The following is a 98,486-nucleotide window of genomic DNA, read 5'->3' on the forward strand; positions in this document are numbered from 1 at the left end:
CGCGCCTTTAGACGCGAGCCCGGGGCCCGTGGGTTATACCCTAAGAGCAAACCACCCTTTTTAAGGGTGGTTCTGATTTGCGTGCCATGGGTGCTTGTGCATTGTGGTGTATATGGTACATGCAAACCAGCCACGCAATCTCTCAAGCTGTTTAGCTGGGATTATTGTTTGCTGGTATGTTTTAAAGTGCTTTCAATTACCGAAGCAACGCCATCAATTTATTTCTAATTAATGCTGACCGGCAGATTGCGTCCGCCCGCAAGAGGCCGCTCGGACTGGTACTCAAAATGTACTCACGACGTTTTGGGTATCGATTTGCTGGTACTCACAGACGGTAAAAACGGGTGTCTACCTCGATATATTCGTTATCCCCAACGATTCCTCAACGAATACTGACTAGTGATTGAGTGCTGCATGGCTCAAATTAGCCTACGTAATTACGTAATTACGTATTCTGAAGTAAAATGATTTCGGTCAATTAAGGAACGTAGAACAGGCAATTCGGAGGGACGACCATGGAGGAAGATCAGGCTGTTCATGCCGAAAGGGAGCTGGATAAGTTCACGCTCTCGATAACCCGCGAGGATAAGCGGGCTCTTAAGTCCTATGCCGCGCGCCAGGATAAGACGGTGGCTAAGGTCCTGCGCGAATGGATTGACGAGAAGTGTAAGGGGGAGAAGTGATGTCTCAAACAGCGCAAGCGGTCGTTCAGGACCTTGTTGATCGCGCTGTCAAGCTGGGCGATCGTCAGCTCGCTGCCGACATCCGAGCCTTTGCTGCGCAGCGCCAGTTTGGGCTTGTGTTTGAACACAACCGCCCGGAACGACTTCGCCTTTATGGCAAACCTATCATGAAGGGCGATATCGTACAGGTGCTTCCCGAGCGTGGTAAAAAAGAGGACTCTAGCTCCCAACTGCTTTGGTTGGTAAATACCGTTCGGGGGGGGGGGTTGCTGATCTAAAGCCATATCAATCGCCCTCATATGACGAAAACGAATGTGAGCCCCGCTCCGTTGCTGTCGACGATGTCGTGCCTGTTGCTGAGTATGACCAGCCGATTTATGCTGGCCTCAAAGAGACTGGGCGTGTCGAGCGCGGTGGCGATAAGCCCTATCAAGTAGTCATTAACGGCGAGAACTACCATGCTCTTGAAACCTTGGCCTTTGCCTATGCAGGCAAAGTGGACTGCATATATATTGACCCGCCCTATAACACTGGCGCCCGCGACTGGAAATACAACAACGATTACGTCGACGGCTCCGATGCTTATCGCCACTCCAAGTGGCTCGCCTTCATGGAGCGCCGCCTCAAGCTCGCCAAGCAGCTGCTCAATCCCAACGATTCCGTACTCATCGTGACGATCGATGAGAAGGAGTACGCAAGGCTTGAGCTTCTTTTAGAGAGTGTTTTTCCCAACGCGACCGGTATTCAGACGGTTTCAATCACCATAAACAAGAACGGGGTCGCCCGCGGCAACCAGTTCAAGAGGGCTGACGAGTACGCTGTCTTCTGCTTTTTTGGTACCGCCACGCCGTGCCAAGTGGACCGCAGACTCTATTCCGTTGAGTTCGGAGAACTTGAGAAAAAAGTGGCTGATGACGCGTCGAGCAGCCGCTCCCAACGTAAAGTACGTTGGGAGTGGCTGCTGAGAGGCGGTTCCAATTCGGCGCGAAGTGATCGACCTAATCTCTTTTATCCAATCTACATCAACGAGAGAAGCCGAACCATAGAGGCGATTGGCGATAGCATTCCTCGTGAAATGGATTATCACGCGGTGCCGGGCGTTGATGGGCTGCGCGCAATTTGGCCCATCCGCCCTGATGGACGTGAAGCCACGTGGCATATGTCTCAACCCACGCTAAAACAGAAGCTGGACAAGGGTTTTGCCCGAGTAAGCACATATGATGAGAAGAACGATAGATACACGCTCCTTTATCTTGCCAATATTCAAGAAGACAGGCTTGCAAAAGGCGAGCTGAAAATCGTAGGCAGACGCGATGACGGGTCTGCGATTCTCGAGGCGGTTGGCGAGGCGACTGCAATACCAACAACAGTTTGGTCGGGAGCTCAATTCTCAGCTGGAGAATATGGAAGTCGATACATTAAGCGATTCCTAGGCCATCGGTCTTTCAGCTTCCCGAAGTCCCTTTATGCGACCGAGCTCTCAATTGCTTCCGTTGTCGCCGACAAGCCCGATGCCCGTATAGTCGACTTCTTCTCAGGGTCGGGCACCACGGCGCACGCCGTCATGCGCCTGAACCATCAGGACGGCGGGCGCAGGCACTCCATCAGCATCACGAACAACGAGGTCTCAGAGGAGGAATCCAAAAAGCTCACTAAGCGCGGTCTTCGCCAAGGCGACCCCGAATGGGAGGCGCTGGGCATCTGCCAGTACGTTACCAAACCTCGCGTCACGGCGGCCATAACGGGCAAGACGCCCGAGGGCGATCTCATCAAGGGTGACTACAAGTTCACCGATGAGTTCCCCATGGCCGACGGCTTCGAGGAGAACGCCGTCTTCTTCGACCTCACCTACGAAGACCCAGACGCCGTCGAGCTGGGCGTGGCCTTCGAGGAGATCGCGCCCTTGCTCTGGCTGCGCGCTGGCTCGCGTGGCAGCATCATCAAGCACGAGCAGCCGGGCTTTGCCATGGCCGACGCCTACGCCGTCCTCTTCGACTTTGCTTCGGTCGGCGCTTTCATAGACGCCGTCAAGCAGAACGCCAGCATAGGGTGCGCTTATGTGATCACGGACGACACGGCTCGATATGCCTCCGTCAAGGCACAGCTGCCCGGGGTCGACGTCGTCCGCCTGTACGAGAACTACCTGCAATCGTTCAAGATTGCCGCCGAGGATGCGGTGAGGTAAGCATGAGAGTCGAACTTAAGGATTTCCAAGCCGGGGCAGTCGCGACCCTGGCAAACAAGTTGCAGTCGATGCGCCGACGCTATGAGCAGGACGGCGAACTGTCTTCGGTGTGCCTCGCATCTCCCACGGGCTCGGGCAAGACGGTCATGTGCGCGGCGACGATCGAAGCACTCTTCTTCGGAGACGATGATCTGGGCCTCATGCCCGACGAGAATGCCGTTGTTCTTTGGCTCTCGGATTCCCCGAGCCTGAACGAGCAGACGAGCGTGCGTTTCTCCAGCGTGGCGGACAAGCTGGCAGACAGCATCCTCGACAGGCGCCATCTGGTCACGATTACCAACGACTTCGGAGCCGCGCACGACATTCTCGAACCGCGCCATATCTATTTCCTCAGCAAGGACCTGCTTAGCAAGAATGGCCTGCTCACCAAGGGTGGTGAGGCCAACTCCGGCCGCGTGTTCTGGGATATCCTTGACCGCACCATCAGGGACCCGGAGCGTAACCTCTATCTGTTCATAGACGAGGCCCACCGCGGTCTGGGGGCCAATGCATCAAGTGAGCGCGGCACCGCGACGATTTACGCCAACCTAATTGATGGCCTGGATGGTCGTGCAGCGATGCCCGTTGTCGTTGGTGTCTCCGCCACGCCGCAGAGGTTCGAGGCAGCTATGGACCAGCGCGCCGATCGCGTGCGTATGCCAAAGGTCGCTGTGACCCCTCGCGAGGTCCAGGAGTCAGGTCTGCTCAAGGACATCATCGAGTTGCGCGTGCCAGAGAAGGACGACCCAGTCGAGCACCAGTACCTCACTATGGCGTGCGAGCGCTATGCCCTGGCCTGCCGCGAGTGGGGCGAGTACTGTGCCCGTGAGGGCGAGAGTCCCGTCAACCCGCTGCTGCTCATCCAAGCGGCGGACAACGTGAGCAGCTCGGCCCTGGCCGAGATGTGCGACCAGATCACGGGCTTGGTCCCCGGCCTTTCCGAGGCGATGTCGTTCGCCAACGTCTTCGGCGAGCATAAGGACATCGCGGCGGGAAAATACCTCATTCCCTATGTCGAGCCCGAGTTCGTTCAGGACACCTCGCGCATTCGCGTACTCTTCGCCAAGGAGGCTGTCTCCAACGGATGGGACTGCCCGCGAGCGGAGGTCATCTTCTCGCAGCGCAGGCGTTCGGACTCGACCTATATCGCACAGCTCGTGGGACGTATGGTACGCACCCCGCTCGCGCGGCGCATCGAATCCGATGACCTTTTGAACTCCGTCGCCTGCTACCTGCCCCAGTTCAATCCCGAGAGCACTCAGGACGTGGTCGACTACCTCATGGGCCGCAAGGACGACATGGGCGAGAGCTCCATCGGCAAGCAGAACATCGTTCTCAACCCCGTGACCATCACGGCGGCTGCGCCCAAGTCCGAAGCCGACTACCAACAGGAGCTCAAGGCGTACGAGGAGAACGAGAAGGCCATCGAGGCGGCGCGGCAGGCACAACCCGGCTACCAGGCGCCGCTTGCCGGCATCGCGATTCAGGAGCCGTTGGACATGCAGGGAACGCAGCCCTCGCTTGCCTCGGCGGTCAGCCCCGTCGACGTCCCGGCGCCAGAAGCGGAGCCGGCACCTCAGTCCGCAACGGGCAACTACGTTGCAGCGCCTGCCCCGCAGCAACCTGCGACACCTGAGCCAAGTTCCACACAGACCGAGCCGACCCAGCCCGTCTCGGTCGTAAAACCCGTGCCCATGGCAAAGCCCAAGCCGCCCACCAAGCGCGAGCAGTCTTTCACGCACCAGGAGTGGCAGGGCATCCGCACGGCCTTCGATTCCATCCCCGTCCAGCGCATTCCGAAGAAGGCTAGAAACGAATTCCAGAGCCTGGTTAAGACGGCGACCCTGCTCGTGGAGACCGGCCTCGACACTGGGGCCGCGGCAGACGTGAACAGACAGTTCGTCCAGAAGCTCTCGGGCTTCATCGTTGCCAACGAAGACGAGTACAACGAGGCCAAACACGACGTAGAGGTAGCCGAGACCGTCAAGATCACGCTCAACAAGCTCAACGAGACCGAGGACCAGGAGCAGGAGGAGGCCCGCACGGACGCAGAGGGCCTCAGGAAGGCCGCCCGCGATGCTGATATCCGCTTCACGAAGGAGTTCGCGCAGGCGTATCGCCGTGCCAACTTCAAAGAGCTGGGGCGCCCCGAGTGCGACCTGCGCCTTGCCGCAGCGGTGCGCACACGGGCCATCGTCGATGCGCTCGAGGGCTGGGCGGCTCAATGCCGAAAGGAATACTTCGATAAGGTCGATGGATCTGGCGATTATGACTACCTTAACGGCGCGGCAAAGCAGCGTTACGACGAACTGGCCCGTGAAACCGAAGGCAAGCGCCTAACAAAGATAGAGTGGCCCACGTCTGCCAGCACGTCGGACGACTTCGCTAAGTATCCGTGTCATATCGTGCAGAAAGAGGACGGCCTCTGCCCGCTCGACCTGAACCCAGCGGAAGACTATATCGTTAGGAACGAATTGGCAAAGAATCGCACGGTTGCCTTCTATCGCAATCCGTCGGGCAGCATGTCTGCCAAGGCGTTTTCGATTCCGTACATGTCTTCGGTGGGACGCAAGGCCCTGCATCCAGACTTCCTCTTCTTCGCGAAAGATGCAGAGGGCGTCATCAGGCCGTCCATCGTCGACCCGCATGGCGAGTTCCTCGGCGACACGCTGGCAAAGCTTAGGGGCTATGTGACCTATCTGCGCGATTATCCCGACGTGTTCAAGCAGGTACTCTTCGTCGGGGATATGGGCGAGGGCGTGTACAAGGTGCTCAACCTCTTGCGATCCGATGTGCAGGATGCCGTGATGGGCTACAGCGATGTCGACTGTAAGGCGCTCTTCTACGGCTCCTTCGCAAACGACTATCACTAGTATCGTCTGGATTTGCCCGGCGGGCGTCTCGGATCATATACCAGAACCGAATTAGCAAGGCTCACTAAGGCGGCCGTCCGTTAGGGGCGGCCGCCTCTCTTCAGTCTTGACCCATGATTTCCAACGTTTCGGTGGCATTCACGGTCATGACCTTGTATCCGTTACGCGGGTGGCACCTCCGCTACGCCGCGTCAAGGGGGCCCATGAGACCCCGCACAAACCTTCCGCTCCGCTCCGGTTGGTGGAGGTCGTCATGGACCTCCCTTGACCCGCCTTCGCTCCGGTGCGGCTTTGCAGGGAGCAAAGCCGACGACGACGCGCGGCGTCGCCATTCGGCTTTGCCCGCAGGGGCGAGATGTTGAGGGCAGGGTGCCCGGAACGGAGGAAGATATGCAGGAGCTGATGACGAGGAAGATTGCGGAGGGGCTACCGAGGCTCTATGAGCAAGACGGCGTGGAAGACCCCACGGTATACGTCCACTACTTCTCGTGCGTGAACGGATGGGACTGGTGGCTGCTCGAGTTCGATGGGACGGACGAGGCGTTCGGCCTCGTCGAGGGCTATGACGACGAGCTCGGCTACTTCAGCATCAAGGAGATGGAGGAGCTGAACCGCCAAATGGGGTTCGCCGCCGTCGAGCGCGACGAGTACTTCGAGCCGAAGCCGCTCAGCGCCGTCAGAGGGAGGTAGCTCCATGGAGATGGACGAGTTTGACGCCGTGGGCAGATTCGGCAAGTCCCCGGGCGGAGCCGTCGGGCTGACTGTCGTCGTCGAGTTTGAGTCGGGCGGCGAGGGCGGGGCGTTCGAGGTGGGCACTGCTCCGGAGGGGTCGCCCGAACTCGGGCGACTCGTCTCGGACGCACGCGACGAGGCCGACGCTATGGTGGAGGATGGGGGCGGATGGGCTGCCGTCCGCATCGGATTCGGCGACGTGGAGAGCATCGATTGCGAGAGCGGACGGACCGTGTACTTTGCCGGAGAGGGGTGAGGAGCATACAGAGAACGCGGGCATGCCATCGGCGTGCCCGCGCCAGCTTTTCCGGGGATGCCTCGCGCCATCCCCGAACCCCTGCGCGCCAAGGGGCGACGCCCCTTGGAACCTTGGCTAAGGTGTCTCAGGGGCTTGGAGGATACTGGGTCATGTGCGTCCGGTGGCATCAATAGATCTCAACATGATGCTTGGCCGCTGCGGTCTAGAATTCGACAACTTCCAGCTACTTCGTGGCACCGCAGGAAGAACACTTGTACCCGGTGGTCACAGTTTCATCCCATGCATCGCGCACCTGCACCTGCTCGTCATAGGCCGCTTGGTCGGTCACGGTTTCATAATACCCCTGCTTTACAGTCACATAGGTAGAGTGATAGCTTCCGCAATTACCACCATTCATGAGAGAGTTGTTAATATGCCCCCAAGGGTCAGACGTGATATCCGCACCGCACTGGTTGCAGATATAGTGTTCCTCCGTCACTGCGTCATGCCATACCTGATGCGTCACCGCGTCGTGGTGGACGGTCTTGTACTGAGCGTCGTGATGGATGGTTTTTGTCTGGGCAACCCAGTTGTGCTGATGCGCCGGGGTGTCATCCTTTTTCGATGAACTGCCTGAATTGGTGTTTGAGCCGGAGTTGCTGCTGTTGCCGCCACTTGGCTTGCTATCGGATTTTCCCTCGTCTTTCTTGGAGGATGAATTGCTCTTGTTTCCAGAATTATCGGCGCTGCCTGTGGCCTTCCCATCATCCTTCTTGCCGTCGGAGGTCTCCGGTGCCTTGGCATCGGACTTGTCCTCCTTGGCGGTCTCCTGAGCCTTCTCGGTCTCTTTTTCGACGGCATCGGTATCGGCGTTCGGGTTCTTCTTGATGTTGTCCTCGAACTTCTTCACGACCTCGGCACCCTTGTCCCCGGTCAGGGTGGAATCGCCCTTCTTCACGGCTTCCGCAACGTCCTTGGCAATGGCTGTCAGGTCATCTTTCGTTACTTTGTCCGCATCCACCTTATCGAAAGTCACGCCTGTGGCAACTGTCTTGTCGGCTTTTCCGGCGGTAACCTTCTTCGATGGCACCTTATAGATGGAGCCGTCGGCGTTTACCGGTGAGATGAATGTGACGGTATAGGTACCGGACTCACCGACCTTCACGGTCACCTGCTTGTTCGCGGCGATAGCAGTGTAGAAGTCTACTTTCCCGTCCTCATCCTCGATATGGGCGATGACGGGCGTGGAGGTGTCCGCATCCCAGCCGCCAGCCTTCACCTCAAGGGAAAGCACCATATCCTGTTTCTCATCGTCCTTCGACTGCGACACCGCAGGGGCATTGGAATCTCCCGTCCAATCCGCATGTGTGATGGCATATCCACCGCCGCCGATGAGAAGCGCTGCACAGAGGATTCCCGCACCAGCCGCGCAGACCTGTTTGCGGGAGAACTCGCGCCCGAAGAGCTTGATTCGACCGCTATTTTCCATTCGTGAACACCGGATCATACATTGTCTCTCCCAGCTTCAGAACCAGGCTGTCGCTACGTTTCTCGAGGGTGTAGGCCACCGACGCCCCATCGGCCGTCAGCTCGCCCTTGTAAACGAGCGGGCGCGGTGTCGAGTCGGTATCCTTCGCCCTCTGGTCTTTGACCGTGAGGCTGTACTTTCCCGAATGGTCCGATGCGGCCCATTCGTCATCACTGGGACCCTGGGTGAACAGATAGCCCTTTTGGTTATACGAGGCCTTCTTGAATGCGATCTTTCCGCTGTCGAAGTTGATCTCCTCGGGACTCGCCATGGACTCCGGCCGGTTCGAGCGTTCCCATTCCTGCGATTCAAGCAGCTCTTTGACGCGGGCGACCGCCTTGCCGGTGTAGTCCTCGTAGTACTTCTTCGCATCGTCCTCGTTCAGGAAATAGCGCTCGCCGTACTCCTCGTCGCCAGAGGGGATATAGGCATCCGCATCGTCGGCCTTCTTGAGCGTCAGGGTCCCGAGCTCGCTTGAGCTCAATACGATGTTCTCGTCTTCCTGCCTCCACGTTCCCGAGGACTCGAACGACCCTGCGTAATGCCAGCCGTCCCCGTCGTCGAAGGTGATCGTCGTCTCGGAACCCAGCTTGTTATTCGTCATCTTCCCGAGGGCGACGTTGTCGCAGACCGATACGTAATAGAGCGTCATTCCCTTCACTCCCGTCATCCCGCATCCGCTCAAGCCGCTCAATCCGGCAATCGACATCAGTCCGACAGCGCCCAAAAAGCCGCGCCGGGATACATTCATCGCCATGGCAGTTCTCCTTTGATTCATAGATGGTACTTACGGCGATCCCTTCAACCGGGAAAAGGGCCACGTGAGCATTGTATTGCAAATTGTCACTCATATAGGTGTGACTTATATAGGTCCGCCTCAAATCATTGGCACCACCAGTCGGGAGGTACCAATGACTCAGCTAGATGCAAAAATGAAAGTCGGACTTCGCATTAAGGAACTGAGAAACGCTCTTGGATGCAGCCAGGAAGCCCTTGCGTTCTCGATAGAGATGTCTCGAACCTATTTTGCCGAGGTCGAAACCGGGAAACGGAACATCTCGATCGAGAACATAGAGCGCATAGCAAGGGGCCTTGGTGTTTCTCTAAGGGAGTTTTTCGATTCCGACCTGTTTACGGGATGACTCGGTGACGGATTGCTGGAAAAATATCTGTGGATGCGCGGCGCTGCTTCTTTTTATGCTATTCGAATATCGCGAGACCTGTTGACTTCTATTTCCACCGAGAATCGGCGGTGCAGGATAAGGCTCCACTACGTTTCGCCGGAGGCGAACGGCGCAACTCGGCGAGCCGAGTTCGAAAGCGCAGGTAGATGCCTGCACCTAAAACGAAAAACGCCCGCACCCGCGTGTAGTGCGCGGGTGCGGGCGCGTAGTTGATTGAGGCGTTTCCGCTGGATATGGGCGATTACGCGGCTAGAAGCCCTCGGGAACGTATCCTGCGGCCGTTTTCGGCTTCGTCGGCGCTGTCGACGTGGCGTCGGGGGCGGTCGGGCCCCGCCAAACCTTCGGTGCCGTTTCGTTCCTGACCTTGCGGCGGGCGGTCGATTGCTCCATGAGTGTTCGTTCGGCATCGGGTGACGTCATTCCGAGCATGGGTCCCACGAAAGTCTCGGTAACGTCCCTGCTGGGAAAGGCCATCGGCACGCCGTCATGGATCACGAGAGCTCCCGTCTCGCGGCCGGTCCAACGCTGGAGCTCGTCGGGCGTGATGAGCGGCCTGCGCACGAGTCCCTCACTCGTGCCCGTCGAGCCGGTGTTCGTCCCCTTCGTTCGACTTGTGGACTGCGCGACCGCCGTGTAGGAGCCCATCGACTCCGAGAGCTTGCGTGCGGTGTCGAGGTTGGAGCAGGAGAGAACGACCTTGTCCTTGAGGAGGTCGAGTATCGTCTCGGCCTCTTCTCGGCTGTAGCCGGAGACGGACTGGAGCTGGAGGAGCGACTGACAGAACCAGAGAACATGGACGCCTTCCGAGCGCATCTCTCCCAGGTCCTGGACGATCCTCTCGTTGCGGCCGAGGGAGGCCGCCTCATCGAGGAGGAGGACGGTCCCGACGGGGCAGCGCCCGGCATGGCCTGCGGCGCAGGAGCGCAGCGCCGATAGCGCTTGGGAAACGAACGTCTGGACGAGTCGCTTGTAGTTGCCCGTTGCAGAGGATGATGAGATGAAGACCACAGTGGGCTCCTCGCCGATGCCCCCGAGGCCGCACTCGTCATCGTGGAGCATCCGAGCCACGTTGCCGTCGACGTACTCGGTGAGGCAGCTGCTCAAGGTCGAGACGATGCCGGGCCCGCCCCCGTGCTCTCCGTTGAGCCCGCCGAGGAAGGGGAGCGCGGGGTCTTCCGCGGGCAAAGACGCCGCCAGGGCGGCGATGCGGTCAAGCGGGCCCTGATCGCCCGACGGCGAGATCGCGGCAGCGACGGACATGACGGTCTTCTCGTCTTCCGGGATGGACGCGTCCTTGATGAGGGCGAGGGAGATGCCGACGAAGAGGTTCCGAGCGCCGTCGTAGAAGAACGGCTGGCCTTTCGACGGCGCGGGCACGATGCAGCGCGCGAGCTCACGCAGCTCCCGTGCGCAGCCGCCGGCCCCCTCCGCCCTAAAGGCCTCCTTTGCCCTCTCGAGCGGATCGAACCGAACCGAGGACGCGGGCGCGTCGAACATCACGTCGACGATGCGGTGAGTGCCCGTCTTCTCGAACACAGGCTCAAGAAAGGCCCTGAGCTCGCCCTTGATGTCATTGATGATGAGGGAGCGCCCCTGCTCGAAGTTTGCCATGGCAGACATTATGGCGACGCGGCGGCTCTTTCCCTCGCCGCTTTCGGCGAGGATACAGGCATGGACCGAGTCGATGAGCCTGACGCTCCTCCCGATCTCGCCCACGACCAACGTGCCGCCCGAGGGCTTGCCGCCTTCCTGCCACGATTCGCTCCGGCGCTTAAGCTCGCCGTGCGCCGAGATGAGCCTCGCGTCGCCGTGGATGGGCGCGCCGGGTGCGCGGCGCCCGCCGACCCAGGTCCCGTCGTGGAGCCAACGGGACCAGTCGAGATGGTTCCAGATGCCGGCAGTCATTGAGACAGTGAGGGTTGCCGCGCATCCCACGAGGAAAGCATCGTTCTGGATCAGCTCCGGCAGGACTTCGAACGGGTTTTGGAACATGACATCGGGGAGTTCGGGCGCGGCGGCCGTCCCGAAGCTTGTGAGCGTCGCGGCGATGCCGATGACCCATGCTTCCAGCCAGCGCCATGCAGCCGGCAGCAGGACGAGCGCGATTGCGGTCCCAGCGGCCGTGCCGGCGGCGACACAGCGCTTGAGATGCGCGCCCTCGTCGACGTTGAAGCTCTTCTGCTTGCTCATAGAACCATTCCCTTCACTATGGTTTTCGCGGGGTCGAGCACGATGCCCGCCGCATCGCCCCTGATCGCGGCCGATGCAGCGGCCGTGAGCGCCCTTGCGAGCGCGCGCTCGGCTTTCTGGCCGACCTCATCTGACGGGTCCTTCTTGCTTCTGGGGTTCTCCGTTGCGAACGCGAGCGCTTTGGCAAGGGCTCTGCCCACAGCAAAGGGGGCTTTTGCCATGGAAAGTGTGTAGGACGGGCATGACCGGAGGCACCTCTCCGGGATGGGCCTGCGCTCGCGCACGGCTTCACGTGCCCTCTCCAGGTCTTTACCGGCGACGCAGGCGCGGACCTCGCCGACGAGCGGTCTCATGCGCCTGCGCTCCGTTGCGGGCCCGTCGTCCGGCCTTGCGGACCTTAACGGTTCCCTTTCGGGGTCCGTTGCCCGGTCGGGTGCGATGACCCTCAGCAGGGCGTTGCCCTGGCGCGCGCGCAGCTCGTGCATGGCGTCGTTCACGTAGCGGTCCCGCGCAACGCCTTCGAGCCCCTTAAGGTCGGCGCAGCGCTCCACGGACTTGCGGTAAGCTGCGCCCGCCCCCTTGATTTCAGGGTGTCTCGACCCTGCTTCCGCGATTGCGGCATCGACGGCCTTGGCGACATCTGGGTGCCAGCGGCGGAGGTGCGCGTAGGAGATGCGGCCGTCCGCAGGCAGGGTGACGCCAATCTCGTCGGCGGGGATATGACGGACGGCGTCGACCGCCCGCGACCTCGCGAGGTCGCGGGCCTCGTGCTCGGCCGCGAGCGCCGGGGCCAGGGCCGCGTCGGTGAGCGCCCCTCTTGCCCGGTCGAGCCTGTTGCGGGCCATGAGCGAATCGAACGAGCCATCGGACGACCAAGCAATAACGTGCACGTGCTTGGAGTTCGGGTGGTTCTCGTGCTCGGCGGCTACCCAACGGACGCTGGACTCGGGGATGTCCATTGCCTCGGCAAGCGCCGGCGTGAGGTTTCGGCGGCAGAAGCGCTGCCAGTCCTCCTTGCACGCGAGGTCGAGCTCGCACGCCTCGTCCCTGCGGACGCTGAGCACAACGGTGGCAATCGCGCCGTCGGCCTTTTCGAGCTCCCTGCGGGCCGTGCGGAGCTGGACGGCCCCGTCCTGGGCGAAGAGCGCGGTCGACCCGGGCCTCTCGGCGCAGTAGCCGACGATTCCCATCCTCTCGGCGAGCTCGGAGCGCCTGAGGTCGTCGACGGTGGCGGATTTGTCGGCCCCCTCGCGCGTGGCGACGTACTCGACGTTGTTGGTGATGACGGCGGAACGCCCGCGCGACCCGGAGAGGTGCACGCGGGCGTTCACGACGAGGCTGCTACGACTTGCCATCTGAAAGGCGCTCCCTCGCCTCCGAGAGCGTCATGCCGCGCTGCATGAGGCCGGCCTGCTTGTCGTAGGCGGCGTAGATGTCCGATGCGCTCACGCCGTCCAGGCCATTGAACGTGCCCTTCTCGATCTCGACGGAGGCGATTGCCGCGACGATCGAGGCACGCGTGGCGCGGTGCACGACGCGCGCGATGCGGTCCTCCTGCTCGGCGTTGCGCTCGCCGAGCGTGCGGTCGAGCTGCTCGAGCAGCGGCTGCATCACGCCGCGCAGGTAGCCGCCGAGCTCGGTGGAGTAGAGCGCCAGGCCGTCGGAGGCGAGCCCGCCCGCGATGAGCTCGCGGGCGGGCTCGCTGTCGGTCAGGCCCTTGGAGACGCCGTAGGCGTGCAGGCGGCGGTAGTCATCGGGGGAGAGCCGGAGGCTCATGACCTTGGCGCTCTTACTCATCGAGGGCCTCGATGATTTCGCTAAGGCAGCATTCCAGCTCGGTGCGGGAGACCTGGTCGTCAGGCCAGCCAACGCCCATCTCCACGATGTCGGCGAGTGCGCGGAACGTGTACGTGTAGTTTCCCAGCGCGCTCCAGTTGTCGAGGACGACGTCGAAGAACGAATCGACGTAGACGCCGCAGCCTGCCGCGGCAAGGCTTCCCTCGAGGAAACGGGCCTCGTCGCTTCGGGCGCCCGGTGTTGCGGCGAGCTTGTTTCCCACGGAGTTCCAGCAGTCGAGCGCGTGGAAGCGGATCAGCTTCTCGGGGTCGACGACTAATCCCTTGCCATGTTTGGCGGCGAGCTCGACGAGGGGGAGGGGCGTGCACTTATGGCTCTCGCTGCCCGCGAGCGCCGCTTCCTCGCGCAGGATGTCGACGATGGTTTCCTGGCAAACGTTCGCGGGCTTGTGGGTGAAGGTGTCCTTAATCATTGGGGTTCTCCTTTTCCTTGGGTTGTTTTCCGTCAGTGCATCCCGTTCCTTTCGGGCGGCCGAGGTTCTTGATGAGCATGTCTTGGGTTTCCACGGGCGATTCTTCGGGAGCGAAGGAACCGGCGAACGATGAGAGTGCCTCGAGGGACTCGAGGAGTTCATCGGGTATCTCGGCAGGGTTCCTGATGCGCCTTAGCTCGGCAACGATGAGGCCGATCTGCTCCTTCAGGGACTTCCTCATCCTCACCGTCGCGTTCACTGTGAAGTTGGACTCGAGGAGGCATTTTGTGATGTAGTCCTGCTTCGAGAGGCCGCTTAGGGCGACCTTGAGGTCGAGCTGATCGGCCTCTTCAGGGGAGATGCGGAAGGCGACTGTCTTGCAACGGCGCCTTCCCTTATGGTCCACGATTGGCCTACTCATGCCTGCCCACCTCGTTCAGGGCGTCAACCAGGCTCCTCTGAGTCGAGGGGAACAGGTGGGAGTAGTTTTCCGTGATCTCCGCCGACTCATGCCCCATGCGGTCGGCGATGGCGTTCGCCGAGAATCCCAGGTTGATCAGGAGGCTGACGTGCGAGTGGCGGATGTCGTGGATGCGGATGCGCTTGACGCCGGTCGAGGCGCACCCGCGCCTCATCTCCGCGGCGAGCTTGTGCTTCGTCATCGTGAAGATGCGGTCTTCGAGCTCGAGGTCGGGCAGGGTCGATAGATAGTCCTCCATCTCGTCGCGGAGGAAGTCGGGCATGAGGACGTCCCGCCTCGACTTCCTGGTCTTGGGTGTCCCGATGACGTCTTTCCCCTTGATGCGGGAGTAGGAACGGCGGACCATGAGCAGACCGCGCTCGAAATCAAAGTCCATCGGCCTCAGGGCGAGGAGCTCGCCTTCGCGGATGCCGGTCCAGTAGAGGAGCATGAAGGCGTGGTAGGATTCGGGCTTGTCGGCCAGCGCCTCGATGAAGGCCTCGAACTCGTCGGTGGTCCAGAAGGACATCTCGGTCGTCGGCTTCTTGCTGCCTACCTTTCCCGTGACGAGCACCGGGTTGGAGGATAGGCGGTAGAAGCGAACCGCGTGGTTGAATACTGCTGATAGCTGGTTGCAGACGGTGTGAAGATAGGTGTCCGACAAATCGCATGCGAGCAGCTGGTTTTCCCAGCGCACGATATCAGCGGGAACGATGTCGCACATGCGCATCTCTCCGAAGTAGGGGAGTAGGTACTTGCCTATAATCGCCTCCTTGGTGAGCTTGGTACCGGGCTTCAACCGGGGGCTCACATCCTGGTAGTACGTCTTGATGAAGTCGTCGAACCTCATCTCTAGACGTCCCTTGCACGAGGCGAGGAAGTCCGCTTCCCACCGGCGCGCGTCGGCTTTGGTCTTGTGGCCGCGATGGGTCTTCTTGCGGCGCTCGCCGAGGGCGTCCCTGTACCAGACCTGCACGATGTACGTTCCAAGCTTTTCGTCTTTGCTAATGGACATGGGCGTCACCACCGACGTCGGGGTGGGAGGCGGAGCACATGCGGCGATTAAAGTACGCGGTCTCCACCTTGCCGGGGATGGTGATAATCCCCTGGTCCTGAAGTTCAAAGTTAAGTCTCTGAATCAGCTTGAAAGCATAGGATTTGCTCATGCCCGTCAGCTCGGCGACTTCGGCCGCTCCTAAATAACGGCTGGTCATTGTCTAACTCCTTTCAATATTACGTTTTGAATGTCACTGAAACGTATATTACGCTTAGGATTATGGTTTGACAACAGAAATACCGGAAATTACGAAATATAATTGGTAGAAACGTAATTATTGAAAAACCGGAGCCGTGCGTGAATCGCGGGTGCCCTTCGGGTGGCCGACTTATGTGGTTCCATGGAAGCCTGCGCGCTCCTGACCTGTAGGTTTTGTCTCGGGTGCCGATGGGGCCGATATATGCCAGGAAAGGGAGCGGGCGCCAGGATGACGATTATCGGCGAGGTGCACTTGTGATGCGCTTTTGGGGTGAGAATCGGCACCATCGGCACCGTGCCGGGATGTCCCTGTTGGCAAAGGCAAAGAAAAGGGCCGGTGCCCTATGGCACCGGCCCCACAGAGGTTCTACTTCTCAGCGACGGGAGGCGTGTAGCGCCAAGCTCGCTGCTTGCCGTAACTACCGCAGATGATCTTCTTGGCGAACTTCCAGCCCGGGCATTCGTTGTTGAGGATGCTGCAGATCTCCCGGCACAGCTTGACGTCTGGGTCTCTCATGAGCACCTTTTCGGCAATCTCAAGCGAGCAGACGGGATGGTCGCGATTGTCGGCCAGGTAGGTGTTGATGGCATCGACCCGCGGGTCTTCTTCGAGGAAGCCCTCGCGTTGATGCATGGCTTCGGCCTCCATTTCGGCGCTGAGCGCGCAGCTGAAACGAGGGTCTCCCTTTTTCATCCAACCGACGACCTCGGCCCAGGTTTGCGCGATTTCATGGGCGAACTCGGGGGAGTGGACCGACATCTTGATATCGCTGACGCCGCAGAGAACGGGGAGGAAGCGACGGGCGCCGGAACTCTTCTCCTTTAGGAATCCGATGGTGTTCGTCGTGGCTACGAAGACTGTGGCGCGCGGGTGATCGTGGGCGCGCTTGCCATAGGCCTGCCTGTAGGTGTCGCTGGCGCGGGTGATGCCTGCCTTTACCGACTCGAGTGAATGGCCGTTCATACCACTGAGCTCGGGAAGCTCTGCCTGCCACTTGCCACTGAGGCCTTCGCCGGTCGTCTTGACGTTTCCGAGGTCGCCGATGCAGTCGGTGAAATACGCGTCGTGAAGAGCCGCCTTGCGGACAAACGTAGACTTTCCGAGGCCGCCCTCGCCGACGAGGGTGAGGACGTAGTCGAACTTCGATCCTGGGTGATATGCGCGCATGACCGAACCGCATAGGTATACGGTCTCGGCGGCGCGCGTGTAGTCGCAATCCTGTGCGCCCAGGCACTTGCAGAGCAGGCTGCCGGCGCGTTCTCTGCCATCCCACACTAGGTTATCGAGCTCGTCTGTCAGTGGGTTGAAAGAGCGCTCACGTGTGTAGATTGTCATCGCGTTGCCGAGCGTCTTCTCGCTTCGAAGGTTGATGCAGTCCTCGAGCAGCGAGATGAGCTGCGCATCATCGAGCTCGTTCCAGCTGCGACTCTTTGCATTGAGGTCCCAGGGAAGAGGTCCGGTGACAACGATAGCCGCGCGCATCTCGTCGTATGCGGCGTTGAGGCCAAGCTCCTCGAGGGTTCGGCGCGCTTCCGAGATGCTCGGGTCGCGACGCTTTGTGTCGCGAACGGCGGGGATGTCGAGCCCCTCCTCGCCCATGCTAGTTCACCTCCTTCGAGGTATTGCCGCCGGCAGTCTCGGCCAGGCAGCCCTCAATTCCCTCGAGGCGGAGCTCGAGGGAGAGGAGACGGTACGCAAAATCCTCGGGGCTCAGCGGCGCCCCAAGGTCGTGTTCGCGCAACAAGGCCTGCCTCCGAGCTTTATTCATGGTGCTAAAATTCATATCTGGTCCCTTTTCATTTTCGAATTGGACTTTTTGGACGGCGGCCCTGCAAAAGCTATGCCGTCCTTCTTTATGTGAGCCGACCAAACCTCATTCCGAAAATTGACAATAGAATGGCTCTAAAACGTAATAATAGATTACGCGAATATGAACTGCTAGTTTCTTTCACCGGTACTGTAAAATTACGTAAATATTTGCAGTGAATCGAAATACTCTGTACACTCATGTACACAGAAGAGATTGGAGGATGCGGTGAAGGGTAAGACTGCGATTGCCAGGAGGAGTGTCGGCGGGCAGCATGTCGTGCTCCGTGCCTACTCCAACAACGAGCTAAAAGCCAATCCGGCAAACGTTACGCCCAAGACCTTCAATGACTTCGTACTTGCACGCAACTTCGACCAGCTTATGTCTGCAATTGACGCGCTTGGCGTTATGTCCCGTGACAGATTTGGCCAGCCGAGTGCCAAGAGTTTCTTCGAACTCGGCGAAGAGGGGGAGAGAGTCCGGGGAGTCTCCGAAGTAAAAGAAGCGTTCAAAAGCGGCGAGCTCGTCGGCATGGATCATGAACGGCTTGTTGATGAGGCATATCTCGAGCTTGTCGGCAATGACGTCATCAACAAGAGCGCGCTTCGCCGTCTCTGCGAGGGCTACGATGCGACGAAGAACGGGTTCCTTGAGCAGCTCGAGGAGTTCGACGATTGCGATGAGGTTTCCATCGAGCCCCTCCAGGATTGGATGGATCTGCGCAACAACATTGTCATCGCCGCGAGGGTGATGAGTTTCGTGATTAACCCTCCTGAGATTGAGGGGGGAGACGTCTCCGCCTTAAGCGATGACCCGCTAAAGGCTGCTGGGTTCACCTTGGATAGTCTTTCGAGGGGTGCTTTCGGTAAGATTGCCAACAGCTACGCTTGTTTTGATGAGTATGACGCTCAGTATCGCCGCTTGTGCTCGTTCAACACGTATTTTGCGAGGAACGCGGATACTCCCGCATCCGATGCAAGGGATCATTTTCTCTCGCTGGCCTATCAGGCGCCCCTTCTCATGTCCAGGCTCGATGGTGGAGGATGGTCAACAGCGCTGAAGCACGGACATTCCGTTAACTACCTTTCAGCCCCCGTCGCGACAAATTACGCCGAGAGCAAGAACGTCAAGCAGAATTACCTGTGCGCCTGCTTCAACAAAGGGGAAGAGCCCCGTGAGGTCGCGATGCGGTTCGTTCGGCAGATGATGTGGGGCTGGATGAACCCGTCGGTAGACGACGAGGCGTTGTTCGATAGGCAGGGGATCGCGAAGATCAAGGTGGACTCTCTGATCACGGCTCTGTGGAACGAGGTGTTCTTCCCGGGCGACAACGAACTTGCTATCTGCAAAAACTGTGGCAACGTTTTCCTAAGGCCGAGGAAGGGCCGTACTAAGATATGGTGCCGCGACTCTTGTCGAGTTCAGTATTCGGCTAAGGGCGGACCCGATCCGTGGCTGGAAAACGCTCTGGAGCGTTAACGAGTATCAAATGAGTATCGCCTGCTCTTTGAATTTGCGCTGCTAGATACCCATGAGCAATTTTAGTCAAAGCGTTGACCTGCTGCAACCGTTATCGAGTGGGAATAGAACAGACGTTCGATTCTATGCTATAGTGTTTGCCAATGGGCGCGGCATCTTCCGAATCCGCGCCCATTGCTATACGGGCCTTACGATGACGAGCGGACGATCATAGGCGCCATGCGTGCATTTGCGGCGGAACGGGGATATGCGCCCGACTTCTCCGAATCCCGCCTCTGTCACGAGATTTACCTCTCCGACCCGCGCAAGTACGCGCCGGAGAAGCTCAAGGCCGTGATTCGCCATCCCATCAAGCCGATTTAGCGAAACGAGCGCCGCCGTGCGGTCCGGCTTTTGGGGTTTATCAATTGGTAGTCCGCGTCGATCGAGCAAGCTGCCCTGCCTCCCGGCAGGTGCGTAATCCCCTTGGTCGATCCGTCTCGAGGTGCGCTCTTTGCTCATCTTGTGGCGTGGAGTTACGATACTCCTAAAAGTGTAACCAGATTCGAGTTTTAGGAGCAGCTTTTGAAGGGTGGCAGACTCAGGAACCGCGATAGATACCTCGAGGAGGCGATGCTCTTCCGTGACACCGACCTCATCAAGGTGATCACGGGCGTGCGCAGGTGCGGCAAGTCGAGCCTTCTCGATCTAATTAGGATGGCCATCGAGTCTGAAGGAGTCGCTGGCCGCGGCTTTGTGAGCGTCAACCTGGAAAGCAAGGGTACGGGCATCAAGACGGAGGACCAGCTTTATGATTACGTTCGCGGGCGCCTGTCGGACAAGGGTCGCACCTACGTTTTCATAGACGAGCCCCAGAGAATCGATGGCTGGCAGGATGCGGTCAACGCAATGAGGATCGACTTCGATTGCGACATCTACCTCACGGGCTCGAATGCGTATCTTCTCTCGAGCGAGCTGGCCACCTATCTCTCCGGGCGCTACGTAGAGGTAAAGATGCTGCCCCTGTCCTTCTCCGAGTTCGCCGACTTCTGCGGAATCGAGTTCGTATCGGGAACTTCGGTGGCTCTCACTCCCGAGGGGGATCCCGTTCTCTTCGACGACATGCTTACTCGTTACCTTGAGTACGGGGGCATGCCAGCCATCGCATCCCTCTCGACGACCCAGGCGCAGCACTCGGCGTACATGTCCGGCGTCTACGAAGCCATCGCCGTGCGTGATATTGTCAACCGTGAGCGCGGGAAGGGCAAAAGTGCGGTGACTGACCCTTCCCTGCTGCGCCATGTGGCCGAATTCCTGGCGGACAACATCGGCAACGAGTGCTCGTCGAGTCGAATCGCCGGCGCGTTAACTTCTGCGGGGCCGAAGACCACGAACAAGACCGTTTCCTCGTATGTGGGTGCGCTTGAGGAGGCCTTCCTGTTCTATCGTGCCACGCGTTACGATTTGCACGGCAAGGCGCTCCTCAAGACGAACCCAAAGGAGTACATCGTCGACACCGGCTTCAGGACCTGGATGGCCGGCTATAGGGTCACGGATACTGGCCGTCTGTTCGAGAACGCCGTGTATCTCCAGCTGCTCTACGAAGGATGGAGCGTGCATGTGGGCAAGCTCTATGGCAAGGAAGTCGACTTCGTTGCGACGAAGGACGGGCGCGTGCTCTACGTGCAGGCGACTGACGAGATGTTCGCAAGCGAGACCAGGGAGCGAGAGATCGCCCCTCTGAAGTCGATACGAGACAACCACGAGAAGATCGTGGTCGTGAGGCAGGGTTCCTACGACACGGATATCGACGGCATCCGCATCGTGAGCGCGAGGGACTTTTTCCTCTAGGGCCATGCGATTCATCGCGAGGCAGTTAGGTCAAGTGAGAAACATGCCTGACATCGGTTTGCTGACGATCTAAAACAGTAAGGAGAAGCTTGGACAATCGCAAAATCGAGCAGAACGCGGTCAATGCTGTCAAGCAGGCTTTCGGCGATGTCGCTTGCGTCTATGCGTATATAGATGAGAACGACAAGACCGAATGCACCGACGGGCACCTGCAAGTCTACTCGTCTTCTTCCTTCACGATTGAGACCGTTGAAGGCCAGTTGCCGCTTCAGGTCAAGGGGACCACTTCGAAAAGAAAATCGGACCGACCTAAGCGGCAAGTTCGAGTTTCAGACCTCAGGCACTATCTCAACATTGCTGGAGGCTGCATCTATTTTTACGTCTACTGTGGGAGCGAGGCTCGTTCAGCGGAGGTTTTCTACAGACTTTTGCTTCCCTATGACCTAAAGAAGATTCTGGCCGATATTCCGGAGCAACAAGAGCGCATCTCTTTGCGTTTCGACCGGCTTCCATCAGACGCGGCGGAATTGACGCGGCTTGTCAGAAGGGCGGTCAAGGACAGAGCAAAGCAGCGAGCAGTCGCTGGCATCGCCCCCAAGACAATCGAGGAATTTAAGGACGCCGGCCTTTGCTTTGATGAGTGCGAGTTTGGAATCGAGCTGCTCGAGGGCGAGTCGCCCGCAAGCTTGGCTCCATACAGGAACGGGCTGTATATCTACGGGAAGAGCCCCTGGGGAGAGCTGTATCCCTTGAATAAGCTTGAAAACATAGTTGGCGTCGCGATTGGGTCTCGGCATGACGTCAGCTCTGGTGATGTTTCCCTAAATGCGGTGGTCATGGCCGGAGAAAATGAGAATGGCGAGCACGTTTTCTTCAGGGGTTTCGACATATGCCTCTCCACCAACACAATCACCCTCAGCGAGACCGGAACTCTTGTCGAGCGCATGGAAGAGTTGGCCCTCATGCGCGCATTGATGCAAACCGGTACGCTTTCCATAGACGGAAGCGGCTTTGCTCGCGGGTGCAAGTTGAGCGGAGGCGACCTCGACGCCCTTGAGAGTCGATTGCAGTCGCTGGAGATTATCAAGCGGGTTGTCGACGCTCTTCATTACAAGCCAGAGCTCGACATCAGTGCGTTGACCACTCAGGATTTAAGAAACATCGAGACAATTTACAAGGGATTGGTTGAGAACGCACCCCTCCACTACAAGGATCGGCAAAACGGATTCGGATATATCAATCTGGGGAACCATCCGATTAAGCTCGTGTTTTACCAAGTATCTGAAGATATGTACCGAATGGTCGATGGGCTTCGACTGGATGACCTGACGGTCTCGGTGTTCTTCCGGGGCGAGGGGGATGCCCCCGTAGTCGTCGCGCCTCTGTTCGTCCAAACGATGCAGGACTATATGAGGCTTGCCAATATCGATGCCGAGGTGTTTGCCGCTACGTTGAAGCAGTATCCAGTCACCGAAGTTAGCTCTGCCTACGTCAACGACAAGATGCTTGAAATGCTATCAGCCTACGATCAAGATGCGTGCTGTAAGGAAGAGTTGCTGAAATGCTGCGAGATGACCGTAGACGCCCTGGAAGCTTTTGCGGATCGAGAGGCAACCCTGATAAATCGATATCAAATTGCCGCTCGAAAGCGAGATCTTACTAGCGAGGAGAAATCTGAGTTAATGGCAATCCAGCTGAATTCAGATAGTGCGCTGTCGAAAGCATGCGCAGCAGCCTTGCGCGGAGACTCGGACATGGCCTCTGCGCTCAGAGCGTCACTTGACGAAGAGGCACGAACGACGCTCGGCTCATGGCCGATCGGCCGTTTCTTCGCATAAGACCGTATAGACTTTTTGAGGCATCAAAATGAAGCTACTCGTCGAATCGATTAGAAATGCGGTTGAGAAAGACTGCCTTATCCCAGCCCTTATGTCTTCCCTTACCATTCCCGACGCCATGGGGCAGCTTCTTTATCCCAATCTCGTCCTTCATAACGGGAAGAGAGCGGCGGGGCGGCAGTATGTGAAGTGGTTTGATGACTGGGCGGCAAACGACTTCCTGTTTTCGGGAGACCCCTCGAACGAAGGTGAAACGATTCCAGGTCAAATCTTTAATGGGAAGATGTGCTGGAAGCTCCGGTGCTCCCTGTTGCATTCAGGCGACTACGATGTGTCGGTCGATGCTCCCGAGAAAGACGAGAGCTTCGACTATGACTACAAGTTCGAGCTTGTCCTCCACGGGTGCAACGCCCTCTGCTCTTCCTGGCCGTCGCCCAAGAGCGGGATGCGTGCGACTAAGAGCGTGACGTTCCGCGTTGATGCGGCGTCGCTCGCGAGCTCGCTGTGCAACGCCGCGGAGGCCTGTCTTAAAGAAACGGGCGAAACGGTCAGTTACCCCAATCTGGAGTTATTCGACGTGGCTGCATGGGCGGATAGATTCAATACTCGCTGAGCCATCTCGTCAAACTCCTTGTGTGCTAAACGTTGGTGTTGGCGCCCCGGAAAAGGGGTGTGGCCAGCGCCTAGAATCTTCAGCACCACGCTGAGACGATAGGAGATGACCACATGGACACTATGGCGCACGAGGCGCCCGCGACGCCGTTGCTTGCGTTTCGCTATCGCTGCTCGAAGCGTGTCGCTTGGGGCCCTGGCCGGAGGAGAGACGACCGCTCCCTGCGAGACTGCGGAACCACCTATATCCGCTTGCTGCGGGCTTGCTTGAACCAGTTCCTCTTGAAAGAACCTATACCTCCGAAGAACTTGTTGTACGTCTCACCGTTCTCCTTGGCCTCGTACTTGACCAAGGCAAGTTCGATAGTGTAGAGGTAATCCGCCACTTGCTCGAGGCGGTAGTCGGTCATCGAGGTCTTGCGGCGTCGGACGACCCCTTTTGAGAGGACCTTGCCCACCGAGTCGTCTCGCCCGCGGAACAGAAGGAGCGCATCCTCGCGACCTTCGGCGACCTGTGCTGCGAGATGGAGGGCTGCACCATCGCGCAGGGCCCTTTCCAAAGCGAAGTGTCGAGCCGAAGTGTTGAGCGTCGGCCCTGAATGTTCAATGGCCGTTGTTTTCTGCCCCTCAAGTGGTGAACTTCTCCTCGGGGCTGTTGATTCCCCCACGCGCCCCCTTCCGTTCTCTGTGTTCCCCTTATACTCCTTGTACAAGGAGGTAAGAAGTCATGGACAAGACCGCACAGGACAGCTTGGCAAAGAAGCCCGTCGACATGAGGGACAGGATTCTCGAGCATCTCGAGGCCCTCACCTCTGCCGTCTCGCTCGACGACCTTGCCCGTCTGTCCACCTCCGACATCGCCGAGACGCTCATCATCTCCAGGAGTCTGGCGAGCCAGTACCTCAACGACCTTGTTCGCGCCGGCCTTGTGGTTAAGGTGGCGGGCAGGCCTGTCCGTTATTTTCATCGCCGCGCGTTCCAGAAGCGTTTTCAGGTAAAGCTCTCTGCAAGCGAGTACGCCTCGCTCGCCGACCTCATCCAGGCGACGGGAATCGCCGATCACCGTGACTTCGCGCGTGCCGTGGGCTTTGACCTGAGCCTCAGCTCCGTTGTCGAGCAGTGCAAGGCTGCGGTTCAGTACCCTCCGTTTGGCCTGCCCATCCTCTTGAGCGGCGGCGTGGGTGTCGGCAAGTCTTTCCTTTCTCGTCTTGTGTACGAGTATGGCAAGAACCAGGGCTTGCTGTCCCGCGACTCCTCCTATGTGCGCATCGACTGCGCCGGGGTCCCGGACGCCGCCTCGTTCAACGGGCTTCTTGACGAGTCGATCGCGAAATCGCGCGGGGGTGTGGTTTTTGTCAACGGCATCGAGGCACTCTCTCCCTCTGCGATGGAGCACTGCCTTGCGACGGCCCTCGGGCTCGATGCCTCCCAGGATGCGCCGCGCGCTCGCCTCGTTCTTTCGACGACGCTTTCCGCCGATGACCTGAAGGTTTCCTCGGCTTACAGCAAAATGCCCATCTGTGCCCGCGTCCCCTCACTCAAGGAGCGGACCCCCGAGGAGCGCGAGGATCTCATCTTGAGCTTCCTGCGCAGCGAGGGGTGCCGAATCGGTTCTGATGTGAAGATCAGCCGCGGCGCATACCGTTGCCTCGTGAACGCGGACTTTTCCGATAACATCGCCGGCTTGCGCGCCTGCGTGACGAACTGCTGCGCCAAAGCGTTCCTCAATCGCGAGGGCGACTACGTCGTCGTTCGCCCGTATCTTCTTCCCAGCGGGCTCCTCTCCTCCGCGCAGATCGATCAACAGCCCGACGATGGCGTTCTGATCGACGCGTCCCTGGATGCCGCCGAGAGCACAGGGCCGGTCGAGCAGGCGCTCGATGCCCTGTGCTCTCTCGATGAGCGATTCTGCGCCGGGGAGCTCTCTGTCTCCGAGCTCGTCTCGCAAGCTGTCTCCGCTGTGCGCGGCGTTGAGGATCACTTGATCTTCGGCCGCGGCGTTACCTCCTCGAGGTCGCGCGCCTTCGAGCGCATCGTGGGCGCGGTCCTTGCCGACGCAGGCTCTTCTTATGGCATCGAGCTTTCGAGGAAGGTCGCTTTTCTGCTGTCCCAGGAGATTTGCCTGCAGTTGTGGCCGGGCATCGGCCTGGCTAAGCGAAAGTCTGCCTGTGCGGAGCAAATCTCCCATCTCCTCGGTGCCGTGACCTCCGAATTGCCGTTTGCCTCGAGCGTCTCCGATCAGGTCGCCGCAGACGTGGAAGGGGCGCTGGGAATTTCGCTCGATCACTTCACGAAGACGCTTCTGACGCTGTGCGTCGCATCGGAGTCTCGCGACGCGAAGGCCCTTCGAACGCTCTGCGTCATCTTGTCCCACGGCTACTCAACGGCGACGAGCATCGCCGACGCGGCGAACCGTATGCTCGGCATGCATGTGTACGAGGCGGTCGACATGCCCTACGACCAGCAGCTGAAGGACATCGTCGGTCCGCTCCAGCGCCTCGTCGACCGCCATTCCTACTGCACCGGGGTCGTGTTCCTCGTCGACATGGGCTCCTTGGAGGAGGGCTATAAGGCCCTCGAGAACGTTACCGACTCCACTATCGGCGTGGTGAACAACGTCTCTACCGGTCTTGCGCTCGAGATCGGGGTCGGGCTGCTCGGCGGCAAGTCCATCGCCGAGGTTCTTGGCGACGCGACCGCCGCGTGCGTGACGCACTGCAAGGTGATCGAGCGCGTCAACCGTGAGGACGCCATCGTCTTCTGCTCCGAGTCCGGGGTCGACGCCGCGGAGAGGATACGCCAGCTCGTCTCGCAGAGCCTCCCGCGCACCATAGGCGCGCGCCTGCTCACGAGGCCCTTCAAGCAGCTCGTCGCGAACGGGTCGAACGACGCCGTTTTCTCCGAGCACCGCGTCTGCGCCGTCATCGGCACGGGAGACCCCGGGGTCGCCTCCGTCCCCTTCGTCGCCCTCGAGGACATCATGTCGACGGCGTCCGCCTCTAAGGTTGATGCCGTGTTCGGCAGGTGGCTTGACGCTTCCGAGCTCTCTTCTTTCCACGAGAAGCTGCTCTCGAACATGACGCTGCAGAACGTCATCCGCTCCATCACCATCCTCGACCCGGAGCGGCTATTCCACGAGATCGAGAGCGCCGTGCACGAGCTTCAGCGCAGGACACGCGAGAAGATCGGCAGCAACGCCATCATTGGGCTCTACGTCCACCTCTGCTGTCTCGTCGAGCGCCTTGTTACCAGAAACCCCATTGAGACCTACGTTGGTCAGGACCGCTTCGAGGAGGAGCGTGCCGATTTCATCGAGTCCTTCAGGCAGAGCTTCTCGAGCATCTCGACGCGCTATCGCGTAGAGGTTCCCGTAAGCGAGATCGCATATGTCTTTGACTACATAAGCGTGAGCGCCGCCCCGGCGCGAGAAGAGCGCCTCGGCTCCTCGGACCTCCTGCTCGACGAGTGACCTTCCCCGCGCCGCCGCAAGCTGACTGCGCGTCCTCAATAATCCGATAACCCCTTGCCCGGCGCGAATCCGGATAGCGCCGAGGCAGTACCGAACGTAAAACTTCATTTGATAGGAGCAAACATGAGTGTTGTTATGGCACGAATCGACAATCGCCTGCTTCACGGCATCATCGTGACGCAGTGGGCCCCGGTGTCGGGCGCGACCCGAGTCATGGTCATCGACGACAAGGTCGCCGGCGACGAGGTCCTGAAGTCCACTATGAGGATGGCGCGCCCCGCGGGCATGGCCGTCTCGATCATCTCCGAGCAGACCGCGCTCAAGAACTTCGCGGCGGGCAAGTACGACCGCGAGAAGGTCTTTGTCATCGCCAAGGAGCCCGAGACGATCCTTCACCTGGTCGAGTCGGGCATCGAGCTCCCGTCGCTGATCGTCGGCGGCTCGCTCGTCAAGGAGGGCGGCGTCCAGCTCACCCAGCGCGCCTATGCCTCCGCCGAGAACGTCCAGAGCTACAAGGCGCTCATCGCCCGCGGCGTCAAGGTGACGGCACAGTTCGTGCCCGCCGACAAGCCCGTCTCCGTCGCCGACCTCATCTAAGGAGGGATCATGGTCAACTTCACTATCCTGCAAGTCGTCCTTTTGACCCTGCTGGCCTTCATCAAGCACGTGGACTACTACGGCATCCCGATGATCTTCGTCAACTATGCCGTCTTCTGGGGCCTTATCACCGGCGTCGTCATGGGCGACTGGCAGACCGGCCTCGTCATCGGCGGTACCATTCAGCTCATGCAGCTCGGCGTCGCGGGCTTCGGCGGCTCGTCGATTCCCGACTACGGCACGATGGCCATCATCGCCACCGCCTACGGCGTGACCCTGGGCGCGGACACGGGCCTCGCCATCGGCCTGCCGGTCGGCATGCTCGGCATCCAGCTTGACGTCATCGTCAAGATCCTCAACGGCTTCGTCGTCGAGAAGTCCCAGAAGTTCTGCGACGAGGGCAAGTTCAAGCAGATGAACGCCATCCTGTGGGTCTGCCCCGTGCTCTTCGGCCTGTGCGCCGCCCTGCCCGTCTTTGTCTCCGTGACCCTCGGCCAGCCCGCCGTCAACTGGCTCCTCGAGGTTATGCCCCAGTGGTTCCTCTCCGGCCTCACCCTCGCCGGCAAGATGCTCCCGGCCGTCGGCATCGCGATGCTGCTGCGTTACATGCCCACCGGCAAGTACTTCCAGTACCTGCTCGCCGGCTTCTTCCTCTCGGCCTTCCTGAACGTGCCCATCATCGGCGCCGCCATCGTCGGCGTTGCCCTCGCGATCGCGTTCTACCAGCGTGCCGAGAGGGACACCGAGCTCGCCGCCCACGCTTCCGCAGACGCCTTCATCGGAGAGGATGAGTAACCATGGAAAACGAGAACATCACCGCCGTCGCCGAGGGCAAGCCCTCCGGCTACAAGGTCACCAAGAAGGACCTGCGCAACGCGAACTGGCGCTGGCTCATGAGCGTGTGCACCTTCAACTACCAGACCCAGCAGGGCGCCTCAGTCGCCTACGCCCTCTCGCCGGTCCTGAGGAAGATCTACACGAACGACGAGGACTATAAGCAAGCGCTCAACAACCACTTCCGCTACTACAACACCCAGCCTTGGCTCGCTGCCATCATCCTTGGCGCCTGCGTGGCCATGGAGGAACGCGACGGCCTAGCGGCGGCGGACGCCGTCCAAGACCTGAAGATCGGCACCATGGGACCGCTCGCCGGCGTCGGCGACTCCCTGCTCATGACCATGATCCCGACCATCATGGGCTCCATCGCCGCCTACATGGCCATCGAGGGCAACCCCGTGGGAGCCGGCATCTGGTTCGCGCTCATCCTGGCCATCTTCTGGGTCCGCATGCACGCCCTCGAGTTCGGCTACAAGCAGGGCGTGAAGCTCGTCACCGACTTCAGCGAGAAGCTTCCCAACCTCACTGCCGCCGCCTCCGTGCTCGGCCTCACCGTGGTCGGCTGCCTCATCGCCTCGGTCATCGGCGTCACCTGCCCGATTAGCTTCAGCTTCGGCGACGTCTCGATGGAGATTCAGCCGCTGCTCGACAAGATCCTGCCTGCCATGATCCCCGCTGCCATCACGGGAAGCGCGTATTACCTTCTTACCAAGAAGAACGCGAGCATGACGGCCCTCATCCTCGTGGTGATTGTCCTCGCGATGGTCGCCTCCGCCGCCGGCATCCTCGCCTAGCTTCGACCCAAGAGATTGGTGAATCAATGAGAAAGATAGTTGTGGCGAGCCATTCCCTTCTCGCCCAGGGCTTCAAGGACACCCTCGAGTTTCTTACGGGTAAGAGCGACGCCGTCAACGCCGTGTGCGCCTACGTGAACGACAACGGCGAGGGGCTCGACGCGGCGGTCGAGGCGGCTCTTTCGGGCACTGACGAGGTCGTCGTCCTCACCGACGCGGTCGGCGGCAGCGTGAACCAGCGCTTCTCCCGCTTCGCCTCCGACCGGATCCACGTGATCGCGGGTGTCAACCTCCCGCTCGCCATGACGGTCGCGCTCGCGCGCCCCGACGAGAAACTCGACTTCGACGCCCTCGTCGACGAGGCGCGCCAGCAGATCGTCTACGTGAACGGTGCCAGTTCCGCCGAGTGCGAAGACGACGAATAGAGGAGGTCGACGATGAGAGAGTTCCTTAAGGACGTGTGGATGCACGGCGGTGAGGAAAGCCGCGCCATCACCCCCGAGAACATCACGGGCGAGAAGGGCCGTGCCGCCATGTCGGCCAGCCACCTCGGCGTCGGCCGCAAGGGCTCGTGCTGCGTGCCCCTTGAGTCCGGCGAGACCATCACGCTCGCGGACATCGAGGGCCCCGGCATCATCCGCCACATCTGGATGACCGTCCCCGACAAGACCGCCGCCGGCAGCTTCGTCATGCGCGACCTCGTGCTGCGCTTCTACTGGGACGACGAGGAGACCCCCTCGGTCGAGTGCCCTGTCGGCGACTTCTTCTGCAACGGCTTCGGTGAGCGCGCCATCGTCAACTCGATGCCCATCTGCGTGAACCCGACGGGCGGCATGAACTGCTACTTCGAGATGCCTTTCAGGAAGCACGCCAAAGTCACGCTTACGAGCGAGCACCCCGGGTTCATTAAGTACATCTTCTACACGTTCAACTACGCGCTCACCGACGTGCCGGACGACGCCATGTACTTCCACGCCCGTTTTAACCGCGAGCGCAGCACCCGCAGGGGCGTCGACTACACCGTGCTCGACGGCGTGCGCGGTAAGGGCTACTACGTCGGCACCTACATGGCCCTGTGCGCCCTGGAGCGCTATTGGTGGGGCGAGGGCGAGATGAAGTTCTTCCTCGACGGCGACGAGGAGTTCCCCACGGTCACCTCGACGGGAGCCGAGGACTACTTCGGCGGTGCCTGGGCCTTCCTCGACAGGCCGCCCCACGCGCTGCCCGAGGCGCAGTGCTTCAACACGCTGTTCGCCGGCTACCCGTACCGCTCGACGCGCGACGCCACGCGCGACCGCTTCAGCGCGGGCAAGTCGAACCCGAACCCGATGCTCGCGACCAACGACGACGCGCTGCCCAGGCACGGCCTCTACAGGTGGCACCTTCCCGACCCGATCTCGTTCAAGGAGGACCTGCGCGTGACGTTCCAGGACCTCGGCAACGACGACATCAAGCTCTACGAGCGCGAGGACGACATCTCCACCGTCGCCTACTGGTACCAAAGCGAGCCGCACGCCGTGCTCGCCCCGTTTGCCGCAAGGCAGGACCGCGTGCCCAGGTAGGGTCGCCTCGAAACAAGCCAACGTTATGGGCGCCCGCGGTTGACCATGACTGCGGGCGTCCCTTTGTAAGGAGGATCACATGAGCGAAAAGCAAATGAGGCTTGGCGCCCTCGAGGCCGGCGGGACCAAGATGGTCTGTGCCGTGGTGTCCGGCGACGGCGAGGTCCTCGACCGTATGGAGACCCCGACGCTTACGCCCGCCGAGACCGTCCCGCAGATGATCGAGTGGTTCACCGCCCGCGATGTGGACGCGTTGGGCATCGGCGCCTTCGGCCCGACCTGCGTCGACCCCAACGACGAGCGCTACGGCTCCATCCTCCAGACGCCCAAGCTCGCGTGGCGAGGCCATGGTCTTCGCGCCGCGTTCGCCGACGCCCTCGGGATTCCGGTGGCCTACGACACGGACGTGAACGTTGCCTGCCTCGGCGAAGTGGTCTACGGCTGCTGCAAGGGGCTCGAGGACGCCGTCTACGTGACCATCGGCACCGGCGTGGGCGCGGGCGTCATGTGCGCGGGCAGGCTCCTTCACGGCATGCTGCACCCCGAGGCCGGCCACATGCTGGTAAGGACCCGTCCCACCGAGGAGGGACGCTGCGTCTGCCCGAGCCACGCGAGCTGTCTCGAGGGCCTCGCCTCCGGCCCCGCCATTGCCGCGCGCTGGGGAAAGCCCGCGGCCGAGCTCGCGGACAACGATGAGGCGTGGGCGCTCGAGGGGGATTATCTGGGGCAGATGTGCGCGAACCTCGTGCTCATGTACTCGCCTCGCCGCATCGTCCTCGGCGGCGGCGTGATGCACCAGGAGCAGCTCTACGGCATCGTCCGCAAGAAAACCCTCGAATATCTGGGTGGCTACATCCAGACCGCCGAGCTTAAGGACATGGAGCGCTACATCTGCGCCCCGGGCTGCGGCGGCGACCAAGGAATCCTCGGCGCGGCCGAGCTGGCAAGAAGGGCGCTCGCGTAACTTGCGCTCTCTCCGCCATACAACGCGTTAAGAAAAGACGAGCGCTTCTTGCCAATTGAGCGGCAAGAAGTGCCCGTCTTTTGCATTTTTGTCTCTCAAAATCTTATTTTCACGATTTGCATTTTCATCCCGTTGTCACCGACCCTTGCGAGAAACCGGAAAAAGCCGCCGACAGAAGGGTCTCTCAAATCGTTGTAGCCCAGCATATAGCCGCGACTTGTGACCTGCAGGCGGCTGTTCCACGTGCCGATTTCCTTGGCGGCATCCGAAACCGCAAAATATGCCCCCACATCCTTGATTTTTGCAGACTTAAGCCATGTTTTTGCGATCATCTTTACTGCCGTCCGATTGGCAGCATCAAAGACCAGCACACCGCCGGGGAAAGCGTCCGCCATCCCCCGCACCAGTTCCCGGACTTGCTGGGTCAGGAAGTAATAGAACACCCCGGAGGCAAAGAACACCGCCCCGCCGGAGGCATCGATTTTGCCAAACCATGCGGTGTCTTTCAGGTCGCAGGGGATATTTTGTTCCCGATCCCCGGCGGGCAGTAGCTGCTGCCGCAAAGCAATCACATCCGGGAAGTCCAGATTGTAGATCTTGCATCTACCGTTGTCGCAGGTTCTGCCGGTGTTGTCCAACCCGCAGCCCAGATTGACCACCGCCGCATTGGGGTGGCCTTTCAGGTAATCCCGCACCTCGAAAGCAAGGTCACTCTGCCGCATGGCCACCTCCAGCGCACCAAAGCGCTGCATCAGGCTGCGGGAGTTTTTCTCTGCCTCTGAAAAGTCGTAGTCGATCTGGTCGAGTAGACGAACCGCTGTTTCATCCCTGTAAAGGTTCGGGTACAGCTCCGTACACAGCTTTCGGGAATACAGCGGGAGGATCAGCGTCTCTTGCACGGTGTTTTTCTCAATTTTACATTTCATAGGTTTCTTCCTCAGTGAATAAAAACTGTCATAATTGCCGCCAGCACAGCCGCTATGACTGTCATGCCTATCGCCATGTGCAGGATGGATGCAAAAATGCCCGCATGGCGTCCTCAAACGCCATATCCGCCACACTGCCTTGCAGAACGGCGCAACGCCCCTCCTGAATTGCAGTTCGGTTGAGCTTTCTAGCCTTCTCTACGCTGACGGGCGAATAGTCGATGCCCTTGACGACGCCATGCGGGCATTTTTTCAGCAGTCGTTTTATGTTTGCCCCGCCGCCGCAGCCGCAATCCAGCACCTTGGCATTTGGCGCAAGTCGTAGAAACTGAAGTCCCTACCGCGCCACAGGGCTGTGGCCCATATTCATCATGGCAACCATAAGTTTTCCGCCGGGGCCCACGGGCTTGCGGGTGTTTTCAAAGAACGACATCTGGCCCCTCCGATTTCATGCATTCCGCATAGGTCAACGGGAACGAGGCCTTCAGCACCGCGCTTTTCTGCACCGCCCAGCCGTTTTGACGCAGGAAACGCAGGTATTCCTCGCTCGTCCACCTGCTGTGGAGGGGGAATCCCGCCATACTCATGAAAAAGGCTTTTGCCTTGCCGGAAACCGAGCTCCCCGCGTGGGTGAAGGTTGGCGCGATGAGCACGCCGTCGTCCTTCAGCACCCGCCTGATTTCTTGCAGGGCCTTTTCCGGATGCGGCACTATGTGAAGCGCGTTGGACGCGATCACCACATCAAAGAACTTCTGTGCATAGGGCAGGCGGAACATATCTTGTACGGAAAAGTGCAGCTTTGCGGATTGATTGTCCCGCTTTGCTTCAAGGATCATCTTTGCAGAAGCGTCCGTAGCCTCGATGTGCGCCGCCGCATTCACGATGCTCTTTGCGATAAGCCCCGTGCCGGTGGCAACCTCCAGTACGGTTTTTGCTTTCACCACCGGCCTGATCAGCTCATACATCTTCTCATACGCCGCCCGGTCCTTTCGCATGAAACGGTCGTACCGACCGGCATTCTTGTCCCAGAAGCCCTTACATTCGTGCATTGCTATCGCCCCCAAATAGTTAGAGACATCTAACTATAACACACGAATCATGCAGTAAGATAAGGCTAACCTTATTCTCGGCTAAGACGCATCTCTCCGACCCTTTGAATCACCCCTTTTCACGCCACCCGCTACGAACCCCGGCGGAAACCAGGGAGTGATTAAAGGAGCGGCCTGAGGTTTTGCGAATCAATTGAGTCATTCCCGAAATCGCGAATCAAGGGCCTGAGTCGTTAGGCCCTCACAGGGGGGACCGCGATGGTGGCCACCGCGCCGCCCGAGGGGCTGTTGGCGAGCGAGACGGAGCCCCCGTGGGCGCTCGCGGCCTCGGAGGCGGCGTGGAGGCCGAGCCCGTAGTGGCGGCCTCCGTCGCGCGAGGAGCGGGAGGAGTCGTCTGTGAAGAGGCGCTCACAGCCGCGTTCGAGGGCGGCGGGAGAGAAGCCCGGTCCGTCGTCGGCCACCTCGATGACGAGGTGTCCGCCCGCGACGTCGCAGGAGACCGCCACGCGCGAGCGCGCGTGCTCGGCGGCGTTGACCACAAGGTTCGCGGCGGCTCGCGCCAGGGCGGTTCGGTCGAGCGGGGCCTCGGGCGCGCCCGCGACAGCGGGGCCCGTGGCCGCGTCGAGCGTCACGCCTCGCGCCCGGGCGATCTGGGCGGCCTCGGCGAGGACCTGCTCGCAGAGCTCGGCCGGCCGCATGGGGGCCCTCTCCGCCCCGCCGGACCCGCGCGAGGCCTCGATGAGCAGGCGCACGTAGCCGTCGAGCCTTTCGACACTGCCGGCTATGTCGCGCGCGGCGGCCGCGAGGTCGGCGTCTTTCTCGTCTTCCAGCTCCTCCGCCACGAAGTCGGCGTTGGCGCGCAGCACGGTGAGCGGCGTCTTGAGGTCGTGGGCGAGCGACGCCACCTGCTCGCGCTGCCCCCGCTCCGCGGCCCAGCGGGCCTCGAGCGACTCGGCGAGGGAGGTCCGCATGGCGTCCATCGCGGCGAGGACGTCGTTCACCTCGCGTACGTTGGTGCTGCCGACCGCGAAGTCGAGCTCCCCCGCGCCGACGCGCCCCGCCGCCTCCGCGAGCGGCGCCATCTTGCGCGAGATCACGCGGCTCGCGCGGCGCGCCACGAGCGCGAGCGCGAGCGCGCTTCCCGCAGCGGCGCCGACGAGCATGAGATTCTGCGGGTTGGGAAGCAGGCCGGCGAGGTCGCGCGAGACCCACTGCGGCAGGTACTCGCTGACGAGTGCGCAGGCCCCGCCGCCCTTGAGCGGGAACGCGGCGTAGGTGAGGCCCGAGCCCCCGCCCTCGATCTCCACTGTGCCCGGATTCGCGGCGAGTGCCGCACGGGCCATTTCCGTCGCGTCCTCGAGCCGCGTGCCCTCGAGGTCTGTCATCAGTACGTATCCGTCCTTATTCAGGATGAGGTAGCGGTACGCCGTCGGCACGTCCTGCTGCCCGCAGACGCCGTCGCGTGCCAGACCCTCCGCGACCTCGCGCGCATTGGCCGGCCCCCAGCTTGCCTCGTAGACGAAGCCCGCGTTGATTGCCGCGGAGAGCGCCATGAACGATGCGAGCCACGCCGTGGCGACCGCCGCGAACGCGTAGGCGAAGTAGCGTGCGATGACGAAGGAGAGCGGCATGCCCCCGCGACCTCGCGCACCGGTCCTCAGAGCTGCCATTTGTACCCCATCCCCCAGACGGTCGCGATCGGATCGGCGCCGGCCTCGGAGAGTTTTCTCCGGGCGCGGCTGACCTGCATGGATATGGCCGCGTCGTCGGCGTCGCTCTCCCAGCCGAGCACTGCCTCGCGGATCTGCGCGCGGCTCATGACCTGCCCGGGGTGGCGGGCGAGGTACTCGCAGATGGCGTATTCGGTGGGCGTGAGCGGCACGGCCTCTCCGCTCACGGCGAGGCCGCGCGCCCCGAGGTCGATCCGCACCTCCCCGAAGGAGAGGGCGTGCGAGCGCGGCCGGCGCTCACGGCGTAGATGGGCCGCGACCTTGGCGCGCAGCTCCGCGGCCCCGAAGGGCTTGCGGACGTAGTCGTCGGCGCCCAGGCCGTAGCCGGCCACGGCGTCCTCCTCGGCCACGCGCGCGGTCAGGAAGATGATGGGCCCGTCGAAGTCCGGGCGGATCTGCCGCACGAGCTCGAAGCCGTCGAGCCCCGGCATCATGACGTCGCAGAGCGCGAGGTCGAAGCGCGAGAGGTCCATCCCCGGGACCGCCGTCGGGTCCGCTGCCTTGACGACCTTATGGCCGTCGCGGTCGAGGACGCGCGCGAGCGCGTCGAGGATCGCCCGCTCATCATCCACTGCCAGTATCCTCGCCATGTTCGACCTCCTGAAACTCCCGTCGGCATTGTACTTGCGCCGCGCTCAGCGGTCCAGAGCCCCGCGCGCAGCCGCGGGCGCCTGGGCCGCGTCGCACGCGCGGTAGCGCACGCCCGAGCCGCCGCGCGCCTCGATCTCGAGCCAGCCCTCGCCGTCCGACTCCCGCCCGAAGAAGATGAGCTGGAGCTCTCGGACATTGCCTCTGTCGTTCGCCGCGTCCACCAGGTAGACGTAGTTCGCCCCCGCCCCGGTGGCGTCGGCGTAGGAGCTCGCGTGGCTACCGGGCTCGGGCGCGGGCGCCCACATGGTGATCTCAGGGTTGGGCAGCACGCGGTCGGCGATCGAGCGCAGCACCGACCCCCAGCCGGCGTCGAGCAGGGCATTCCCGCCCAGAACGAGCGCTGCGGAGAGGAGGACGAGCACGACGGCGAACGGCTTCCTACGCATCTGCCCTCCCGTCCTCGAAGCGGCAGAACCAGGCGAGAAGGACGGCGGCGGCTGCCAGGGTGAGCACGAGGCCAGCGAGCGCAGTTGTGAGGAGAGGGCCCGCCGCGCGTGCGGCGTCGATGAAGGCCTCCACCCCGAGCGACCCTAGGCGCGCGGGCCAGGCGAGCGGCACCCAGTTCAGGGGCGTCGCCAGGGCACCGGTGAGCTCGCCGGTCATGAGGCCGTGCGCAAGTCCGCCCACCGAGAAGAACGCGAGGAGCACCCCCGCCGCGCCGGCGCCGATGGCGGCGTTGCGGCCGAGGCGCAGGGCCACGCCGAGCTCCAGCGCATAGAGGGGCAGGCTGCCCAGCACGATGCCCACCCAGGCGGCCGCAAGCGGCGCGGGCCCGAGCGGTAGGCGCCCGGCGACGGCGAGCACGGCCCCGAACACGCCGAGCGCCACGGCCAGCGCGCCTGCGCCGAGCGCCGCAAGGGCGAGCAGCTTCGCCGCGACGGCGCGCCCGCGCGAGGGGACCGCCGTGAGGTTGGCGAGGCGCCCGGCAGCGCGCTCCTCGTCCACGGCGAGCCCGCAGACGATGGCGGACATGAGCGGCATGAGGGCGCCGAGGAACTGGGCGTAGGCGTCCGCGCCCAGCGCCGGGTCCCATCGGGTTATGGAGAAGTACTCGCCGCAGGCAAGACCGGCTGCCAGGCCGCAGACGAGGTGCACCACTGCGAGCGGGGAGCGCGCCAGGCGCAGGGCCTCGGAGAGCAGGGCCCGCGGGAGGGTCATGCGCGGCGTCGGGTCGGAGAGTCGTGTCATGGCCATCACCTCTCCTCGGAGCGCGCGAACCAGGCCGCGCCCGCCGCCGTGAGCGCGGCGAACGCGATCGCGCAGACCGCAAGGCCCGCCAGTGTGAGCATGCCGTCCGCCGCGAGCGCCCCGCCGAGCGCCATGTCCGCCGCGAGTGGCTCGCCGCTCGGCAGCACGGGGATGAAGCTCGTGGGGATGACCATGCTCGCCGACGGCGGAAAGAGCTGCGGCAGCGGCATCAGCGACCAGGCGAACCCACCCACGAGCTGCGTGGCGAGCGGGCAGAAGATGCCCGCGAGCATGCCGAGCCGCGCCGTGAGGAAGAGCCCTGCGGGGATCATCCACGCCGCGGTCACCGTGTTGGCGAGCGCGCAGAGGAGCATCGTGAGCGTGCCCGCGGCCGTGAGGCCCTGCGAGGAGAACGCCGAGCCCGCGAGGTAGATGCCGAAGACCACGAGGTTCGAGAGCGTGCAGAGCGCGAGGCACCAGAGCGCCTTGGCCCACCAGGCGCGCCCGAGCGGGAAGCCCAGGCCCAGAAGCCCCCGCATCCGCGTGCGAGCGTCCGCCCGCGCGACGCACGCCACCACGAGTGAGAGAGACACGGGCAGGAAGAGCGCATACCAGTAGTTCCACGCGCTGAAGATCTGCACGCCCCGGTAGGGCATCGCGCCGAGCAGCGGCATCGGCAGCGCCATGAGCACGGCCAGGCGAACCGGTGCCGCGTGGCGCGACTTCAGGGCCTCGGCGCGCAGGCCCGCGAGCAGGCCGCCTTTCTCGCCCGTCATGCCGCCACCTCCCCGCGTGCTCGTCGCCCTTCCCGGCAGAAGCTCATGAAGAGTTCCTCGAGGTCCTGCCCGGGCCGAAGCGCATCCTCGTAGGCGAGGCGCCCTCCGCAGATGATGCCGATGGTGTCCGCCATCTGCTGCACCTCGGAGAGGATGTGGCTCGAGACGATCACCGTCGTGCCCGCCGCCGCGAAGCCGCGGATCTGGTCGCGCAGCTCCTCGATGCCGATGGGGTCGAGGCCGTTGGTGGGCTCGTCGAGCACGAGCAGGCGTGGCCGGGCGATCAGCGCCAGCGCGAGCCCCAGGCGCTGCCGCATGCCCATCGAGAAGCGCCCGGCGCGCTTCTTCCCAGTGTCTGCGAGGTCCACGGCGGCGAGCACCTCATCTATGCGGCTCTCGGGAAGGCCCAGCAGCGTGGTGCGCACGCGCAGGTTCTCGCGCGCGGTGAGGTTGGGGTAGAGCGGCGCCTCCTCGATGAGGCTGCCGATTGCGTAGAGGTCCTCGCGGCGCCAGGCGTGCCCGGCAAAGAGGATCTCCCCGGCCGTCGGCCGCAGCATCCCGCAGATTATCTTGAGCGTTGTCGACTTGCCGGCGCCGTTGGGGCCGAGCAGCCCGTACACCTCGCCCTTGCGGATATGAAGGCTCACGTCGGCCACGGCGTCCTGCGCCTGGTCGCCGCGGCCGAAGCGCTTGGTGAGCCCGCGCGTCTCGAGCATGTAATCCATGGGCTTATCCTTTCTCTTCCGGGCGCGCGGGCCGAGTCGCCGTGCCCGCGCGCCTTACCTTTCGGGTTCAACATCCATGGTGGGGCGCGTTTCTAACGAAGCCGTAACGGCCGTTGGGCTCTTTTGGCGCCAGCCCTTCTCGACCCGTACGCCACTCATGGTATGTTTATCGCGATAACAAGGACGGAGGTGCCCGTGGCACGCAATAAGTACCTGGAGGAGACGGTCGAGAAGATTCTCGACGTTGCCGAGCGGCTCCTCGTGGAGCGCGGCTACGAGCACACCACGATGATCTGAAGAGCAATACGCTAAATCGAAAAAGGCAAACCCTGGAGACGTGATTTTCGCCATAACGAGCAAGAATATCGAAGATGTCTGCACACCATTGGCGTAGGAAGGGGAACAGCCGGTTGCAATTAGCGGACACTCTTGCGCGTATGCGACCGAAAGCATTATCCCGAGATACCTAGCATATTTAATCAGGGCTGCCAGTGGCAGCGTGAGGGCAATCTAGGGGTGGCGGTTCTGCCCGCTGCCGTCCCGTGCTGATTCTGGCTTGCGAGGCGATTCTGCTATCCTGCGAGTTGAAAAGGTTCCATCCCGGTGACAAGAGCTCCCTTGCTCTTCCGCGAACAGCGGATAGCCGGGGCGGTCGTTTGTTAGTAGTACTTTTTGAACGATAAAGTTACCGTGATAATCAAGCGGTTGACTGCCGTTGCCTAAGCAGTCTTGTCATATCGTTGCCGCAGTCCCCGGCGCAGTGCGCAGCTCCTGCCGAATCTTCCGAAAGCGTTCCGGGACTTCGGCAAGCTCCATCTTCTGCGGGGCATCGACCGTACCCGCTTCCTTCGCCGTTTCGTAATACCAGCACTTGTAATCCACCATCTCCATGGTGTGCTGCAATTCCGCCATCTGCTGTTTCAGAACTTCTTGTTGGCGTCGGAACATGGCAAGGCGCAAATCGATGGTGTCGTCTCCTTGCAGCGCCATCTCGATGTACTGCCGGATGTCCTTGATGGACATCCCGGCTTTCTTCATGCAGCCGATCACCTGCAGCCATTCGATATCCGATTCCCGGAACATGCGAATGCCACCGGAGGAGCGCTCCACGAAGGGCAGCAGCCCCTCCTTGTCGTAGTAGCGCAAGGTGGACGCCGCAACCCCCAGCAGCTTCGCCATCTCTCCCACCGTATAGACCATCTGAAAACCCCTCCGAATTATTCCAGAATCCCCTTGACTTAAAGTTAACTTCAAGTTCTAGGATGCACATGAAGTTCAAAGGAAGCATGCTTCCAAACGGAATGGTTGTCAATCGTAAGGAGGGGAATCGAACGTGAGCAGGCCGATTGTTTTCTGCCACATGATGTGCGCTTTGGACGGAAAGATCATGGGCGGTTACATGGGAACGCCGCAGGGCAGAGCGGCGGGCGATGCGTTCTACGACATCGCCTTCGGGAAAGAGCCCTTTTACCATCACCAGGGCTGGCTGTCCGGCAGGGTGACGACGGACGACAACTTCACCTTCTACAGGAAGCCAGACCTGGACGAAGATGCGCCGGCCGTTCCGGCGGGTGATTTCATCGCGCAGCCGGACTTCGGAATGTTCTATGTCTCCGTGGACCCCCACGGCAAGCTGGGGTGGAAAAGCAGCACCCTGCGCTATGTGGATACCACCGCCCATGTCGTCGAGGTGCTGACAGAGCAGGTCGACAACGCCTACAGAGCATTTTTGAGAAAGCTGGGAATCTCGTACATCATCGCGGGAGAAACGGAGCTGGATCACGGTCTGGCCCTTTCCAAGCTGAAAGAAGAATTCAACATCGAGACCCTGATGCTGGGCGGTGGCGGCGTGCTGAACTGGTCGTTCCTGCAAGCGGGGATGTGCGATGAGATCAGCATCGTGTTGGCGGCGGCGGCAGACGGGAGCCCGGATACGCCGCCGGTTTTCCGAGCCGCAGAAGGCATTTCGGAGAGCAAGGCCCTTGGCTTCACGCTGAAAGAGGCGAAGGCCATGGACGGCGGGGCGGTCTGGCTGCGCTATGGCGTGAATCGATAATCCTAAGCAGGAGGTTTCAATTATGAGGTATGAACGAAAAGAGCAGTTCGAGAAGGTCAACGCATTCGGTACGGGAACGGCGAACACCGCCTACGCCCAGTACTTCACCGGCGATTCGTTCCTGAATCCGCTGACCGATCCGGAAGGCGGCCTGTTCGCCGCCAACGTGACCTTCGAGCCGGGATGCCGCAACAACTGGCATATCCACCACGCGGACAAAGGAGGCGGTCAGCTCCTGCTCTGCACGGCTGGCGAGGGCTGGTACCAGGAGGAAGGCAAGGCCGCCGTCAGCCTGCACGAGGGCAGCGTTGTGATGATCCCCGCCAACGTCAAGCACTGGCACGGAGCGAAGAAGGACAGCTGGTTCAGCCATATCGCCGTGGAGGTTCCCGGCGAGAATTGCGTGAACGAGTGGTGCGAGCCGGTATCCCATGAAGATTACGCAAGGCTGTAGGGAGGAACGAAACATGGCAGTCAAACAGACGGCAGGCAGAGATGCCCTGGGCGAATTCGCCCCGAAATTCGCGGAACTGAACGATGACGTGCTCTTCGGAGAGGTCTGGAGCCGAGAGGGGCAGCTCAGCCTCCGCGACCGCTCCCTCGTGACCGTCGTCGCGCTGATGGCTCAGGGGCTTACCGATGAGAGCTTCCGCTATCACCTGACGACGGCAAAGAAGAACGGTATTACAAAAGAAGAAATCGCGGAGGTCGTGACCCATGCAGCCTTCTACTGCGGCTGGCCCAAGGCGTGGGCGGTTTTCCGCATGGCAAAGGATATCTGGGGCGAGGATTAGAACGATGATCTTGAATGAAACCTACCCGTTGGCAAACGGAGTTCAGGTTCCCAAGCTGGGACTGGGCACCTGGTTCATCGACGATGCCGAGGCAGCGGAAGCCGTTCGCGAGGCGGTAAAGCTGGGCTATCGCCTGATCGACACCGCGCAGGCCTACGGAAACGAACGCGGCGTCGGCGAGGGCGTGCGCACCTGCGGCGTTCGCCGGGAAGAGCTGTTCGTCGCCAGCAAGATCGCGGCAGAGCTGAAGACCTACGAGGATGCGGCGAAGTCCATCGATGAGACGCTGGAGAGAATGGGGCTCGACTACCTCGACCAGATGATCATCCACTCTCCCCAGCCGTGGAGCGAGTTCCGTGTGGAGAAGCGCTATTTCGAGGAGAACAAGGAGGTCTGGCGTGCGTTGGAGGATGCGCGGGCGGCGGGCAAGGTCAAGGTAATCGGCGTGTCCAACTTCCTGCAAGATGACCTTGAGAACCTCTTGGGCTCTTGCCGCGTGATGCCCATGGTCAATCAGATCCTCCTGCACATCACCAACACCGATTCGGCATTGGTGGACTTCTGCAAGGCACAGGGCATTCAGGTGGAGGCATACTCTCCCATCGCCCACGGCGAGGCGCTGAAGAATCCGGCGATCGTTAAGATGGCAGAGAAGTACGGCGTATCTGCCGCCCAGCTCTGCATCCGCTATGTCCTTCAGCTTGGAGCCGTTGCGCTTCCCAAGACGGCAGATCCCGCCCACATGGAAAGCAACGCGGACGTGGATTTCGCGATCTCCGAGGAAGATATGGAAACTCTCAAGAACATGGAGCGCATCGCCAACTATGGTGACTTCAGCGCATTTCCCGTGTTCAGCGGGAAGCCTCTTGCATGAGGAGCAAGCGTGAAATGAAAACCTTGATTCTGTACTACTCCTACGGAGGCAACACGAAGCGCATCGCCGAGATGATCCAGAGGGAAATCGGCGGGGATATTGCTCGTATGGATACGGTTGTTCCCTACGATGGCGATTATGATGAAGTCGTCAATCAGGGGCAGCGTGAGATTGCCGAGGGTTATTGCCCGGAACTGAAGCCGCTGCACATTGGCTGGAGAGATTACGACACCATCATCCTGGGTTCTCCTGTCTGGTGGTACACCTTTGCGCCCGCCATGCGCAGTTTCCTGGAGCGGGCTGACCTGACCGGGAAGATCGTGTATCCGTTTGCCACCAATGGCGGCTGGCTGGGACACACGCTGAAGGACTTTGAGGAAGCCTGCAAGGGCGCAATCGTGAAGCCGGGCCTCGATGTGCAGTTCGATGAATCCATGCTCCGTACTTCTGAGAAAGATATTCAGGCATGGATTAATACAATCTGCAGATAATCGATCTGCAGCTTTCGGCATCCGCCACAGAGCTGGCAAGGATTTGGGGCAAAACGAAAGCTCAACGCCCTGAGTTCGAAGTGTTTTTATTGTAACTGTCTTGGCTTTTATTCCCGGAACCGACAAAGCGTGCCTCCGCCTCTTTTGCGTGAAGCCGGCCGGGATGTGAGGCAGTTTTGCGTCAGCAGATTAGTGCAAGGGGCCAACGGACGGGGCTTCATTGGCCCCTTGCACACCGATCGCGAATTAGAACATGATAGCGTCGTCGGCTGTGAAGGCATTAAGGGACCCCTGCTTGACCTGGATGCAGACGTACGTGATGCCCGAGTCGGATGCGGCGCGGAACTGGCGGTGTGCGACGGGGGAAATGCGCAGCCAGTCGCCGGCTGCAAGCTCGATATCCTCACCGTCGATCGTGACTGAACCGGCGCCCTCGAGCACGCCATAGATCTCCTCGTTTTCCTTGTGTGCATGGACGAACGGAACGCCAGCGCCGGCGGGAAGATTGTTGACACTCACCTCTGCCCCGGTAAGCCCGAGCACCTCGTGCAGCTCGACACGGCTCTCATTTCCGATGTGGGTCTTTGCATAATTAGCCATAATGGTTCCTCTCTTTGGGTTGATTTACCTTGCAGGCATCTCCTGCGTGAGTTATATTCAACGCGAAGGCGCATGCAAATACGAGTACGCACATATTTGTAACTGCGTACTTTTTGTGAAACCGGTATGGTCAAGGAGGTTGGTCTCCCATGATGGCGAAAGAGGAGCTTCCGGAGTGTCCGGTCGCAACGGCGGTAGCGCTCATTGGCGGAAAGTGGAAGCTGCTCATTATCCGTAACTTGCGCGTACGCCCTTGGCGTTTCAACGAGTTGCGCCGCAACCTTGAGGGGATCTCTCAGAAGGTGCTTACCGACAGCCTGCGGCAGATGGAGGATGATGGGCTGGTCTTTCGCCATGACTATGGCGAGAATCCTCCCCGCGTTGAGTATGGCCTTACCGAGCTCGGCCGCCAGATGATGCCCATCATGGACTCGCTCGCAGACTTCGGCGCCTATTACAAGACGGTCGTTTCGTAGCGGACACGCTGCTTAGAGGGCGGAGAACCGCTACGAGTACGGTAGCGGTACTCCTACGGCTGCTGTCGTTCCCGCAGGATTAGAGCGGAAGGAGACTGCAATGGGGTCGTCCGCCCCACAAGAAGGCCCTCTCTTCCCGGTATGGCGCCGACATGCGCACGCCGGCTCAAACTGCTCGATGCGCGAAGTGTTGTTATGGCTTCACTCAGCCTGCGGACGCCCAATCATCCGTGCACCACATTCTGCCCATGTGCATGGGCGGCTGCCCCCACCGCCATATGGTCTCCGGCGAGCGCCGTTGCCCCTGGTTCAAAGACGGCCCCGATGCCTACGTCCTCGCCAAAACTCGCGACGCCCGTAAGAGCCGCCAATAAAACCTCCGGCCCTGCTTGGCCCTGGGAATAAACGTCAGACTTGCCCGATTCACGCTTCGCGCAAGGGCCGTTCTACTTCCCAAACCTGATCTGTCTGTCGCACAGCTCAAGGGAGCCTGGGATACCTCTTTGATATCTTCCACGAACTACTGGAGTGCGGCACAGTCGGATGACTGGACCGTTTTCGTTGGAGCTTGGTTGTTTGCCTGTGTGAATGGCGTATTTGCTTTAGCTAGCGGTTGCGACGCCTTGTTGCGGAAATGCTAACTGATGCAACTACGCCACCGGCAACACTCAGGGCGACTGCTATCGCGCCGTTGTCGCCCGTAGCGGGTAGGGTGGTCCTGGCTGGTTTAGCTGCCGTTACTGCCTTGGTGGAAACGGGATTTGCCGCGGGCTTTTCTGTCTTGGGCTGCGGTGTGGGCTCGGGCTTGGTTTCCGGTTCGGGTTTGACCTCTGGGATCGGCTTAACACTTGGATCGGGTTTGGAACCGCTCGTATCGGTTGCAATCAAGTGCACGTCGCTGTCGAAGACGTAGCGGATGTAGTAATCGTGCCGCGTCTCGTGCATAATCCCCTGCCCGCTGTCGAAGTCACGGTCAACGTGTGTGCCAAGGTGGGTTGAGCTGACAAGGTTCAGTCTGTAAGGGATTTGGTCGTCAGCGTAGTCGCCTGTAAAGACTGCGGTTGCTCTAACGTGATTGTCGATCATGGTCAGGGCAATAGAGACGCTGGCCTCTTTGGGGTTCTCGGTTTTTATAAGGCTTTCGGTATCGGTGTCGATCTTGAAGAGATGGACGGTGTCGTTAAGCCCGTAGATGAAGTCCTCGGGTTTGTCGGGGAAATCGTATACAAACGCCTCATTCTGGACCAACATGAAGGCAGGAGGGAGCTCCAGATTATAGTTATGGTCGACAACGGTGGTAGCTGTGAGGCTGCCTTCTGCGTTGGCTTCGTCGCAGGTAATGGGTGCTGCGACATCGGTTTCGGGCATTTCGGTCGCCAGTGCTGCGCAGGGTAGCAAAAGCAGCCCTGCCACAAGAATGCTAACTTCGAAGGCGGCGACTCTGGCACCTGCATGACGCTTGACGTCGCGGGTAGACAGGCCAGTCCGTTTGTTGTGGGTCTGCGGTGCAACATGCTGTCCATACATAAGGCGCTCCTTGTTCGTAGGCCGGTTTCCGCGGATCTATATTGCGCCTGGCCGATGCGGCTAGGCTCTTTCGCGCGAACGCTTACGCGAGCAGGGAGAAAGCTCAAGTTTATTTTCCCACAGTCGATACTTTGCGAGCAACGATTTGCTGTTCAATTCTCGGAGAGAGAATCAAGACAGTCGAGGAGTTATCAGGCAATGAGATTGTGTCTAGAGAACACGAACGAGAGATGTGGTCTGCGGACGATTGAATAACTCCATACGTTTAGGTTAAAACAAACAAATATGCCGCGCGCCTGCGGCATGAAGGAGGGAGATTCCTATGAATATCGTTGTATTGAGCGGCAGCCCGCGCAAGGGCGCCAATACCGACACCATGGTCGAGGCGTTTGCCGAGACCGCGCGCGAGGCCGGCCATACGGCCGAGGTCATCCGCGTTGCAGGCAAAAAGATCGCCGGCTGCTTGGGATGCCAGTACTGCTTTACCCATGAGGGCGCCTGCGTGCAGAAGGATGATATGGCCGACGTGATCGAGTCGCTGAAAGGCGCTGATATGGTTGTCTTCGCTTCGCCTATTTACTGGTTTGATATCACTGCGCAGGAGAAGGCCGCCATCGACCGCCTGTACGCCTTCGGTGCTACGGGCTTCCCGTTCACCAAGACGGCCCTTTTGCTCGATAGCCACAGCGAGGGCGTCTATGATGCGGCGATCGCTATGTACAAGTCAACCTGCGCGTACTGCAAGTGGGAGGACCAAGGTATTATCACCATCAGCGGTATGACCGAGCGCGATAGCATGGCATCGTCGCCCAAGTTGGAAGAGGTGCGAGAGCTCGCTCGCAAGCTCGCCTAAGGACAAGAAGAACGCATGGCAATCGGTGTTGGTGGAAATGCTTGCTGTCCTTACCAAGAGGAATGCCGATTGCCATGCAACGATGCTCCCGCGGACAATTCCGGTGTGCTAAAACGCCTTCTCGTTCAAGAATTCCCTGAACGTGGGGATGTCGAAGCCGACGAGGCCACGTCCACGTTCCCCGATAACGCCGTCCTCAAGGAGGCGGCGTTTGTATTGGCTTGCATAGTTGCTGGCAACGCCCATACGCTTGGCTATCTCCGAGACTCTGCTGGGGCCAGAATCGGGCAGCATTGCGAGCAAAAACTCAATGTCTTTATCGGAAAGCTCTCGATAGGTCGTTTCGAGAATGCGATCACGCAGCTCCATGCGTGCGAGTAGGGAACCCTGCTGGACATCGGATGCACTGATTTGGGGCGAGTTCTCCGAAACATCCCAAGTGCGATATCCGACGAGCTGCATCATGTAGGGGAATCCGTCGACGGCCTTCACAGCATTCTCGAGCGCTTCTGGTGTGATTGAACGTCCTCCGGCCTCAACGGTTTTGCGAAACGCGTTTGCAATTTCAACGTCAGTGATTCGTCCTAACTGATGATATTGGGAACGCCTGAGAAACGAGACGGAATCGTTACGCAGCAACGCCGATACTTTGTAGGGCAGTCCTGCCATGAGTAGGGCAACTTTTTTACCTTCGCGTACAAAGTGCTGGTAAACAGAGGCAAATTGAAGCATTTCTTCGAGATCGACGGTGACTTCATCGATGGTAATGAGAAGTCCGATGTCATGTTTTTCGAGTTGCTTAAAGATGCCATTCATGCGTGTGCGCCAGTTGCCCTGGACCTCTTGAGCATATGTCCAATCGATGCCCACTGGGCCAATTTGAACACCGTTTATGCGCGCGTGAGGCTGTGAGAGGTAGCTATCTGCGGCTTCTTTGGTTCGCTCGATAATATCTTCGAGCATGCCTGGCATGGCGGAGACATTTGCTGCGATCCAACCGTGTTCAAGCGCCGTTTCTGAAAGGAGCGAGAGAAGCGCCGTCTTGCCCGTTCCCCTTGCGCCCGTAAAAATAGTCGACAGGTTTGGATCTCCCGGGCCGTTGATAAAACCACGGTTGATGTCACGCAGAATATGCTCACGACCCGCTAGAAAGGGAGGGATACTTCCGAACGTCGGGGTAAAGGGGTTCTTGCTGTACTCCATGGTGTCTCCTTTGCAAGTTTTGCTAATTTTTGCAAGTTTTGCTAATTTTTGCAAGTTTTGCTAACGACCGACCAAAGGGCATCGAAGCAGTGACGCTGACATTTTTTAACGCAGAAAAATAAGCAGAAATCAATTAATCTGCGTTAAGAAATAGTTGAGAAGAAAAACGACGAGTCCCGGGCGCAATGCCGTTGCGCTCCGGGCCTCGTCGCTTTGCGAAGTATCTAACGGTCTCGTTGCCGTGGTACCTAGTCAAACAGGCTCGGCATGTCGTTTTCCTTCATGAGGGCACCGGCTGAGGGGAGGCTCTGCGCGGTGAACTTCTCGGCCGAGACGCCGGCGCCAAGAATCTCCTCGGTCGTGCCGACGGTGGTGACCGAGCGGCCCTTCTTGGCCGTGAAAGCCTGGACGCCCTGCGTGTTGGTGGTCGTCTTGGTCTTGAGCAGCGACGTGTTGAAGTTCATCAAACGATAGTCGCTCGAGACCAGCGCGATGTCACGATCTGTGTTGAGCACCTGGGCATACAGCAGCTTGCTGCCGCCGTAGATGGCGTTCTTGAGGCGTTTGCGGTTGGTCTTGGTGACGTATCCAGAAAGCGCGACGCGCACCGCGCGGCCGTTCTCAAAGACGAACAACACGTCGGCCTTGTAGTCCTCGGGGTCGATGACCCAGATGACACTCTCGTCGGGTTCCATCTCAAGATCGGTCGGCAGGTACGAGCCCAGCTGTGCCGACTTGGTATCCTCAAACGCCGCAACCTTGCACTTGTACACCTGGCTCTTGTTGGTAAAGACCAGCAATTCGTGGGTGTTGGAGGACGGAAACTCGATAAAGGGTTTGTCGCCGTCCTTGTACTTGAGCGTGGTCGCCTTCTTGAGCACGCGGTCTGTCATCTTCTTAAGGTAGCCATCGCGCGAGAGCATGATGGTGACCGGGTACTCCTCGACCTCGGGCTCCAAGCTTACTTCGATAACCTCATGGGGCTCAATCCTGCCCGTGCGGCGCGGCATCACGTACTTCTTGTTGACTGCGGCCAGCTCGTCGCTGATGACCTTCTTGATGTTCTCCTCGCTGGAGAGGATCTCCTCAAGCTCGGCAATCTCACCCTCTAGCTTGGCGATGTCCTTGGTGCGGTTGAGGATGTACTCCTCGTTGATGTTGCGGAGTTTAAGCTCGGCAACAAACTCGGCTTGGGTCTCGTCGATGTCGAAGCCGCGCATAAGGTTGGGCACGACCTCGGCTTCGAGCTTGGTACCGCGGATGATGGCGATGGCCTTGTCGATATCGAGCAGGATCGCCTCGAGGCCGTGCAGCAGGTGCAGGCGCTCGGACTTTTTGCCCAGGTCAAAGTTAATGCGGCGACGCGTGGACTCAATACGCCACTTGACCCACTCGTGCAGGATCTGGCGCACGCCCATAACGCGAGGGTAACCATCGACTAGCACGTTGAAGTTGCACGAGAACGAATCCTGCAGCGTGGTCGAGCGATAGAGCTTGGCCATGAGCTTGTCGGGGTCGACACCGCGCTTAAGGTCGATGGCGATGCGCAGGCCCGAGAGGTCGGTCTCGTCGCGAATGTCGGCGATCTCCTTGACTTTGCCCTCTTTGGAGAGCTTGACGATGCGCTCGATAATGACATCGGTCTTGGTGGTGTAGGGGATTTCGTAGACCTCGATGATGCGCTCTTCGGGAATCCAGCGCCAACGGGAGCGGATCTGGAAGCTGCCAAGGCCGGTCTCGATAATCTTTTCCATCTCCTCGCGGCGGTAGATAATTTCGCCGCCGGTCGAGAAGTCGGGCATGGGCATATATTCGAGCAGGTCGCAGTCGGGATCCTTGAGGTAGTGCATCGTGGCAGTGCAGACCTCGTTGAGGTTGAAACCGCAGATGTCGGACGCCATGGCGACGCCGATGCCCTTGTTGGCCGAGACAAGGATGTTGGGGAACGTGGTGGGCAGCAGGCGCGGCTCCTTCATGGCGCCGTCGTAGCTGTCAACGAAGTCGACCGGGTCCTTGTCGATGTCCTTGAAGATCTCGGCGCTGATGGGGGAGAGCTTGGCCTCGGTGTAACGCGAGGCGGCGTAGCTCAGGTCGCCCGAATAGTACTTGCCAAAGTTGCCCTTCGACTCCACGAAGGGCGCAAGCAGCGCTTCGTTGCCCGTCGCCAGGCGCACCATCGTCTCGTAGATCGCGGCATCGCCGTGCGGGTTGAGCTTCATGGTCTGACCCACAATGTTGGCGCTCTTCTGGCGCTCGCCCTTGAGCAGACCCATCTTGTACATGGTGTAGAGCAGCTTGCGGTGCGAGGGCTTAAAGCCGTCGATCTCGGGGAACGCACGCGAGACGTTGACGCTCATGGCGTAGGGCATGTAGTTGACCTCGAGCGTCTGCGTAATCGGCTGATCAATGACCTCGGAGTGCAGGCCGATGACGTTCTCGGCGTTGACCTGCTTTTTCTTTGGCTGGTTCTTCGTCTTCTTCTTTGCCACGATTTCCTCTTGAACTTCTTATGGGCCGTCGTTATCGATTTGCTGCTACTGCAGGTCCAGCTGGTCCAGATATTCCTTGCCGTGCTCGGAGATATGGCGCTTGCGGCCTGCCTCGTCGTTGCCCAGCAACAGATTGAACATGGTCTCCATCTTGGTGACGTCTTCGGGCTCCACCTTGATCAGGCGACGTGTCTCGGGGTTCATGGTGGTGAGCCACATCATGTCCGGGTCGTTCTCACCAAGACCCTTGGAGCGGTTGATGGAACACTTCTGGTCGCCGATCTCCTTAAGGATGCCGTTCTTCTCGAGCTCGGTGTAGGCAAAGTAGGTCTTCTCTTTGCAGTTGATCTCGTAGAGCGGCGACTCGGCGATATAGACGTAGCCCTCGTCGATAAGCGTGGGTACCAGGCGGTAGAGCATGGTGAGCACGAGCGTGCGAATGTGGTAACCGTCGACGTCGGCGTCCGTACAGATGATGACCTTGTTCCAGTTGAGGTTGTCCAGGTCGAAGGCGCCAAGGTTCTTGATGCGCTTGTCTTTGATCTCCACGCCGCAGCCCAGCACGCGCATGAGGTCCATGATGATGTCGGACTTAAAGATGCGCGGATAATCCTCCTTCAGACAGTTGAGGATCTTACCGCGGACGGGCATAACGCCCTGGAACTCGGCATCGCGCGAGGTTCGAATGGCGCCTGCTGCCGAGTCGCCCTCTACGATGTAGATCTCGCGACGGCTCTTGTCCTTGGAGCGGCAGTCGATGAATTTCTGCACGCGGTTGGCCATGTCGGTCTTCTGCTGCAGGTTGGTTTTGATACTCTGGCGCGTCTTCTCGGCATTCTCACGCGAGCGCTTATTGATGAGCACCTGCTCCATGATCTTGTTGGCGGCGTCTTTGTTCTCAATCAAGTAGGTCGAGAGGCGTTCCTTAAAGAATGCCGTCATGGCCTGCTGGATAAAGCGGTTGTTGATGGCCTTCTTAGTCTGGTTTTCGTAAGACGTCTGGGTGGAGAAGCAGTTGGTCACTAGTACCAGACAGTCCTGGACGTCCTGCCACTTAATGCCGCTCTCGTTTTTGTTGTATTTGCCCTGTTGCTTAATGTAGGCATCGATGGCGCTGGTCAAAGCGCTGCGGGCGGCCTTCTCGGGCGAACCGCCGTTCTCGAGCCACGATGAGTTGTGGTAGTACTCCTGCATCATGAAGGTGCGCGAGAAGCACATGCATGCGGTGATTTTTACGTTGTAATCGGGCAGGTCCTCGCGATCGCGACCGCGACGGTCGGCCTCGATAAAGAAGGGCTCGGTAAGGTAGTCGGTACCGACCTTCTCGAGCACGTAGTCCTCGATGCCTTTGGGATAGCAAAAATCCTCTTCGGAAAACTCGCCATCGTCGCCCTCGATACGCAGGCGGAAGGTCACGTTAGCGTTGACCACGGCCTGACGGCGCATGGTTTCGCGATACCAATCGTGGGGAATGCTAATCGAGGTAAAGACCTCAAGATCGGGGCGCCACTTGATAGTGGTGCCGGTGCGGTTCTCGTCGCTAGGCTCAATCTCGAGTGCCTTCTTTTTGGCGCCGACGACTTTGCCCTTCTTAAAGTGTAAGGAGTACTTGTTGCCGTCACGCCAGACGGTGACGTCCATGTATTCGGAAGCGTACTGGGTCGCGCACGAGCCCAGGCCGTTGGTGCCGAGCGAGAAATCGTAGTCGCCGCCCTGGTTGTTGTTATACTTGCCGCCGGCATAGAGCTCGCAAAAGACAAGTTCCCAGTTAAAGCGTTTCTCGGAGGGGTTCCAGTCGAGCGGGCAGCCGCGGCCGTTGTCCTCTACCTGAATGGAACCATCGCGAAAGGCGGTAAGGGTGATGAGCTTGCCGTAGCCCTGGCGCGCCTCGTCAACGGCGTTGGACAGGATCTCGAAGGCGGCATGCGCGCAGCCGTCGAGTCCGTCCGAGCCAAAGATGACGGCGGGGCGCAGGCGTACGCGCTCCTCGTCCTTGAGCTGGCGGATACTGTCGTTACCATAGTTTGCGGTGTTTTTTGCCATACTCGCTCTCTCGGTGCTCCTTTGCTGCGTTTAAGTCATATAGATAGTCAAGGTAGCATAGCCCAGCCCATAGGCGATTCCAACCAACACGAAATCCATCGAACAATCGTTCGAGCTTAGGCTGAAAAGAGCTTACTCGGACAAAACCGAGTCGGCTCTTTCCGAGTAAGTTTGAAAGCGGCCGAATGCGTCTTGCTGCGTTTGCGGTTGGATACGTTGTCGAAAACGTGTCGTGCGGATTGTTGGCGAAAAGACGGCGTGCCAAGCTCGAGGCAGAACTCAACTCCTCTGACGACATCTAATGCGTAATGGGCTGGCTCTGGGTATCCAGAACCAGCCCATTTGATGTTCGATGAGCCGAGTCGGCGTCTCTCACAAAAGTAACTAGGAGCTAGCGAGGCTTATCAGAATTGACCTCATCGGCGGTGTCGATCTCGAGCGCCGTGCGGCGGGCGCTGTAGGCGATGAGGCCGGCGCCTGCCGCGGCGAGTGCTGCAGCGGCTGCCGTGAGGGGAGCGTTGGCATCGCCCGTGCCCGCAAGCGCGCCCGCTTTTCCGGAGCGCTTGTTATTGCCGTGGTCCTTGCCACTGCCGGAGCTGCTTCCGCCGGAGCCGCCGCCCTCGTCAGTACCGCCGCCACTTGAGCCACCATCGCCGTCCGCCGTCATCGGAGCGTCGTGAAGCCCTGTGGCGTCCGCGCTGTCGCATACGCCGACCTGAACTTCTGAGCGTTCGCATGCCGCGTCGGGCACGTGGAGCTCGTGCAGTACAGCACCCAGCGCCGAGTTCGCGCCCGGTCGAATTTCTTCGAGCGTTACGGGATCGAGCGCCACCAGATTACGCGCCTTCGCATACAGCGTTACGCGTTTGCCCACTTCGTCGCTCCAACTCTCGGGGATGGCGAAGCTCATACGGAACTGTGCCGTGCAACCCGGTGCCAGCACGGCGTTGCCGTTGTCGGCTACCAGCGGGTGCGTTGCAAAACGTGCGCCCAGCGTCTTGAGCGCGTACTTCACGTGTGCCATATCGTTGGCCGAAGCGTCTTCGGCAAGCTCTGGATCGTAGATCGAAGCCATGCGTGCGTTCACTCCGAATCCGATGGATGCGCTGGAGAACGGCTGGCTGGAGCCCTCTCGGTACAGATCGATCGTGCCGGCGGTCAGTAAGGTGTTGCCGTCGTTTCGCACCGTGACCATGAAGGATTCGCCTGCTGCTCCGGGCACCACCGCGCCCGAGGTAGCGACCGCGCCCGTCGGAGTGGCACACGCCACCAAGGGCACTTCGATGCCGTGCAGCTCTGCCTCGCTCTTCTCCGCGCTCACAATGTGCGTGGCGAGTGCGGAGAGCATGCCTCCCGACGTCAAAAACGTCGTTATCTGATCGACGGGATGGTCCAGCTCGCACATCACAAACGGCTCCGTGAACAGATCGCCCGCCAAGGTGCTGGCGAAGATGCGGAAGTGCTTGCCCATCACTGCAACCGGGTTGCCTTCTTCGTCGTAGGTTTGTCCCACCTTGCCATCGGTGTTCTCTACATAGAGCACGCACCTGCCGTTGTTGCTTACGCTAAACGATGCCGGGCCACAGCCTGCGGCACCCACGGGCTGCGTTGCAAATGCCGATGCGCCTCGCGTCCACGTAACATGCTGCAGCTGCTCGTTGACAGTTGCCAAAAAGCCCGTGTGCTGCGGCCACGGCACCGCGTGGGGTACTGTGGCATCTGGCGACATAACGCCCCAGCCCGCGATGGACTGGCCGATCACGGCGTACGATGCGCAGCCGCAACCGTCTGCGGTCTCGTATGCAACGGGCACCACCATTTTGCCGTTGATATTCTCGGGCTCACCCAGCTCGATACTCGACGGTGCTTGCGGAAAGCGGAGAACTTGGCGGAACGTCAGGCTGTCGCCCGAAACGTCCGACCATAGGGTAAAGCACTCCAGCGCAACCTCAGCCTCGCTGCCGAGCGCCTTTTCTGCGGTGGTCCCGCGGCGGTGGAGGTAAGCGCCCGACAGACGTCCGTCGACCAGCGCCTTGCCCACCGTGATGCGTGGGCACTGCAGACAATGGCAGCCATCCTCCTGAAGGCGGCCGCGCGAAATGCTGCGCCATGACGTATGCGACATCACGCGAATTCCGTCGTTGCTTATGCGCAGACGCACAACGGACAGTATGCCGGCTGTGCTTGCCGTATCGAAAAGGGTGTTGTCGCCGTCGGGGCGCTCGCCCGAGACCAACAGCACGTAGGCGTCCTGGTTTCCTCTTCCGTCCGTATATTCCACCACGTCGAAGTCGTAATCGAATATGCCGCTGCGCTCCACGTCGCCCTCGCCAAACCCAAGGGGGAAGTCCACGGGCGTGGGAGCGGACCATGTGCCGTTTGCCTTTGTGTGCACCACTAGGCGCGAGCGGCCATTGTCGCCGTAGCGCACCGAGGCGATACGGAACAGGCATTCTACGCCGGCAATCATTGCCAGCTTCATGTGGGCTTCGCTGAGCACGCCAGCAAACAGCACGTTGTCGCTCGAGGGCTTGATGCCGCCACGCTCGTCCTCCGATACACCAGCAGAATTGGCGTTGGGGTCCGCAGCGGAGTCCTTCGCCTGCCCGATATAGGTGTACTTATACATCGGCGCGGCGTTTTCGTCGTTTTCTATCAGTGCGTGGACGAAATGCTCGATCTGTCCCGTGTCGTCGCTTTCTGCATCTGCCTCGAGCTCAATGCGCGTGACCGACCGGTCCCAATCGCGTACGGTAGGCTCGACATTCCTTGCAGTGGCCATAACCTCAGCGCGTGCGAGCAGCTCGGCGTTGGTGACGATGGTGGCCGATGCGATAAATTGCGGCACGCCGCCCGCCTCGATGTTGCCGGGCATGCCGAAGCGGGCATCCAGCGTGTAAGGCGTATCTCCACCCAATGCGAGCTCAGAGCGCTGGAGCACATACTGGTTGCCATTGTTCACCGACATATTCCACGAATCGAGGAGTGTGGGCCACGACCCCGACCAAGCCTTGGTGGTCCACTTGAACATTACGAACTGGAGTATCACATCGACATCGACGTCTGCACCTACGCGCAGTCGCGGAAGCTGGTGTCCATCTGCCTTCTCGTACCCAATGAACAGCGTGAGGGATGCGGCGCCGCGCACGGCAGACGAAGCGACGCCTGCAACGCCGGCGCCAAAGGTGACGACAAGCCCGATTTGGATGGTGAATGAGCCCGAGGTGTTTGAAAAGTCGAGCGAAATGTTTTTAAAAAACGCCGCGCCGCTGCCGTGCGTGTGGGCACCCACGGCGAGCGCCAGCTTCGCCAGCACCCAGGGGTTGACGTTTAGGAAAAACGGCACCGGTCCTAGGGTAAACTGCTCGGTCCAATTGAGGTCGGCTCTTACTTGAAAGAGCGCCTTAATATTGCCGTATGCGGGGTCGTTGTTGTTGCCCCAGGTTTTGCCCACCCAATCGTAGGCGAGCGAGCCGTACAGCTGTGTGGCGATATCCATCGTGAACAGCAGCGTGCAATGGTGGCGAAGGAGCTTAGTGTTTCTTGGATCGGTTCCCGAACCGGCACTCATACTCTTGTACTGATTCCACTTCCCCTCCATCTCGTCGAGGTAGCGGTTTGCCTGCTTGGCGCCCGACTCGCGCGGCGATTTCTTCCAGTACTCCGGATCCGGATTGCCTGAATCGTTCATGTAGCCGACCGGTTTGTATCCTCCGCCAAACAGCACGTACCCGGCAAAAGAGAAATCGAACAAAATGGGGAATGAGGGCATCCAGCACGTGAACTTATTGCCGCCGATGCCGGGAAACGCCGCCGGGAAATCAAACGGAGTGATCTCTTGGTCCATGGTAGTGGGGACGATAGTGGTCGATCCGGATTCCGCCTTTGCCGCCGGCGCGGTGACAACGGTCATGGGGGAGGAGAGCGTGTAGGTTTTGCCCTGATAGTCGAGGACAAAGCGCAATTTGCACCCTTCTTCCAGAAGGCCCGATGCCGCGTCGAGAAACTTGTCTTCGAGTGTGAACGTCGCCAGATTATCTGCGCCCGATGCGCTGGCTTTGACTTGGCCAATCTGCGTGACGGTTTCGGGCGAGCTACCCGTGACGGGCATTACCTTGTTGATGTGCAACGTTGCCTGTCCACCCTGTGGCAGATGCGCCTGCACGGTAAAAGCGTGCGTGTCGGGCTGGTCGTTTGCCGTGTCGTCCTTCGGCAGTGCCATAAACGTGGCGTCGGCGTACTGGATGTCCCATTCGTCGAATGTGAGCTGTCGAAAGTACGGCTCGCCATCGGAGAGCGGACGTGTGGGTGCGGTAATGGCGGTGCCGCCTTGGACACGTGCGAGGGGAATCTCGACATCGCGGTAGCCTTTCATGCTGATGGAGATACCGCCGTTAAAGTCGTACGCGTCGAGAAGCGTTGCCTCGTCCACGTAGCCTTCCGAAAGCGGCGCGATCTCAAAGATGGCCGTGCCTTCGTCATCGGTCGTGGCGGTGAGCTGCTTGCCTGCGGTATAGCGCGATGTGAGCGTGACCTGGGCACCCGTAATGGGCGTATTCTTGTTGGCGACGTCGACCACGACCACACCAAACATGGTACGCGAGAGAACGAGCACCCTGAAGGGGTCTTTTTCGTCGGCATAGGCCTCGGTGGGCGCGAACGGCAATATAAAGGCGTTTGCGCTTCCTGGCACGCGCGGCAACATAATGCTTGCCAGCGAGGACGCTCCGGCAACAAGTAACGAACGGCGATCAAGCATCTTTGGCTCCCATCCCGCAGGTATCGGTGGAAATAATCCAATTTTGCGAGAAGGTGCCCCGTGGCGGTAGTGCCGTTCAAGGGTCAAAATGTCCAAATTAATCGAGCGAAGCGCCGGGTTCCGGAACGCGTTCGATGCGCTTGGCAGCCCGGTCGCTAACGCAACATATGGGCGACCAGCTCGGCGCGGGTTCCGATACCAAGCTTGGCATACACTCCTGATAGGCGGTTTTTAACGGTGCCCGGCGATACTTCCATGTGGCGTGCGATTTCGGCGTTGGTCCATCCGCGGCAGGCGAGCATGGCCATGGTGAACTCCGTGGTCGTTAAATCGTCGGCCACGTCCTCGCCCGAATCGGGGTTGTGGATGCGCCGCCAGCCGTAGCTGAAGCGGTACGTGATCTCGATGATGCGCGCGAAGTCGTCAGGGTATTGCGTTTTTAGGCATGCCTCGATGAGTCCCTGCAAAAGGCCGTGGTGCTCGCCAATGAGCTCGATAAGGCCGTCGGGACGCGCAATGTTCCAAGCGGCTCCGAAGTGCGTTTTTGCGGCGTCGATGTCCCTGAGGCTCATGCAGGCCATGGAAGCCGACAGGTGCAGGAACAGCTCCGAGATGGGATAACTTCCCTGTTTCATGATCAGGGCATTTTCCGCCATGCCTAGGCTGCGGCCGTATTCGCCACGCAGATACAAGGCGTGCGCCATCACGTAGCTGGCGAACAGGCGCAGGCCTTCGGGCAGATGCGCCGCAAGCGGATAAAACTCTTCGGCGGAATGCGGGGAAGGCAAGTGCAGCAGGACGCTCGCGGCGGAGGCGAATAGGATATGCGTGGCGTGGACGGCGGGCGATTCCTCGTCAGTTGGCGTATCGAGGATGCCCGCAAGGCAGCGGCGGGCATCGGCGATACGATTGAGCGACAGACTGGCATATCCGCAGATAAGGCATGCGGAATAACGCAGTGCGGGGTCGGTGGCGTCAAGATAGGGGCGTGCTGTCTCGGCGGCGGGTGTGGCCTGTCCGCGAAAGTACAGCGCTTCTGCCGTGGCGATGGTGCGCGAATCGGGGTCGGAAATGCCTGCAACCGCAGCGTCAATCTGCCCCGGCACAAAGGCAGTGCACATCAACGGCATGGGAATGCGCGGGTAGCCATCGCAGTCCATCTTCCATCTCCCATCAGGTGGCAACATTAGCAGCAATTGTACCCCTGCTGCTCGGGACTGGAATTTGTGAGTATCGCCTACGATTATGCCGAACGTATAAAGGAAGAGTCTATTGTCGATGCTCCCAAGGTGGCTACCGAAGCCTAGCTGACCTCGACATTCGGAAAAATTGCCACCCCTGTAAAAAGCTCTGCCGCAGCGATGGGAAACGCATCTTCTGGGCATTCCGTCGTCTCCAGCCAGCGCTGGACTGCTGCTGTCGCCTGCGCGTTGGCGAGCGGGGCGTGGGGACCGTCCGGCGACCAGCGGTGACGGGCGAGCCCTGCCGCGTGCGTGGGCCTCCATCGGCGTAGACCCATGACCCGCATGGCATCGGAGAAGTCCACCATGGCGTCCAGGACCTTACCGTCCGGCACGTCCAGCCTAGCGGCTCTCTTGAACCCGAGGTCGAAGGGGGAGCGTTGTACAAGGCATATGGGGCCGAGTGGAAGTGGATCAAAAGAGCGTTACTTGACGTTTCATGCATAATGCCAACCGCCCCGCGACATCACGTTCGCAGCGCGCAGGGGCCGGAGAATCTTCGCTATGAGAGTTGACGTCTAATACCTTGCATCGTATAGTGTGTATAGCATAGTATATGACGAGAGGAGGTGTGCGGATGGAGGCACAGATGAAGCGCGGCTTCCTGGAGGCCTGCGTGCTCGCGGCCATCTCCGGCGAGGAGTCCTACGGCTACCAGATCGTGAAGGACGTACCGGCGAGCATGGGGCTCACGGAGTCGACGCTCTACCCGCTACTCAAGCGCCTGGAGAAGGCCGGGTGCATCACGGCGCGCTCTGCCGAGCACAACGGGCGGCTGCGCCGGTACTACCGCATCACGGACGACGGGCGAGCGCGCATCGAGGAGTTCCTGGCCGAGTGGCCGTCCGTACGGGAGATTTACGCATACGTTGAGGGGGCGCACCATGACGCGCGATGAGTTTCTGGGCCGGTTGGGCGAGCTGCTCGCCTGCCTGCCGGCCGAGCAGGTGGAGGAGACCAAGGCGTTCTATGCGGAGGCCATCGCTGACCGCATGGAGGACGGTATGAGCGAGGAGGAGGCCGTGGCCGCCATGGGCACACCCGGCGAGGTGGCGGAGGCCACGCTCGACGACCTGCCCGCCGTGCCGCGCGCGATCGCGAGGACGCGCCGGCGCAGCACCACGCTGCTGTGGGTGCTGACCATCGTGGGCTCCCCGGTGTGGGTGCCGCTGCTCGCCGCCTTCGCCGCCGTGGCCGTCACGGTCTATATCTGCATCTGGCTGCTGGCACTCTGCGTGTGGATCGTCGCGGCGGCACTCGGGGGCGTGGGCGTAGTTGAGCTCCTGCTTGCCGTAAGCGGCGTCACCATCGGCCACTTCCCGTACGCCCTCGCCTCGGCGGGCGTGGGGCTCGGCCTCGTCGGCGTGGCGCTCTTCGTTGGTGCTGGCGCTTGGGCCGCCTCAAAACAAATTGCGCGCCTTTCGGCGCTCTGGGCGAGGAAGGCCGCCTCGCCCTTCTGGAAGGGCAAGGGCGAGAAGGGCGGCGCTGCCGCGCATCTCGCGGCGTAGAAAGGAGTGAGTACCATGACCAGCGCGAAGAAGATCTACCTCGCCGTGGCGGGCGGGCTCGTTGCCGCGGGTGTTGTCCTCGCGGGCATTGGCTTTATCGCTTCGGGCTTCGACCCGGCCGTGTTCACAACCCAAATCGACACGCGCGACAGCACCATCGTGCTCGGCGGCGTCGAGGTGGACGACCCGATGGGCCTCCCCCTCATCGAGCAGCTCGCCAATCTGGGCGAGATCGACACCTCCGGCGTCGCGGATCCCGCCGCGCCCTAGGCGCAGCGAGCCCGGGCGCTCTGCCCGCCAAGCTGCGTAAGCCGGCGAAACCCGAACCTCAACCTCTACGCAACTGGCCCCAAGCCTGCGCCGATTCGCTCTCGGCGCCGCGCGGGGGCCCGTGACGCATGCCCAAAAGGTATGAGGAGAAAGGAACGCGATGACGACAACCACGCCCTTCCGCCTTCATGGGGCCACGCAGGACCGGAAGCGACTGGGCCGTGCGGTGGGGCTGTGCTTGGATTGGCTACACTGATATGGACAGTTCCGTGAGGGGCGCGAGAGACGGGACTCTGGGGAGATCTTCGAGGAGGAGTGTCTCGACTGGAAGCGCGGGTTCAGTGGAGCAGGAACCTAATCTCTATCTCTCCTGCTTTTTTGATTTGTTGAGAAGCCGGCATTTGGGGGCATTTTGGATAGCGAACAGTTCAAACAAGAAGCTGAGAAAATAGAACAAAGCCTGAGTGCCTTGAGAGTCGCCGAGCGCAATGCAGTGATTCCCTTCATGAACGGCGACTTTACCCAATGGGATCTATATCTGGCATCCTCCTCTGAGTATGCGATGAGACTGATAGACGGATTCATCTCCATGCTCGAGTCGAGGAATCTTGTTTGCGTCGCCCAGCTTCTCCGCGCACAGGTTGGAGTCTGCCTGCGGACATTCGCATTATTCGCCGCCGAAGACCAGGATGACTTTCTCAAGCAGGTGTTTCAAGGTGTGCCTGTGAACAAGCTGAAAGATTTCTCGGGTGAGAAGATGTCCGATGGAAGACTTCAAGACTTACTCGAGAAGTTCGATCCAAAGGTAAAAGATGTATACAAGGTGACGTCTGGATTCGTCCACTTCTCCATTGATGTTCTGCCGAGCATGGGTGTGCCTGGGGAGGGCTATGAGGTCGAGTTTAATTTTGGAGCCGAGCCCAACGAGAGAAACAATGCGCCTCTCGTGGAATGCGGCAAGGCGTTCTGCCACTATGTCGACCTGCATCTCCAGATGCTCCATAAGGTGATTGCTTCGGATGAATGGTATGCCGATCGATTCCGTATCGATTCCGATGGTCCTGCAGACGAGGCCTCGAAAAGCGAGAAGGTGTAGGTCGAACGCATTGACGCTGCCTTGACAGCATCCCGATATGATAACGAATGGGAGGTTCCCTGCGAAATGTGCGCCTCTGTATATTCTCGCTAGGACGCCCTCGACCGATAAGGCATCGTTGAGTTCAATTTGAGTTCAGCTCGGGTGCCTGAAATCGCCCAACTCTGATAAAAGGGGAGACGACGGTACACCACGTAGACGAGAGGCTATGGAAGTGCACGATTTGATTATATTGGCGCGCTAAACCGCCCCGCTGCCCAACTTGAACTCCGCTCACGCGTGTATGGGGCTGCGAGAGGTAACGGCCTGCGGCCTCCTTTGTGTGCTCGATGATATCTTCGAGCATGCCGGGCATGGCGGAGACATTCGCTGCAATCCAGCCGTGTTCAAGTGCCGTTTCGGATAGGAGCGAGAGGGGGCTGTCTTGCCCGTTTCCCTTGCACCCGTAAAGATGGTTGACAGTTTGGGGTCTCCCGGGTCTTTAGCTTTTACCGTGCTAGATGCCTCATGGAAACTGTTGGACTTTAATCAGACAGACCCAGCATGTCGTTTTCCTCCATGAGGACATCGGCTAAAACCGCAACACCTATGCTTGTTTAAGCGAACTTCCTGATAGTCGTGGAGCTGCTGTAGCCCGACATGCAGGACATCGCTCGGCTTAAACACCGGATGCCGCATCCGCGAAACGAGTTGCGGTGCACCCTGTTCCAAAAGGTTGCCAAGTACCATGGCGTGAGCGTTGGGGTAGCCATCATTCAGCGTGGATACATCCGGATGCGCATAGATCCAGACGATTCCAACGTTCTCGTATTTCCCGTGCAGGTAATCGAAGAGGGCAAGCGACGCCATACAGTTGCCGCCGACGGTCACGACTCTGTCGGGGTTTTCTGCCGTAAGCTTCCTCTGCGCATCCTGAATTCCCGCCAGGACTTCGTCCTCGGCGCAGATGCGAACTGCCTCCCATTTCTCATGTCCAAGTTTTGGGACGCGTTTCGCAATGCCGAGTGGGACCCCTGGACAGTCGGATCACGTGGTGGCCCCCTTTGAGAGGGTCACGAGCATGGTGGTCCCGTTCTCGGAACTTGCTTCGACCTCTACCGTGCCGCCGTGTAGGGCTGCAATCTCCCAAACAAGCGCTAGCCCGAGTCCTGCGCCGCCGTATGCCCTGCTGCGGGATTTATCTAGACGAAAGAACGGCTGGAAGATGCTCTCTCGGTACTGTTTGGGTATTCCCGGGCCCTCATCTTTGACTCGCAGGAGCACGTGGCTGTCGCTGTCGCTGATGGAGACGTTGACAGTCGAGCCGGGGCGGCTGTAATGGATGGCATTTTCGACCAGGTTAAACACCAGCCGATAGAGGAGCGTGTCGCTTCCGATTACTAAAGCGTCTCCAGCACAATTGAGAGCTATGCCCTTATTTTCGGCAAGTGGCGCAAGGTCGGTGAGGACCTCTTCGGACAAGGGACCAAGTTCCACATCGTCCTTGCAAGGAACGCTGCGGAGCTCACTCATCTCGAGCAATACCTTGGCCATTCGAGACATGCGCTCGGTTTGTTCTTGTAGCAGGCTGAGCAGTTCGGCTGTTTCGGGTTGCAAACCGGAGTGCTCGGAGATGAATAGTTCAATCTGTGCTTGCATAAGGGCGAGCGGGGTGCGCAGCTCGTGTGCGGCGTTGCCGGTAAACTGACGCTGTGCAGAGAACCCTTCGCCAAGACGGTCGATCATGTCGTTGAAAGAGGCGCTGCATCGTTGTAGCTCGGTGGGCACATCTTCATTGAGTCTGATTTCGCTTAGGTTGTCAGGCTGTACGCGCTCAACCTGGGCTGCAAAAGCCCGTAGCGGTTTGAGCGCACGGCCGCTCACAAAGTATGCCAGCACGCCGCCAAGGAGTGTGATTCCAGCCGTGATGCACCAGGTTGTCGTGCCAAAAGACTCCTGTGCGTCGTTTACGACGATCGTGACCTTTTCATCGAGGGTCGCTTTCGTTGGGTCGAACGCCTGGGGCGAATCTTCGCCGGTTGCGTTAAAGGCCGAGATGTCACTGCCGATGGCATCCATGTAGCGCATGCCCGTATAGCCGACCAGGCAGTTCGTCAGCACGCATGCCGCACACGTTAACAGTGCCGTCATGATTGTTATGCGCCATTGCAGAGAAAGCCCTTTCATTCGCCATCCTCCATAACGTAGCCCTCTCCAATCCGATTGCGAATCGGATCGTATCCCAAAGCGCTGCGCAACTTTTTTCGGAGCGACGAGATATGAACGCGGGTTGCGTTGCTAAAGCTGTTCACGCTGCTATCCCAAACGTGCTCGATAAGCTCCTCTTGGCTTACCGGTCGCCCCTGATTAAGCATCAGGTATTCCAAGATTCCCGTTTCCTTGCGTGTAAGAGATAGAGCCTCACTGTCCACGGAAGCGATGCGCGCTTTGGTGTCAAAGCTGAGCTTTCCGCAGGTTAAAACTATGTCGCTTTGTGTAAAGCGTCTGAGGGTAAGGCTGCGAATCCTTGCCGCAAGCTCGTCCAGATGAAACGGCTTGGTGAGGTAATCGTTGGCGCCGGCATCGAGTCCAGCGACTTTATCGGATACTTCGCCACGTGCGGACAGAATCAGTACCTTAGTCTCGCAGTCAATTTTCCTAAGTTCCCTAAGTACGGTCATGCCGTCGATACGGGGAAGGTTGAGGTCGAGTACCACGAGGTCGAAGGCCTCAACGTCCAGTAGGTCGAGCGCCTCCTGTCCGTCGTGACAGCAGTCGACGCTGTACGCCAAGTTTCGCAAGCTGCGCGCGATTGCGTCACACAGCGCCCGCTCGTCCTCGACGATCAAAATACGCATAACAGTCTCCTTGCACATTCCAAATCGCGCTTAACACGGATTTTATAGTCGATATGGTCCAATGGTCGCGTAACGAAAGGAGTGGTCGAGTTGTTCAAAGCGGTAAAACCCATGGTACAGGTCGCTTTGTTGATCGTCGGAATTGCCATGGTGTGCTTTGGCGTTATGCGTGGCGAGGCGGATGCCGTGCTGGCCAAAGCGATTAGGCTGTGCTTGGAGTGTATCGGAATTGGATAAAAGAGCAAACACCGCGTCGCATGTTTTGGCCCGATTTCGCGGACTCATTCAGGCGGCGGCGACGCTGGTCACCAATATTCACCTGCCAAATTTTGCCAAAGGCGGCATCTATCAGGGCGCGGGAAAAACAGTCTGCGTACCTGGGCTTAACTGTTATTCGTGCCCCGCGGCATCGGGTGCGTGCCCCATCGGGTCGTTCCAGTCGGTGGTAGGTTCATCCAAGTTCAACTTTTCTTACTACGTCACCGGTACGCTCATTTTGCTCGGTGTGCTGCTGGGACGCTTTGTATGCGGCTTTCTGTGCCCGTTTGGCTGGCTGCAGGAGCTGCTTCATAAGATTCCCGGCAAAAAGTTCTCCACGAAAAAGCTTAAGCCGCTCACGTACATCAAGTACGGCATGCTGCTGTTTGCCGTGGTGCTGCTACCCGTCTTGGTGGTTAACGACGTGGGCATGGGCGACCCGTTCTTTTGTAAGTACATCTGTCCGCAGGGAGTGCTCGAGGGCGCCATTCCTCTGGCCATTGCCAATGCCGGCATTCGATCTGCGTTGGGACATCTCTTTACTTGGAAACTTGCCGTTCTCATTGCCGTGGTAGTGCTGAGCGTTTTGTTCTACCGCCCCTTCTGCAAATGGATTTGTCCACTCGGCGCATTCTATGCGCTCATGAATAAGGTATCCCTACTGGGCATCCGGGTCGATGCATGCAAATGCGTCTCGTGCGGCAAGTGTTCAAAGGTTTGTCAGATGGACGTTGATGTGGTCCGCGCGCCCAATCATGCCGAATGCATCCGGTGCGGAAAGTGCATTGAGGCCTGTCCTGTCGATGCCATCAGCTATCGCTATGGCCTGGATGTGTCGGCGGAAAAGCTTCCCTTGACCGCCGATAAAAAGTAAACAAGCTTCGACAAAACGGAGGAATGACCATGAAGCTTTCTAAGATTGCGGCCCTGTTTATGGTACCGGTGCTGGCCTTGTGTCTTGTGGCGTGTTCTTCACCCGGTGGCAATGTGAGCGAATCTGCGGGCTCCGATCCTAAGATTGCAGAACTCACTGCGCAGAAGCCGACCAATGCCGATGAGGCCGCCGAGCTATATGCGAAGCTCATGCAGAAGGAGAACGAGATCTTTTCGAGTGATAACGCGCTGTGGGAAAAGGTATTCAATGCGGCAAATAAAGACTCGGCAATGATTGAGGACGGCAGCAATTACGGCGATTTTCTGCTCAAGACCATCGACGGCGCCAAGGATGAGTTCACGACGGATGAGCTTAAGACGCTCAAGGCCGGCGCACAGCAAATCAAGGAGATCGAGGACAAGCTCGAGAGCCTGGAGAAGGAGTTCCCCGGCTGTGGAAGCACGCCGAGCGCAGGCGAGAGCGTCGACGCTTCGACCGCTGGCATGACGGCTGGTGCCAATGCTTCGAGCGAGGCGACGAAGTTCCCCAGCTTTACGGGCAAGGACCTGGACGGCAACGACGTGAGCAGCGACGAGCTGTTCTCTAAGAACAAGGTTACCGTCATGAACTTCTGGTTCACCACTTGCAAGCCGTGCGTGGGCGAGTTGGGCGATCTTGAGGACCTGAATAAGGAGCTTGCCAAGAAGGGCGGCCAGGTCGTGGGCGTCAATTCCTTTACGCTCGATGGCAACAAGGGCGAGATTGCAGATGCCAAGGACGTGCTGAGCAAGAAGGGCGTGACGTATAAGAACATCTGGTTCAAGTCGGATAGCGAGGCCGGTAAGTTTACGTCAAATTTGTTCTCGTTCCCGACAACGTATGTCATCGATCAGAATGGCAACATCGTAGGGGATCCAATCGTGGGAGCCATCAGCTCCGCCGAGCAGCGCGCAGCACTCGACAAACTTATCGACCAGGCGATTGCAAATAGCGAGCAGTAAAAAACGCGTAAAGCATAGCGAGGATCGTGCGCCGCTGTGCGAAGTAGTCCGCTACCTTTCAAGATAAGCTCCACCATATAGAGGTCCCGCTCGGGACCTCTTCTTTTGGGTGCCATCCCGTTCGTTTTTTGGCGCCGTTCGTTACATTCCTCACTGGCTCCGACAAAAAATGGGGATAGAGTAGGACAAACGCGTCGAATACGAACGGCGGGGAAGAGCGGGCAAGTGCGCCCGCGTGGGAGAGGTTGCCGTCCATGCTGGAGCTCAAAGGTATTTGCAAAAGGTACGTCACGCAGTCGTTTACGCAGGTGGCGCTCGACAGCGTGAGCCTGGCTTTTCGCGATAACGAGTTCGTGGCCATTCTGGGACCTTCGGGGTCGGGTAAAACTACGATGCTCAACGTTATCGGCGGACTGGACCACTTTGATTCTGGTGACTTGCTGATCGACGGCATCTCGACCAAGGACTTTCGCGATCGCGATTGGGATGCCTATCGCAACAACCGCATCGGCTTTGTTTTCCAGAGCTATAACCTCATTCCGCATCAGACCATTTTGGAAAACGTGGAGCTGGCGCTCACGCTCACGGGCGTGGGGCATGCCGAGCGCCGCCAGCGTGCGCGCGAGGCGTTGGAGAAAGTCGGCCTGGGGGAGCACGTTAACAAGCGTCCGAGCCAGCTTTCGGGCGGACAGATGCAGCGCGTGGCCATCGCCCGCGCCCTGATCAACGATCCCGAAATCGTGCTGGCAGACGAGCCGACCGGCGCCCTGGACTCAACGACATCCGTGCAGGTCATGGATTTGCTCAAGGACGTGGCGCGCGACCGTCTGGTTATTATGGTCACGCACAATCCCGAGCTGGCGTACCAGTACGCCACACGCATCGTCAACCTGGCGGACGGCAAGATCACCGACGATTCCGACCCCTTTGATGTTGCCAAGGCCGCGCGTCGCGAGGCTAAGCCTACGCGCAAAACCTCGATGAGCTTTGTGACGGCGCTGGGGCTTTCTGCCCGAAACCTCATGACCAAGAAGGGTCGCACGGCCATGACGGCCTTTGCGGGCTCGATTGGCATTATCGGTATCGCGGCGATTCTGGCGCTGTCCAATGGCGTAAACGGCTACATCAAAAAGGTCGAGGAGGATACGCTCTCGAGCTACCCGCTCACCATTTCCAAGCAGGATTACGACCTGTCGTCCATGATGGGCGGACAGGGGGCCGCGGATGATGGCTCGTCTGAAAACGTGGATTCGTCCGACGACAGTGCCGGCGGCAAGGCTAAGGGAACCGATAAAATTCCCGTGGTTACGGCCGTAAAGGATATGTTTGCAAGTGTTAAGTCCAACGACATGACGAGCTTTAAGGCATGGCTCGATGCCGGTGGCGACGGTATCGACAAAGAGGTCAACGCCATCCAGTACGGCTACGGCGTGACGCCGGTTGTCTATCGTGCGGGTAAGGGTGACGAGAAGCCCGTCCGGCTTGTTCCCAACGCTATGACCGAGACAATGAGCGGAGGCGCGAGCTCGGCGGCAACGGTGAGCATGGAATCCATGGGAACCTCGGTCTTTAACGAGATGATCGACGACCAGAGCCTGCTCGACAGCCAGTACGATGTCGTGGCGGGGCATTGGCCTACGTCTGCTAACGAAGCCGTGATGGTGCTTTCGAGCCGTGGCACGGTGGGCGACTACACGCTCTACAGCATCGGTGCGCTGGATATCAATGAGCTCAACGATCTGGTAAACAGCGCTATGACGGCTGACGGTGGGGTCGAAACGCCCGAGACCGGCACCGACTTTACCTACGACGATGCGCTGTCTACCACGTTTAAGGTGCTGTCGCCGGCTGATGCGTATCGCAAAAACGAAGAGACTGGCATGTGGACTGACATGTCTGACGATGCCGACTTTATGACGGCCAAGGTTGCCGACGGTATTGACGTGCGCATTGTGGGCGTGGTGCGACCTAACGAGACGGCCAACGCGAGCGCATTGACCCCGGGCATTGCCTATACGCATGCACTGACTCGTCAGCTTATGGAACGCGCCGCAAATTCGCAGATTGTGCAGGAGCAGCTTGCTCACCCCGAGATGGATGTCTTTACGGGCAAAACCTTCGACGAACTGCAAGGCGAGGCCAAACAAGGCGTGGATCTGAGCAGCATGTTCAGCGTGGACGAGGCGGCGCTCAAGAGCGCGTTCTCGTTTGATGCGTCTGCACTCTCGGGTGCGGCCGGCGGTATGGACCTTTCTGGCATCGATCTGTCGGGGCTGGACATTGACCTTTCGGGCGTTGGCAAGGACATCGACTTCAGCGACATCATGGCAAAAGCGCCAACCCCAGATTTCTCGGGTATCTTTGACGGTCTGGAACTCACGCCCGAGCAAATGCAGCAGGTGGGAGCACTAGCCAACCAGCTGTTTGAGGGCTTTTTGCAGTCTGATCAGTTTAAGGCGCTGTCGCCCGAAGATCTTAAAGACGCGTCAAAGCTCGCTGCCGCATTCTCGACGTATCTTGAGCATGATGCCGCAGCCCAGCAATGCCTGGCTCAATTGAAGGCGCTCGGCGGCGATGCCCTGGCTGAGCGCCTGCAACAGGCGATGACCGACTATGTGCAAAAGCAGCTGGCTCCGTATCTGCAGCAGGCTATGGATCAGGTGATGAAGGCAATCAGCGAGCAGATAGCGTCGACGGTATCGTCCCAGCTCAAGGCGGGCGCAGCGGGGCTTATGGACCAGATGGCGACGCAGATGTCTTCGAGTTTTGCCAACCTGACGAGCGCCATGCACGTGGATGCGAGCGCCTTTGCTCGTGCCATCCATTTCAACATGGACGCCGAGGACCTGAGTTCGCTCATGATGAGCTATGCCAAGGCTTCGAAGCTCACCTACGACAACAATCTGACCACGTTGGGCTATGCGGATGAGGCAGACCCCATCTCGGTTAAGATTTTCCCGCGCGACTTTGAGGCCAAGGAGCGCGTACTCGATCACATCGATGCGTACAACAAGCAGGTCAAAGCCGCTGGCCACGATGATCGGGCAATTTCGTACACCGACTACATGGGCATCATCATGGGCTCGGTGACCGACATCGTGAACACCATCAGCTTGGTGCTCATCGCATTCGTGAGTATCAGCCTGGTGGTGAGCTCCATCATGATCGGCATCATCACCTACATCAGCGTATTGGAGCGCAAGAAGGAGATCGGCATCCTACGCGCAATCGGTGCGTCGAAGCGCAACGTGGCCAACGTATTCAATGCCGAGACCTTTATCGAGGGCCTCATCGCCGGCGTCTTTGCCATTGTCGTCGTGGTGCTCGTGAGTTTCCCGGTCAATGCCTGGGCGCTTGCGGCCAAAAAGGTCCCCAACCTGATGAGTCTGCCCGTGCAGGATGCGCTGGTGCTCATTGCAATTTCGGTGCTGCTGACGGTTGTTGCCGGCCTGCTGCCGGCCCGTAGCGCATCCAAGAAGGACCCCGTCGAAGCCCTGCGCTCCGAATAATGTGGCAAAGGGACAGTCCCTTTGTCACATTGAGACCCTTGCGAAAACGGGGTCTAATTACCGTTCGGCAGGTTAAGAACTCCCTCTCCCCGCTTAATGCTTGACGAAGAGTCCTCTGGTTTATATACCTATCGGTAGGCATATAGGATGTATTGCCGATAGAAATGGAGCAACCATGACTCTCACCACACCAGCCAAAAAAGATTGTCTCCGTGAAAGCGGCGCATTTGCTTGGGTCGTCGTTATTGCGCTCGGCTTAATGTCCGCCGGAACAACTGGCACATATAGCATTATTGCCGGCTCATTCGTTGCTCCAGTATGTGAAGATCTGGGCTTTGACTACACTTCTTTTTCTTTCTATTTCACCGCGATTCTTCTTGGCCTTGCGCTTGGGCTTCCGCTTTTGAGTCGCTTCATTCCAAAAGTAATCGGCAAACCATGGCATATTTGCATTGAACTCGTCCTTATTGCCGCCGGCGCCGCAATGGCGTTCTACACCGAGGTCTGGATGTTCACCGTCTCCGCCGCAGTGATCGGCATCTGCTTTTCGTTTACAACGGGCGTCTGCATGTCCGATGTCATTGACCAATGGTTCAGCAAATCGTCCGGTCTCGCCATCGGCCTCGCTTGGGGCGTTAATTCTCTCTGCACGCTGTTATTGAGTCCTGTCATTACGCTGGTCATCGAGCAGCAAGGCTGGCGTACGGGATACATCGTGCTTGCGGCCGTTTCTGCAGCTATGATTTTGCCTGCAAGCGCATTTATCATTCGCCTTAACCCCTCTGATCGCAATATGCTTCCGTACGGAGAGACCGCCTCCGAAACCCATGAGAGCTGCAGCGCCGATGAGCAGGAAGATGTCCTTTCGGGCATGGCACTCCGCGATGCCGCGAAAACGCCGTCTTTTATTCTCTGTGTCCTCTTGCTTTGCGTGGCGCAGCTCACCTGCTGCATGAACCAGCTGTTTCCAACCTATGCAAGCGAGGTCGGTTTCAATCCTATCGTAGGAAGCTTAATGGTCTCGGCAGCTTCACTCTCCGATATCTTCCTAAATCCCTTCGTGGGCAAAACATGCGACAAGCTTGGCGCTATTAAAGCAACGGTCGCATGGACAGGTGTCAGCATTCTTTCATTCCTGCTTCTTATCATTGGCGGAAGCAATGAGACCGTTTCCATCATTGCAGCTGGTGTAAACGATGTCATGTTCGCCATCGTTGGAACCGCAATGCCGATGCTTCTCCTCTCGCTCTTTGGATCACGCGATTTTGGAAGGATCTATTCGATCGTTTGCTCAGCGGGCTATGTCGTCGGTGCTTTTGGAATGCCGGTCATGATGAAGGTTTACGGCATGGCAGGGTCATTCCAGGGAGTATTTATCTTCTGCATTGCCTGCAACCTTATGATTGCTGCGTTTGCTATCGTTTCCGGCTTTCTCAATAAGGCTGCTGAAAAGTAATAAGCGCCGATTGCACCGGCATAGATTGCCACGCAACAGGGGTCGACTCCAAGCCAGATTGGAGTCGACCCCTGTTTTCGTTTTAAAGGTTGCCCGCAGGCACCATGGGCGCCAACATGCGCTTCAGCTTGGCTGGTCTATTTGAACATAAGCTCGACTATTCCCGCCCAAACCGCTTTCTCATCAATATCCTCACCTTGAGCGACCGTATTGCTTGCTCCCTCCAGAACGGTATAAAGAATTTGTACGTAGAGCATTACGTCGGCGCTATCGGAAAACGCGCCAATCTCTACACCATGAAGAAGGATGTCTTTAAGCGCATCCATGGTTCGTTTGGTCGCCGTCGCTTGACGTTCCTGAACTGCAGGAATTCGATTTGCTTGAACGCTAACCTCGGCCAGCACGCGCCGGCGCTTTTCATCGCTTCGATAGCCACCTATAACTGAATTGCCGAGCTCGATAAGCGCGGCCTTGAACCCGTCCCTATCGACTATTAGCGAGTAGTCGCGCTGATAGTCAATGGTCGGAAACATGCTGTCCAAGAGCGTAGTGAAAATCTCCTCTTTTGAGGGAAAGTAGTAGTACACCGACGGCTTGGATATACCGACAAAGTCGCAAATCTTTCCGATAGACGCTTTGTCATAACCGACTTCTGCCACAAGATCGTACATTGCGTCCAATATTTTTTTTCTTGTGCTCACGCTGCATTTCTCCATTGCAAATCACTTCCGCACTACCAACATTATTAAGGATGGCAACGGAACATCAATTCGTGTCCAAACATGACCACTATATACGGCGAACGGTATGTATCAGTAGGCGAGCGGCAATTATTCAAAATTATCTACCGAACGGTAGGTATAGTAGTACTATAGCAGGTGAAACCCCGCTATTGTCGCGGCCGGACAGCATCGCGGGAAACCCGACGGAAGGACCAACCATGTACGAGAACTATCGTATGCCGGGCGAGTTCGAGAAGCGCTCCAACGTCTATGTGACATGGCTTCCCGATTACATCCGTGCAGAGGGCTACGATAACCGCCAGCCCTGCGTTGACGTGATCAAGGCTCTGCTCGAGTATGGCGACGTTACGGTCAACCTCAATTGCGGCACCCCCGGCTCCTATGAGGAGGCTTGCTCGCGCCTGAAGGAGGAGGGGGTTGATCTCGATCGCATCGAGATCACGCAGTTCGAAGACTCCAACTTCTATGTCCGCGACAACGGTCCCAGCATCATGGTCGACGCCAAGGGCCATTCTTATATGGTCAACCCCGCTTGGACCTATTACGGCGTGTGGGACAAGAACTCCCCGGAGTGCCAGTCCGCACGTAAGGCAGCCGTTCACATGGCGGTTGCGCTCGGTTGCTTCGATATCGTCAATTCCGAAATGGTTTCGGAGGGCGGCGACCGCGAGTTTGACGGTCACGGCACTCTGATCGCCATCGAGGACACGGAATGCCGCAAGCGTAATCCCGAGTTCACGAAAGAGGAAGTAGAGGCCGAGTATAAGCGCATCTACAACCTCAACAAGGTTATCTGGCTTCCGCAGCCTATGCTCGAGGACGACGACTATCGACTGGGCATCCTCGACGAGAAGGAAGACGGAACTCCCGTCTTTGGCATGAGCTTTGCAGCTCACATTGATGAGATGTGTCGCTTTATCACTCCGAACAAGATTCTTCTTGCCGAGGTGTCCGATGAAGAGGCAGCCTCGAGCAGGGCTGGAGCAGAGTCTCGTCGCCGCATTGAGGCAGCCTACGAGATCCTGAGCAACGAAACGGACTGGGAGGGCAAGCCCTTCGAGATTGTTCGTATGCCCACCGCCGAGCCTATTGAAGTCGTTATCGCCCCTGGCGATGAAGATTACGAGCTCTATAAGGGCTTCATCGACGAAATGGGCGGCAAGTTTATGGATGGCACCCCCTGGCCCGAGGGCCCCGTCCACTTCTACGCCGCAGCGAGCTACTGCAACTTCCTGATTTGCAACGGCGTCGTTCTTGGCCAGCGTTATTACCACGAGGGCATGAGCGAGGTCGTGAAAGAGAAGGATGAGCAGGCCAAGGCAGTTCTTGAGAGCTGCTTCCCCGATCGCAAGGTCATCATGATTGATTCCCTCGCGCTTAACCTGTCCGGCGGCGGCGTGCACTGCTGGACTAAGGACGTGGCGGCCAGTCGTTAGTGAGCCTTAGAGCCTGCGCTCTTTGGCTTAGGCGCCACATGTACCGCTCCCCGAGGGATATCCGTGTTTTCCTCGGGGACACATTCAACAATAATTTTGATAATAATTCGAAAGGAAATAGGCATGAACAACAGCCTCCGCGGTCGCGACTACATCAACATCCATGATCTCTCCTCCGAGGATTTCCGCTATCTCATAGATCTTGCCTGGAACCTTAAGGCTCAGAAGAAGTCTGGTGTCGACCAGCGCTACTTCCCCGGCAAAAACGTCCTCGCCAACTTTGAGTGGGGCTCGACCCGTACTCGTTGCGCATTCGAGACCTCCTGCAACGATTTGGGCATGGGCTTCACTTATCTGACCAACTCCCACATGGGTGACTGCGAGACCGTCAAGGACGCCATGCGCGTCTTTAACGGCATGTATGATCTCATCGTTTATCGCGCACAGAAGGACGAGCAGTTCCTCTATGACGTCGCCGACCTGGTTGACATCCCGGTCATCAATGCCCTTACTCTCGGCGATCACCCGACTCAGATGCTCGCTGACGCTCTTACGATGGAAGAGCAATGGGGCGGTTTGCGTACGAGCCGCGGCAAGAAGATGGCTTTCGTTGGCAACTGCGCCGGCGCCCCGGTGTGGTATGGCCGTCTGTGCGCTATGCTCGACATGGACTTCCTCGCCATCGGCCCCGACGACCTCCGTCATCAGATGTGCAAGGAAATGATCGAAGAGGTGGAGGCCTGCTACGCCAAGTACGCTCCCAATAGGACCTTTACCATCACCTCTGACCTCGATGCCCTGGATGGCGTTGACGTTATCGTTACCGAGGAGTGGCGCTACATCAACCCCGAGTGCGGCGAAGAGGTTCTGGATCCCGACGACTACAACTCCTGGCTGGGCGATGCCGAGTCTTTGTACCCCTATCGCGTCACCAGCGAGCTGTGCAAGCGCACCAACAATCCCGACATCTTCTGCATGCATGAGCTTCCCTCTGTCCATAACGCAGATCACCGTGTCGGCAAAATGCTCCTCGACCAGTGCAAGAACGACCTCCATCGCGAAATCATCACCGAGGGCTTTGAGATTGCCGACGAGTGCTTTGAGGCCAACGCTTCGGTCATCTTCCGTGAGGCAGAGAACCGTCAGCACACCATCAAGGCCGTTATGTGTGCCCTTCTGGGTCTCTAGGAGCTGTATCAATGGAAAATGCAAAGTTAAAGAGCAGCAAGGTTTACGCATGGGTTCTCGTAATCGCGCTCGGCCTTATGTCTGCCGGCACGACCGGATCCTATAGCGTCATCGCGGGCTCCTTCGTCGCACCCGTGTGCGAGGAGTTCGGGTTTGACTATTCCATCTTCTCGTATTACTTCACCGCAACGCTCATTGGTCTTGCGGCAGCTCTTCCGTTTGTCGGAAAACTCATTCCCAAGGTCGTTGGCAAGGTTTGGCTCCCCGTTGTCGAGCTTATTTTGCTTGCTGCCGGCGCAGGCATGGCCTTCTACACCGAAGTCTGGATGTTCATCGCCGCTGGCGCCCTGATTGGCGTTTGCTTCGCCTTCACCACCGGCGTCGCCATGTCCGACGTTATTGACCAGTGGTTCAAAAAATCTGGTGGCCTGGCAATCGGTCTCGCTTGGGCAGTGAACTCGATTTACATGCTCATCATGAGCCCCGTCATCACCTCTGTCATCGAGGCCGCTGGCTGGAGGACTGGCTATCTGGTGCTCGCTGGCGTCTCCGCCGTGCTCATTCTCCCCGCTTCCGTCCTGATTATTCGCTATAAGCCTCAGGACAAGGGCATGCTGCCCTATGGCTACGTCGAGGGCGAGACGGTCACCGAGACCGAGGAGACGACCGAGGATAGCACGCGTGGCGTTAGCTATGCGCGCGCCATTAAGTCGCCTGCCTTCTTCTTCTGCATCGGCTTCCTCTGTCTCGTTCAGCTCACTTGCTGCATGAACCAGCTCTTCCCGACGTATGCTTCCGAGGTTGGTTTTAGCCCCATGGTGGGCGGCTTCATGGTATCCGCTGCATCGCTCTTCGATCTGTTCCTCAATCCGATCGTCGGCACCACTTGCGATAGGTTCGGCAGCACGAAGGCCATTCTGGGCTGGCTCGCTGTCTCCATCCTCTCCTTTGTCATGCTCATGATGAGCAGCGGCAACTCGACGCTCAGCATCCTCGCAGCAGGCGTGAACGACGTAATGTACGTCATCGCTGGCACTGCCCTGACCGTTTTGGTTGTGGATGTCTTTGGCTCCCGCGATTTCGGTCGCATCTTCGCGCTGATCTGCTCCGTGGGCTATATCGTCGGCGCCTTTGGCATGCCCGTTATGATGAAGGTCTATGAGCTTGTCGGCTCCTTCCAGGGCGTCTTCATCTTCTGCATCGCATGCAACGTTATTATCGGCCTGTTCTTGCTGCTGGCAAAAAAGACTGGTAAGAACCTCTCCTGGGACGAATAGTTCGATTCGTCTTAGACATACGCTGTAGGGCTTAACCTGCAGCCGCTTTGGGGGCATCGACTAACATCGGTGCCCTTTTTCATCGAATGTGACAAAGGAGCAGCCACTTTGTCACATTGAGTGGCATGTAAATCGAGGTCTAATACTTTTCCGAGAAGTGAACGGCCATACTTGGACCTCCGAAGCATCGACATTTTTAGACGTCAAACCCGCAGGATTTGGCTGGCAAAACCGCAGGAAATTGCATCTCGAAAGTGCCGATGCTTCGGGGCCCGTTTTCACTCGTTCACTACTCGGGAAAAGTATTAAACCTCGTTGTATGGGGTGCGGCTGGAGGGTGGTCATCGTTCAGTAGCTACCTCTTCCTTGTGAATCGCCTGAAGCGCAAGGCATAATGCATGTGACAAAGGGACGGCCCCTTTGTTGTGTTGATATGAGAGAAGAGTAGATGATCCTTTCGCTGGCCCCTATGGAGGGGATTACCGGGCATGTGTTCCGTCGCGTGCATGCGGAGTGCTTCGGTGCGCTCGATTGCTATTACACGCCGTTTTTGCCGCCGCCGCGGGTGGGAAACCGCTTTGGCGGCAAGGCGTTTAAGGAGATCGATCCTGCCAATAACCAGGGGCTCAACGTGGTGCCTCAGCTGATGTCCAAGAACGCAGACGAGTTTGTGTGGGCGGCACAGGTGCTCGCCGACATGGGCTACCGCGAGGTCAATCTCAACCTGGGTTGCCCTTCGGGAACGGTTGTCGCCAAGGGCAAGGGCTCGGGTTTCTTGCGCAATCTCGACGAGCTCGAGGCGTTCTTAAGCGATGTGTGCGAGCGGTCGCCGTTGCCGGTGTCGGTAAAGACCAGGCTGGGGCTGGAGAATGACGACGAATACGAGCGCGTGCTCGATCTGTATTGCCGCATGCCGTTGGCAGAGCTGATCGTGCATCCGCGCGTACAGAAGGACCGCTATACGGGCTTGCCGCGCAAAGAGTTTTATGGCGAGACGCTGGAGCGTGCGCCGTTCCCCGTGGCCTATAACGGTGACATTTTTGATCTTGAGGATATGGACGCGCTGGTGGAGGCCTATCCCGGCACGCGCCATGTGATGTTGGGGCGTGGCCTGCTCGCGAACCCCGCTCTGGCTCGCATGGTCAAGGGCGGCCCTGCTGCAACGGCTGCTGAGCTGCAGCGCTTCCACGACACGCTGTTTGCGGCATATGCAGAAGAGATTGGCGGCAATGCGGTCTTCCGCATGAAGGAGTGGTGGTTCTACGCCAAGTGCGCTTTCGCTGATCCCGCTACCGTCCACAAGATCGTACGCAAGACCAAAAAGGTCGACGAATACCGCGCTGCCGTCGAGCGCGTCTTTCGTGAACAGCCGCTTGCACCCACAGCTCGCTTCCACGGCTAACTAGTCATCGGGGGCGTTCTTTAACGACTGGTCATTTAAGGACGTCCCCAACGACTATGTAGCAAAAACATGTACACCAGCATCCAAAGATGTCGAAAAATGTCGACTTTGGATGCTGGTGTACATGTTTGGGTCCGACGGGGGAGCGGGCCTAGGCAATCAGTGCATCAAGTGTAATGAGCTCTCTGAGCCGCTCCGTGCGTGTTTGCCCATGGCGTTTGGCTTTTTCGTCAAACGCCTCAAGAATCGATTCGCCCACACGTGCTGATATAACGACGCTCGGCTCATCGGAGATTGGTGGCCTTCCCAACTTGATGGTGTGACCTTTCGGCCACTCATCTTTTTCGTAGGCTTCCGCGGTTTTCTTCAACTCTCCGGGAGCAAACCCCATCATCTTTTCGAGCTGCTTAGCATCCATGGCGCCTCCTATCGATCGACATAATGTCGAGCGCCGGTTCTCGGATTCTCTTTTTGTATACAATTTTGTAGACAAAAATACAAGCAGTTCATCGGGCTAATTAGCTTGTTTTGACCTGCCTGTTCGATAGGAAATGAGCATTGACGGCTTCGATACTCCTTTGCTTTTCAGCTTGGAATTTGGATGCTCATTGAACTTCCGGAGGGGAGCCCTTTATTAAGCTATTGAGATTCTGGGCAGGAGCTCTCACTGGTCTTCGGTAATGGGGCCAGCTTAATTCGCGACACAGTGTGTCGCGAATGGGAGTAGTCGTTAGGTGTCCTTCAATGGCTACTCATATAAGAACGTTCAAGTGTCGGATTTTGTCATTTAGTGTCGCTCTCAGCGACTATTCTGGAGGGTCGTGGTCAAAAAAGGGCAAATATGAGTACTGTTGCCATTATGGTTGCATTTATTTGCTATAAATTGTAGCTCCTGATGAGATTTGTTCCCATTAAGAGCTACTTTTATTGAACATATGAGGAGAAATAACGTCGTCTGCGGACGAGTGGAACGTTGAATAGTTCCTGAAGTGATCAAAATCGCTGCTACTAAACAGGTAGCAGTACTCATATTTGCCCTTTTTTGACCACAGCCCTCTCGGAAACCTTTCCAGAGGCGTCAAACAGCCATAATCCAAAGGTCTCCTCAAACAATTAGCCGGCCAAGAGCGTCCATGACTACCAAAAAGCTGTACGCCAGCATCCAAAGATGTCGAAAAATGTCGACTTTGGATGCTGGTGTACATGTTTGGGTCGTATGGGTTGGGGCCCTGGACGGACAGAGCGTGCGTACTAGAGCAGGTTTTCCTGCACCCACGCGATGATGTCGCTCGATTCGTAGAGTGGTTTGCCGTCGATGAACAGGCAGGGAACCTGGCGTTTTCCGCCGATGGAGATGAGTGTCTGTTCGGCATCGGAATCGGTCGAGATATTGCGCTCGGGAATGGTCACGCCGTTATCGGCCAAAAAGTGCTTGACCTTTATGCAATACGGGCAGCCGGTCATAACGTACAGCTCGAGCTCATGATCAGTAGCCATAGGTCTCCAATCGGTTGAGGTTTTGATTGAAATACCCAAAGCCGCCGCGGTCTATGCGCGCGTCAACGACGACTCGATGGCCTGTACCAGAAACGCCGTGGCTCCGGTGCCGCAGGGCTTGTCGTAGTAGTCGATAAAGCGCTGATCGGCAAGATAGCCGTGGGCGAGGCCCAGGTGTGCTTCGTCCTGGGGTTCGCGTCCCCAGTTGAGACCAATCCAACGACGATGCATCGCGACAAGCTTGCGAGCCTCGCTTCCATCTGCATCGCCGTCGCCCATGGCAATCGAGAGCTGACCCAGAATAGCGCGTTCAAGTTCCTTCATGTCGTTCCATGTCTCGGGGTCCATGTCCAGCAGCGCTTCGTTTGCCGCATCGATAGCCTCATCGCCATAGCGCGCCCGGGCTTCGGCACCGTGGCGCTCCTCGTTTTCCTGCACGGTGCGCCAGCGCTCCAGTTGCGGCAGGACGGCGCCCATGAGCGAGACGGCTTCGTCGAGCGACATGCCGGTGTTTTGCGCCAGCCGCGGGGCACAATCCTCAATCATCGCCTCCATGGTGGTGTCGTAGGTGTACTTGCCGTGGTCGTAGCACCACTTGCAGTAATGGTCGGTCGTGGCGCCCGTGGCGTCGGTGCCGCAGTCGTCGGGCGTGAGTATCATGCCGCAGCTCTGGCAATAATGCTCGGGCATTTCGAGCAGGTGGGGCAGCGGCTCTCCGGTTACGGCGGCAATGAGCTTCATCATGTCGATACCCGGGGTGACTTCGCCGCGCTCCCAACGGCTGACGGCTTGGCGTGTGACGAAGAGCTTGGTGGCGAGCTGCTCCTGGGTAAGGTGATGGGCGCGACGGACAGCGATGAGCTTTTCTGCAAAGGCCATAGCGGCTCCTTTCTGCTGGTTGGCGGCTTAAGCATACGTGGCAGCAGGTGCCCTTCCAAGCAACCGTTGGTTGCACGACGGGGGACCGCGGCGAAGAATTGCGCGCAACGCCCCACACCTTCATGCCGTACAATGGCCGGCATGGAACCTATTGCACACATACATACCGATCTGCCGCAGAAGTTCGGCATTCCGCGCAACAGCTTTTTGGCGCCTCATCTACAGGGACGAATCGTCTTTGAGCCGGAATTTGCCTCCAACGCGGCGGTTGAGGGTCTGGACTCCTTCTCTCACCTATGGCTGCTGTGGCGCTTCGAAAACGGAACGCCCGGCGGCACGGCTAAGGACATAGCCGCCGATGCCAAGACGCGGGACAGGTCCGGAACCAACGCAAAATGGTCGAAGACCGTGCGTCCGCCGCGCCTGGGTGGAGCCGAGCGCGTGGGCGTGCTTGCCACGCGCAGTCCGTTTCGCCCTAATCCCATCGGTCTCACCTGCGTTAAGCTCGACCGCGTGGAGCTTACCGACGACGGCCCCATCATCCATGTGCTGGGAGCAGATCTGCGCGACGGCACGCCCATCTACGATATCAAACCCTACATTCCGTTTGCGGACTGTCACCCGGATGCGACCGGCGGCTGGATTGAGGATGCTCCGTGGCAAGAGCTCGATGTTGAGTTTCCGCAAGCGCTACAGGATATGGTCCCGCCCGCAAAGCTCCCCGGCTTGGTCGAAGTCCTTCGCCAAGACCCACGCCGCGCAGGCAGCAAGCACGAGCCAAACCGCATTTACCACTTGGCTTACGCCGGGCTCGACATATCGTTTACGGTCGATGAAACCCAGCTAACCGTAGTCGCCGTCAACGACGCGCGAGACTAACCAGCCAGTCGCCCGCACCCGTCAAATTAAGCGCCAAACCCCGCGCCAAAACCGCCCGTGCTGGTGGACAATAACGCCTACCAAAATAGTCCGCTTTGCATGGGAGCTCAGCATGAAATACGACTTTAGCTCGCTTATCGACCGCCACGGCATGGATGCCATCGCCGTTGACTCTTGGGGCGAGATCCCCGGTATGGCTCCGAACGCACCCGACGAGGGCTTCGACCGCATTTCCATGTGGGTGGCCGACATGAACTTCGCCACGGTGCCCACGGTTCAGGAGTACATCATCAAGCGCGCTCAGCACCCCATGTTTGGCTACTTCAATCCGCGTCCCGAGTACTTCGACCGCATCATCGAATGGCAGAGCCGTCGCAACGGCGTTGAGGACTTGGCGCCGGAGCATATCGGCTACGAAAACGGCGTGCTGGGCGGTGTCGTGTCGACGCTACGCGCGTATGTCCAGCCAGGCGATGCGGTGCTGGTCCACAGCCCTACCTACATCGGCTTTACCAAGTCCATCGAGGCCGCGGGCTATCGTATTGTCCACAGCCCGCTTAAGCTCGACGACCAGGGCGTGTGGCGCATGGACTTTGAGGACATGGAGCGCAAACTCGCCCAAAACCACATCCATGCCGCGGTGTTCTGCTCGCCGCACAATCCCTGCGGGCGCGTATGGGAGCGCGACGAGATAGAGCGCGCCATGGACATCTATCGCCAGCACGATTGCGTGGTGATCTCGGACGAGATTTGGTCCGATATCATCCTGCCGGGTCACAAGCATATCCCGACGCAGTCGGTGAGCGAGGATGCCCGCATGCGCACGGTTGCCCTCTATGCGCCCAGCAAGACGTTCAACCTGGCGGGCCTGGTCGGCAGCTACCACATCATCTATAACGAGACGCTGCGCGACCGCGTGTGCGCCGTGTCCGACAAGACCCACTACAACGAGATGAACGTCCTCTCTATGCATGCGCTTATCGGTGCCTACCAGCCGCAGGGCTACGAGTGGGTGGACGAGCTCAACCAGGTGCTTGCCGGCAATATCGAGTACTTCTGCAATTACGTGGACGAGCATTTTGAGGGCGTGTCCTATTCGCGTCCGCAGGGCACGTACATGGTGTTTCTGGACTGCACCGAGTGGTGCCGCGAGCATGGCCGCGATATTCAGTGGCTGCTCGACGAGGGGGCGCGCGTAGGCGTGGGATATCAGGACGGCCGCCCGTTCCACGGGCCCTGCCACATTCGCGTGAATCTGGCACTGCCGCTTTCGCGCGTAAGGGAAGCGTGCGACCGCCTGGACCGCTACGTTTTTAATGCACGGTAAGCGTGCGCTGCATGCGGGGTCTTCTGCCAAGTCGGCCGGAAGGCCCCGCATGGTAAAACGTCTGTAACCATTGGGTACTCGTGTGGTTTTGTTTGCTATTATCTTTAACCATTTCAGTCTGTAAACAGGATCGTCTGGAGTTCGATGAAAAGACCCCGTCGCTCGGCTGCCATTTCGTTGTTTGTCGCGCTTGCGGTGGCGAGCGCCTTTGTCATAGCGATGGCCGGCTGTTCCGGGCACAATGACGAAGCCTCGACGCCAGCATCAAAAGCCCCGGACGCCTCGCAGGCCAAAGACGACGACCTTAAGACGCTCAACGTCGGCAGTGACCTCTATCCACCGTTTGTGTATACCGACGAGTACGGCGATATCGTTGGCCTGGACGTCGAGATATTAACCGAGGCTTTGGCCCGCATTGGTTACAAGCCAAAATACCAGATGATCGATTGGGAAAAGAAGAAAGAGCTGCTGGCGAGCGGCGAACTCGATTGTGTCATGGGCAGCTTTAGTATGACGGGTCGCGAAAACGAATATCGTTGGGCCGGCCCGTACCTTGCGAGCCGCCAGGTGGTCGCGGTCGATCCCCAGAGCGATATCTACACGCTTGCCGATCTTGAGGATAAGATCGTGGCGGTTCAGTCCACCACCAAGCCCGAGGGCATTTTGCTCAACCGCACAAATGAAAACGTTCCGCAGATCAAGGAGCTCTACAGCTTTTCGGACGGTTCATATCTGAACCCGGCGCTCGTCGAGGGCCTGGTCGACGCTATCGCCGCGCATGAGTCCTCGTTCCTCACCTACGAAAAAGACTATGGTGTGACATATCGCATTTTGGATGAGCCGCTGCTAGAGGTTGGTTTGGGCACCGCTTTCGATATCAACGATACGCGCGGCATCGACGTCAAGCTCACTCATGCCTACCAAGAAATGCTTGCCGATGGCACCATGGAACGCCTAGTGTCAAAGTACTTTGATGACCCTTCGCCATTTTTGAATATGGAGGGCCTGTCATGATCGATGCGCCTGACCACGCCGTAGAGGAGCGGGGCAATCGTTCGGCAGGGGCATGGCTCCTTGTCGCTCTGCTGGGGATAGTGCTCTCGGTTGCTGCCGGCATGATGAGCTACGGTTACATGACGGCCCAAGCCGAGCAGCGCTTTGCCGACGTTGTCGATTACGTGGCGACGCAGAGCCTTTCCTACGATGCATTCAATAGCGCCTATACGACCAAAAACCTGATACGCGTTATGGAGATTGCCGGAGCGGCAGCGCGCGATATGGAGCGCGACGGTTCGGTGGATAACGCCATGCTGGAGCAATATGCCGACCAGTTCAACGTGAGCGCGCTGATCGTGACGGACGCATCGGGCAACCTGGTGTCCGAGTCCTCGACGGATAACGTGGGTTACGAGTCGCTTGCTGCATATCTCAAAGAAGCGCCCGTGCTGGAGGTGGCAACCCATCCGCTTAAGTCCTATACCACTCGTATTACGCTTGCGGATGATTCGGTTGCAGACATTGGCTGTGTGACCCGGCAAGATGGCGAGGGTATCGTTATCGCGGTAAGGCATCAGAGCGCGAAGGCGGTTGCAAGCAATACGCTCAAACTGCAGAGTCTGCTCGAAGGCTATGAGACCATCGATAGCGGCAATATCGTGATCGAAAACGATGGCAAGGTCGTTGCGACCAACGCCGTTGAACCCACCATCTTGGGCGTGTTCGACCTGCCTGCGACGGACGCCATCATTGTCGACGAAATTAAGGATCGATGCCTGCCCGGCAAAGTCCGACTGGTCAACGTCAACGGCGAGTGGTATTTGGGCACATACGGCAAAGCGCAAAAATTCTACGTGTACACCTATGCCTCGGCGCGGCGCTACTTTGAGGTCGTCGCCGCTGTTGCTGCCGGCGTGCTGGTGCTCTACAGCGGTGTTATAGCCGTTGTTGTGATGGCGCGTCGCCGCGCTGATCGTCGACGTTTGACGGACTTGCTGCAGCAGGAGCGCGACTATGGCGACAGGCTAGCAAAGGCGGCACGTGAGGCCTCGTCTGCCAACTCGGCAAAGACGGATTTTTTGCGTCGCATGAGCCACGATCTGCGCACGCCCATCAACGGCATTCGCGGTATGGTTGAGGTCGGCGATGCCAATGCGGATGATCTGCAAAAGCAGACCGAGTGCCGCTCAAAGATCTGGATGGCATCGGGACTGCTGCTCGATCTTGCCAACGAGGCCCTGGATATGAGTCGTCTGGAGAGCGGGCGGATCGAACTGGAACTTGTTCCCACAAACTTGGTGACCCTCAACCACGAGGTGCGCGATATTCTGGAGCGCCAGGCCGAGGAGCGTCTGGTGACAATTATCTGTGACCAGCAGACGCTTAATCATCCCTATGCGCGGGTGAGCGTGACGCACCTCAAGCGCTTGTTGCTCAATATTGCCGGTAATGCCGTCAAGTACAACCGCCGGGGCGGCTATGTTCGCCTGACATGCCGCGAGGTGGAGCCAGTGGATGGCGCCCCCGTCTATGAATACACGATCGCCGACAACGGTATTGGCATGAGCGAGGAGTTTCAACAGCACCTCTACGAGCCGTTTTGTCGCGAGGAGCAACAGGTGGAAGGCGCTTCATCGGGAGCTGGCCTGGGTGCGCCTATTGCCAAACAGTTGGTCGAGCTTATGGGCGGAACCATGAGCTTTACGAGTATCTTGGGGCAGGGGACGACGTTTACCATCCGTCTGCCGTTTGAGAAGTGCAAGCGCTCCGAGATTCCTCAGGCTGTGCGCGTGGACGCGGGTGACGGCGATGCGCTCCAGGGCTTGCGCGTTTTGCTCGTAGAGGATAACGACCTGAATGCCGAGATTGCACAGTTTACGCTCGCCCGCGCCGGCGCCGTCGTGACGCATGCTAAGGATGGTGAGTCTGCCGTCGAGATGTTTGCCGCGAGCGCGCCGCACGAGTACGACGTGGTGTTGATGGACATCATGATGCCCGGTATCGATGGCCTTGAGGCCACGCGTCGGATTCGAGCGCTCGATCGCGAGGATGCCGCGCTCACGCCGATTATCGCCGTGAGCGCCAACGCCTTTGCCGACGACCGTAGGCTTTCGCGCGAGGCGGGCATGAACGCGCACCTGAGCAAGCCTGTGAGCTCGCAGGAGCTCGTTGAGGCGCTTGCACACATAGCCGCCGACGCTTCATAAGCATATGGCTCGGTTCCAAGGTGGGTTGGAACCGAGCCATATTGCTATTGATGAGGCCTGATGAGGGGCTTACTTTTCTTGAATCTGCTTGCCGCAGAGATGCTCAATCGTAATCTCGTAGAGTTGGACGCCCTTAATGTCCTTGGCGATTTCCTCTTCGACTTCCTCGGCAGAAGGGTAGTACTTAAGCGCGAGCTGGCGGACTTTATCCTCGATAAACGCGGGAGTGTCATTTGCCAGGCGACAGCGGCCAAAGACCACGGTACTCATAACGTACGGAGCCCAGTCGCCGTCCTGGTGCCACTCGTTGCCGTAAACGGTAAAGCAGACCTTGTCATCGCGCTTAAGTGCGTCGACCTTGTGGCCAGCCTTGGCGCCATGGAAATAAATCTTGTCGTGCTCGGCGTCAAAGAAGTAGTTGACGGGAATGGCGTACGGGTAGCCATCGTCGCCGTTGACGGCAAAGACGCCGCGCTTGCAGGTGGCGAGCAGTTTGCGCGCTTCCTCGTCGGTGATGGCGCGTTTCTTTCGACGTAAGGGCCTAAACATCGTTGGCTTCCTTTCTGGTCGTGCGTGGTTGCTGCAAAAACTATAGCGAAACGGATCCGTTTTTCTTGATGCGGGCGAGTATGTTTTTGAGCTTGTTAAAGTCGATCGGTTTGGACAGATGAGCGTTCATGCCGGCAGCGTGTGCCGCCTGGGCGTCTTCGGCAAAGGCGTTGGCGGTGAGCGCGATGATGGGGATATCGGCTGCATCGACCTTCTCGCTCAGACGAATCGCGCGGGTTGCCTCGTAGCCGTCCATGCCCGGCATCATAATGTCCATCAGGATCGCATCGAAGCTGCCGGCGGGATGCGACAGGTACAGATCGACGGCTTCGTTGCCGTTGGCGGCGCGGGTGACCACGACGCCTTCGGATTCTAGCAGCGCCTGGGCAATCTCGGCATTCAATTCGTTGTCTTCGGCGAGCAGCACGTTCATGTTGGCGAGCGAGCAGTCGAGCGCTCTCTCGACCGTATTCGCCCGCGCCTGGGGGTTCTTGTCGATATCGAGCGGAATCTGGACGTTGAACGTACTCCCCACGCCAACCTCACTCGAAATCTCAATCGTACCGCCCATCAGTTCAATAAGCGACTTGACGATTGGCATACCCATGCCGGTTCCTTGGAACTTGCTGCGCGCATCGTCACCTTCTTGGGCAAACGGCTCATAGATATGCTTTAAAAACTCGGGAGCCATGCCAATGCCGGTATCCGAAACGCTAAAGCAAAAGAGCGCGCGCCCGTTATCGAGTGGCTTGGTCTTTGAGCTAAAGGTGACGGAGCCGCCGCGTTTGTTGTACTTAATGCTATTGTCTAACAGGTTGATCATGATTTGTCGGATATGGGTGGGACTGCCGATCATGTATGGTCCCGTGGCGTACGGCAGACTATTGTCCTGCATGGTGATGCAGTTATCGGATGCGCGGAGCTTGCACAGCACCAGCGTATCGTCACAGAGCTCTTTGAGGTTAAAAGGCACATGTTCCAGTGTTAGCTTGCGGTCTTCGATTTTGCCCATCTCGAGGATATCGTTGATCAGTGAGAGCAGGTGATTGGCGGCAACGCGCGCCTTGGCACGGCTCTCGCGGGCGACCTGGATATCGCCTTCCTTCAATTCCTCGATCTCGATAAGGCCCAGGATGCCGTTGAGCGGCGTACGGATGTCGTGGCTCATGCGCGTGAGGAATGCCGTCTTAGCGGCGTTGGCGGCGTCGGCTTTCCGCTGTTCTTTCTGCGCACGTTGAAGCGACCAGGCAAGGATGACGATGCTGGTGAGCAAAATGCAGATGATAACAGTCACAATGGCGGCGCGGTTGCGGTAGAGAAACTGGAACGTGTCCGATTCCTGTGCCGTGTACGACGTTGAGGAGTAGCTGCTGGCGGAGAGCGATTCGCCGGCATTGATGATGCCCTTATTAATGATTCCCAGCAGTTCGGGCTTGCCACGAGAAATCCAGCACGAGAGCTCACAGGTGTCAGGGAGCTCGACCGTCTCGCAGTCCTCGAGATCATAACGGTCGCCGATGGTTTTTACGCGTGAACTGGGAGCGACGATGCAGTGCACCGTTCCCTTCCTGAGGGCGTCGAACGCTTCATCGTCGGATTGGTATTCGGTTACGGTCGCCGTGGGGAACAGACTTTCAAGTGCATTTTTGTTGATAAACGATGATTTGGTACAGGCGATGCTCTGAAGGTCTTTGTTCAGGTCGCTGCCGGTGTGGATGGCGGTGAGGGACATGGTCCCCAACGATACCGACTGCACAACGCCTGTTTGCTCGGCAAACCAGTAATCTCGGTATACCGGCAGCGCAACGTCTATGCTTCCCTTTGACAGGGCCTTTGACATCATCTTGTAGCTATCAAAGGCGACGGTTTTGACCGTAATGCCAAATTTATCGTGCAGCGTCGTCGCAAGCGATGCGAGCGAACCTTCCATTTCGCCGTCTTCGTCTTCGTTACAGTAGGGGAGTTTGCCCGTAATGTAGCCGAGCGTGATGGTGTTGTCATTTGCTTTGAGCCAGGAACATTCGGGGCCGTTGAGCGATGATGAACCGCTGTTTTGGGTCGAGTAGCTAGATTTGACTTCGTCGTTATAGCGTGGGTTGACGCGGGCGATTGCCGTCATGGCAGCATTGATGTCGTTCATCAGGTCGGGGCGGCTTTTGGGAACGGCAAAGTAGTAGTCGCTCGAACCAATGTAGAACATGGGGGAGGCACTGGGCGACGAGATCGTGTCATTCATGATAACGGCATCGACCTCGTTGTTTGCGAGCGCGTCAAAGAGAACGGAGTCTCCGTCATACTCCCTGTATGTGCAGGCGATTCCTTCGTTGGTGAGCCACTGCTGGCCAACGAAGGTTTGCATAACGCCGGGGTTGTAGCCGATGGTAAGGCCCTGGAGCGCTTGGGGGTCACCCTTGGCCAGATCGTCGCGATCGGGCCTGGCGTAGATGTAGTAGCGTTCGGTGCCCTCGGGGTTCGAGGAAAAGAGCAACTTTTGGGCGCGTTCCTCGGAGTAGGAGATGTTGGGCATGAGGTCGATCTCGCCCGCCTCGAGCATGTCCATAAGCTCGGTGAAGGTGCCGGTGACGTATTCGTACCGCCAGCCGGGCGTGTAGTACGACAGGGTCTGGAGGTACTCGTAGCCCCATCCCGAGAGACGCTCGCCGGGAGTGCCGTCCTGGAAGCCCTCGTTGTTGACGAGCCAGCCGACGCGGACTGTTTTGACTTGCTGATCGGAGTCGGCGGCAAAGGCGGGGGCGGGCGCGACGGCGCTCAGTACGGCGAGCGCGGTAAGCGCAACGGCCAGAGCGCGACATATAACTGAACGAAGGACAGTGGCAGCTCTCACATGCAATCCTAACGAATCGAGACATTACCGCATAAGAATACCAGCTCCGCCTGCCCAGTCGGCAGCAGCACCGCTAAACGGTCTCGCCCGGCAGTTGGGGATAGTCCCTTTCTGCCGGCACAAAAGGAACGTCCCTAACTGCCGGTTGTGGGACAATACCGAGCGAACTGATTGGGGCGTCTGGGAAAAGGGATCGCGATGAACAAGTTGAGGACGCTTGCCGATGTGCTGCGACAGGCTGGCTTTGCGCGCATCACGGGCTTGTTTCTTATCTTTTACCTGCTGTGCTCGACGGCCGTCTGGCTGTCCGAGCCTACGACCCTCACCTTTGGCGATGGACTTTGGTTTAGCTTTGAGACGGTCTCGACCATCGGCTTTGGCGATATCCCGGCCGAAACGCCGGTTGCCCGCGCCATTACCGTTGTCCTGAGCGTTATCAGCATCTTCTACATCGCCATGCTCACGGGTGTGGCGGTGAACTACTGCAATACGCTCATCAAGCTGCGCCAAAAGGACACCATGGCGCGCTTTATGGACGATCTGGAGCATTTGGAAGAGCTCGATCGTGACGAGCTCGCCGACCTGTCGCGCCGCGTGCGCGAGTATCGTCGACGCCAGCGCTAAAACGAACGTCGTGCGCCACAACAAGGGGGACTGAAATGAATATCACCGTGTATCTGGGCGCCAGTGCCGGCAATGACCCGGCATTTCTGCCCGCGGTACAGGAACTAGGCAGCTGGATTGGCGCCAACGGACACGCGCTGGTATACGGCGGGTCCAAGTCGGGACTGATGGGCGCGCTCGCCGATAGCGTACTCGAGGCAGGTGGACACGTGACGGGTGTTGAGCCGAGCTTTTTTATCGAGGCCGAGTTTCAACATGACGGTATCGACGACCTCATCGTGACGAGCGATATGGCCGAGCGTAAAGCCAAGATGATCGAGCTTGGCGATGCCTTCATTGCCTTTCCCGGCGGGACGGGCACGCTCGAGGAGATTGCCGAGGTTATGTCCGCGGTGTCGTTGGGGCACCTGAGTGCTCCGTGCATCCTGTATAACCTGGACGGTTACTACAACGACCTCAAGGCACTGCTCGGGCACATGATTGATAAAGGGCTATCGAGCCCACGGCGCCAGCAGGGCATCTACTTTGCCGACGATTTGAGCGAGATTGCTTCGATTATCAACGGATAAGTCTTGAGCCTGCCCCACTATGGCTCCCAATGGTGCCGTTCGCGGCGTGGATGGTTGGCTCGTTCGGGCAACGCTCGCTCTACAATAAAACGCATCTATGTCGACTTTGACCGCGGGAGGACCCGATGGATAACCTTGCCAAACCCACAAACCGCGCGCTGTTTTTAGTTAGCGTTGCCGTGACCGGTGCGTTCGCAGGTGCCGCGGTCTGGCTGTTCTTTTTTGCGATGGAGCACGGTATCGACTATCTATGGACCGAGATTCCGCACGCGCTGGGCGTCGCTTCGCCCGAGCTCGCGAACGGCCCGTTTGGCTTTTTGCCGTACCCGTTTTTCGTCTGCATGCTGGGCGGTCTGCTGATTGGCCTGTACGAAAAGATGACGGGCACCAAGACCGATGACCTTAACCAGGTCATGACCAAGGTCAAACAGGATGGGTGCTACCCCTACGAAAATCTGGGCAAGCTGTCGCTTGCCGCGCTGTTGCCGCTGCTGTTTGGCGGCAGCATTGGACCGGAAGCTGGACTGACCGGCGTCATTGCGGGACTGTGCAGCTGGGTCGGCGATCGCATGCGTCGCTTTGGAGCCGAGTTTAGGGAACTCACGCTGCTGGGTACCCAGGCTGCCCTGACGGCGCTCTTTACCGCACCCGTCTTTGGCTTTGTGGCTCCGCTCGCCGGTAGCGCCGACGGCCAGGGTGCCAATGATGCTGAGGACTCCGCATCCGACGAGATCACCATCAAGCTCCCCAAGGCGCAAAAGACCGTGGTTTACGGCATCGCGATTGCTGGCGGCCTGGGCACCTACCTGCTGCTCGGCCAGCTCATGGGCGGCGGCATGGGTATGCCGAGGTTCGAGGCTGCCGTGGTGGGCAACCTGGAGCTTACCTGGCTCATCCCTCTGTCGCTGATCGGAACAATCTGCGGCTGGCTGTACTTTGTCTCTGAGCACGCGAGCGAAGCGCTTGCTCATGCAATAGGGGCGCGCCCTGTCGTCAAAGCCATGCTGGCCGGTCTGGCGCTCGCCATCTGCGGCACGGTCCTGCCCTACACCATGTTTGCCGGCGAGACGCAGGCCGACGTGCTCATGGAAACCTATCTGACCATTCCCGCCGGCGTGCTTATCGCGACCGGTCTCGTTAAGGCCATGCTGACGCCCGCCCTCATCAACCTTGGTTGGCGCGGCGGCCACTTCTTCCCGGTTATCTTCTCGGGCGTAAGCCTGGGCTATGGCCTTGCTATCCTCACCGGCGCCGATCCGGTCTTTTGCGTCGCCGTCTGCACGGCATCGACGATGGGTGCGGTCATGCGTCAGCCGGTCATGGTCGTGGGCCTGCTGCTCATGTGCTTCCCACTCAAGGGTATCGTCTGCATGATCATCGCGGCCGTCATCGCCGCCGGCATTCCACTGCCCAAGCCGCTGCGCAAGTAGCGCGGTTTTTCACGAGTCAATTCCAGGGGTACGAGATGATCCTGTACTTTAGCGCGACAGGGAACAGCGAGCATGTGGCGCGTCGCATTGCAGCGGCGACAAGCGACAAAGTTATGTCGATTGAGCGCTTTGATGCCGAGATCCTTCACCTTGCTGTGATGGAAGGTCCCTGTCGGCTGGGGTTTGTCGCCCCGGTATACGCCTGGGGCTTGCCGACGCCAATGATCGAGTTTTTGAAGACTGTCGACCTATCGGTTGCTGCCGGCACAAAGGGCGGCGAGCGCCCCTATACGTTCTATGTCTCGACATATGGTTCGACGACCGGGCAATCGGCCAAGTTCGCCCGCGATCTGCTACACGAGCGTGGGCTTGAGTTAGATGCGGCGATGAGCGTCAAGATGCCCGATACCTGGACGCCTGTTTTCGACCTGTCTGACCCTCAAAAGGTTGAGGGTATCAATAGGGCTGCCGAGGCGCAGATTGATGCCGTGATCGAGGCGGTGCGGGCGCGCCGCACGGGCAACATGATGCGCCATCGCGTGCCTCTGTTTGCATCGTGCGCGTATCACGCAATTGGGCTGCCGCGCATGCAACAGACGAGCAAGTTTGCTGTCGATGCCGATCGCTGCATCGGCTGCGGCCTGTGTGCCAAGCGCTGCCCCATGGCGGCGATTGAGATGCGAGACGGCCTTCCCGTCTGGACAAAGCCGGAGTGCGCAGCCTGCCTTCGTTGCCTGCACTGTTGTCCCAAATTTGCCATCTCGCACGGTAAGCGCACGGCATCCCACGGTCAGTACAGGCATCCCAAGCCAGGTGTGAGGATGTAGCGGCCGCTGGCCGCGCTACTTCCAAACTGCGAGCGCGGCGGTGCCCAGGACGATGAGGGCGAGACCGATGGCGCTGCGTCGTGAGAGTTTTTCGTTGAATGCCAGGCGCGCAAATAGTACCGATACGACAATCGATAGTTTGTCGATCTGCACCACGACACTCACCTGGCCTGCAGCGATGGCATAGTAATAGAGCAGCCACGATGCTCCGGTCGCGATGCCCGATGTTGCGAGAAATACGAGTTCGCAGCGGCCTGCGTGCACGGCTTGGCCCATCTTGCCTTTAGCTGCCACGATTGCCCATGCCATAACCAGTACCACACAGGTACGGATTGCCGTGGCCAGGTTGGACTCGACGCCTTCGATGCCAACCTTGGCAAGGATGGACGTGAGCGCCGCAAACGCGGCGGCACCGAGGGCGTAAGCGAGCCAGGTCCGGTCTTGCTGCTGCTCGGGTCCGGCGGACTGCTTCTTCTCGATCATTAAAAATGTGCCGAGGGTGATGACAGCGGTTCCCACGAGCTTAACCGCAAGGTTGCTCGTCTCGCCAAAAAGCACGATGGCGATCAGTGCAGCGAGTACGGTGCTCATCTTGTCGACCGGTACGACCTTATTGACGTCTCCGATGCCCAACGCCTTAAAGTAACAGATCCACGAAGCACCGGTAGCGAGTCCCGAGAGGACGAGAAAGAGCCAGGATCTGGGTTCGATGCTGCCAATGGTTCCAATGGATCCAGAAATGCCCGCCATTGCCCAGGCGAAAACGAGCACCACGCAGGTGCGAATGGCCGTCGCGACATCGGAGTCGGTCTGCTTGATGCCGCATTTGGCCAAGATGGATGTGATGCCGGCAAAGAATGCTGACGCAAATGCTGCGACGACCCACGACACGGGTGAAATGCCTCCTTGGATAATGGGTTTATCCTGCGAGTTTTATGGACATGAGGATACCGCCCCACCATGAAGGTTTGATATGGCCGCGGCGAGACGGGGGTCATGTTCCGGGGAGCCATTTGGTTAAGGCTCGAATTGTCGATATGCTGTCGACTTCTCTTTGGTTTCCAAGATCTAAACGGCATGCCGTGAAGGGTGTAGCGACGTTGTTACTGCTTCGTCTTATCTAGTAAATGAGGTGGGGTGCCGCCCAAGTCCTTTAGCCGTCGATTACAGATCGCGTGCTCGATAGACCTTGATGCTGATGGTGCAGCTGATTGCACATAGCACGAGGGCCAGTACGGCAATTCCTGCGCACAGGCAGCCAAGAACGGAAGGATCGGGATTCGCTCCGGCAATCGACATAAGCCAGTTGCTAATGGGGTTGGAGGAGCTCAGCGTGGCCATGGCAAGGCACCCGAGCAGGGCAAACAGGCCAACGGATAGGCGCAGCGCCTCCATGTGTCCAAGGCGAAAGAACAGCGGCTGCGCCAAAAACACCATCATGAGGGAGATGAGCATCGATGCTGCCGAGGCGATTGCGATTTCAAAGACCGTCTGTCCCGTCGAAGGAATGCCCGCGCTGTTGAAGAGCGGGATGGCGACGATACGCAAAAGCGTAGCTGCACATGCCATGACGGCGGAGAAGACAATAACGCTCAGGTAGCGTGCACAAATAATGTCTTTGCGCGAGAAGGGCAGCGTTGCCCGATAGCGCTCCCAGCCATTTTGATTGTCGAAGCCGGCCAGCGAGCTCATGACCATGATGGGCGACATGGCACTGAGCGCGCAGGCGCCGGCACTTGTGCCAGAGTCGCCGACCGACGTGTTGGCGAGGGACAGCACGACGAATACAAACAGGCCGACGCCCGCGATGCTCGGGATGAGCGTGCGAACGATGGCGAGTTCGGACATAAAGGCGCGTTTCATTTCGAAGCCCCTTTCAGCATGAGGCGCAGATAGTCATCAATGGTTGCCCGATCGCTGGGAATCTCGGGGAAGGCCTCGAGTGTTTCGCGACGGTTGGGTACGAGTACGTCCACGCTGTAGGCATGGCGGGCGGCGCGGACACCTTCGACGCAAGCCATAAGCTCGGCGGCCTGTGCTTGGGTGCAGTGGGCGATGCCGGCTCGGTCGGTAATGTCCTCGCGCGGCAGGTCAAACACAATCGAGCCGTTATCGATGCAGATGACGCGGTCGGCAGCGCGATCGAGGTCGGACGTAATGTGGCTCGAGAGCAGCACGCTGTGCAGGCCGTCGGAAACAAAGGCGAGCAGCTCATCAAGCAGCTCCTCGCGTGCCATGGGATCGAGGCCCGCGGTGGCTTCGTCCAAAACGAGCAGCTTGGCCTTATGGCTGAGTGCGCAGGCAAGCTGCAGTTTCATGCCCATGCCGCGGGAGAGGTCCTTGACCTTTGTCTTGGGATCGAGGCCAAATCGGTTGATGAATCGGGCGAACGTTTCGCGGTCCCACGTGGGGTACGCCGGGCCTACGAGCGACTCGATCTGGCCCACCTTGAGCGTGGAGGGGAAGGGACACGTGTCCAGGACAAGACCGATGTGGGAACGCAGGCAGCGCTGCGCCTCACCGGGTGCGTCGGCGCCACAGTGCTGCCCAAACAGGTGTACCTCGCCGGCATCGAGTTTGATAAGCCCAAGCGCGGCTCGAATCGTCGTCGTCTTGCCGGCACCGTTGGCACCCACAAAGCCGACGATCTGGCCAGGCTCCACGGCAAGCGTGACGTCGCGCAGCGAAAAACGGTCACTCACATGGCGTGAGATGCCTTTGAGTTCTAAAAGGTTTTGCATGGTATAGCCTTTCTTGCAGATGGCTACTGCATGGTTTCGGGGGCTACCAAGTCGAGCATCTCGTGCAGCTTGTCGCGCGTGACGCCCAGGGCCTCGGCTTGGCTTGCCGCTTTCGCGAGCAGCTCTTCGATATGGCAGAGCTGGTTTTCACGCAAGAGCTCTTGGTTGCCGTCGGCGACAAAACAGCCCTTGCCCTGCACGGTGCAGATAAACCCGAGCTGCTCCAGGTCGGCGTAGGCGCGCTTGGTGGTGATGACGCTCACGCCAAGATCGCTCGCGAGTGCACGGATGCTGGGGAGTTTGGCTCCCGCAGCGAGCGTGCCCGATAGAATCTGAGCTTTGACTTGCGAGGCTATTTGCTCGTAGATGGGCTTGTCGCTCGAATTGGATAGGATAATGTCCACAGCGGCTCCTTAGCTGATGGGCTACACGTGTATATAACCGGTAAGCACAGTATATATACACTATGCACAGTTATGCAAGAGGTAAATAGGGATTGTCCGCTCGTTCATTCATCTCAATCTGTAACATCTGGAACCGGTTTGGACGGCTACCTGTTACAGATTGAGATTTTGCTGGCGGACCCCATTTGGTTGTCTCAATCTGTAACAACTGGAGAAGTTTTTGGCTGCTAGATGTTATGGATCGAGACATTGGCCACCCGTCTATCCTTATATCTCAATCTGTAACAGATGGACCCGTTTTGAGTGGCTAGATGTTACAGATCGAGATCTTTCTGGGACGCCCACCTGTTTGTCTAAAACTGTAACAGGTAGAGGTTCAAAAACCGTCTAGATGTTACAGATCGAGACAAACTGCTGCGGAGTGCCGCCATCGACTGCTACCCTAGGCCCCAACTGATGAATTTGTCCTGATAGGCACCCTAGAGCGGGATTTCGCGGCTACAATAGTGCGGTTACAACGACGTAATGCACTCAATGCAAGAAAGGATCCGCATGGCAAGCCTGTCGGATGAAATCTCGTCGCGCCGCACATTCGCGATCATCAGCCACCCGGACGCCGGTAAGACCACGCTTACCGAGAAGCTGCTGCTCTATACCGGCAGCATTCAGACCGCCGGCTCGGTCAAGGGCAAGAGCTCGGCCAAGCATGCCGTCTCGGACTGGATGGACATCGAGAAGGAGCGTGGTATCTCCGTTACCTCCTCGGTGCTGCAGTTCACCTACAACGGCGCCTGCGTCAACATCCTCGATACACCCGGTCACCAGGACTTCTCGGAGGATACCTACCGTACCCTTATGGCCGCCGACGCCGCTGTCATGGTCATCGACGGTGCCAAGGGCGTCGAGGCCCAGACCAAAAAGCTCTTTAAGGTCTGTACACTGCGCCACATTCCCATCTTCACCTTTGTGAACAAGCTCGACCACGAGGCTCGCGATCCGTTTGAGCTCATGGAAGAGATCGAGAACGTTCTGGGCATCAATACGTATCCCATGAACTGGCCGATCGGCAGCGGCCGCAACTTCCGCGGCGTGTTCGACCGTCAGACCCGTCGCGTCATTGCCTTTGAGGGCGACGGCCACGCCAACGCCACCAAGAAGGTCGCCGAGGTCGAGGCCGAGTTGGGCGATCCTTCCATGGATGAGCTCATCGGCGAGGAGAACCATAAGAACCTGATGGACGACATCGAGCTGCTCGATGGCGCCGGCGACGAGCTCGACTTGGATGCCGTGGCCTGCGGCAAGCTGAGCCCGGCGTTCTTTGGCTCGGCGCTTACCAACTTTGGCGTGGAGCCCTTCCTCAAGGAGTTCCTGCGTCTGGCCCCGACGCCGCGCGCCTATACCGATACGCTCACCAGCGAACCGGTCGATCCCTGCCGCGACGACTTTAGCGGCTTCGTGTTTAAGATCCAGGCCAACATGGACAAGAATCACCGCGACCGCATCGCCTTTGTGCGCATTTGCTCGGGCAAGTTCGAGCGCGGCATGGATGCCTTCCACGTGCAGGGCAACCGCAAGCTCAAGCTTGCCACCGGTACGTCGATGATGGCCGATGACCGCGCGATTGTTGACGAGGCGTACGCGGGCGATATCGTAGGCCTGTTCGACCCGGGTATCTTTAGCATCGGTGACACCGTGTGCTCCGGCAAGCGCCACGTGCAGTATCCGCAAATCCCGACGTTTGCCCCCGAGATGTTCGCTCGCATTACGCAGGTCGACACGCTCAAGCGCAAGCAGTTCGTCAAGGGTATGGAGGAGCTTGCCCAGGAGGGCGCCATCCAGATCTTCCGCGAGCTGGGTGCCGGCATGGAGAGCGTCATCGTGGGTGTGGTCGGCGTGCTGCAGTTTGAGGTGCTCGAGCGCCGCCTCAAGGCCGAGTACCGTGTTGAGGTTCGTCGCCAGCCGCTGCCCTATACGGACATCCGCTGGATCCAGAACGACCCCGACACCATCGATATCCCGGCCCTTTCGCTCACGCGCGACACGTTGCGCGTCGAGGATATGCGCGGTGGTAAGCTGCTGCTGTTCACGAGCCCGTGGAACGTGGATTGGGCAACCGACCACAACCCCGACCTTATCCTGTCGGAGTTTGGCAACGTAGCCTTTTAACGCATCGGCGCGGTGGCCCTGTGGGGCTGCCGCGCCGCTTGCTTGCCTGATGCCGTGTGAGCGGCTATCATACCCACCGTCGTCTCAAGACCGGGGCGTCCGAGCAGTTCGGGTCCGATATCCTGCTCGTAAAACCTAAAACCAAAGGAGTACATAATGATCAAGAAGGTCATGGAGGACTACAAGGTCCTGTTGCGGAGCATTCCCGCGGCAACGGTTTCGCTGTTTTTCGTGAGCGTCATCATGATGAACCTGCTGGCCAACAAAGAGCTTATCAGCCTGCCGTATCTGGCACTCGATTGCGGCTTTGTGGTGAGCTGGGTTTCGTTTTTGTGCCAGGACATGATCTGCAAGCGCTTTGGCGCCAAGGCATCCATCAAAATCTCCATCCTCGCGCTGGCAGTCAACCTCGCCGTGAGCCTGTGCTTTTGGGCATGCTCGCTCACGCCCGGCATGTGGGGCGCCTACTACGACACGGGCATGATCGAGGTCAACACCGCCCTTAACGCCACCATCGGCGGCACCTGGTACGTGGTGCTGGGCTCTTCGCTGGCCATGCTCGTCTCTGCCGTGGTTAACTCCACGCTCAACCAGTCGCTCGGCCGTATGCTCAAGAAGAATAACTTTGCGAGCTTTGCCTTCCGTTCCTATGTGTCCACGGGTGTTGGCCAGTTTATCGACAACCTGGTCTTTGCCATTGTGGTGAGCCACACGTTCTTTGGTTGGACCTGGGTGCAGGTCCTTATGTGCTCGCTGACGGGTGCCATCGCCGAGCTGCTGTGCGAGGTCTTCCTGAGCCCCGTGGGCTATAAGGTCGTGCGCGGCTGGGAGCGCGAGAATGTGGGTTCCGAGTACCTCGAGCGCCACGCAACCGCCTAAGGAGCAAGTATGCGGGTTTTGATCACGGGCGCTTCGGGCGGTATCGGAGCCGCGTGCGTGCAGCGCTTTTTGGATGAGGGCCACGAGGTTGTGGGCTTTGATCTTTTGCCATCGACGATCGAACACGAGCGCTACCGCCATCTGATCGTTGATGTCCGCAAGCCGGACGCGTTTCCAGACGACCTTGAACCCCAGGTAATCGTGAACGTTGCCGGTACGCAGGATTCGGCCGACGACATCGCCGCCAACCTGTGTGGCACCATCAACGTGACCGAGCGCTATGCCTTTGTGGGGGAGGGGCTTGCCGCCAAGCCGGCGCCGACTATCAAATCCGTGGTCAATGTGGGGTCGGCGAGTGGGCATACGGGATCGGAGTTTCCCGCCTATGCCGCCAGCAAGGGCGGCGTTATCGCCTACACCAAGAACCTTGCAAACCGTCTGGCGCCGCAGGCCATCGCCAACAGTGTGGACCCGGGCGGCGTTATCACGCCGCTCAACCGTTGCGTGATGGAAGACGAGCACCTGTGGAACCAGATTATGGAGCTCACGCCGCTTAGGCGCTGGGCCACCGCCCAAGAGATCGCCGAGTGGATCTACTTTGTGGGCGTGACCAACCGGTTTATGACCGGGCAGAGTCTGCTGATCGATGGCGGCGAGGCCGGTCGCACACAATTTATTTGGCCCGAATAGAAAACGCGCCCGATGGAATGAACTGCACCCCAAAACCTGGACGGCTTAAATAAGAACTACGCCGCAAGGGACTGTCTCCGGAACTCCTCCGGGGTCAGTCCCTTCAGTTTAACCTGGCGCCTCCTCGTGTTCCAATGGACCACGAAGTCGTCGAGGTCCGCCTTGAAGGCCTTGATTATCGACTTTATCCGAACACCTCCCACATTCATCCGCACATGTGCGGATGAATGTGGGAACCCGATACC

The 98,486-nt window shown here is 59.0% G+C and carries 93 protein-coding genes; 50 read left to right on the forward strand and 43 right to left on the reverse strand.

The features are described from left to right. Nucleotides 1-515 precede the first annotated feature (515 nt). The 6 genes from AB5767_RS02700 to AB5767_RS02725 all read left to right on the forward strand — a co-directional run bounded on the left by AB5767_RS02700 (nucleotide 516) and on the right by AB5767_RS02725 (nucleotide 6,768). The gene (locus AB5767_RS02700) at nucleotides 516-683 is read left to right on the forward strand and encodes a hypothetical protein (protein WP_158553195.1); all 168 of its coding nucleotides are present in this window, start codon (nucleotides 516-518) and stop codon (nucleotides 681-683) included. Further along, the gene (locus tag AB5767_RS02705; RefSeq protein WP_368153303.1) at nucleotides 683-961 is read left to right on the forward strand and encodes a hypothetical protein; all 279 of its coding nucleotides are present in this window, start codon (nucleotides 683-685) and stop codon (nucleotides 959-961) included. The genes AB5767_RS02700 and AB5767_RS02705 overlap by 1 nt, the downstream gene beginning before the upstream one ends. A gap of 68 nt (nucleotides 962-1,029) precedes the next feature. Next, a complete protein-coding gene (locus AB5767_RS02710) occupies nucleotides 1,030-2,868 on the forward strand; it encodes a site-specific DNA-methyltransferase (RefSeq protein WP_368131438.1) in 1,839 nt (612 codons plus the stop codon). Nucleotides 2,869-2,870: 2 nt separating this feature from the next. Continuing rightward, a complete protein-coding gene (locus tag AB5767_RS02715) occupies nucleotides 2,871-5,780 on the forward strand; it encodes a DEAD/DEAH box helicase family protein (protein WP_368131439.1) in 2,910 nt (969 codons plus the stop codon). 390 nt (nucleotides 5,781-6,170) lie between these two features. Further along, entirely contained in the window at nucleotides 6,171-6,470 is a 300-nt protein-coding gene (locus tag AB5767_RS02720; RefSeq protein ID WP_368131440.1) for a DUF2958 domain-containing protein, read from the forward strand. A 4-nt stretch (nucleotides 6,471-6,474) separates the two neighbouring features. Continuing rightward, complete coding sequence (locus AB5767_RS02725; RefSeq protein ID WP_368131441.1) at nucleotides 6,475-6,768, forward strand: hypothetical protein; 294 nt, start codon at nucleotides 6,475-6,477, stop codon at nucleotides 6,766-6,768. A 226-nt stretch (nucleotides 6,769-6,994) separates the two neighbouring features. Here AB5767_RS02725 and AB5767_RS02730 read toward each other — a convergent pair whose 3' ends face one another. Beyond that, a complete protein-coding gene (locus AB5767_RS02730; protein WP_368131443.1) occupies nucleotides 6,995-8,239 on the reverse strand; it encodes a hypothetical protein in 1,245 nt (414 codons plus the stop codon). Continuing rightward, nucleotides 8,229-9,035 (reverse strand): hypothetical protein, encoded by an 807-nt coding sequence (locus tag AB5767_RS02735; RefSeq protein WP_270226013.1) that lies wholly within the window; start codon nucleotides 9,033-9,035, stop codon nucleotides 8,229-8,231. Before AB5767_RS02735 ends, AB5767_RS02730 begins: the two co-directional genes overlap by 11 nt. 154 nt (nucleotides 9,036-9,189) lie before the next feature. Between AB5767_RS02735 and AB5767_RS02740 the strand changes: the two genes are divergently transcribed. Continuing rightward, entirely contained in the window at nucleotides 9,190-9,420 is a 231-nt protein-coding gene (locus AB5767_RS02740) for a helix-turn-helix domain-containing protein (protein ID WP_368131444.1), read from the forward strand. A gap of 291 nt (nucleotides 9,421-9,711) precedes the next feature. Here the strand turns inward: AB5767_RS02740 and AB5767_RS02745 are convergent, their stop codons facing one another. The 9 genes from AB5767_RS02745 to AB5767_RS02785 form a co-directional block, all read right to left on the reverse strand. Next, nucleotides 9,712-11,652 (reverse strand): type IV secretory system conjugative DNA transfer family protein, encoded by a 1,941-nt coding sequence (locus tag AB5767_RS02745; protein WP_368131445.1) that lies wholly within the window; start codon nucleotides 11,650-11,652, stop codon nucleotides 9,712-9,714. Continuing rightward, nucleotides 11,649-13,007 carry a hypothetical protein gene (locus AB5767_RS02750; RefSeq protein WP_368131447.1) on the reverse strand — a complete coding sequence of 453 codons (1,359 nt, stop codon included), beginning with the start codon at nucleotides 13,005-13,007 and terminating at the stop codon, nucleotides 11,649-11,651. Before AB5767_RS02750 ends, AB5767_RS02745 begins: the two co-directional genes overlap by 4 nt. Then, on the reverse strand, nucleotides 12,994-13,449 hold the full coding sequence (locus AB5767_RS02755; RefSeq protein ID WP_368131448.1) for a hypothetical protein: 456 nt from the start codon (nucleotides 13,447-13,449) through the stop codon (nucleotides 12,994-12,996). The genes AB5767_RS02750 and AB5767_RS02755 overlap by 14 nt, the downstream gene beginning before the upstream one ends. Next, nucleotides 13,442-13,921, reverse strand: coding sequence for a hypothetical protein (locus AB5767_RS02760; RefSeq protein WP_368131449.1), 480 nt, complete (start codon nucleotides 13,919-13,921; stop codon nucleotides 13,442-13,444). The genes AB5767_RS02755 and AB5767_RS02760 overlap by 8 nt, the downstream gene beginning before the upstream one ends. After that, nucleotides 13,914-14,342, reverse strand: a complete 429-nt coding sequence (locus tag AB5767_RS02765; RefSeq protein WP_368131451.1) for a plasmid mobilization protein — start codon at nucleotides 14,340-14,342, stop codon at nucleotides 13,914-13,916. Before AB5767_RS02765 ends, AB5767_RS02760 begins: the two co-directional genes overlap by 8 nt. Further along, nucleotides 14,335-15,396: a site-specific integrase gene (locus AB5767_RS02770; RefSeq protein WP_368131452.1), complete on the reverse strand. Its 1,062-nt coding sequence runs from the start codon at nucleotides 15,394-15,396 to the stop codon at nucleotides 14,335-14,337. Before AB5767_RS02770 ends, AB5767_RS02765 begins: the two co-directional genes overlap by 8 nt. Further along, a complete protein-coding gene (locus AB5767_RS02775; RefSeq protein WP_368131453.1) occupies nucleotides 15,386-15,595 on the reverse strand; it encodes a helix-turn-helix transcriptional regulator in 210 nt (69 codons plus the stop codon). The genes AB5767_RS02770 and AB5767_RS02775 overlap by 11 nt, the downstream gene beginning before the upstream one ends. A 408-nt stretch (nucleotides 15,596-16,003) precedes the next feature. After that, nucleotides 16,004-17,236, reverse strand: a complete 1,233-nt coding sequence (locus AB5767_RS02780) for a VapE domain-containing protein (protein ID WP_368131455.1) — start codon at nucleotides 17,234-17,236, stop codon at nucleotides 16,004-16,006. A 1-nt stretch (nucleotide 17,237) separates the two neighbouring features. Beyond that, nucleotides 17,238-17,420, reverse strand: coding sequence for a hypothetical protein (locus AB5767_RS02785; protein WP_368131457.1), 183 nt, complete (start codon nucleotides 17,418-17,420; stop codon nucleotides 17,238-17,240). A gap of 252 nt (nucleotides 17,421-17,672) precedes the next feature. Here AB5767_RS02785 and AB5767_RS02790 point away from each other — a divergent pair, with 252 nt between their 5' ends. The 4 genes from AB5767_RS02790 (at nucleotide 17,673) to AB5767_RS02805 (ending at nucleotide 23,204) form a co-directional block, all read left to right on the forward strand. Beyond that, nucleotides 17,673-18,923, forward strand: a complete 1,251-nt coding sequence (locus AB5767_RS02790) for a hypothetical protein (protein ID WP_368131458.1) — start codon at nucleotides 17,673-17,675, stop codon at nucleotides 18,921-18,923. Between the two features lie 564 nt (nucleotides 18,924-19,487). Next, the gene (locus tag AB5767_RS02795) at nucleotides 19,488-20,753 is read left to right on the forward strand and encodes an ATP-binding protein (protein WP_368131460.1); all 1,266 of its coding nucleotides are present in this window, start codon (nucleotides 19,488-19,490) and stop codon (nucleotides 20,751-20,753) included. Nucleotides 20,754-20,842: 89 nt separating this feature from the next. Beyond that, nucleotides 20,843-22,591, forward strand: coding sequence for a hypothetical protein (locus AB5767_RS02800; RefSeq protein ID WP_368131462.1), 1,749 nt, complete (start codon nucleotides 20,843-20,845; stop codon nucleotides 22,589-22,591). A 28-nt stretch (nucleotides 22,592-22,619) separates the two neighbouring features. After that, a complete protein-coding gene (locus tag AB5767_RS02805; RefSeq protein ID WP_035136934.1) occupies nucleotides 22,620-23,204 on the forward strand; it encodes a hypothetical protein in 585 nt (194 codons plus the stop codon). A 241-nt stretch (nucleotides 23,205-23,445) separates the two neighbouring features. On the opposite strand, the gene AB5767_RS02810 is transcribed toward AB5767_RS02805, so the two are convergent. After that, nucleotides 23,446-23,916: a hypothetical protein gene (locus AB5767_RS02810; RefSeq protein WP_368131463.1), complete on the reverse strand. Its 471-nt coding sequence runs from the start codon at nucleotides 23,914-23,916 to the stop codon at nucleotides 23,446-23,448. A 14-nt stretch (nucleotides 23,917-23,930) separates the two neighbouring features. On the opposite strand from AB5767_RS02810, the gene AB5767_RS02815 reads away from it, so the two are divergent. The 7 genes from AB5767_RS02815 (at nucleotide 23,931) to AB5767_RS02845 (ending at nucleotide 31,426) form a co-directional block, all read left to right on the forward strand. After that, on the forward strand, nucleotides 23,931-26,672 hold the full coding sequence (locus tag AB5767_RS02815; protein WP_368132801.1) for a PRD domain-containing protein: 2,742 nt from the start codon (nucleotides 23,931-23,933) through the stop codon (nucleotides 26,670-26,672). Between the two features lie 123 nt (nucleotides 26,673-26,795). Beyond that, nucleotides 26,796-27,269 (forward strand): PTS sugar transporter subunit IIB, encoded by a 474-nt coding sequence (locus tag AB5767_RS02820; RefSeq protein WP_055287016.1) that lies wholly within the window; start codon nucleotides 26,796-26,798, stop codon nucleotides 27,267-27,269. 9 nt (nucleotides 27,270-27,278) lie between these two features. After that, a complete protein-coding gene (locus AB5767_RS02825) occupies nucleotides 27,279-28,064 on the forward strand; it encodes a PTS mannose/fructose/sorbose/N-acetylgalactosamine transporter subunit IIC (protein WP_195192560.1) in 786 nt (261 codons plus the stop codon). Between the two features lie 2 nt (nucleotides 28,065-28,066). Then, the gene (locus AB5767_RS02830; RefSeq protein ID WP_117680463.1) at nucleotides 28,067-28,900 is read left to right on the forward strand and encodes a PTS system mannose/fructose/sorbose family transporter subunit IID; all 834 of its coding nucleotides are present in this window, start codon (nucleotides 28,067-28,069) and stop codon (nucleotides 28,898-28,900) included. A gap of 26 nt (nucleotides 28,901-28,926) precedes the next feature. Then, nucleotides 28,927-29,325, forward strand: coding sequence for a PTS sugar transporter subunit IIA (locus AB5767_RS02835; protein WP_368131467.1), 399 nt, complete (start codon nucleotides 28,927-28,929; stop codon nucleotides 29,323-29,325). A gap of 12 nt (nucleotides 29,326-29,337) precedes the next feature. Continuing rightward, nucleotides 29,338-30,462, forward strand: a complete 1,125-nt coding sequence (locus tag AB5767_RS02840) for a glycoside hydrolase family 172 protein (RefSeq protein WP_368131469.1) — start codon at nucleotides 29,338-29,340, stop codon at nucleotides 30,460-30,462. A gap of 79 nt (nucleotides 30,463-30,541) precedes the next feature. After that, nucleotides 30,542-31,426, forward strand: coding sequence for an ROK family protein (locus AB5767_RS02845; RefSeq protein WP_368131470.1), 885 nt, complete (start codon nucleotides 30,542-30,544; stop codon nucleotides 31,424-31,426). A gap of 95 nt (nucleotides 31,427-31,521) precedes the next feature. Here AB5767_RS02845 and AB5767_RS02850 read toward each other — a convergent pair whose 3' ends face one another. From AB5767_RS02850 to AB5767_RS02890, 9 genes are all read right to left on the reverse strand, one after another. After that, on the reverse strand, nucleotides 31,522-32,352 hold the full coding sequence (locus tag AB5767_RS02850) for a class I SAM-dependent methyltransferase (RefSeq protein WP_368131471.1): 831 nt from the start codon (nucleotides 32,350-32,352) through the stop codon (nucleotides 31,522-31,524). 67 nt (nucleotides 32,353-32,419) lie between these two features. Beyond that, the gene (locus AB5767_RS02855) at nucleotides 32,420-32,653 is read right to left on the reverse strand and encodes a class I SAM-dependent methyltransferase (protein WP_368131473.1); all 234 of its coding nucleotides are present in this window, start codon (nucleotides 32,651-32,653) and stop codon (nucleotides 32,420-32,422) included. A gap of 118 nt (nucleotides 32,654-32,771) precedes the next feature. Beyond that, nucleotides 32,772-33,401, reverse strand: coding sequence for a class I SAM-dependent methyltransferase (locus tag AB5767_RS02860; protein WP_368131475.1), 630 nt, complete (start codon nucleotides 33,399-33,401; stop codon nucleotides 32,772-32,774). Nucleotides 33,402-33,634: 233 nt separating this feature from the next. Beyond that, on the reverse strand, nucleotides 33,635-35,032 hold the full coding sequence (locus AB5767_RS02865; RefSeq protein WP_368131476.1) for a sensor histidine kinase: 1,398 nt from the start codon (nucleotides 35,030-35,032) through the stop codon (nucleotides 33,635-33,637). 26 nt (nucleotides 35,033-35,058) lie between these two features. Beyond that, entirely contained in the window at nucleotides 35,059-35,721 is a 663-nt protein-coding gene (locus AB5767_RS02870; protein ID WP_368131477.1) for a response regulator transcription factor, read from the reverse strand. A gap of 45 nt (nucleotides 35,722-35,766) precedes the next feature. Continuing rightward, nucleotides 35,767-36,168: a hypothetical protein gene (locus AB5767_RS02875; protein WP_368131479.1), complete on the reverse strand. Its 402-nt coding sequence runs from the start codon at nucleotides 36,166-36,168 to the stop codon at nucleotides 35,767-35,769. Then, nucleotides 36,161-36,976 carry an ABC-2 family transporter permease gene (locus AB5767_RS02880; RefSeq protein WP_368131480.1) on the reverse strand — a complete coding sequence of 272 codons (816 nt, stop codon included), beginning with the start codon at nucleotides 36,974-36,976 and terminating at the stop codon, nucleotides 36,161-36,163. The genes AB5767_RS02875 and AB5767_RS02880 overlap by 8 nt, the downstream gene beginning before the upstream one ends. Beyond that, nucleotides 36,976-37,746, reverse strand: coding sequence for an ABC-2 family transporter permease (locus tag AB5767_RS02885; protein WP_368131481.1), 771 nt, complete (start codon nucleotides 37,744-37,746; stop codon nucleotides 36,976-36,978). The genes AB5767_RS02880 and AB5767_RS02885 overlap by 1 nt, the downstream gene beginning before the upstream one ends. Then, a complete protein-coding gene (locus tag AB5767_RS02890; protein WP_368131482.1) occupies nucleotides 37,743-38,471 on the reverse strand; it encodes a lantibiotic protection ABC transporter ATP-binding protein in 729 nt (242 codons plus the stop codon). Before AB5767_RS02890 ends, AB5767_RS02885 begins: the two co-directional genes overlap by 4 nt. Nucleotides 38,472-38,666: 195 nt before the next feature. Between AB5767_RS02890 and AB5767_RS02895 the strand changes: the two genes are divergently transcribed. Continuing rightward, nucleotides 38,667-38,768, forward strand: a complete 102-nt coding sequence (locus tag AB5767_RS02895) for a TetR/AcrR family transcriptional regulator (RefSeq protein WP_216596234.1) — start codon at nucleotides 38,667-38,669, stop codon at nucleotides 38,766-38,768. A gap of 435 nt (nucleotides 38,769-39,203) precedes the next feature. On the opposite strand, the gene AB5767_RS02900 is transcribed toward AB5767_RS02895, so the two are convergent. Next, on the reverse strand, nucleotides 39,204-39,671 hold the full coding sequence (locus tag AB5767_RS02900) for a MerR family transcriptional regulator (protein ID WP_006234618.1): 468 nt from the start codon (nucleotides 39,669-39,671) through the stop codon (nucleotides 39,204-39,206). Nucleotides 39,672-39,804: 133 nt separating this feature from the next. Here AB5767_RS02900 and AB5767_RS02905 point away from each other — a divergent pair, with 133 nt between their 5' ends. Genes AB5767_RS02905 through AB5767_RS02925 form a run of 5 tightly spaced genes read left to right on the forward strand, consistent with a single transcriptional unit; the run spans nucleotide 39,805 to nucleotide 42,686 of the window. Continuing rightward, entirely contained in the window at nucleotides 39,805-40,527 is a 723-nt protein-coding gene (locus AB5767_RS02905; RefSeq protein WP_368131484.1) for a dihydrofolate reductase family protein, read from the forward strand. A gap of 22 nt (nucleotides 40,528-40,549) precedes the next feature. Further along, on the forward strand, nucleotides 40,550-40,981 hold the full coding sequence (locus AB5767_RS02910) for a cupin domain-containing protein (RefSeq protein ID WP_368131486.1): 432 nt from the start codon (nucleotides 40,550-40,552) through the stop codon (nucleotides 40,979-40,981). 13 nt (nucleotides 40,982-40,994) lie between these two features. Beyond that, nucleotides 40,995-41,321 carry a carboxymuconolactone decarboxylase family protein gene (locus AB5767_RS02915; protein ID WP_368131487.1) on the forward strand — a complete coding sequence of 109 codons (327 nt, stop codon included), beginning with the start codon at nucleotides 40,995-40,997 and terminating at the stop codon, nucleotides 41,319-41,321. Nucleotides 41,322-41,325: 4 nt separating this feature from the next. After that, on the forward strand, nucleotides 41,326-42,195 hold the full coding sequence (locus AB5767_RS02920) for an aldo/keto reductase (RefSeq protein ID WP_368131488.1): 870 nt from the start codon (nucleotides 41,326-41,328) through the stop codon (nucleotides 42,193-42,195). A 14-nt stretch (nucleotides 42,196-42,209) separates the two neighbouring features. Then, the gene (locus AB5767_RS02925) at nucleotides 42,210-42,686 is read left to right on the forward strand and encodes a flavodoxin (protein ID WP_368131489.1); all 477 of its coding nucleotides are present in this window, start codon (nucleotides 42,210-42,212) and stop codon (nucleotides 42,684-42,686) included. Nucleotides 42,687-42,932: 246 nt separating this feature from the next. On the opposite strand, the gene AB5767_RS02930 is transcribed toward AB5767_RS02925, so the two are convergent. Next, nucleotides 42,933-43,286 carry a cupin domain-containing protein gene (locus AB5767_RS02930; RefSeq protein WP_368131490.1) on the reverse strand — a complete coding sequence of 118 codons (354 nt, stop codon included), beginning with the start codon at nucleotides 43,284-43,286 and terminating at the stop codon, nucleotides 42,933-42,935. Between the two features lie 149 nt (nucleotides 43,287-43,435). Between AB5767_RS02930 and AB5767_RS02935 the strand changes: the two genes are divergently transcribed. Further along, on the forward strand, nucleotides 43,436-43,762 hold the full coding sequence (locus AB5767_RS02935; protein WP_055286984.1) for a winged helix-turn-helix transcriptional regulator: 327 nt from the start codon (nucleotides 43,436-43,438) through the stop codon (nucleotides 43,760-43,762). A 606-nt stretch (nucleotides 43,763-44,368) separates the two neighbouring features. On the opposite strand, the gene AB5767_RS02940 is transcribed toward AB5767_RS02935, so the two are convergent. After that, nucleotides 44,369-45,289 (reverse strand): hypothetical protein, encoded by a 921-nt coding sequence (locus AB5767_RS02940; RefSeq protein WP_368131491.1) that lies wholly within the window; start codon nucleotides 45,287-45,289, stop codon nucleotides 44,369-44,371. 322 nt (nucleotides 45,290-45,611) lie between these two features. On the opposite strand from AB5767_RS02940, the gene AB5767_RS02945 reads away from it, so the two are divergent. Continuing rightward, nucleotides 45,612-46,142, forward strand: coding sequence for a flavodoxin family protein (locus AB5767_RS02945; RefSeq protein WP_368132798.1), 531 nt, complete (start codon nucleotides 45,612-45,614; stop codon nucleotides 46,140-46,142). Nucleotides 46,143-46,250: 108 nt separating this feature from the next. On the opposite strand, the gene AB5767_RS02950 is transcribed toward AB5767_RS02945, so the two are convergent. From AB5767_RS02950 to AB5767_RS02970, 5 genes are all read right to left on the reverse strand, one after another. Continuing rightward, nucleotides 46,251-47,345 (reverse strand): DUF8462 domain-containing protein, encoded by a 1,095-nt coding sequence (locus AB5767_RS02950; RefSeq protein ID WP_368131494.1) that lies wholly within the window; start codon nucleotides 47,343-47,345, stop codon nucleotides 46,251-46,253. Nucleotides 47,346-47,593: 248 nt separating this feature from the next. After that, nucleotides 47,594-49,834, reverse strand: a complete 2,241-nt coding sequence (locus AB5767_RS02955; protein ID WP_368131495.1) for a DNA gyrase subunit A — start codon at nucleotides 49,832-49,834, stop codon at nucleotides 47,594-47,596. A 45-nt stretch (nucleotides 49,835-49,879) separates the two neighbouring features. After that, nucleotides 49,880-51,877 (reverse strand): DNA gyrase/topoisomerase IV subunit B, encoded by a 1,998-nt coding sequence (locus tag AB5767_RS02960; RefSeq protein ID WP_055309971.1) that lies wholly within the window; start codon nucleotides 51,875-51,877, stop codon nucleotides 49,880-49,882. A 391-nt stretch (nucleotides 51,878-52,268) separates the two neighbouring features. Beyond that, nucleotides 52,269-56,636 (reverse strand): hypothetical protein, encoded by a 4,368-nt coding sequence (locus tag AB5767_RS02965; RefSeq protein WP_368131497.1) that lies wholly within the window; start codon nucleotides 56,634-56,636, stop codon nucleotides 52,269-52,271. Between the two features lie 155 nt (nucleotides 56,637-56,791). Next, entirely contained in the window at nucleotides 56,792-57,796 is a 1,005-nt protein-coding gene (locus tag AB5767_RS02970; RefSeq protein WP_368131498.1) for a helix-turn-helix domain-containing protein, read from the reverse strand. 658 nt (nucleotides 57,797-58,454) lie between these two features. On the opposite strand from AB5767_RS02970, the gene AB5767_RS02975 reads away from it, so the two are divergent. From AB5767_RS02975 to AB5767_RS02990, 4 genes are all read left to right on the forward strand, one after another. Further along, nucleotides 58,455-58,775 carry a PadR family transcriptional regulator gene (locus AB5767_RS02975; RefSeq protein ID WP_172622486.1) on the forward strand — a complete coding sequence of 107 codons (321 nt, stop codon included), beginning with the start codon at nucleotides 58,455-58,457 and terminating at the stop codon, nucleotides 58,773-58,775. Beyond that, nucleotides 58,762-59,385 (forward strand): DUF1700 domain-containing protein, encoded by a 624-nt coding sequence (locus AB5767_RS02980; RefSeq protein ID WP_138114217.1) that lies wholly within the window; start codon nucleotides 58,762-58,764, stop codon nucleotides 59,383-59,385. The genes AB5767_RS02975 and AB5767_RS02980 overlap by 14 nt, the downstream gene beginning before the upstream one ends. Before the next feature lie 15 nt (nucleotides 59,386-59,400). Further along, nucleotides 59,401-59,655: a hypothetical protein gene (locus AB5767_RS02985; protein ID WP_118081429.1), complete on the forward strand. Its 255-nt coding sequence runs from the start codon at nucleotides 59,401-59,403 to the stop codon at nucleotides 59,653-59,655. Between the two features lie 412 nt (nucleotides 59,656-60,067). Further along, a complete protein-coding gene (locus tag AB5767_RS02990; protein WP_195361944.1) occupies nucleotides 60,068-60,751 on the forward strand; it encodes a hypothetical protein in 684 nt (227 codons plus the stop codon). Between the two features lie 528 nt (nucleotides 60,752-61,279). Here the strand turns inward: AB5767_RS02990 and AB5767_RS02995 are convergent. Genes AB5767_RS02995 through AB5767_RS03005 form a run of 3 tightly spaced genes read right to left on the reverse strand, consistent with a single transcriptional unit; the run spans nucleotide 61,280 to nucleotide 63,606 of the window. Further along, on the reverse strand, nucleotides 61,280-61,750 hold the full coding sequence (locus AB5767_RS02995) for an arginase family protein (RefSeq protein WP_368131529.1): 471 nt from the start codon (nucleotides 61,748-61,750) through the stop codon (nucleotides 61,280-61,282). A gap of 27 nt (nucleotides 61,751-61,777) precedes the next feature. After that, the gene (locus tag AB5767_RS03000) at nucleotides 61,778-62,917 is read right to left on the reverse strand and encodes a HAMP domain-containing sensor histidine kinase (RefSeq protein WP_368131501.1); all 1,140 of its coding nucleotides are present in this window, start codon (nucleotides 62,915-62,917) and stop codon (nucleotides 61,778-61,780) included. Then, a complete protein-coding gene (locus tag AB5767_RS03005; protein WP_438265963.1) occupies nucleotides 62,914-63,606 on the reverse strand; it encodes a response regulator transcription factor in 693 nt (230 codons plus the stop codon). Before AB5767_RS03005 ends, AB5767_RS03000 begins: the two co-directional genes overlap by 4 nt. A gap of 147 nt (nucleotides 63,607-63,753) precedes the next feature. Between AB5767_RS03005 and AB5767_RS10020 the strand changes: the two genes are divergently transcribed. From AB5767_RS10020 to AB5767_RS03030, 5 genes are all read left to right on the forward strand, one after another. Beyond that, a complete protein-coding gene (locus tag AB5767_RS10020) occupies nucleotides 63,754-63,825 on the forward strand; it encodes a CD1871A family CXXC motif-containing protein (protein WP_254179316.1) in 72 nt (23 codons plus the stop codon). Continuing rightward, entirely contained in the window at nucleotides 63,818-64,720 is a 903-nt protein-coding gene (locus AB5767_RS03015; protein WP_368131504.1) for a 4Fe-4S binding protein, read from the forward strand. The genes AB5767_RS10020 and AB5767_RS03015 overlap by 8 nt, the downstream gene beginning before the upstream one ends. 29 nt (nucleotides 64,721-64,749) lie before the next feature. Continuing rightward, nucleotides 64,750-65,721, forward strand: a complete 972-nt coding sequence (locus AB5767_RS03020; protein ID WP_368131506.1) for a TlpA family protein disulfide reductase — start codon at nucleotides 64,750-64,752, stop codon at nucleotides 65,719-65,721. Between the two features lie 254 nt (nucleotides 65,722-65,975). Continuing rightward, entirely contained in the window at nucleotides 65,976-69,230 is a 3,255-nt protein-coding gene (locus AB5767_RS03025; RefSeq protein WP_368131507.1) for an ABC transporter ATP-binding protein/permease, read from the forward strand. A 175-nt stretch (nucleotides 69,231-69,405) separates the two neighbouring features. Beyond that, nucleotides 69,406-70,686, forward strand: a complete 1,281-nt coding sequence (locus AB5767_RS03030; protein WP_117840391.1) for an MFS transporter — start codon at nucleotides 69,406-69,408, stop codon at nucleotides 70,684-70,686. A gap of 137 nt (nucleotides 70,687-70,823) precedes the next feature. Here the strand turns inward: AB5767_RS03030 and AB5767_RS03040 are convergent, their stop codons facing one another. Beyond that, nucleotides 70,824-71,387 carry a TetR/AcrR family transcriptional regulator gene (locus AB5767_RS03040; RefSeq protein ID WP_022094929.1) on the reverse strand — a complete coding sequence of 188 codons (564 nt, stop codon included), beginning with the start codon at nucleotides 71,385-71,387 and terminating at the stop codon, nucleotides 70,824-70,826. Between the two features lie 239 nt (nucleotides 71,388-71,626). On the opposite strand from AB5767_RS03040, the gene AB5767_RS03045 reads away from it, so the two are divergent. From AB5767_RS03045 to AB5767_RS03060, 4 genes are all read left to right on the forward strand, one after another. Next, nucleotides 71,627-72,865: an agmatine deiminase family protein gene (locus AB5767_RS03045; RefSeq protein WP_368131508.1), complete on the forward strand. Its 1,239-nt coding sequence runs from the start codon at nucleotides 71,627-71,629 to the stop codon at nucleotides 72,863-72,865. A gap of 123 nt (nucleotides 72,866-72,988) precedes the next feature. Continuing rightward, nucleotides 72,989-74,053, forward strand: a complete 1,065-nt coding sequence (locus AB5767_RS03050) for an ornithine carbamoyltransferase (RefSeq protein WP_006234575.1) — start codon at nucleotides 72,989-72,991, stop codon at nucleotides 74,051-74,053. Between the two features lie 11 nt (nucleotides 74,054-74,064). Continuing rightward, complete coding sequence (locus tag AB5767_RS03055; protein WP_368131509.1) at nucleotides 74,065-75,330, forward strand: MFS transporter; 1,266 nt, start codon at nucleotides 74,065-74,067, stop codon at nucleotides 75,328-75,330. A 448-nt stretch (nucleotides 75,331-75,778) separates the two neighbouring features. Then, nucleotides 75,779-76,732: a tRNA dihydrouridine synthase gene (locus AB5767_RS03060; protein ID WP_117840389.1), complete on the forward strand. Its 954-nt coding sequence runs from the start codon at nucleotides 75,779-75,781 to the stop codon at nucleotides 76,730-76,732. A 151-nt stretch (nucleotides 76,733-76,883) separates the two neighbouring features. Here AB5767_RS03060 and AB5767_RS03065 read toward each other — a convergent pair whose 3' ends face one another. From AB5767_RS03065 to AB5767_RS03075, 3 genes are all read right to left on the reverse strand, one after another. After that, complete coding sequence (locus tag AB5767_RS03065; protein WP_368131511.1) at nucleotides 76,884-77,150, reverse strand: ribbon-helix-helix protein, CopG family; 267 nt, start codon at nucleotides 77,148-77,150, stop codon at nucleotides 76,884-76,886. Between the two features lie 833 nt (nucleotides 77,151-77,983). Beyond that, nucleotides 77,984-78,229, reverse strand: coding sequence for a glutaredoxin family protein (locus AB5767_RS03070; protein ID WP_368131513.1), 246 nt, complete (start codon nucleotides 78,227-78,229; stop codon nucleotides 77,984-77,986). Between the two features lie 51 nt (nucleotides 78,230-78,280). Next, complete coding sequence (locus tag AB5767_RS03075; RefSeq protein ID WP_195443757.1) at nucleotides 78,281-79,108, reverse strand: TipAS antibiotic-recognition domain-containing protein; 828 nt, start codon at nucleotides 79,106-79,108, stop codon at nucleotides 78,281-78,283. Nucleotides 79,109-79,249: 141 nt separating this feature from the next. Between AB5767_RS03075 and tsaA the strand changes: the two genes are divergently transcribed. From tsaA to AB5767_RS03095, 4 genes are all read left to right on the forward strand, one after another. Beyond that, nucleotides 79,250-79,987, forward strand: a complete 738-nt coding sequence (gene tsaA / locus AB5767_RS03080) for a tRNA (N6-threonylcarbamoyladenosine(37)-N6)-methyltransferase TrmO (protein WP_368131514.1) — start codon at nucleotides 79,250-79,252, stop codon at nucleotides 79,985-79,987. Nucleotides 79,988-80,099: 112 nt separating this feature from the next. Further along, nucleotides 80,100-81,314 carry a MalY/PatB family protein gene (locus tag AB5767_RS03085; RefSeq protein ID WP_368131515.1) on the forward strand — a complete coding sequence of 405 codons (1,215 nt, stop codon included), beginning with the start codon at nucleotides 80,100-80,102 and terminating at the stop codon, nucleotides 81,312-81,314. Nucleotides 81,315-81,458: 144 nt separating this feature from the next. Further along, entirely contained in the window at nucleotides 81,459-82,328 is an 870-nt protein-coding gene (locus tag AB5767_RS03090) for a substrate-binding periplasmic protein (RefSeq protein WP_368131517.1), read from the forward strand. After that, entirely contained in the window at nucleotides 82,325-84,517 is a 2,193-nt protein-coding gene (locus tag AB5767_RS03095) for a hybrid sensor histidine kinase/response regulator (RefSeq protein WP_368131518.1), read from the forward strand. The genes AB5767_RS03090 and AB5767_RS03095 overlap by 4 nt, the downstream gene beginning before the upstream one ends. Nucleotides 84,518-84,586: 69 nt before the next feature. On the opposite strand, the gene AB5767_RS03100 is transcribed toward AB5767_RS03095, so the two are convergent. Together AB5767_RS03100 and AB5767_RS03105 are read right to left on the reverse strand one after the other, a co-directional pair. Then, nucleotides 84,587-85,066 (reverse strand): pyridoxamine 5'-phosphate oxidase family protein, encoded by a 480-nt coding sequence (locus AB5767_RS03100; protein ID WP_138111761.1) that lies wholly within the window; start codon nucleotides 85,064-85,066, stop codon nucleotides 84,587-84,589. Between the two features lie 40 nt (nucleotides 85,067-85,106). Then, nucleotides 85,107-87,911, reverse strand: a complete 2,805-nt coding sequence (locus AB5767_RS03105) for an ATP-binding protein (protein WP_368131519.1) — start codon at nucleotides 87,909-87,911, stop codon at nucleotides 85,107-85,109. Nucleotides 87,912-88,109: 198 nt separating this feature from the next. Between AB5767_RS03105 and AB5767_RS03110 the strand changes: the two genes are divergently transcribed. The 4 genes from AB5767_RS03110 (at nucleotide 88,110) to AB5767_RS03125 (ending at nucleotide 91,361) form a co-directional block, all read left to right on the forward strand. Beyond that, nucleotides 88,110-88,535 carry a potassium channel family protein gene (locus AB5767_RS03110; protein ID WP_158550201.1) on the forward strand — a complete coding sequence of 142 codons (426 nt, stop codon included), beginning with the start codon at nucleotides 88,110-88,112 and terminating at the stop codon, nucleotides 88,533-88,535. Between the two features lie 35 nt (nucleotides 88,536-88,570). Beyond that, nucleotides 88,571-89,104, forward strand: coding sequence for an LOG family protein (locus AB5767_RS03115; RefSeq protein WP_368131520.1), 534 nt, complete (start codon nucleotides 88,571-88,573; stop codon nucleotides 89,102-89,104). Between the two features lie 125 nt (nucleotides 89,105-89,229). Next, nucleotides 89,230-90,534: a chloride channel protein gene (locus AB5767_RS03120; protein WP_368131521.1), complete on the forward strand. Its 1,305-nt coding sequence runs from the start codon at nucleotides 89,230-89,232 to the stop codon at nucleotides 90,532-90,534. Between the two features lie 35 nt (nucleotides 90,535-90,569). Beyond that, nucleotides 90,570-91,361: an EFR1 family ferrodoxin gene (locus tag AB5767_RS03125; RefSeq protein WP_118259592.1), complete on the forward strand. Its 792-nt coding sequence runs from the start codon at nucleotides 90,570-90,572 to the stop codon at nucleotides 91,359-91,361. Between the two features lie 15 nt (nucleotides 91,362-91,376). Here AB5767_RS03125 and AB5767_RS03130 read toward each other — a convergent pair whose 3' ends face one another. The 4 genes from AB5767_RS03130 to AB5767_RS03145 all read right to left on the reverse strand — a co-directional run bounded on the left by AB5767_RS03130 (nucleotide 91,377) and on the right by AB5767_RS03145 (nucleotide 94,506). Continuing rightward, entirely contained in the window at nucleotides 91,377-92,252 is an 876-nt protein-coding gene (locus AB5767_RS03130) for an EamA family transporter (protein WP_368131522.1), read from the reverse strand. A gap of 273 nt (nucleotides 92,253-92,525) precedes the next feature. Next, a complete protein-coding gene (locus tag AB5767_RS03135) occupies nucleotides 92,526-93,224 on the reverse strand; it encodes an ABC-2 transporter permease (protein ID WP_368131523.1) in 699 nt (232 codons plus the stop codon). Then, on the reverse strand, nucleotides 93,221-94,102 hold the full coding sequence (locus tag AB5767_RS03140; protein WP_368131524.1) for an ABC transporter ATP-binding protein: 882 nt from the start codon (nucleotides 94,100-94,102) through the stop codon (nucleotides 93,221-93,223). The genes AB5767_RS03135 and AB5767_RS03140 overlap by 4 nt, the downstream gene beginning before the upstream one ends. A 23-nt stretch (nucleotides 94,103-94,125) precedes the next feature. Then, entirely contained in the window at nucleotides 94,126-94,506 is a 381-nt protein-coding gene (locus AB5767_RS03145) for a GntR family transcriptional regulator (protein ID WP_195544227.1), read from the reverse strand. 552 nt (nucleotides 94,507-95,058) lie between these two features. Here AB5767_RS03145 and AB5767_RS03150 point away from each other — a divergent pair. The 3 genes from AB5767_RS03150 (at nucleotide 95,059) to AB5767_RS03160 (ending at nucleotide 98,241) form a co-directional block, all read left to right on the forward strand. Beyond that, nucleotides 95,059-96,672 (forward strand): peptide chain release factor 3, encoded by a 1,614-nt coding sequence (locus AB5767_RS03150; RefSeq protein ID WP_117820856.1) that lies wholly within the window; start codon nucleotides 95,059-95,061, stop codon nucleotides 96,670-96,672. Between the two features lie 156 nt (nucleotides 96,673-96,828). Then, nucleotides 96,829-97,551 (forward strand): VUT family protein, encoded by a 723-nt coding sequence (locus AB5767_RS03155; RefSeq protein ID WP_368131526.1) that lies wholly within the window; start codon nucleotides 96,829-96,831, stop codon nucleotides 97,549-97,551. A gap of 9 nt (nucleotides 97,552-97,560) precedes the next feature. After that, complete coding sequence (locus tag AB5767_RS03160; RefSeq protein ID WP_349114749.1) at nucleotides 97,561-98,241, forward strand: SDR family NAD(P)-dependent oxidoreductase; 681 nt, start codon at nucleotides 97,561-97,563, stop codon at nucleotides 98,239-98,241. 56 nt (nucleotides 98,242-98,297) lie between these two features. On the opposite strand, the gene AB5767_RS03165 is transcribed toward AB5767_RS03160, so the two are convergent. Further along, on the reverse strand, nucleotides 98,298-98,486 hold a 189-nt coding region (locus AB5767_RS03165; RefSeq protein WP_368131527.1), incomplete at its 5' end, for an IS3 family transposase.

The organism is Collinsella aerofaciens, assembly GCF_040926265.1.
GTDB lineage: Bacteria > Actinomycetota > Coriobacteriia > Coriobacteriales > Coriobacteriaceae > Collinsella > Collinsella aerofaciens_BB.

Excerpts from the sequence above, each read along its gene's own strand:
- AB5767_RS02850 (WP_368131471.1), bottom strand. The coding sequence starts at position 32,352 with ATGAAATGTAAAATTGAGAAAAACACCGTGCAAGAGACGCTGATCCTC.
- AB5767_RS02700 (WP_158553195.1), top strand. The coding sequence starts at position 516 with ATGGAGGAAGATCAGGCTGTTCATGCCGAAAGGGAGCTGGATAAGTTC.
- AB5767_RS02860 (WP_368131475.1), bottom strand. The coding sequence starts at position 33,401 with ATGCACGAATGTAAGGGCTTCTGGGACAAGAATGCCGGTCGGTACGAC.
- AB5767_RS03005 (WP_438265963.1), bottom strand. The coding sequence starts at position 63,606 with ATGTGCAAGGAGACTGTTATGCGTATTTTGATCGTCGAGGACGAGCGG.
- AB5767_RS02775 (WP_368131453.1), bottom strand. The coding sequence starts at position 15,595 with ATGACCAGCCGTTATTTAGGAGCGGCCGAAGTCGCCGAGCTGACGGGC.
- AB5767_RS02945 (WP_368132798.1), top strand. The coding sequence starts at position 45,612 with ATGAATATCGTTGTATTGAGCGGCAGCCCGCGCAAGGGCGCCAATACC.
- AB5767_RS02980 (WP_138114217.1), top strand. The coding sequence starts at position 58,762 with ATGACGCGCGATGAGTTTCTGGGCCGGTTGGGCGAGCTGCTCGCCTGC.
- AB5767_RS03150 (WP_117820856.1), top strand. The coding sequence starts at position 95,059 with ATGGCAAGCCTGTCGGATGAAATCTCGTCGCGCCGCACATTCGCGATC.
- AB5767_RS03085 (WP_368131515.1), top strand. The coding sequence starts at position 80,100 with ATGAAATACGACTTTAGCTCGCTTATCGACCGCCACGGCATGGATGCC.
- AB5767_RS03125 (WP_118259592.1), top strand. The coding sequence starts at position 90,570 with ATGATCCTGTACTTTAGCGCGACAGGGAACAGCGAGCATGTGGCGCGT.
- AB5767_RS03160 (WP_349114749.1), top strand. The coding sequence starts at position 97,561 with ATGCGGGTTTTGATCACGGGCGCTTCGGGCGGTATCGGAGCCGCGTGC.
- AB5767_RS03045 (WP_368131508.1), top strand. The coding sequence starts at position 71,627 with ATGTACGAGAACTATCGTATGCCGGGCGAGTTCGAGAAGCGCTCCAAC.
- AB5767_RS03000 (WP_368131501.1), bottom strand. The coding sequence starts at position 62,917 with ATGAAAGGGCTTTCTCTGCAATGGCGCATAACAATCATGACGGCACTG.
- AB5767_RS03155 (WP_368131526.1), top strand. The coding sequence starts at position 96,829 with ATGATCAAGAAGGTCATGGAGGACTACAAGGTCCTGTTGCGGAGCATT.
- AB5767_RS02930 (WP_368131490.1), bottom strand. The coding sequence starts at position 43,286 with ATGGCTAATTATGCAAAGACCCACATCGGAAATGAGAGCCGTGTCGAG.
- AB5767_RS02975 (WP_172622486.1), top strand. The coding sequence starts at position 58,455 with ATGGAGGCACAGATGAAGCGCGGCTTCCTGGAGGCCTGCGTGCTCGCG.
- AB5767_RS02765 (WP_368131451.1), bottom strand. The coding sequence starts at position 14,342 with ATGAGTAGGCCAATCGTGGACCATAAGGGAAGGCGCCGTTGCAAGACA.
- AB5767_RS03065 (WP_368131511.1), bottom strand. The coding sequence starts at position 77,150 with ATGGATGCTAAGCAGCTCGAAAAGATGATGGGGTTTGCTCCCGGAGAG.
- AB5767_RS03140 (WP_368131524.1), bottom strand. The coding sequence starts at position 94,102 with ATGCAAAACCTTTTAGAACTCAAAGGCATCTCACGCCATGTGAGTGAC.
- AB5767_RS02890 (WP_368131482.1), bottom strand. The coding sequence starts at position 38,471 with ATGGATTACATGCTCGAGACGCGCGGGCTCACCAAGCGCTTCGGCCGC.
- AB5767_RS02920 (WP_368131488.1), top strand. The coding sequence starts at position 41,326 with ATGATCTTGAATGAAACCTACCCGTTGGCAAACGGAGTTCAGGTTCCC.
- AB5767_RS03090 (WP_368131517.1), top strand. The coding sequence starts at position 81,459 with ATGAAAAGACCCCGTCGCTCGGCTGCCATTTCGTTGTTTGTCGCGCTT.
- AB5767_RS02740 (WP_368131444.1), top strand. The coding sequence starts at position 9,190 with ATGACTCAGCTAGATGCAAAAATGAAAGTCGGACTTCGCATTAAGGAA.
- AB5767_RS02865 (WP_368131476.1), bottom strand. The coding sequence starts at position 35,032 with ATGCCGCTCTCCTTCGTCATCGCACGCTACTTCGCCTACGCGTTCGCG.
- AB5767_RS03050 (WP_006234575.1), top strand. The coding sequence starts at position 72,989 with ATGAACAACAGCCTCCGCGGTCGCGACTACATCAACATCCATGATCTC.
- AB5767_RS02725 (WP_368131441.1), top strand. The coding sequence starts at position 6,475 with ATGGAGATGGACGAGTTTGACGCCGTGGGCAGATTCGGCAAGTCCCCG.
- AB5767_RS03025 (WP_368131507.1), top strand. The coding sequence starts at position 65,976 with ATGCTGGAGCTCAAAGGTATTTGCAAAAGGTACGTCACGCAGTCGTTT.
- AB5767_RS02885 (WP_368131481.1), bottom strand. The coding sequence starts at position 37,746 with ATGACGGGCGAGAAAGGCGGCCTGCTCGCGGGCCTGCGCGCCGAGGCC.
- AB5767_RS02715 (WP_368131439.1), top strand. The coding sequence starts at position 2,871 with ATGAGAGTCGAACTTAAGGATTTCCAAGCCGGGGCAGTCGCGACCCTG.
- AB5767_RS02880 (WP_368131480.1), bottom strand. The coding sequence starts at position 36,976 with ATGGCCATGACACGACTCTCCGACCCGACGCCGCGCATGACCCTCCCG.
- AB5767_RS02875 (WP_368131479.1), bottom strand. The coding sequence starts at position 36,168 with ATGCGTAGGAAGCCGTTCGCCGTCGTGCTCGTCCTCCTCTCCGCAGCG.
- AB5767_RS03110 (WP_158550201.1), top strand. The coding sequence starts at position 88,110 with ATGAACAAGTTGAGGACGCTTGCCGATGTGCTGCGACAGGCTGGCTTT.
- AB5767_RS02825 (WP_195192560.1), top strand. The coding sequence starts at position 27,279 with ATGGTCAACTTCACTATCCTGCAAGTCGTCCTTTTGACCCTGCTGGCC.
- AB5767_RS02830 (WP_117680463.1), top strand. The coding sequence starts at position 28,067 with ATGGAAAACGAGAACATCACCGCCGTCGCCGAGGGCAAGCCCTCCGGC.
- AB5767_RS02965 (WP_368131497.1), bottom strand. The coding sequence starts at position 56,636 with ATGCTTGATCGCCGTTCGTTACTTGTTGCCGGAGCGTCCTCGCTGGCA.
- AB5767_RS02755 (WP_368131448.1), bottom strand. The coding sequence starts at position 13,449 with ATGAGTAAGAGCGCCAAGGTCATGAGCCTCCGGCTCTCCCCCGATGAC.
- AB5767_RS02735 (WP_270226013.1), bottom strand. The coding sequence starts at position 9,035 with ATGGCGATGAATGTATCCCGGCGCGGCTTTTTGGGCGCTGTCGGACTG.
- AB5767_RS02745 (WP_368131445.1), bottom strand. The coding sequence starts at position 11,652 with ATGAGCAAGCAGAAGAGCTTCAACGTCGACGAGGGCGCGCATCTCAAG.
- AB5767_RS02805 (WP_035136934.1), top strand. The coding sequence starts at position 22,620 with ATGAAGCTACTCGTCGAATCGATTAGAAATGCGGTTGAGAAAGACTGC.
- AB5767_RS02840 (WP_368131469.1), top strand. The coding sequence starts at position 29,338 with ATGAGAGAGTTCCTTAAGGACGTGTGGATGCACGGCGGTGAGGAAAGC.
- AB5767_RS02970 (WP_368131498.1), bottom strand. The coding sequence starts at position 57,796 with ATGGACTGCGATGGCTACCCGCGCATTCCCATGCCGTTGATGTGCACT.
- AB5767_RS02780 (WP_368131455.1), bottom strand. The coding sequence starts at position 17,236 with ATGGGCGAGGAGGGGCTCGACATCCCCGCCGTTCGCGACACAAAGCGT.
- AB5767_RS03120 (WP_368131521.1), top strand. The coding sequence starts at position 89,230 with ATGGATAACCTTGCCAAACCCACAAACCGCGCGCTGTTTTTAGTTAGC.
- AB5767_RS03060 (WP_117840389.1), top strand. The coding sequence starts at position 75,779 with ATGATCCTTTCGCTGGCCCCTATGGAGGGGATTACCGGGCATGTGTTC.
- AB5767_RS02845 (WP_368131470.1), top strand. The coding sequence starts at position 30,542 with ATGAGCGAAAAGCAAATGAGGCTTGGCGCCCTCGAGGCCGGCGGGACC.
- AB5767_RS02835 (WP_368131467.1), top strand. The coding sequence starts at position 28,927 with ATGAGAAAGATAGTTGTGGCGAGCCATTCCCTTCTCGCCCAGGGCTTC.
- AB5767_RS02935 (WP_055286984.1), top strand. The coding sequence starts at position 43,436 with ATGATGGCGAAAGAGGAGCTTCCGGAGTGTCCGGTCGCAACGGCGGTA.
- AB5767_RS03075 (WP_195443757.1), bottom strand. The coding sequence starts at position 79,108 with ATGGCCTTTGCAGAAAAGCTCATCGCTGTCCGTCGCGCCCATCACCTT.
- AB5767_RS02960 (WP_055309971.1), bottom strand. The coding sequence starts at position 51,877 with ATGGCAAAAAACACCGCAAACTATGGTAACGACAGTATCCGCCAGCTC.
- AB5767_RS03135 (WP_368131523.1), bottom strand. The coding sequence starts at position 93,224 with ATGAAACGCGCCTTTATGTCCGAACTCGCCATCGTTCGCACGCTCATC.
- AB5767_RS03115 (WP_368131520.1), top strand. The coding sequence starts at position 88,571 with ATGAATATCACCGTGTATCTGGGCGCCAGTGCCGGCAATGACCCGGCA.
- AB5767_RS02770 (WP_368131452.1), bottom strand. The coding sequence starts at position 15,396 with ATGTCCATTAGCAAAGACGAAAAGCTTGGAACGTACATCGTGCAGGTC.
- AB5767_RS02760 (WP_368131449.1), bottom strand. The coding sequence starts at position 13,921 with ATGATTAAGGACACCTTCACCCACAAGCCCGCGAACGTTTGCCAGGAA.
- AB5767_RS02815 (WP_368132801.1), top strand. The coding sequence starts at position 23,931 with ATGGACAAGACCGCACAGGACAGCTTGGCAAAGAAGCCCGTCGACATG.
- AB5767_RS02720 (WP_368131440.1), top strand. The coding sequence starts at position 6,171 with ATGCAGGAGCTGATGACGAGGAAGATTGCGGAGGGGCTACCGAGGCTC.
- AB5767_RS03020 (WP_368131506.1), top strand. The coding sequence starts at position 64,750 with ATGAAGCTTTCTAAGATTGCGGCCCTGTTTATGGTACCGGTGCTGGCC.
- AB5767_RS03055 (WP_368131509.1), top strand. The coding sequence starts at position 74,065 with ATGGAAAATGCAAAGTTAAAGAGCAGCAAGGTTTACGCATGGGTTCTC.
- AB5767_RS02950 (WP_368131494.1), bottom strand. The coding sequence starts at position 47,345 with ATGGAGTACAGCAAGAACCCCTTTACCCCGACGTTCGGAAGTATCCCT.
- tsaA (WP_368131514.1), top strand. The coding sequence starts at position 79,250 with ATGGAACCTATTGCACACATACATACCGATCTGCCGCAGAAGTTCGGC.
- AB5767_RS03030 (WP_117840391.1), top strand. The coding sequence starts at position 69,406 with ATGACTCTCACCACACCAGCCAAAAAAGATTGTCTCCGTGAAAGCGGC.
- AB5767_RS02705 (WP_368153303.1), top strand. The coding sequence starts at position 683 with ATGTCTCAAACAGCGCAAGCGGTCGTTCAGGACCTTGTTGATCGCGCT.
- AB5767_RS02915 (WP_368131487.1), top strand. The coding sequence starts at position 40,995 with ATGGCAGTCAAACAGACGGCAGGCAGAGATGCCCTGGGCGAATTCGCC.
- AB5767_RS02900 (WP_006234618.1), bottom strand. The coding sequence starts at position 39,671 with ATGGTCTATACGGTGGGAGAGATGGCGAAGCTGCTGGGGGTTGCGGCG.
- AB5767_RS02750 (WP_368131447.1), bottom strand. The coding sequence starts at position 13,007 with ATGGCAAGTCGTAGCAGCCTCGTCGTGAACGCCCGCGTGCACCTCTCC.
- AB5767_RS02985 (WP_118081429.1), top strand. The coding sequence starts at position 59,401 with ATGACCAGCGCGAAGAAGATCTACCTCGCCGTGGCGGGCGGGCTCGTT.
- AB5767_RS02820 (WP_055287016.1), top strand. The coding sequence starts at position 26,796 with ATGAGTGTTGTTATGGCACGAATCGACAATCGCCTGCTTCACGGCATC.
- AB5767_RS02870 (WP_368131477.1), bottom strand. The coding sequence starts at position 35,721 with ATGGCGAGGATACTGGCAGTGGATGATGAGCGGGCGATCCTCGACGCG.
- AB5767_RS02730 (WP_368131443.1), bottom strand. The coding sequence starts at position 8,239 with ATGGAAAATAGCGGTCGAATCAAGCTCTTCGGGCGCGAGTTCTCCCGC.
- AB5767_RS02785 (WP_368131457.1), bottom strand. The coding sequence starts at position 17,420 with ATGAATTTTAGCACCATGAATAAAGCTCGGAGGCAGGCCTTGTTGCGC.
- AB5767_RS02910 (WP_368131486.1), top strand. The coding sequence starts at position 40,550 with ATGAGGTATGAACGAAAAGAGCAGTTCGAGAAGGTCAACGCATTCGGT.
- AB5767_RS03070 (WP_368131513.1), bottom strand. The coding sequence starts at position 78,229 with ATGGCTACTGATCATGAGCTCGAGCTGTACGTTATGACCGGCTGCCCG.
- AB5767_RS02940 (WP_368131491.1), bottom strand. The coding sequence starts at position 45,289 with ATGTATGGACAGCATGTTGCACCGCAGACCCACAACAAACGGACTGGC.
- AB5767_RS03095 (WP_368131518.1), top strand. The coding sequence starts at position 82,325 with ATGATCGATGCGCCTGACCACGCCGTAGAGGAGCGGGGCAATCGTTCG.
- AB5767_RS03100 (WP_138111761.1), bottom strand. The coding sequence starts at position 85,066 with ATGTTTAGGCCCTTACGTCGAAAGAAACGCGCCATCACCGACGAGGAA.
- AB5767_RS02925 (WP_368131489.1), top strand. The coding sequence starts at position 42,210 with ATGAAAACCTTGATTCTGTACTACTCCTACGGAGGCAACACGAAGCGC.